Origin of the sequence: Vibrio sp. B1FIG11 (genome assembly GCF_905175335.1) — a bacterium.
GTDB classification, from domain to species: Bacteria; Pseudomonadota; Gammaproteobacteria; order Enterobacterales; family Vibrionaceae; genus Vibrio; species Vibrio campbellii.
This window is the reverse complement of record NZ_HG992752.1, coordinates 1,902,740-2,018,082: the sequence shown is the minus strand read 5'-3', so window position 1 is coordinate 2,018,082 and position 115,343 is coordinate 1,902,740. Positions and strand designations below refer to the sequence as shown.

Below are 115,343 nucleotides of genomic sequence, written 5' to 3'. Positions count from 1 at the left end.
GTTGTAGCCCCATTCCGCGTGACCGAAACCAGTCCAGCCGTTATCTAAGCCCATTTGGCCTTTCAAACCGAAACGTGAGCTGCCGCTGTTCCATTCGCCGTTATCATCACCGCCACGGTCTTGGTAGCGAAGATCGAAACGGCCATCGATGGTTAGGCTGTCGCCAGCGTCATTAACAAAAGTGTGTGCAGCAAAGGCTGAGCTAGAAGTAAGCGCTGCTAAAATCACTGCTGAAAGGGTCGATTTTTTCATCATCAATCTCATTATTCAGGGCGCAGAAAGCCACCGTGCGTTCGTGCCCGTTGTGAATAAGGGTTCTATCTTGAGGTTGTGCCCCATCCTTGAGGCACGAGTTGGGAGCATGTTGCCTGAACCGAGAGGGGGATTCAGGCAACATAAAGGCGGGTTGACAATCCGCCCCTAGGACTTCTTATAGAGAAGGGTTTAGGATCTGCTGAGTACGCTCGAATACGTCTAGACCTTGCTGTTTTAGCCAGTAAGGAAGGTCGATCAGTACCCAGTTCTCAGATAGCTTGTCGCCGTCACGGTAGTAAACGTCAACCACTTGCATGTCTGCACGTACTTCACCACCTGTCATACCTAGGAAACCACCGATTGGTGTGTTAGATAGGTTTGGCCAGCCGAAGAAACAAGAGAAGTTACCTTCTGCGAAACGACATACGTGGCCGTTAAACTTCTTGTCTTTTAGGTTGTTACGGAACGGCAATTGGTGCTGCTGTTGGTAACGAGGGATTGTGTAAGACGCACCGATACCACATGGACCGTACCAGATCATGTCTTTAGACCAGCTCTTCTCAAGAACTTCTGGTGGGCAACCCATTGCGCCGCTGTCGTTTAGTGCGGATAGGTCATCAACCATCTTGTTCACTAGTGCTAGTGTTGCTACGCCTTCTTCTGGTGCTGCGTCTTCGAACAGTAGACCGTCGTGGTTACGAGGACCAGGGTATACAAAGTGCTTACCTGTTGATGGTGGTAGTGGGTAACAACCCGCTTGGTCCATCGCGCCTAGAAGGTCTAGGAATAGGCCAGTCTTAGTGATCTTACCGTTTTCAACACAGTTAAATTCTGCGTAACGGATGTTCATGATCTTGCCAGTTGGGCGCATGCCTAGGTATTCAGCGTCGAATAGACCCATGAAGTGACCCATGCTCATTACCCAGATTTCACCTGATGTTACTTCGTTCTCACCACCGATGAAGATGTCTTGACGACGCTGCATGCGAGTCATTGATTTCATCAAAGGAGCCCAGAAAACGTCAGCTGCTGCTTGAGCGCCTTGTTGCTCACGGAATGGGTAAACACCACGCCATAGGTAATCTTCTGAAGTGTGTGCTTTTAGTACTTCTGCCACGTTCTCGTGAGTTGCGTTTTCCATTGCGCTGAAGTATTCACGTACAACGCGTTTCGCTTCTTGATATTTAGACATAATAAACTCTCTTATTTGCTGTCGAGTCGGCTTTGGGAACAGGACTCGAAATTAAGTTTTTTCATCCGGCTGGGAGCCAGCCGGAGTTTTTGAAATTCAGTTACGCTTTTGCTGCTTCGGCTTTTTTGCTCTTATCGAACACGCCACCTTTTAGTGTCTCTGGCAGTGACAGCCACAGAAGACCAGCAAGGATCCATACGATTGGTGAACCCCACATCGCGGTTTGTAGATCGGTACGTTCTTGGATGAAGATAAGTACCATTGGTGCCCACATACCGAGGATACGACCGCCGTGGAATAGCGCTGCGCCGTAGCTACGTAGGTGTGCTGGGAACAGTTCTGAGAAGTAACCACCCCATACCGCTGAAGAAGACAGGCCGAAGTTGTAAATCAGGCCGAGTAGAGCCAGCATGTTTAGGCCGCCAATCACCATGTCGCCAGGTGCAACAAAGAAGATTGAAACCATGATGCCCGCGAGGATGAAGCCAAATGCGTTCACCTTACGACCGAATTTGTCAGCCGCCCAACCCCAGAACCACGCACCAAACAGTGAGCCAAACGCTGAGATAGAGAAGATGAGACCGATGGTTGCACCGTCGAACATACGTACATCACGTAGGTAAGTGGTTACGAAGCCACCAAAGAATTGGAAACCGTAGAAGTTAAGGCCAGCCAGCAATAGACACGTTAATGTGATCTTACGGTAAGGCTTGCTTAGCATTTCGCCCCAAGAGCCTGTTTTCGCTGGTGCGTCTGATTCTTCCGCTTTTGCTTGTTCTTCTTCACCGTAAGCGATCACTTTGCTGTCGCTAGGTAGCACAAAGATCATGACCACAGCGGCTGCCAATGGTGGGATACCACCAACAAGCATTAGGCTTTCCCATGGTGCATCGATGCTTGCAATAAATGCTGCATACGCACCCATTACCATCAGTGCTACAGAGAACATAGAAGACGCGAATGCCGTCAACTTACCACGTACCGTTGGCGTAAATAGGCCGATCATCAGGCTCACTGCTACGGTGAAGTAACCACCCAGTGACAAACCAATGATGAAACGCATTGCTGCCCATGTTGTGTAGTCGGTGAACATCATATTGATGATCGTTGCGCCACCGTTTAGGGCTGTGATGGTAATAAGAGTGGATTTCTTACCAAATTTTGTTGCGAACCAAGCACAGCTCAATGCACCGATAAGTGCACCAACCGACTGCCATGTATAGAACTGGGCAGTGTCTGACAGGCTAATACCATCATACGCTTCAACGATGTATGGGCGTACGTAGTCAATAATTACAAAGTTATAACAATAGAAAAAGTAACCAACCAGTATCGCTAGATAGGCAGCTACCCTTTGAATCATAGGAACTTCGCTCATGTGTCTTTTGGCATTCATGACCGATAAACCTCTATTTCACTTAGGATTTGTTGCTATTCAAACTTAATGAACACGATCTTATTTGGATCATCTTCGATTTCGTGTCGGTGTGAATCATAGTTTTTTTAAGGTTATTAGATCCGTGATCAAAATCAATTTTAAAATGAATGCGTACCCATTATTTGGTTTTTAGTGATAAGGATCTCACTAATTGGTGTTTTTGGCGATATTGAATACATTTTCGCCTATATTAGTGATAATAATCACACTTACAGTGGGTTTATCGTTTGAAAGTGCCTTTTTAAAGTAATATCTGGGCATAATAATTAGCTACCCAGAATTAGGAAAACCTCAAAATGGTTACGTACTCAAGTTTTGTGGTGATTGCTTTATATGTATCAATTACCATACTAATCAGCTATTTAGTGAATAAGCGCTACAGCAATGGTGGCGACTTTTCCACGGGTGGAAAGCAATTTGGCTGGTTTACGGCGGGTGTTTCGATACTTGCGACTTACATTAGTGCGATGACGTTTGTAGGGATGCCTGGTTGGGTTTATAGCTCTGGCATGGAAGCGATGAGTATTCACCTTAACTATCCCATCGTTATCTTTTTCACTGTTATCTTCTTTGTACCTGTCTTTTATAAGCTGGGTCTGACTTCGATTTATGAATACCTTGAGCATCGCTTTGGGGTGTATGCAAGAACCATCAACTCGATAGTGTTTATTGTGGTGCAATGCATTTCTGCGGGTGTGATTCTGTATGCCGTGGCGTTGATCTTAGTGCAAGTTCTGCCCATCAGTATTTCTGAAGCCATTATCTACATCAGCATTTTCACCGCTTGCTATACCTATGCGGGCGGGATTTCTACGGTGATCTGGACTGATATGTTGCAATCCGCAGTATTAGTTGCGGGCAGCATCGCCATCTTTGCTATGTTAGTGACAGAGATAAATGCGGCAGATTACCTTTCTCGTGATCACCTGAATATCATCAACTTAGACTTTGATTTAGGCGTGGATACCACACTCTGGGCAGGCGTGGTTGCAGTGAGCTTTTTGCATCTGAGTGTGTACGGCACCAACCAACTGATCATCCAACGCACGCTAGCGACGAAGTGTGAAAAGACGGCGCAGAAGTCGATGCTGTTGTGTGGTTATGGTGCGTTTTTTGTGTACTTATTCTTTGCGGTACTAGGTGTCCTTCTGAGTGTTTTCTATCAAGATCAATCGTTTGAAAACAGCAACGAAGTGATTTTGGATTTCGTCTTCAACCACACTAACCCAATTGTGGTTGGTTTGATCATTTCCGCATTGGCAGCGGCTGCAATGTCGACCTTGGATTCGACCTACAACTCAATGGCGACCGTCGCGACGTTTGATATCTACAAGCGTTTCGTTCGCAAAAGTGCCGATGATGAGCACTACGAAAAAGTCGCAAGAAAGATGAGTTTGCTTGCTGCGGCTATGGTGGTGGTGCCAGCTCTTCTAGCGGTATCGAATGAATCGGTACTCAAAACCATCGCTAGCCTGACTTCCATCTTTGTTGGTATCCGTCTTGGTTCATTCGTGCTTGGTTTATTCTGGGCGAAAGCCAATGAGAAAGGCGTGATCGTTGGCAGTATCATGAGTGTGATTGCGGTGTTTACTGCGATGTATCTCGACGTGGCTTGGCCGTGGTTCGCGCCAATTGGTACGTTCGTCTTCCTTTTGTTTGGTGTGTTAGTGAGCCGTCGTTGGGGCACTGTGACTGCCGAGCAACAAATCTTTATCAATAATCAAAAACATCTTTTTGCAAAGCCAACCGCAAGCCATTACGGGCTATTGGTGTTCGCTGTGGCGACCATCGCCGCTTGTATGGTTCTCCCTGATTGGCTTTATGCTGCATTGTCGTAATAGGTAAGTTTATGCTGTCCATCTTTGATATTTACAAGATTGGTGTGGGCCCTTCTAGCTCTCACACCAATGGTCCAATGATCGCGGGTTACCACTTCACTCGTTTGATTGAATCGAACTTGGCAAAAGTGGTTCGTATTCAAGTCGATTTATACGGCTCACTCTCGTTAACGGGGATTGGTCACCATACTGACCGTGCAACGATTTTAGGTCTATTGGGTAACAAACCAGATACCATCAAAATCGCTTCTGCGAACAAAGCGATGCGCAAGGCGATTGAAGAGGGCATGATGTCTGTCGATGGCCGTCATGAAATCGAATTCAGCTACAAAACGGATATGTTGTTTCATGAAGAGAACCTTCCTCTGCATGAGAATGGCATGACGATTACTGCGCTAGATGCGCACGGCAACCAGGTTGGTTTTGAGACTTACTACTCTATCGGTGGCGGTTTCATCGCAACGTCGGATGAACTGCAAAATGGCAGTGCGACTGTCCCCGTAGAAGTTGAGTTTCCATTCTCCAGTGCGGACGAAATGTTGGCACAAGCAGAGAAGAATGGCATGAGCCTCGGTGGCATGATTCTGAAAAACGAACAAGCGTTTCAGGATATGGAAGCCATTAATCAACGCGCAGAACAGATCTGGCGTGTGATGACGCGTTGCATGGAGCGTGGTTTCGAGACCGAAGGTATCTTGGACGGCGGCTTGAACGTGACCCGCCGTGCGCCAAACTTGCTGAAGAAACTTGAAGCAAATGCAGCAATCGAAAACGATCCAATGGAAATCATGGATTGGATTAACCTGTTTGCTTTTGCTGTAAGTGAAGAAAACGCCGCTGGTGGACAAGTCGTAACGTCTCCAACTAATGGTGCAGCAGGTGTGATTCCGGCGGTATTGATGTACTACCATCGCTTCATCAAAGAGCTGGATACCAAACAGCTTAAAGACTTCCTTGCTGTATCCGGTGCTATTGGCATTTTATACAAAACCAATGCGTCTATCTCAGGTGCCGAAGTGGGTTGTCAGGGCGAAGTTGGCGTGTCTTCCTCTATGGCGGCAGCTGGCTTGACCGCGCTACGTGGTGGCAGCAATGAGCAGATTTGTATTGCGGCCGAGATTGCCATGGAGCACTCACTAGGCATGACTTGTGACCCAATTGGTGGCTTAGTGCAAGTACCGTGTATTGAGCGTAATGCAATGGGCGCAATGAAAGCGATCAACGCTTCTCGCATGGCATTAAAGCGTAACAGTAAATGTTTGATCTCGTTGGATAAGGTGATTGAAACCATGTATCAAACGGGCAAAGACATGAACAAGAAATACCGCGAGACGTCACTGGGGGGATTGGCTTTGATTCACCTAGCGCCGCCTTGCGAATAATGAGTTAAGCAAGTCTAACCAACAAAAAAGCCGATGCACTGAGAAGCATCGGCTTTGTTTTTTGTCGTTGTGACCGTCATGGGTTTGGCGGGTTTATCGCAATAGGAAATAAGGCGTATTAACGTAAGCGTGTCCCGCTGATATCGCATAAGGCAGTACGACTTTGCCAATGGAGACTGCGGTATTGACCAGTGGTTGAACGTTGATATTGGCATTCATCAAAGTAGGACGAACGTTGGGTGCCAAGCGATAGTGACCGGGCGTTGAAACGCACCCAGGAAGTGTCGATATAAATAGTAGTGCGATGATGATTGATTTGATGACTTTCATAGTGCTGACTCTCAAAATGGTATCTTGGCTCTGGCTCTGGCTCTGGCTCTGGCTCTGGCTCTGGTATTGGTTGTTGGGATGAGCCTTGGTTGAGGGGAAGATTGCCTGAGCGTGCACAGTACGGCCATCAATGCTGAACAAGTCATAGCGCACAATACTAAAAGTAACACTAGGCGTTACTAAGTATTAGGTTTTGCGAGGGGAGTCCCTATAAAAGCCCCCTAATTGAGAATTTTCGGGCTTTGGAAGGGAGCGGAAAACAGTAAAAAAAGCCAGAACGAAACCGCCCATTCTGGCTTGGAGCCAAACGAAGGTGCTCAAAACACAATCTGGAGGCAGATTGCTTACATGGAACGTACGGTCAGTGGACGGCGGCGACCAATCTTAGTTAGGGCGAGCTGCCATAAACTCAAATCTCGTGAGCGAAAGGCGCCAGCACAGCTGAGTAAGTAGTACTTCCACATGCGGTAGAAATCTTCACTGTAATCGCCTTTGATCTGATTCCAAGAGTGTTGGAAGTTGGAGAACCAGCACATCAAGGTTTTGTCGTAGTCTTCACCGAAGTTGTGTACATCTTCGATATTGAATCGGTCTTCCATCGCCTCTGCGAGGTTTTTCATCGATGGAATAACGCCATTTGGGAAGATGTATTTCGAGATCCACGGGTCCGATGCGGTAGTGCTGTGGTGTGAACCAATGGTGTGTAGCAAGAACACGCCATCGTCTTTCATGAAGCGCTCTGCGCACTCGAAGTATTCCGCATAGTTCTTCGGTCCCACGTGTTCGATCATACCGATAGACACTAGGCGATCGTATTGCACGGTGGGCTTGAACTCGCGGTAGTCCTTCAAAATGAAGTTGGCGACGACGCCATTTTCTATCGCCAGTTTGCTGCCGAGCTTCTTCTGCTCTTTGGATAGAGTCAGACCATCACAAATTACGCCATACTTCTTCGCTGCGTAAATCATAAAGCTGCCCCAACCACAGCCAATATCGAGGATACGCATCCCCGGTTGCAGATCGAGCTTACGACAAATCAAATCCAGCTTGTGCTCTTGTGCTTCGTCCAGCGTTGCAGCTCGGTTCCAATACCCGCAGGTGTAGGTCATGCGTGAATCGAGCATCTTTTGGTAAAGCTTATTGCCGATGTCGTAATGGTGCGGTACATCGAATTTACAGCGCTCAATGCTCTGTGGGTTAACCCAGCTTTTCAGTTTTAATTTCGCAGCGGAAGAGGCGAACTTGAGCTTTTCAGCCAGTCCTAACTTGCCTTCAATATCGTTTAAAAGTACGCGCTCAAAGAACTGATCCAAGCGGCTGCAATCCCACATCTTGGACATGTACGCTTCCCCTAAACCCAAGGAGCCTGACTGCATCACAAGCTCATACACTTTTGGGTTAAACACTTGGATATCCCACGGTTTAGAACCATTGATGGTGATACCTGCTGGGGCTAACGCCTCTTTAAACATTTCTTCTAGTTTGTTCATACTATGCCTATTTCACGTGCATGTTCGCTACGTATTCATCTTCTGCCCAATACATACGTTCGGCGACTTTGGCTTCCGGATTTAGGCTAACGCCATCTAAGACGCGCTCTCTAAAACGCAAGTAGCCGCCTTTATCAATCAGATGTCCCATGTGGAGGTAAATCGGCTTACCGCCCAACATCTCTTTTTCAAATTCGAACAGATTGTCGATGACAGGGTGTAGGACGTCTTCCGTTACCCAATTGAGGAACATCTTGCCAACGCGAGGGGTCTTCTTCGAAGTTCGACCGCCCAGCTTGACCATATAGAATTGTTTTGGATCTCGACGCCAAGCCAATGTCGGACAAGCAAGCACACATTCGCCGCAGCCAATGCATTTGCTTTCTTCCTTCACCGCTTTACCGTCTTTGAGTGACAAGCAATCTACTGCGTGGTGCGCACAAGCTTTGACGCAGGCGCCGCAACCAATACAGCGATGACTTTCGAAATTAATCTTGGCGATACCTAAGATGCCAAAATCCGCCATATTGGCTTTGGCACAATCGTTCGGACAGCCTGCCATGACCATTTTTAAATGGTATTTACTTGGATAAACTGACGCTCCATTCGCTGCGCCAAGCCAGTGGTGTCGGTATTGGCTTTCTGGCAGATTCGACTGCCCTGACATGCGACGATATTGCGTCCACCAATCGACTGATAACCTGCTTGCGTGTCTTCGACATCAATGCCGCATGTATCAACGGTGATGTCTTTGATGAATGGCTCCAGTGCTTTGTTGACCTCTGGAATGTCTTCATAACGAATGCCGGGCATCGCCAGTTTTTGTCGTGTGGTGAGGTGAATGACACCATTGCCCCACTTCTCGGCGATCTCTTGCGCAGCACCGAGTAAGTATGCGGGCATAATGCCACCCGGAATGCGCACGCTGATCATGCACTCGCCACGCACTTTCGATAGGCGGTAATCGCCATGAGCGCGCATTTTGATGATATCTACGTCCATCGTCATTGTGATTCCCTCCTAGTCGATCATGGTTCTGGCGTGGTCATAACGGAAAACCGGACCATCCAAGCACACGTATTTGTCACCAATTCGGCAGTGACCGCATTTACCAACTGAGCAGGCCATTCTGCGTTCGTAGTCGACCCAAATCTGGTCTTCTTGAATGCCTCTGGATAAGAAGTCCTGCACGACGAACTTAATCATGATCGGTGGACCCACTACGATGACGCGGATGTTTTCCTTGTCTGAGAGGTCAAGTTTGCTGATGTGCTCGGTAACTAAGCCACTTTCATAGAAGTGTTCGTCGCCACCGTCATCCAAGGTGGTGATGACGTGATTGGAGTAAGACCAATTCAGCAAGTCGTTCTTGTACAACACGGCATCTTGGTTTTTGAATCCGAGGATCAAAGACATTTTCTTCACATCACTTGGGTTGTTGTGAAAGTAGTTAATCAGCCCTTTAACCGGAGCAACGCCAGTGCCGCCCGCGACCACAATGAGGTGTTTATCTTGGTATGCTTCCATCGGGTAGCCGTTGCCCATTGCGCCGCGCATCATCACGCGATCACTGGCGTTTAATTGGAACAGCTCGCTAGTTACCTTGCCGACATTACGTATCAGCAAGTCGACGTAACCTAAGCCGTAATCAGAGACGGAAATAGGAGCTTCACCCACAAGGGATAAACCTACTTCGACAAATTGTCCGTAGTGCACCGGAAAGTCGCACGCAACGCGAAAATTCCATTCCAGTTCGGTGTGCTTTTCGATATGAATAATCGGGTAGCTTTGCGGCAGCATTTTGTTTTCACAATCGCACATTAGAGCGCCTCCTCTACAATCGATGTCATCTTGTTGATGATATTGCTAAATGAGATGTAGTGAGGGCATCGGTCGTCGCAGCGTCCGCATCCAACACACATATGGTGTTCGCCTTGGCGAGACTTAAAGTCGTTGACCTTATGCAAGGCGCGATAACGTAAGCGCTCTCCGGTTTTATGACGGAAGTTGTGACCGCCAGCCATATCCGAGAAACCATCAATCATGCAGCTGGCGTGTTGACGGCGACGTTCACCCACTTTGGCTTCTTGGTTATAAACCACATCAAATACGTTGAAGCAGGCACAAGTCGGGCATGAGGAAGTGCAGCGACCGCAACCAATGCAGCGTGAATCGTATTCTGACCACACTGGATGACCGAGTAACACTTCGCGTACTTTACCCGGATCATCGCAAACCGAATCTGGCGTGCGGACTTTGACTGGATTGGACTTGACGAAGTTGACGCTGTGTTCAACGTCTTTGCCTTGTGAAAAGTAGGGCGCTAGCTCTGGATCTTTAATAGTGACAATGGCGCCGTGGTCACTAAATTGCACTGAAGCGGCGAAGTTGTCGGTTTTGTTGGTGCCCATAGAAACACAAAAGCAGTTTTCGAAACTTTCGCTGCACTCAATCAGTACTAGTTTGAGTTTCTGACGTAGACGTTTGTAGTAGAAGTCTTCGTGACCGCCGTTTTCTAAAAACATGTAGTCAAGGCTTTTGAGCGCATTGATGTCACAAGCTCTGAGAAACAGAAACACAGGGCGCGCATCGACACTGGATTCTCGCAACTCGTCGGCGTTAAACCAAAACAGGGTTTCGGTAATCGGAAAGACGATCTCTTTGGGTGAAAAGTGGCTTTTCTCTTTCCACTCCAGTTGGTCGTAACGTTCCAATTCTTGGTAATCCAAATTTGGGGTATGGGCAAAACGACCTGCGTATTCCTCATAGACGGGCGCCATCACCTTATAGCTCTGACGTAACGCCTCGATCGCCGAACCCATTTGCTGAGTAGTTAAAAACTTAGGCATTGTTCTATCTCGTTATTTTCAAAAACTAATGAATCGTGCGTTCTAAACAGGGCTCGGCGGTGGACTCAAACCATTCCAGTGACTGTGAAAGGGAAACCACGTCTCCGACCACTATGATCGCTGGCAGTGGTGGTTTTTGCGTTTTGCAGGTTTCATACAGTCCGGCTAAGGTAGTAACGATCTTGTTTTGATTTTCTCGTGTCCCATTGCTGACGATGGCGCAAGGTGTATCTGGCGCGAGACCGTGAGCAATGAGGTTGTCTGCGATCGCTTCTGCTTTGTGTAGTCCCATGTAGAAAATTAGGGTGTGGTCGATGGCGGCAAGTGCGCTCCAATTAGGTTCGCTAGCATCATTACAGTTTCGTCCCGTTACCAAGGTGACACCCCTCGAAACTTGTCTATGAGTGACCGGTATCCCCGCGTAAGCGCAGCATCCAAGTGCCGCAGTTACACCCGGTACAACCTCATAGTTGATGCCTTGCTGTGTTAAATAGGTCGCTTCCTCACCGCCTCGACCAAATACAAACGGGTCGCCCGCTTTTAAGCGACATACCGTAAGACCTGTGATTGCGTAGCCCTTCATCATTTCGTTGATTTCTGCCTGAGTTTGCGAACACTTACCGTAGTGTTTACCCACGCAGATCTTTAGGGTTTTTCGTGGGATGACCTCCAAGACTTCTTCCGAAACCAGATGGTCATAAAGCACGACATCAACGCGATTAAGCAGACGAAATGCTTTAATGGTAAGCAGCGACGCATCGCCTGTGCCTGCTCCAACCAAATAAACCTGACCATAAGATGGATTGGATGCCTTCATGAGAAAATACCCCAAATCATTACAACGAATAGGATGGCGGCAATAACCCAATAAAGAACTTGATGGACGTTATCGCTGACCCAACCTAGCTCTTCTAACATCTCGCTAGTCAGGTCTAAATTTATCTGCTCTACGTAATCGTCCAGTTCTTTCATTTTCAATTGGCTTCGTGCAATCCCCTGATGCATTTAAGGTTATTGATGAGAGCCGTTAAGTTAAATCAAAGAAAAATAAACACCTGTTCAGAACTGATTAACGAGAGGGTGTTTCGGGGCAGAATTTGAGTCGGTTAAAAGACGGCGGAAAGAGAGAAGTGTCGTGTCAGATCTTGTGACTTAACTGACTGTAATAGAAATAAAAAAAGCCAGAGTGATATCTGCTCTGGCTTTGTCTTTTTTCGTAAGAAATTCGCTATGCTGCTTTGAGGTGGCAGACGCGATTCTTACCCAATCTTTTTGCTTGATAAAGTGCTTTGTCAGCTTGCTCCACTACATGGTGATAGCTGCTTTCTAATGGCGTAAACCCAACACTTGCCGTAAATCGCACATCGCCACAACCCAATGTGAGATGGCTTCTTTGCAACGCGGTTAGGAAGTTATCAAGCTGATGTTTGGCATCAAACTCGTCATTGGCTTGGAACACGATGGCAAACTCTTCACCGCCATAGCGCGCTAAACAAATCCCTTTTGGTTTAGGGAAGCAATCGCGCATCACTTCTGCGGTCTTTTGGATGACTAAATCACCGACTGGATGGCCGAATTTATCGTTGATGTATTTGAAGTTATCAATATCGACCATCGCGATAAAACGGTTCTCTGAATCAAGCTCTCTCGACACTTTTGCTGCTAAGCACGCTTTGTTTTCGAGTTGCGTCATTGGATCTTGATGGCGCAAACGGTCATGTAATTTCAGGTTTGCCAACGCAACTTGGGCGTAGTTCTGAATCAAACTGAGCACGCATTTGTAGGTTGGGAATCGGCAACTGACGTAAGTCACGCCAAGCAGCTCTCGCCCATCAAATAAAGGAATGCAGTAGTGATTACTGTTGATCTTGAGCTTTTTCGTCAGCTCGTCGCCGTACTTCTTACTGCGGTATGTCAAAGCAATTGGGGAGAAACGCGCCGCAAGTTTAGCGTCGGTTAAAACGAGCTTCTTGTTGCCATGGTAATCAAGGGTGTAGAAGCTGTAATTTAAGCTGTCGTAGACACAGAACTGTATGCCTTTGTGGAAGCAGAAACGATCTAATACACGCTTAAGTTGGGTTTTAAAGTCGCCCACGTTGTCTGTGCCATTTAAGCGCGCGAGTGACAAATGCAGTTGATAGGTTAGATAGTTAATGCCAATTGCGAGTGCCAACAGGGAAGCAATCACGCCTGCGGTAAGGGTAAATGGATAGCTGCTGTTGAGGATATCGGCACGGTCTGTCCCTGCAACAAACACCCAGTTCAAGCCGTTGTCTGCATCGAAGACCGAGATCTTAAAGTTATCTTGGTAATAGTACTCGTGTTTACCAAACAGCAGCCCCGTTGCAACTTTGTCACTGATACCGCCATGATAGCTGACGGAAGGGTCACCAATTCGACTTGGGTCAGGATGAAATACTAAGCGCTCGGTGTCTCTGTCTACCACGAACACATAACCTTTGTTCAAAGTTTTAAGGCCACGTAATTGCTGAGTGGTGTGGAGAAGATCGAACTCCAGCCAAAGTTGGTATTTAAGGTCTGGGTTATCGTGCTTTATCGCGAAGACCCAGCGCTGCTGCGGGTTTTGATATAACGAAGAGATAGAGAATTTGTCGCTGACGGTATCCAGCTTGTGCCATAAGATCTTGCTGGTATCTGCTTGTTTTATTTGACCAGAAAGACCATAAGCCATGTTGCTATCTTTCGTGGTATAGAGAATGTTGGAGTACTGCGGCGAGTAGTCGATGATGCCTTGGCTTAGCTCACGGAAGTCAGGATCATTGAGATCTTGTTTGCTGGCTTTTAGCGCGGTTTCTAATAGGTAAAATTTGCTGAAAGCGGCTTCGATTTGAGAGTGGATCAGCCGCTCTGCGGTGATGATATTGGTTTGAGATTGCCGATAAACCATCGACTCAGAATCGACTAACTGAGCATAGGCCAGATAGACCATAAAACCTGCGAGGAGTAACAGGTAAGGCCGCAGAATGCGGATTAAGAATTTAGGTAAAGCCATGATGCCAAATTACGTTGTAGATATTATAAATGTGATTTGGATAGCAATATTAGATTAGTTTCATTTGCGTATCAATGCGTATGGTGTGCTATTTGGCCTAGTTGATGGATCTCTACTCGAAATGTCGATAAAACAAACCCAGCGTGTTGCTGGGTTTATCAGAGTTTGTAGGAATAAGCTGCGGTTTGGGTCAGCTAAGCTTTTTTAGTTGGCTGATAATGTAAAATGGCCATCGAAGTCGGAGAAAGCAGTACCTCGCCCTCTGCATGACCTGGGTTTAGGTTGCGTACATTGGTATCGCACACCGTTACCCACTCTTGACCACGCTCACTTGGCAGCTTGAAACGCGCTGGCGCGTTGGTTTGGTTGATCAAGTACACCAACTCTTGCCCTTCTTTGCCAATGCCTAGATGCAGCGCTACCGAGCTTAAACGGTTCCAATCGTCGTGTTCCATCAAGCTACCATCAATGCGACGCCAGAAGATGCGGTTGTTATTACGATTTTCACCACTAAAAGCACGAATGAATGGCACCATATATTGATTACGGTTTGCCACCATTTGTGAAATCCACGCTTTGAAATCTTGCTTGCGCTCAGATGTTGTCCAGTTCAACCAGCTGGTTTCGTTATCCTGACAGTAAGCATTATTGTTACCACCTTGAGTATGAGATAGCACGTCCGCGGTCAGGATATGAGGTATACCGAACGCGAATAGCAAGCTAGCAATCAAGTTGCGCTTTTGCTTTTCGCGTGTGGCGATGATCATAAGGTTCTCTGTTTCACCTTCAACGCCATAGTTTTCCGAGCGGTTGTCACCGTGGCCGTCGCGGTTCTCTTCACCGTTCGCCTCGTTGTGCTTCTGTTTGTAAGACACCAAGTCTTGCAAGGTGAAGCCGTCATGATACGTGATGTAGTTGACTGTGAGTTTATAAGGCCAGTTCGCTGCGCTGTAGATATCACGAGAGCCCATCAAGCGAGTCGCAAACTCTTTCAGATAGCCTTGATCACCTCGCCAGAAGCTGCGAGAGATGTCGCGCAGTTTGTCATTACATTCGTTCCAACCAAATGGGAAGTTACCCACTTGGTAGCCGTTAGGGCCAATGTCCCAAGGCTCAGCGATCAGTTTGGTTTCGCGAAGAATGGGGTCTTGCGCGACGGCTTTAAAGAAAGCTGCTTCTGGGTTGTAATCATCGCCTTGACGACCCAACGTCGCTGCTAAGTCGAAACGGAAGCCATCGACTTTAAATTCGCTGACCCAGTAACGCAGCGTATCCATAACGAGGTTAAGTGCAGGTTGGTAGGTCATATCAACCGTGTTGCCGCAACCAGTGAAGTTAGCAAAGTGTTGACCGTGCTTGATATAGAAGCGTGGATCGAGCGCTTTCAAGTTAAATATGGTTGGGCCTTCTCCGCTCTCGGCTGTATGGTTGTAAACAACATCAAGAATCACCTCAATGCCGTGTTTATGTAGCTCGCGGATGGTGGTTTTAAGTTCGGTGACGGCGTCTTTCTTTGCGTAACGTGGATCGGGCACCATGAACAAGTATGGGTTGTAACCCCAATAGTTCACTTTATCCATCTTGAGCAAGTGAGGCTCATGCATACACGCTGCCACGGGTAGCAATTGCAGCGTATTGATGTTTTGCTGTTTGTAGAACGCCAGCATTTCTGGCGAAGACAACCCTAAGTAACGGCCTTTGCTATCACTGGCGACTTCTGGGTGCTGTTGAGTTAACCCTTTCACATGGGTTTCGAATAGCACCATCTCTTCGCGTGGTATGCGAGGATGATCGGTGTCTTGCCAATCGAAGTTATCTTCAATCACGACACACTTGGGCATATCAAAGCTTTTTGCAGGGGAGAAGGGAGGTTGGTAGTGAAGGGCTTTATCAATCGACTTTGCGTAAGGATCGGAGATCAGCAAAGGTTGGTCTTGATGCGTCACTACATAGCCATACTTTTGCCCCGGTTTAATGTCTGGGATGAAAGTATGACGAATGCCTGCATATTCGCTTGGCAAGTCGTGCAGCTCATAGCTACCGTCTTCCGCAAATAGCGCAAGTTGAATATCTTTACTACTCGGAGCGTGAATAGAGAAGTTACAACCTTCTTTACTCACAGTTGCGCCGAGTGGGTATGGGCGAGAGTGAAGTTGTGTCATCAGCGAATCTTTTTTTAATTTTATTGCTACCTTTAAGAAACTATAAGTAAAAAACTTTGTCTTACTAAGGTCAACCACCTTACATCGAAAATTATCACTGTAATTAAATTACTTTCTACGACCCATTTTTTACGAAAATATGAAATGGCTATCACTTTGTAGCGACCATAAACTGAAGAAACTTACTAATTCCTCCCTAGATTGGTGATCTGACTCGTAAAAACACCATTCGGTAAATTTTCTCATCCCTTCTCATCCCCCCTAAATTAGTTTGGGGTGGAGGACGTCATCCTTGTACGCCTTGGGTAATCTTAAGACTGTTGAAACAAACGGGGACTTGTTCCCATCTTACCTCTCTTTCTTTAGGTGCATTTTTACTGCCTATATCCGTCTAAAGAGTGGGAAGGGAAGACAGAATTATAAATACCCTTAATGGAGTTAAGAATGAAAAAAGTAAGTGTAATTGCTGCTGCTGTTGCTGCAACTTTAGCTGCCGGTTCTGCTTTCGCAGTGGACTTTAATGGTTACTTCCGTGCTGGTACTGGTATCAGTGGTAACGGTGATGCTGATGTATCATTCATGAAGAATGGTATTGGTCGTCTAGGTAACGAAAACGACAACTACTACGAGATTGGTCTGGCTGAAGATCTAAAAACAGGCGACCAAACTTGGCGCATCGAATCTATGGTTGCTCAAGGCAATGACGGCGCAGTTGGCTGGGAAGATGGTGACTTCAACGTTGCACAATTTGCAGTTAAAGCTAAAGGCCTAATCGCTTCTGATAAAGACGCAACACTATGGGCTGGTAAAACTTACTACCAACGTAAAGATATCCACATCACTGACTTCTACTTCCTAAACACTTCTGGTACTGGTGGTGGTATCGAAAACCTTTCTGTAGGTAACCAAAAGCTTTCTCTAGCTCTTATCCAAGACGGTGAAGATGACAACGGTAGCGGCTACATCTTTGATGCTCGTCTAGCAAACATCGGTCTATGGGAAGACGCGACTCTTGAACTTGCAGCTGCGTACAACTTCTCTACAGAGAAAGATGATAAAACTATTGATGGTGATGACGGTATCCTAGCTACTGCTATCGTACACCAAGGTCTAAGCATCGGTTTCAACCAAACTGTTCTTCAATACGGTACTGCTGGTTACGGTGTTCAAGCTGCTAACTTCTGGGGCGCAGGTACATACTACGATCGCTCTGGCCTTCAAAATGACGCAACAGGTTACCGCCTACTTAACTGGGGTGTAATTAACCTAGGCGAAAGCTGGGAAATGGGTCACCAACTTGCTTACCTAGCAGGTTCTGACATTGGCTACGCTGGTGGTCAAGGTGATTCAGATCAGTTTTCTGTTGTAGTTCGTCCAATGTACAAGTGGAACGACACAATGCGCACTGTTTTCGAAGCGGGTTACAACGCTGGTGAAAACGAAAAAGGCGAAGACTTTGGTGCTCACAAATTCACAGTTGCACAAGCTTGGGCAATGGGTGACAGCTTCTGGGCTCGTCCTGAACTACGCGTATACGGTTCATACATCACTGATGAAGAAGGTACAACCTTCGGTGATAAAGGTGACTCAGATTTCGTATTCGGTATCCAAGCTGAAGCTTGGTGGTAATCGAGTAATCTCTTAGTTATCTAGCTGTCCTATTTAAATAGCCGACATCTGTCGGCTATTTTTCTAAGGGGTTTTGAAAAGTTAGACGTTTCAGCAAAGTCACTCTAAGATGCTTTAGTGCAAAAACCTTTAGAAAAATAACTAGAAGGAAAAAGTATGTACTTCCGTGCCCTCATGTTAAGTGGATGCGTCGCGCTTGCTGGCTGCCAATCCACTGAAGTTATCGAACAAGTTCAAGTTGCTCAAGCACAGCAAGTTGATGCTCTATCTGAGCTTCAATCGGTGAAAATGAAGCTTCCAAGCTCTGCCATTGTAGACATCACTTCTCAGAGCCAAGTGTTGAAATATCAGGGTATCGACAGCCGCGTAGCGGTATTCGAGCTGCCTGCAGACCGTGGTGAGTTCGCGATTAAAATTACCAGTTTGATTGAAGATACGGCTTTTGTACCACGTGCGATAATCGTTGATAAAAACGGTAAAGAGATCGAGAACTATGGCAAAGCGGAATTTGAGTACACAAAACCTCGCCTTCACCTTGGAAACCGTTTAGTCGCTGAAAAAGACTTCTTCCCACCTGTGGGTTTAGATTCTGTCTACCTAATTGTTTACACTGACCAGTCTGACCTTGGCGGTTTTACTGATGTTATTCACCCAGCGCGATTGGACGCTGAAGCTCGAGGCAACTACTTGCCAGAAGTGAAAGACATTCCAGTGCCAAACGGTGACACAGGTAAGATTGAAGTGTCGATTGACCGCGTAAGCTTCTTCTCAATTGGCTCCTCGAATAGTGAACCAGTCGCTGCTCCAGTTGTGGCCAAGTCGGTCGACTCAGTGCAACCTGAAACCCAAACTTACTACCACAATGCGATTAAAGCAGCAGTGAAAGCAGATGATATTCCTAAAGCGTTGAGCTTACTTGATGAAGCAAAAGCGTTAGGCATTGAGGGTGCGCAAGAAGTATTTGTTAAAGCAGTAAATACAAAATAATTAAATTAGAAAAGCCGACCAATAGGGTCTAATGCCGATCGGTTTAGAGACTTGAATGATCTTGGGATCGTATGATAATCCCCACTAACAACGTTAGTGGAGATTTTTTATGTTTGCTCAAGAGTTGGTTTTGGCTCATGAAACGATAGAGGATGGTAAAAACTATGAGTCTGTAGTTAATGCCATTCAACTTGAATGGATAGAGCAAGCTTTGCTTGATACATCTAAAGCAAGTATTAGGAGACGACGTTTACCAGCGCAACAAGCGGTTTGGCTTGTTATTTGGATGGGACTGCAGCGGAACAAATCAATTAAGGAAGTGTGTAGTTCTCTTGACTTAGCTCTTCAACCCGAACCTCAGAATACATGGTCTCGTGTTGCACCTAGTGTGCTAACTGACTCTAGGCGACGTTTAGATGAGGCGCCTCTTGCCGCTTTATTTAAAACCTCTGTGGCGGCTTGGGAGAGCGACGCACTAGTAAAAGATAAGGTGCTAGGGCTAAGCATCATGGCCGTGGATGGTACAACTTTTCGTTGTCAAGATTCAGAAGACAATGCGCAAGCATTTGGATTCATTTCTCAAAAACATAAACCTTACCCTCAACTTCGCTTGGTCGGCCTGATGGCGACCGAGACACGCTTTATGGTGGGGGCTGCATTCGATGCTTGTCAGGTTGGCGAGGTAACGTTAGCACACAGATTATTAACAGACGTGCCAGCCAACTCGCTTACATTGTTTGATCGTTGCTACTTTTCCGCCGACTTGTTGATATCGTGGAATGCAGCAGCCTCCAATAGTCACTGGCTAACTCCCGTAAAACGGAAATTAAGATATGAAGTTGTAGAGCACTTTGCTGAAAACGACATGCTTATTTCTATGCCTATCTCACCACAAGCTCAGCGTAATAACCCTAATTTACCGACTCATTGGCAGGCACGTCTCATCCTCTATAAAGACCCAAAAGGTGAAATTGAAGGCTTTATAACTTCCCTTGTTGACCCTAAGAAATACTCATTAGAAGATTTATTAGCTGTCTATTGGCAACGCTGGGAAATAGAAGAAGGTTACGGTGAGATAAAGCAAACTCAGCTACAAAGCGAGGTTACCTTGAGAAGTCGTTTTGCTGTTGGTGTTAGACAAGAGCTCTGGGGAATACTGCTAGCGTACAATTTGGTGCGCTTAGAGATGATTCATATTGCTAAAGACGCTGATGTAAGCCCAACTAGAGTTAGCTTTACAGCGGCAATAAACTTAATAGATACCCAGTTACGTTGGTTGGCACTTAGTCCTGATGGAACTCTACCGAGCAAACTCAAGCAAATGAGGGAAAGCATAAGTCACTTCATTTTACCGGATAAAAGAAAGGACCGAACGTATCCACGTTCAGTCCTTTTTGTCCCTACAAAATATCCATTTAGATATAAGCATTAATGCTTATCCGAACGGCATTAGACCAATAGGGTCGGCTTTTTATTGTACATTTAGTTATCCTTTTCACAGATTATATTATTAACATTTAAAATTTAATTAATTTCACTTCATAATATATCCAGTGCTAATTCAATTAGCACATTGTCGAATAAAAATAAGGATATAACGTGAAACAATTAATTATAAATACAGCATGCACCCTGGCTGCTGTTTCTATCTTATCTGCTTGCTCGTCAACATCATCAGAAAATACTGCTCAAGATGAAGTAAATAATGCGGCGGCATTAACAAGCGTAAACCTTGATATGATGACAAACTGTGCTCTGCCGGATTCTGCAGAATTAGGCCCATTGTCTAAAGATATCTTTGTTGTTGGTAGCTTCCCCAATGCCGATTGGAAGCATGTTGTACAGCGTAAGTTAACCTATAAAGGAAACAACGTTTATCAAGTGGTTACCGATGAAGTCGCTGGCAAATATAAAATGCAGTACGCCGCTGAACAATGGAAGCCACAATTTACAGCTAAGGGCAAAAAGTTAACGGTTGGTCAATTAAATGAGTTGACATATGGTGGCTACGGTACGGATACGAAATTAGAGATTAAAGAACCAGGGAAATATGTGTGGAGCTTGGAGTTTAAAGATAATGGCTCTCCTTACTCTATCATGATTTCTAAATGCCAATAATATTCCATTCAGTTATTTAAAATTTATTTTTATTTATTAACCCTTGCATGGGAAACATGTTGGGGTTAATTTTATTTGGGAGAGTTTAATGCGCAACGTAAGATATAAAAAACTATTTGGCCAATCACTTTTAGCCTTGAGTGTGGTTGGTGCTTTATCCGCATGTAACTCCTCTGGCGGAAGCGACAATGGCAGCACGCCACTTCCTGATACAAGTTATGCTTGCCAAGCGAATGTAATGGAGCAAAGCAATCAGCTTCGCACTTATCAAATCATGGTTGAGAGCTTTGTTGATGGCGATTCGAATATCGGCCATGGCACAGGTTACGGCACCAGCCATCATAACGGTGATCTTCAAGGGATTATTGATTCGCTTGATTACATCCAAGACTTGGGCATGAATGCGATTTGGTTGACGCCAGTTTTTGAATCGGAAGCCATTGATGGGCAAGATCATTGGGCCGATCGTTTGGATGCAACGGGCTACTTTGCCACGGATTATTTTAAGATTGATCCTCGCTTTGGCGATTTAGAAACGGCGAGAACCTTAGTTGATGAAGCACACAAACGCGGCTTGTATGTTTTCTTTGATGGCGTGTTTGGTCATCACAAAGAAGGGTTGATTAAGCCGTCTCCATCGGGTTTGTTACCTTCTGGTTCGAGCAATCCGGTGGACTACCCAGCAAGTTTGGATTTCTACAGAGAAGTCGCGATTTACTGGGTCAAAGAGCTAAAAATTGATGGTTGGCGTTTAGACCAAGCGTACCAAGTCCCAACCGACGCATGGACAAAAATCCGCAAAGCGGTGGATGAAGCCTCACAGAGTGTGACTTACACCAACGCGGAAGGTGATCAAGTGAATCCTCTGGGTTACATAGTCGCTGAGATCTGGAAAGGCGAGTCAGAAATCGCGAGTGACGCATATGGCGCGGCTGACGATCCTGCATTGTGCTCGGCATTTGATTTCCCAATGCGCTATCGCGTGGTGGAAACACTGGCTGTCAATGAGAGCGGTGTCGGCGGTCGTGGTGTGGATTGGCTAGACAATGGCTACCAAACACACAACCAATATCCGTCTCATGCTCAGCCAAACTTGATGATTGGCAATCACGATTTGGTTCGCTTTGGTGACTTGTTGCAACGAGGCAGATTAGCGGATGTGAACGATGCTGAATATTGGCAACGTCACAAAGCTGCGTTTGCATTCCAAGCGGCTTACACCGGACCAATCACTCTCTATTATGGAGATGAAATCGGTGACCAAGTTGATGGTTTTGACGCAAAAGAAGACAACAATACATGTGCGGTTCGTGGCGTGTGTGATGACCATGTCGCACGCAGCAGTGCCAAGATCGAAGGCGTAACGGCAACCCTAGATGCTAATCAAGTTGATCTGAAAAACTACGTTAAGTCATTGATGACGATGCGTGCTGAACATCCTGCTTTGTATCAAGGCAGCCGCACTAACTTGGTAGCAAGCAATGGCAGTTATGTGGACTTGAAAGTATCTGGCGATGACCAAGTGTTATTTGCTTTGAATACCTTTGAGAGTGCCCGCAATATTGTGCTGACAGAAGCACAAATCGGGAGTAATCAAGCGCTGGTGGATTTAATCACTAACCAACAAATCACACCAAGTAACGGGCAATACCAGATCCCGATGTCATCATTACAAGGTCGCTTCTTCAAAGTGACGGCAAACACTCAATAAGTCATTCTCAATCAAGATAACCCATACCAAGCCAAGTGTTGTTTTCTACCCCAATAGAAACGCACTTGGCTTTTTTTATCGCTTTGTCTAAGATGCCGCTCTTTTTAGTCATCGATGGCGATATTCCACTTTGAGGTCCCGCCTTGTTTCTTTACATCCCTTTGTTTTTTATCGCACAACCGACGTTGAACAAGTGAAAGAAACAGTACGCAGTTTGTGAGATGTGCTGCACGATAATGAGAATATTCACATTCATGCAACGTCAAACTGTGATTCAAAGCTTACCCATGTGTAATTGTTATGTTTATCTTCTGGGGATTTATATAACTAATGGAAAATTATAATGAAATCCATAACGAAAACCCTCTACCTCTTACCTCTCATTTGCTCTCCAATCGCCTATGCTGAGGTATTGAATGGAGACTTTGAACAATGGAATGGGAATGCGCCAGCGCAGTGGTCTGTGATTGATTCTGGTATTGCCGTTTCACCAACCAGCAATCCGCATAACTCAGGTGGCCTTGCGGCTCAAGTGATTGTAAATACAGGTACCCAAAGCAACACCGACTTTTTGCAAACCATTAATGTGGAGCAGGGGAAAACCTACCCATTTTCAGTCTCGGTTTACCACACTGAAGGTAATGTTAAAGCGCGTTTGGTGGTTGATGGATACCACGGTTACTCTAACCCTCAGCAAACCAATCAGTGGCAACAACTCACGCACAGTTACACTGCATCATCTAACAAAACGATCAATGTCGGGTTACGCTTTTACGATGAATCTGGCTTTGATGGTTCCGAAGTTGTTTATGTCGATAACTTTCAGCCAAACCAAAATGGTGGCACTCAGCCGCCAGTAGAAAGCTGTAATGACAACGAAGTTTTACTGACATTGAACACCGACAGTTATGGCTCAGAAACCAGCTGGGAACTGAAAGATAGCCAGTCACAAGTTCTGTTTACAGGCCAAGGTTTTGAATCTTCGAAAACCTACGAAAAAACCATGTGCTTAACGAATGGTGACTACCAATTTACGATCAGTGATAGCTATGGTGATGGCATTTGTTGTAGTAACGGTAATGGTTCATACACCTTAATGTTCGGTCAAACCACGTTAGCATCTGGTGGTGAATTCACGAAATCTCAAACCACAAGCTTTACTCTTGGTGGTTCAACGACGCCTCCGCCTGTTGTGGGGGAATACTATAAAGCCGCAGAAGGCAAAACAGGTTTTGAGTTGAAAACAGCGCTGTTTAACATCATCAAGGATCACACAGGACGCGGTTACTCTGCCATTTGGACCTTAGTGAAAGAAGCGGACATAGACAACTACTACGAGAAAGACGGCTCTATTCTCGATATGTATTCTGAAAAACCATCTGGCAGCGATACAGTAAGTTTTACCAAAGTCACAGACCAATGTGGTCAATACAGAACTGAAGGCGATTGCTACAACCGTGAACACTCATTCCCTAAGAGCTGGTTTGGTGGCAAGGTTGAACCGATGAACTCTGATGGTCACCACTTGTTTGCAACCGATGGCTATGTGAATGCGAAGCGCAGCAACTGGCCATTTGGTGAAGTGGGTAACAGCACCTACGTATCAAGCAATGGCTCAAAAGTTGGTTCAGCAAGCTCTACTTTGGGCTATTCAGGAACGGTATTTGAGCCTATTGATGAGTTCAAAGGTGATTTTGCTCGTGCGTATTTCTACATGGCGACGCGCTATGAAAACGTCATTGGCAATTGGGAAAGCAACTCTAGCAACTCTGACGCGGTATTGAACGGCACGAAAACGACCGTTTTTGAACCATGGATGCTGAACATGTTGAAACGTTGGCACAAAAACGATCCTGTTAGCGCGAAAGAGATCAGCCGTAACCAAGCGGTGTTTGAATTCCAAGGTAACCGCAACCCGTTTGTGGATCACCCTGAGTTTATAGAGATGATTTGGGGTAATTAATCCTAAACCATCAAAAACACGAAAGCCGCCTAAGTTAAACACGTTAACTTGGCGGCTTTTTCATGTCTGTTAAAGCACAAAAAATGGGGAGGTATTACCCTCCCCAAGCTAGCACATGATTGCGCCTACTGTTTTTAGTTCTGAGTCACCGTCACGATTGGCGCGTCAAAAAATTTAGGAAGTGCTGGAATTACGCTGCATTGTTTTTTACTTACTTCCGGTAAACAGGGACTCATTGACAACATTCTGGATCCTACATCTTGGAGTTATGTGAACTCGGGTTTGTTTTTCTGTGGATTTGATGGTTAGGAGAGTCTAACAAAGTATGAGGGAACAAGTTAAGAAACGGTACCGTTTAAACCTAAGCTTTGGATAGTTATTCTAATTTAGCTCAATCCTCGATAAGAAAACAGTTAAAGCACCAACGCTCATTTTTTGATTAGCAGGTGATGTCATTAACTTGGATGAGGCCACTTTCTGTGGCTATGCTTTATAGTTGAAACGATGCGTGGGGTTGCGGTTGGCAAAAAAAGGTTTGCACAATCAACAGTGCAAACCAGTTGTTAACATTACTGTACTTATACTATCTTATTTCTTGATATTCAATTCTACAGGGACTCCGAAAAGTGGACTGAAGGAGAATATTGTAGTCGTATGCGAGACAAGGTTTATAGTGATAATTTCAAGTCAGTTATTGGCCAGGTTGTAAGACAATAGGGTTCGATGATAGAACAGTACTTGTACCATCAGTGTAATATACTGTCGTGTCAATTCTGATTTCATGGCCAATAGATGCATAAGCGTTTTTATAGCAGGTGTACTCCTGACCGTAAGAAAGGTTATTACCGAAACCACAATCTGTAGTATACCTAGCCGGCCCTAAGTTGTCCGCGTCACTTTTTAAAACAAACTCTCGAGTTTCGACATAATCGATCTTTGCCTTACTCATGGGCTCATTAAAGTTTAATCTCAACGTGAAACCATAATTTCCAAAGTCAGGGTTTCCGTTTGTTAGTGTCGCAGTTCCAGAACCAGATACCTTAGGTGTGACTATCAGAGATGAAATTGTGTCATTAAACTCATCTCCAATCCAATCTTTGGATTCGTCGAGAATGAGCTTTTTTCCCTGAAAGTTAATGTTTTGAAATGCCTCGACTTTATATCCCTCAGGAATTTCGATAGACGAAATCATATTGTTAAAATTGAATTGTCTTAAATCTAGAATCTTATCGTTAGTTTGGAGCTCTCTACCTTCATAGCCAGCATTTTGGTGTAAAACAACGTAACCGCCGTTCGCGGGAACTTCGGCCAAAGAAGCGAAAGAGCATGACACTAGTGCCATAGATAGAATACTTTTTTTCATAAAAAAACCACTTTTGTTGATCTTGAATGTAACTAAATAAGTTCTCATGTGCAGTCACAATTGATATATTAATGAACTGCCATTTTTAGTGTTGGATATTGTTCGTAGCTAAGCATTCCTAAAGATTAATACATTTAAATATTAACGCATAAAGAATGAAATAGCTTAAATCAAGTCTTGTTCTAGACGAGAAAAAAACTACCATGAGCAAATATTAATGGCAATAATTTTTAGTGTATAACTTATAAAAAAAATCTATTTCTTATTAAACTAGTTGATTTGTTATTTATTTCTTTCCAAAATAAAGGTTTAAATGAACAAAAAAAACGACATTATACACTTATTTGTTTTCTGGCGTTTAAATGCACAAATAATCAGGGTGAATGATCACTTGTCGCTATTTTAGCTTGGTTGCTTTTAGATAGAGGGCTATAGTGTTTCTATCGTTTTTACTCTTACTTAAATTATATTGTTTAGACTAATTAAGTGAGAGCAAGACATGTAAGAAAAAGTGAACTTTTAGTATCTGCTATATCATATGATGGACAATATTCTGTAAATTTTTAATATACAAAACTATAGTCCAAAATAAAATGTAAAGTTGGACCCAGTGCTCACTTAAAAATGGAATTTGGCTAGGAACTAAGAAGCATAAAATAGGAGTAAGGTATCAATATCATACATTAGAAATTTGATATCTGCAGCAAACTCTAGAAATTGCTTTCTCGGACTCTTTAACTACAAAACTTTAAATAGGTTTTTTATGAAAAAAAGTATTTTAGCTATGGTTCTGATGTCATGTTCTTTCGCCTCTCTTGCTCAAAGTTATTACATGAGTTACGCTTACATTGAACTACACCAAGACGCACATGAAGAAGGGCGATCTCTTCGAGTTAATACAGCTCAGCCTGATTTGAGAGATTTCGACTTTAACGATATTACATCATCAGTAACAATTCCAGATGGGTATATGGTTCAAGTATTTAAAGATGTAAACTACCAAGGAGAAAGTCTAGTTCTTCGAGACTCTGATGATTGGTTAGAAGGGTTCAATGACCAGATCTCTTCCTTAATTATTTACCCAAGCGACGCTCTAATTCTAGAAAACAGAAACTAAAGTCTCTAATTTATATAAAGTCGGCTTATTGAAGTTGTAGATAAGCCGACTTTCATCACGTGTACCTTTTTATGAAGAGATGCCGATAGGCATAAAAGCTCTCCCGCAGAGTTCAAAGAATACCGGACGCAGATTACAGCCGATTTAATAGATCGACTGGCGGTACCTATCGTGGAGCTGATGAAGCCACTACTGAGTGTAATAAAACATCAGGTAACAAGTGGTATTTCTTGCTGCTTAAGTTTGAGTAAGATCTTTGATTGTGGGTATCCATTTGTTTTTACTCCTAAATAGACATTCCATTCGTGCATTATACCTCATACCTCGTGGTTTCCACGTCGATATATACTCTGACCGACTCGGTAGTACAACCTCAAACTGACCATACGTAAGTAATGTTGCCACTGCAGCTAACGTTCACTTCAACAAAATAAGGAATACCTAGCCGCTCTAATTTTGCATGCTCATATTTGAGGGAGCTCGGTTGTTTGTTCATTATGCATTGTTTTGTGCACTTTAAATCGACTTGTGTCGACATTTTCATAGCGCACGCCAATACAAAGTTAGGCTACTTGTTGATCTTCGGTTCGTGTTGAAAAGCTGTTTACTTGGCTAATTTGTTGAAGCTTGTAAGCATTTGGCTTATGTTATTTAGACGCGTGGATTATTTTGACCGATTTATGCTCTTTCTATTGGTCGATTAATGAGAGCGTTTGAGTTCGTTCGACATTAAAAGAATTGTCGCCTTTTTAATATGGTTTTTTCTCTTTATAAGCGATTAATTCGAGCTCTTAGGTTTTCTTTGCTCAGGAATCAATACAAGTTTCATGGTGTATCGGATCCTGTTTCTATGAGAAAGCAAACATCGTCAATGATCTCGGGTAGAGGTTAATATTTATTAGCCAATGGAAGATTTGATTCGATGTGCGGAGAATCATTCCTATGATTCTAACTGTTGATGGTGATGGTTTTTCCCAAACAGAATCGGGAAAGTAGGCAGAAAAAAGGACTGAACGTTCCATGCTCAGTCCTTTTTAGCACTACAAGATATCGCCTTCAAATAGGGTTACTTCAGTGAACTTAGGGACGTTAATGACCTGGCACTTATTCGCTTGTGATCGAGACTGTTGACTTCCACAATCTCCCCCCATGAAACAGGCACTAACCGTCTCGGAAGGTGAACTTACTGAGGAAGAGGCCATGGTAGCATTGATGCTCGACGGAGGTATAGATGAAAGGATGGCACTTTCTGGGAGTGGACTAGGTGATGCGTTGGTCCCTCTAACATAATTCGGGTTCTCCCTTCTTTCCTCCGTTCCATCATCTAGGTTGAATATGGTTACGGAAATTATGTTTCTAGATGGAATTAAGGTTCGTACCACTAGCTCTGCTTCTGAAAACGCTTGAAGCATGTAATTCTGTAACCTTATTCGTTGTGCAGAGCTATAAGCGGGTTGATGCCTCGCTAATTCTAATGTCTCCAAAACATCGATAAAGTACTCATTGGTTTCAACTTCGTAGACATAAGCCAAGTTGCGGCCCGTCTCTTGAGCAGTTCCTTCCGCAAAGTGAAAAGCTCTGAGGCGATTGCGAGAAGTACTAACGAAACCAGAATTTCTGTCGCCTCCGAAACAACTTGCGCCGGAGATATGCCTCATTAGATCCTGTGAACTTCCAATGCTTTGAAATCCGTTTTGGAATATATCGTCGGGGCCTCTTGTATCACCTCTATATACAGTTATTGCTTGTGAAAACGGAGCAATAACTAGAGAAATAAGAAAAAGAATAATTAGTATTTTGTCTTTTGAAAAAATCAATGATTTCATTGGGTAATGTCCTTTTGAGCTTTACAAAATGTCGCCTTCGAACAGAGCCATTTGAGTAATCTTCGGAATACTAAACAAGTAGCATTTCCCGGAGTTTCTATTTGTATAAGCACTTCCGCATGCCTCATCCATAAAGCAGGCACTAACTATTGAGGGGTTATTACCTGGTGTAGGAGAGTGCAGGACAGCAGCAGTGTCGGAACCATTTACGCTGTTTGGCGGTAAATATGGAATTATTAAGTGCTCTGGTAGTGGGGCAGGCAAAGTATTTGGTCCACCGAGATAGTTAGGGTTAATTCTTACTTCGGTAGTCTGTTGAGATAAATCATAAATAGTTACTCTAATTATAGATGATGGCGGAATGCTATACTGTGCGAGGATTTCGGTTTCAGATTCTGCATTCTCAAGCAGAGCGTTTTGTAGTATAATACGTTGTTCTGCATTATATCCGGGGGTGGCTACCGCTCTTCTCAGTGTTTCTGCAACATCAATGTAGCTATTGTTTGTTTGAATCTCATAGACATAATAAATATCTTGCTCTACTTGGTCAGCAGCTGCACGAGCAGCCCAATCCGCTGTTGTATGATAACGAGACGTACTTATAAAACTTGATTCTGATGTTCCTAGGAAGCAACTGACTCCGGAGATATGGTTTATTAGATTCGTCGAACCACCGGCACTTTTAAAGCCTTCTTGAAAGATTTCTTCGGGCCCTCTTGTATCACCTCTATATACGCTAATAGCTTGTGATAATGGGCTGAAGAGTAAAAGTAAAAAGATGGTACTTCTAGATAAAAGCGATTTAATGGTATAATCCTCCCTTTAAATAAAACTTAAAATAAAAATATTTAGTTTAAATTGCGCGATACGCTGAAACCGATGCTCTCGTACTAGCTTGCTCATAAAAATAGTATTTCTAGCTTGAAATGTAGGAGAAAGGTCTTTCTCCTACATTTATTCTTTTCCCTTCTTGTATACTTAATCTTTATAGTTACAGTACGTCCCCTTCAAAAAGGCTGATTTGAATCACTGGAGGAACCTCTGCTTGAAAACACTTTGCTGATTTCTTGTCTGATGAACTACTACATGCTCCTCCCATAAAGCATGCGGTTACAGAAGATGAGTCACTCTCTGAACCAGATTCGGACTCATACCATGCCATGGTCGCGTTGCTAACACTACTAGGAGGAAGAAATTGCATATAAAACTCGTCCGCTAGTGGTTGAGGAGGTTCATTGGAGCCTCTTACGAAGTTGGGGTTTTCCCTCGTTTCGATTAATTGCTCAGTATCTGTTCGATAAATTTGTACCCTTATTACAGAAGAGGCAAGGATTAAGAACTGTGATAAGACTTCATCTTCTCCGTCGGCTTGTCCTGCAAGGTTTCCTAAAATTACACGCTGTGGTGCTGTATAACCAGGAATTTCGTGAGCTCTCCTTAATGTTGCTACTACATCGATATAGGAGCTATCACTTTCGATTTCGTAGATGTAAAAGAATTCATGTCCTTCAGCGCTTGCTCCTTCAGAGGCGAAATCGTAAGCACTAACAGAACTAGCAGAAGTACTGACATAGTTACTGTTTGCAGTACCAGCATGGCAGCTAGCCCCGGATATATGCCGAATTAAATCGGTTGAACTCCCAAGGCTTTGGAAGCCATTCTGAAATATCTCTTCAGGAGGCCTTGTATCTCCTCTATATAAAGTAATAGCGCTTGAGACGGGTGATACCGTTATCAGCAGAACGAAGTATAATAGGTTACTTTTTATTGACTTAATTATTATCATCGTCTTACCTCTATTGCCCATACTCGACGAGGGACAAAAAATCGACCCCCACATATATTCACCTCAAGCCCTAAACGTTGGGCCATACGAGCCACCCGAATCTGCTCCCTAAAGATATCGCTATTCCCAAACTCGTCAGCTATACGCCATTCTTGACCCGTTGTAGATTTCAAGATAACTCCTGTATCCTGCTGTGCAGTGTTTGCAGAAATATCACTTAGTGTCACATCTGTGAAAAAGAACCCTCCATTATCAACGCATGTATCGTTAAAGTTAATTGCATGAGATAATGGTGAAATAAAGGCAAAAACACAGGTTATAATGGTTACTCTTTTATTCATACTATCGCCCTCTAAAACTATAAGTAGACTATCTTTTTATTTCTAAAGCCTTCTCGGTCCTGGGGAATAAGGGCATTATTTTGTTATCTCTAACGCCCATACTCGTCTAGGGGAGAAATCACTCTTCCCTTCGCATATGTTAACTCGAAGGTCAAAAAGCCTTGCCATATCAGCGACACGAACCTGTTCCGTATAAATATCGTGGTTACCAAATTCGTTCGCTATACGCCATTCTCTTCCCTCGAAAGATCTAATTATGACTCCTGGACTTTGTTGAGCTGTATTTGCAGTAACATCGTTTAATCTTATATTGGTATGAATGGTTCCTCCGTTATCAGAGCATGTGCCAGAAAAAGTGACTGCATGAGATAAAGGAGATATAAAAATAGAAGCCAAGATTAAATTCATAATTCTCTTATTCATTTGATAATTCCTCTTTCATTCCTATGTTATTAGGCGGTCTTGCGATATAATCATAACTAAAAAAGGAACGTTTATTGTGTTAGCTCTAATGCCCAAACCCGTCTAGGAGAATAAGTGTCAAACCCTGCGCATATATTCAATTTTGTGCCTACTATCATTGAAGATCTTACTATACGTAATTGCTCTTCAAAGATAATGCTGTGACCAAATTCATTTGCTATTCGCCATTGGTATCCCGAATTAGACTGAATATAAATACCATTGTTCTTATTTGCAGACGTAATTAAAAAGTTAGAGATGGATTGCTGTTTGTATAGAGTCCCGCCCCCTTGAGTGCAAAGACTATCGAATTCACTAGCATTAGCTAAAGGAATAAGTCCAAAACATAAAAACAATGAAATATAAGTTTTTCTTAACATGTGATTTTCCTTTAAAAGGTTGGTTAGTTATATAGTCAATTATCCTAATAATATATTCGAGACTTAATACTGTCTTGGTATGATTACGTTAGATTCAGTAAACTCGATTGACCAAACCCGAGAAGGGGAAAAATAAGGACCGGAGCATATATTGACGTTTAATCCAAGTAATATAGACGCTTTAGCTATTCTGAGTTGCTCTTCTACAGTCCCTCGTGGTTGAAATCCTGGGTCTATTCTCCATATTTCACCTTTCGCTGTTGTTATATAAACTCCAGGGGTCGAGCTTCCTACCGCTACGGATGCATGACTCCCTGTCAATGACTTGTTATAGTGTTTATACCCACCCCCGTCGTCACAGAGCTTATTAAAGCTAGTTGCATTGGAAAATGGTGTAATGCTAAGAGATATGACCACTCCAATAATTAATTTTCTAATCATAAAAATCACCATTTGATTATTTTAGTATCTGGGGCTTTGAGAACCCAATGAAGTTTAATGTGTTATAAATTCAGTATCCCTCCCTCTACTGTATAATAATTTCGTTAAATAAAAGTCCTACGTGGAGATTTAGGTAAGTATAGAAATAAATTTCACCCAATCTAACTTACCTATCAAATGAAAATATAAAACCTTAAACCTATAAATACTTCATGATTTGATGAAGTAAATCATGAACTTTAGAGTGCATATATGCTGATGGTTATCTCGTCATGTTTGTATATAAATAGGTCCGTTATACGAAAGTAAAATTATTTATGCTTTATTTTTTAGTTCTAAATAGCCTATCATTTGGATTAAACCATACTCGCTAACTAGTCTGATATTTATATCAGACTAGTTGGTATTGACGTAGAAAAAACTCAAGAGTAATTTATTGCCAATCTTCAACTATATTTCCGGTCGTGTTGATATTTTAGGCATGCTGATCTTACGCTCATTCTTTTTGGTGTTCTCTTGAAACATGTAACACCAAAGACTATAAGTCACTCTAATCGATAAGCACCTCTTTCTTGCACAACTCATAACCTGAGAGTCAATTCTATACCCTTAAAATAACAGGACTTCTTGAGGTAGTAATTCTACCCAGGTTGTTTTTGAACTGCTCGATAAAGTAAGCTCCGTCCTAAAATGAAAGCTCTTTGTTATTTACAATTATGTTTTTTTCTTGCTCTACTAACAGGAAACTATCAAAAAAAGCTCTATTTAGGCCATCGTCTACGGCAATAGTGAAGTAATTAATACCAAGATTACTTTCTTTAGGGGTGCCGGAAAGAATGCCGCTTTCTTTATCAATTTTCATCCAATTAGGCCCCGTCACTATTGCATACACCAATCGGTCGCCATCTTTATCGGTGGCCTTTACTTGATATTCTAAGTTCGAACCAATATATAGCGATGAGGGGGTTATGTCGCTAATCTCAGGCTTTTGGTTAGATATTAGAATCCGTTCTCGTGTTTTACTGCCGCCTTCAAGCTGCTCGTCAAAATAAAAATTGTCTACATAGACCTTAGGTTTCATTATATATTCAGGACTCTGTATTTTATAGTACACACCAGAGATATTAGTTGATTCTGACGTTATGGACTTATTTTCACACCAAGGCGTTTCGATATTGAATATGATTTCTTCATTGTAACAGGCACTAAGAGCTAAAGTACACATAGTAAAAGCAAGGTTTCTCATGTAAAATTAAATGTCCATGCATATAATATTTTATCTGCATTCTAGTGGAAGATTGACTTTTCAGTTTCAGAACGAACAATTTTTCTGTATTTGGCGAGTGAGAGCCCCTTTTCCTTTTTAAACACCTTATCTGCACTGGAGACACTTTTATATCCGCTATCTGATACAGCTGCCTCGAGAGACTCATATGGGTTATTTTGTATGTTCATACATAATCTCCGCATCCTCAGTTTTCTTAACTCATGTCGAAATGTAGTGTTGTTTTCAAAAAATATCTTCTGAGCTTTGCTTCGTGAGCAATACATTTTAGAAGCTAGAAATTCTAGAGACATGCTTTCATTTTCTATATTGTTTTTTAATATTTCCAATGCTGTATAAAAGCCATGACTATCTGCTTTTTTATGTAGCCCCTTCTTTAAACGCGTTACCTCGCTAGATATTATTGATATAGCAGTTATTATCCGACATCCCGATGTGTCGTTATCCATTAAGTAGTGGGTTGATAAAAGTTCGGCTGCAAGCGGTACACTCAATGCCGGAAGGGACTTTATATCTCCATATCCTTTCGCTTTAAATGTCGGCAAAGCAGAATCTGGGAGCAGAAATGCAACAACTAGGCAATCTTCACTTAAAAACTTGATTGTTGCATCTTCTCGGGCATCGAAGGCGAAAAAACCACCAAATTGCAGCTTTTCTCTGTTATTCCCAACAATTAATTCAGCGCCGGATCTTAGAAACAGAAAGCAAATTAGCTCTTCTTCACTAATATAAGAGCTTATTGACAAACTATTCATATAGTTGTTACTCGTGAAGACGGGATACTCATCCTTAATATACAGAATACTGTCAATATCTGTATCTTGCGTAAATGTAAGTCTGTCGTCTGCATTTCGCACAACCTTTATTACTGACATAACTATAATCCTTTTTATATTTTTTTTTAGATTTATAAATTTTCATATCAATTGTCAATAGGATCTCTAGTGAAATAGGATTATTACCAATTGTTTTAATCAAACAGATGTAAAATTTGATTGTTTGGACGTGTTTTTTTTGGGGGACATTGAATCTATAGAGAAGAATCTTGTGATGTTAGAATGTTCATTGTTATTGTCCAATTGAACATAGTTGTGGTTTTGACGTTGTTAGATCAATTTATGAATGTATTATCTATTAACAGAGGCGGAGAATTAATAGAATCGATTGGTTTTAAAGGTAATTACATTATCCTTTTTAATGTATTTTATTAATTGAATTATTTTAGGGTGCTAATAATAAGTTTCTTATTTACATGTGCCTGAGTAGTCTGCCTCTAAGTAATAAGTAAAATTAACCCATAAAGGAAAAAATATGAACTTCAAGCACTCAACGCTCCTTATTGCTGCAACTCTTTTTGGTTCTTCTGCGTTTGCAGATACAGATCTTGTTCAAGGCGGCCAAGGCCAAGTTCAGCTTATTGGTGAGATCACAGCGACGACTTGTGTTGTTTCTATTGATGACACCTCTCTTCGTTTTTCTGTACCGCCAATCGCGTGGAATGCAGCAAGTGCCGGTGTTACAAAACAAGTTTCGTCAAAGATAAGTTTGTCTTCGTGTCAAGGAAAAGATTTGAGCGTGAAGATTACCCCGAAAGCGAGCGTTGGTTCGCATGGTAAGTTTGACAACGTTGAAACTACCAAAGCTGGTTACCAGCTATTTTTGACAGATGACGTAGGCGCGGGCATTACTGTTACTGATGGTCGAGCTGGTGGAGACGGTAAAACGAAATTCGTTGACTTTACTACTGCTGCCGGTTCGACATTCAACGTGGACCCTACTGCTGATTCTGCATCTTTCAACGTTCAAGCTAACATTCTCAAAACTGCAACTGATTCAACTGGCGATCTAACTGAAGGAACGAAGCTTAACTCATCGTACACATACACGGTAACTTACCGCTAATCGAAATGTTAGGTATTTGTTCCTAATTTCAATTACCCCCTTTCCCTCTGGAAAGGGGGCTATGAGGTCGAAATGAAAAAACCAATCAGTAAGTTTTTCTTCTTAGCTTCCCTTGCTATGAGTAGTTTAGTAACAGCTGCACAAGGGGTTTACCTTGGGTCAACGAGGGTAGTTTACGATTCGGGTTACAAAAGCACATCTCTCACAGTCGCAAGTCTAGAAAAAAAGCGAAGCTGGTTGATGAGAAGTTGGGTAAATGATGGTGAATCTAAAAACAAGTCAAATCGCTTTATAATCACGCCTCCGCTACATCTCTTAAGACCTGGAGGTGAATTTTCCCTAAGAATCAACCTTATTGATAAAGAAGGGCTTCCGTCCGATAGAGAGTCTATTTTCTATATCAACGTCATGCAAATACCTAGGCAGAGCACACTCGGCGATGGTAACAAACTTCATGGTGGGGTGGACTTTTCTATCACCCACACAATAAAAATGTTTTTCAGGCCAAGTGGACTAAATAACGAATTTGATGTGGAAAAAGCACAAAAGGGACTAGATATAGTCAGACAAAACGGCACTAATTATTTATACAACACCTCTCCTTACTATATTTCCTTGAAATTTATTAAGATAGGAGGAAAAGATATTCCTATAGAAAATACAATGCTAAAGCCTTTTACCGGAAAAACACCCCTGCCGAAAGAACATAACCTTGATACATCTGAACTGAACTACGGGGTTATCGATGATTTAGGTGGGGTTTTGGAAAGCACAATAATAAGGATATAAAAGGAACTAATTTTGGTAAAAATAGCAATTTTTAGTTTGCTCTTCATGATATCTACACGATTAATGGCCAGCGATATTTCATCAAGTTTTTTTAACGTCAATAGTGACTTTTTGGGAGGAGCCGCAGTAAATTCTAGTATCCTCGCTGAAAATAGTTATCTATCGGAAGGTGAATACTTTGTCGATGTTGTACTAAATAACAATCTACTTGAACAGAAGTTATTGAACTTTCATTTCGATGAAAAAAAAGAGTTAGTTGCATGTGTTAGCCCATACGATTTAGTGTACTGGGGGATATCTTATGACTCTACTTCAAAGGATGTGTGTGTTGATTTAAATCAGGACTTTCCACTGGCCACATCACACTTTTTGGTTGACGAACATCAATATATTCTCGATGTGCCCCAAGTTTATCTCGAAAAAGATAGTCCTTTCATAACGAACCCCAAGCTTTGGGATGTAGGCAAAAATAGTTTTATCGCAAATTATTATCTTTCTGGAAGTAAATATTTCGGCACCGGCAAAGATAGTCTGTTTTCGAGTTTCCAGTCTGGTCTCAATATTGGAGAGTGGCGTTTTAGGAATTCAAGTACTTGGAGTTATGTAAATGATGATAGTGAATTCGAATCTATAGGCACGTATATCGATAGAGCTTATTCTTTTGGTCAGGGAGGAATCTTAACTATTGGGCAAACTTCAACTGCAAATACTATCTTCCAAAGTTACGGCTTCGAAGGGATCAAGCTTTCTTCCGATACACAGATGCTGGCTTATGATAAAAGAAACTTCTCACCTTCTATTAAAGGCATCGCTTCCACCCCAGCTATCGTTTATTTAAAGCAAAATGGGAGAATTCTATACCAGAAAAGTGTTCCAGCCGGCCCATTTGAGCTTGAGGATTTGGATATTGGATATAACCAAGGAGATATGCTTGTCGAGGTCGTAGAAAGTAGCGGCAAAACTACCTCTTACACATTTTCTCCTGCTAGCCTACCAGTACTGCAAAAGGAAGGCACATATAGTTATAGTGTTTCTGCAGGTAGACTTAGGAATACAGAATCAAGATCCAAACCATTATTTCTGGATAGTACCATCTCATACGGCTTTACGGACAACTCTACTGTTTATGGCGGAGGACAAATAAGTCAGGATTTCTACGCTTTGGCCCTTGGCTTTGGACATTATCATCCAATACTTGGTGCAATGTCACTTGATTTGACACATTCTATATCTGAATTTGACCCTAGAACAGCTTTAGGGAGTCAAATCAAAGCTGCATACGCAAAAAACTTTGGAAGTTCAGGAACTTCTTTAACCGCAAATATTCGACATAATTTATCTAGAGATTTTTTTACTTTTGGAGAGATCCCAGACAACAGTTCTGGTTTAGATGTTAATTCTCAGAACTTTAAATCTAGATATATGCTCTCTATATCTCAGAGATTAGGCCTTGATAACAGATATGGGAGCTTATCGCTAAGTGGAACTTTCGACAAATATTTCGATCTCGATCATAGCTACTTTATAAATTCATCATATTCAAAAACGATAGAACGCTTTACCTTAAATATGGGATTACAATATAACAGATCCAAAGATGATAACAATTTGGTTTCTCTTTTAAGCATATCTTTTCCTATTGATTATAAAGAACATGAAGCATATGTTTTCTCGAATACTCGATTTAACGAAGATGACCTTTATACTGATCTAGGCGTAACAGGGCAACTACTAGATGACAAGGCAAATTACTCTTTAGCTTTGGGGAAAAATACTAAGGGGAACGAGTCATATAGAGGCGCAGTTTCTTATCAGTCATCTGTCGTAAAACTCGATGCTTCCATAAATAGGAGCGACAATATTGATTGGGCTAACCTTACTTTGGAGGGAGGCTTGGTAGCATTCGACAAAGGCGTAACGTTATCCCAAACTCTATCGATGGAACAAGGTAATGCTTTAATAGATGCTAACGATACACAAGGCGTCTCATTTAAAACACATAGAGGTATTACTACTAACAGTCAAGGCTACGCTGTAGTGCCTAACTTACGTGCTTTTTCGGAAAACAAAATAGATATAGACGTTGATAAGTTGCCGGTTGATACCGACATTATAGACTCCTCTCAAAAAGTTATACCTAGTAAAGGGGCCTTATCTGTTATCAAATTTGATGTAAAAAAGGGCCATCGTGTTTTGTTTAAGGTAGCTAATGTCAAAGACATTCCTACAGGCGCAGAGGCAGTCATAGAGCAAGATGGAAAGCTAGTCTCGAAGGGTATGATTGATGGAGGAAACTTATATTTGAGTGGAGTTCCGGATAGTGGAAAAATTAAGGTTTTTTGGTTGTCTAAAAAACTAAAGAACGAATCTTGTGAAGCTGATTTTCTTATAAATAAAGAAAGCGATGGGTTAATAATGACCGACGTATTGTGTAATTAAAGGAGTAATTAATATGAAATGGAAATGGTTGATGCTATTCGGCTTTTTTTCGGCATCCTTTTTTTCCTATGCGAAAGTAGTATCTATAGAGACTCTAAACTTTGGTAATATAAAATCTTCAACATCTGATATATTGGCTACCAAGATTATTGATATATCTAGATATTGTAGTAATCAATGTTCTATATCTAACGATGAAAATACGACTGTTCTCGAAAAAGGGAACTCAATTATACTAAACAGAGAATCGGAGATTGCGATTAAGTTATCGTTGTCCGATGCTAACGAACATAATCTTGAGGTTTCACTACTGAACAACTTTAAAAAATCATATTACGATCTTTCTAAGATAGATTTTCAATTTAGTCTGAATATATATAACAATTTAAGCCGGAGTGTTGTCGAACCGGACAAGTTGTTATTCACTTTATCAGGAAATCTTGAGTCTTCTTCCTGTTCTGTAACTCAAAGTTCGTTAAATATACAGCTACCTCCAATTTCTAAGGCTGAAATTAAATCAGTAGAAATCGGCACAAGACTTTTGAGCAGCTCCGCTCGAGAATACATCGAAATCGACTGTCAAGGAGCCGTTGGTCGACCATTGTACGTTACTTTTTCCTCCGAAAAGGTAACAGACGATGCAAGAGTTCTTCAAACAGGCAATAACGGTGTCGGTTTCACGGTTATTAATGAAAGCACAGACAAACCAATTAACTGGAGTGGTAACGAGATTACTAATTACAACTCTTCTGAGTCAGGTAAGGTAATAATACCCTTAAGAGCATATTACACTAGATTATCTGGCGATGTTTCTCTCGGTGTTGTTAAAACTATCGGTAATTTCACTGTAAGCTATAATTAGTTGGAGGTAAGGTGACACGGTTAACTATTCTATTTTTCCTTATTTCTTCTCCGGCATTAGCTAATTTTTATGTTGGGCAGAGTGTCTCTTACAACATTTTATCTGAAACATACGTAAACGGTGATTATATAAATAGCGAGAATTTCGGTGTTGGTTTGTTTGTCGGAAAAAATATTAATGACCAAATTGGGATCGAATACAACATTGAACATTTACAAAGTGACTCAAACAAGAGAGGACATAACCTGCATTCACTAAAGTTAAAGCTTGGTTTAGATGGTCATTACAGGTTCACCCCAGAATTAGGTCTAGGACTTTCTAGTTTAAAAGGAAACTTATCTTCTATGACATCAATAGGTTTTAAATACCAGCACGTCGAAAATGTTCATTTGAGATTGTCATTAAATAATATTTCCAACTTAAAAAATGAATCTTCTGAGTTTGACATTTACAAGTTAGAGTTTGGTTTCATATACAGTTTTATGTAAAAGTATTTGGTTAATCACTTATGAATGAAAAGATTATGATTTTTCACCATGATAAATGGTTTTTATTAGACACTGTTTTTCAACCAATTTTCAAAAACGTTCAAGTCTCGATCGTTGCTTACGAGGCTTTGGCCAGGATCTATGATCTTTCCGGAGAAAGAGTAAGTAACGAAATAATCAGATCATTCTCCGATGCAACCTTGAAAAGGATTTTTCTTTATCAATTGGATCTCGTGAAGTCTTTGAATTTCGAAAAAGTAGTCTCTCTAAATATTGGTTTCGCTCAGCTCGAAGATAAATATTTTGTTGACGAAATAATCAAGAGGAAATATTCCAGCATTGCTTTGGAGATTAACGAAGAAGATAATGACATGAAAACAGTAAGGTTAATGGATAATGTCTGCTTACTAAGAGAAAGGGGTATGGAGTTCTGGATGGACGACTACGACCCGTATATAGAATTATGTAATGCCGCGCTCGTTAGCTTTCCCTGGGACCGAGTAAAGATAGATAAGCGAATTGTCCATGATTACTTTAACAGAGACGATGTTGTTTTTTTGTTGGCAATATTATCCAAATTTTGTGAGAAAGGTGTAATATTTGAAGGAGTCGAAACTAACCGGCACGATCACTTGCTAATGGACTTAAGTTGTTATGTACAAGGTTACTATTATTCATCTCCTTTGAGTATCGCATCCCTCAGTTTATAGGAAGCAGGCACAGCCTATTCGAGTATATTGCGTAATTAAAGGGGAGGTTTACCCTCCCCAAACTAGCACGTAATTGTGCCTACTGTTTTTAGTTCTGAGTCACCGTCACGATTGGCGCGGCTTTATCCGCTGCGTTGAAGTGGAAGTTGTAGTTTCCATCTTCTGCTAGCGTGATGCTGATGTTGCCACTTGAGCCACCCGCTTCCATAGTCAGTGGTGTGCCAAATTCAATCGCGCCTTGACCACCAAAGTTGGTTGCATCTGCCCAGTCTGAGCTCGCTACTTTCATATCGAATATGCCCGCTTTTAGATCGATGTCTAAAGAGTAAACATCATTCGCAACGTAGCTGAATTTTGCTGTCTCTAGTGCTGCCCAGTTTGCATCGGTTACATCACCACGTAGGTAAAGTGCTGTTTCGCCGAACGTTGGTGCATCCGCTGATTTAGTCACAGATACAACAGGCTTTTCTACGCTTTCATCTTGAGCGTGTAGTGCGTTCAGAGTGAAGTTGTACTTACCTGTTTCAGCAACTGACAACTTACAGTTACCTTCTGAGCCTAAATCTAGTGAACCAGACGCTTGCTCTGCCGCATCACAACCAATGTTTGGATTTGCCCAGCCAGAGTCCGCAAATTTGAACTCGTGCTCACCAGCTTCAAGAACGCCAGTTACAGAGTACATGCCATTGCCGATGAAGGTCATTACCCAATCGCTGTTGTCCGACCAATCGTTCATTGTGCCTTTAACGTAAACGACTGTTTCACCGTAAGGAGGAATGCTCGATACGTCTTTGTTGTCAGTGTTTACTGGTAGACCTGCACCTTGAGCGCCGTTTTGTGGTTGAACAAATACCGCTGTTGTTAGTGCTGGAACCGTAAAGGTTTCGCCTGAGAAGCTTGCGCCTTGCACACGGCTATCTGCAGAGTCTTTTTGAACTTCATGCAGTTCGAAGCCAGTTGCACCTTCAACTTTGAACGATTTCGTTTCTGATGTTGAGTTCACTACAGCTACGATTGCATCGTAGTTCGCGTCGAGATCTTTACCTGCTGATACACCGTCATCAATAGACATGACGATCAAGCCTTCCACTTGGTCTTTGCCTACGTTGCGGAAGTCAACGCGGTTCATGACTTCTTGAGCGGTATCTAAACGGAACAGTTCGCTTGAGCTACGAATAGTCAGTAGTTCTAGGAATTGTTGCTTAGTTAGCTCGATATCGTCAGTGTTTGGCATCGCAGTGCTGTCAGCAACGATAGTTTTGATCAGCTCCCAGTTTGCGCCGTCTTTGTCTTCACGAGGTAGACCGACGTTCCAGTTGTTGTCGCTACCGTCGAAGTAAACGCGGTTGAACCAGTCACCTGAATCGTAAGAGTCACGCTGCATTGATTTCGAACGCAGTAGCTCAGAACCCATGTGGATGAACGGGATACCTTGACCAAGCATTACCGTAGATAGAGACACAGTTTGCATACGTGCGCGGTCAGCAGATGAAGTGCCAGTCGCGATCTTGTACGCGTTGTTGTCCCACAGCGTTTGGTTATCGTGCTTAGATACGTAAGAGATGTTCTCAGAAGGTATCTTAGTGTAACCCGCTGGCGCACCGTTGTAGTCTACGTTCTTACCAAGTTTAGTTTCACCTTCAAAGTCTAGAAGAACGAATTCTGCGAGGTTACCTGCCATACCTAGACGTACTAAGTCTTGGTTGTGTAGACGACCGTTTACCGCTTCTGCATCTGTCTTCGTTTCTTCGTTCGGGTAACCTGCGTTACCAAAACCTTGGTTAAAGCGAAGTGGGTGCTTACCTTCAGAGTCCACACCGCCATCGAATGGGCTACCACCTCGAACCGCGTCACGTAGACGGTCAGAGAAGGTACCGATGCCAGTGCCAGCCATGTTGATTTGTGTTGCTTGGTCGAAGCGAGCGTTGTTTGCTACTTCACCGAAGTCCCAACCTTCACCGTAGAATAGTGTGTTTTCATCGACTTGTTTAACGCGCTTCAGAGCGTATTCCATTAAGTCTTTAGGTTGGTGTGCCATCAAGTCAAAACGGAAGCCGTCAACTTTGTAGTCGTCCGCCCACACAAGCAATGAGTCAACCATCAGTTTACCCATCATCAAGTTCTCAGTTGCTGTGTTGTCACAACAAGTTGAGTTCTCAACGCCACCCGTGTTCACATTTAGACGGTGGTAGTATCCAGGGACGATCTTATCTAGGACAGATTTTTCGTTTATGCCCGATGCGTTAGTGTGGTTGTACACCACGTCCATAACCAGCTTCAGATCCATTTTGTGTGTCGCTTGAACCATTTCACGGAATTCAAGGATACGTTTAGAACCGTTTGGATCGGTCGCGTAGCTGCCTTCTGGCACAGTGTAGTGGAATGGGTCGTAACCCCAGTTGAAGCTGTCTAGCATGCGTAGATCGTTCATCAGTGCTTGTGCAGCGCCCGTTGCTGGATCGTAGCTGTTTAGTACATCTTCAATGATTTTAGCGTTGTCTTCTGTTTCACAGATTGAAGCCGCTGGTTTGATGCCACATAGCTTGCCTACGGTATCTGTGATATCAACGCGTTTTTCTGCGTTTTCGTCAACCGTTGCAATATCGAACGCTGGCAGAATGTGAAGTGTCGTTAGACCTGCGTCTTTCAGTGCTTGCAGGTGAGTAACCGACTCACGCTCAGGCTCTGTCAGTGCAAGGTACTTACCGTTTAGAGATTGTGTGCCTTTAGTATCACTAAAGCTGAAGTCACGAAGGTGTGATTCGTAAAGAACGTGGTCTTCATCTTTTTCAACCGTTGGGCGATCGTAATCATTCCAGCCTTGTGGTTGCAGGCTTGCACTGTCTAGATCGACAACTTGTGAGTACATTGAGTTTTGCGACAAGCTTAGCGAGTAAGGGTCAGTCACTAGACGAGTTTCAACAACACCAGTCGTCGGGTGGTAAACCTTCACTTGGTAACGGTAGAACTTGTTCAGTACGTTGCCTTGCGCTTCCGATTCCCAGATACCTGTTTCTGGGTTCTCAGTCATTGCAACTGTCGCTTCTTCCGCAAAGTTCGCATCGTAGATGATTAGGTCAACGTCTTGCGCGGTTGGTGCCCAAAGTTTGAATGTTGCCGCGCTACCTTCAACAATTGCGCCCAACTCTTCACTGATTGCATTACCTGCATCTTCATCTGCAAATACGGCATCAAGCACGCCTGGTTTTTGTACTTCAGTAGCTGAAGTCACATCGCCATCGGCATTGTAAGCGACCATCACGATTTGAGATTTCAAAATCGTACGTAGTGTCTCGGCATCCACGTCGATGCCCGCAGCTTGCAGGCTAGCAAGGTGACGGAAGCGCTCTTTTAGTTCATCAGACAAGTCGCCAGCTTTTGTCAGCTCAACCGCTGTACCGCCAGTGATTTGCTTGTCTTCATCCATCTTGATGTCATTGGTCAAGCTGTAGTAAAGCTTCATGGAGTCAGCGCTACCTGCCGCTTCCCAAGCGATGGTTTCAGCGTCTAACCAATGGGCTTTTTGGCCATCGATGTCTACAGGGCGTTCTTCGATTGGCTCGTAGTAAAGCTCGCTGCTGCCGTGGAAGCCGAATAGGCCTTGTGATTCACCTAGCTTGGTCAGGTCCACTTTTGAATTGCCACTGCCGAAGGCTTTTTCGTCGCCTTTGTGCAGGATGAAGTTCATACAGTTATGTGGGTCAGACGCATCTGGATCGACTTTAAGCACGTAGTACGCACCGTAAGTGTCGCTGATGCCATCGAATGGAAGTGGTGATGCCCAGTCTGTACCGCCATCAGCAATCCCCATTGCTTCTAGGTCAGTACTGGTACAGCCTTCACCATTCCAAAGGTGCAGACCCCAACCATCGTAGTCGTTTGCTGTTGAAGCTGATGCTACGTCACGTTTGTAATAGATGACAACTTCGTTCTCTCCCGCAGGGTGTAGGCCAGAGCCCGGGTTCGTTGTGTCATCGCTAGAGCTATCACTGCCACAACCGCTGATAACCGCTACGGAAATCAAAGGCAGAACGGTTTTGGCGATCGCTGATAATTTAAATGTTTTATTGTCCACGTTTACAAATCCATTGTTATTGAATTGATAATAGATTGGCAAAATGCCGAAAAGGAAATGTTCAACTAGATGCTAATACACTGAACTATCAGCAAAATGTGAGAGCAGGCCGTTAAGTTTTTTACAAGTGAAAATTTTCTATCACAGTAGATTTTGTTCACAAATTAAATAATAAATCGGTCGCATAGTGAGATATCGAGCACAGCCTAATGATGTAAATTTTTATAGGAGGAGAAAGGGGGGATGATAGGGGATGAGAATATCTAAGCCCCAAAACTGTGACTCATTTCTATAAAATTTGGGGTGTTATTTTTTGCTTAAAAATAAGTGGCGGTGATATTAACGAAAAAGCCACCATTCGGGACCAGTAAACTTCAGATTTTATTCGATTGGTCGTTATATAATAGAGCGTGCGTGCTGTGGTTAATGCAGTCGTACAATCACTAAGAATTTTGAAGGTTTCCCAAAGCGGGAAGCCATGATGGGCTCTGACCTAAAGAGGCGGTTTATGAGTAGTATGGGCATTGCTATTGCAGCAACTGGCCTTTCACTCATCCTGATATTTGTTTGGATGATCTCGCTGTCGATGCGTAAACAACGCCTCGAAGCTGAGAGGAAAGCGCGCGAGGCGGCGTATCGAAAGGCGATGCAAAAAGCGCGAGAGCAAGAACGTAAAGAACGTGCGTTTAAGGCGGAAACGGGCCATGTGCCGACCATTCTCTATTTAGCAAAAGAAGCGGAACGAGAAAACATCAAGCAAGCTCTGTATTGGTACGACAAAGCCGCCAAACTGGATAACGTTACCGGCATGTACGGTGTCGTTCGTTTGGCAGAGCGCATGCGTGAAGACGTGATCTTAAGAGAGCAAGCCAACTTTTGGCGAACGGCGATTGCGGGCTTAGAAGGGGATGTTGAGGCAAAGTTTGCCACAGGTAAAGCGCTCGTATTTGGGCGTGGCACAGAGAAAAACATTCCTAAAGGTCACCAATTAATCGAAGAAGCTGCTGATGAAGGCTGCATTCCAGCCATGCTGTATATGGGTGAGTGGCAGTTGTCACCAGAAAATACATCAGGTCAGCGAGCAGACGCCTTATTTTGGTTTATGAAAGCCGCAGAACAAGACAGTGCGGATGGCAAAATCCAAGTTGGCCTTTGTTACCTCAATGGCATTGGTACTGAAAAGAGCATGGTAAAAGGCTGCTACTGGTTAGAACGAGCAGCAGAGTGTGGTAGTGCGGAGGCCATGTATCATGCAGGTGAAGCTTGGAAAGACACAGGCAAAACAGGTAACGCGATTGCTTACGTTTGGTTGTTCTTGTCTGCGAACATGGGTTATGAGCCTGCGAGAGTTGTGCGCGATGAGGTTGCCAGCAACATCGGTGTGGATGTGGTGGTTGGCTTACAATCAATTGCTAAGCCGCTACAAAGAAAGTTAGCGTCTGGTGTTGTGAAGAAGCATTCCATCATTCGTGCATTGAACAAGGTCTATAAGCGTGAGCCGTACTTCCCTGGTGAAGAGGAGCTAAACGAGCTGCTCAGTGAGGAACATCATGATGAAGCAAGCCTCCTCGGTGACACACCAGAGTTGAACTTTGAAACGGAGATGCCTGTTCAACAAGAGTTTGCACCTCCACCAAAACAACCTTCCAAAGAAGTGCTCGATTTTACGCAAAACTTTTTACAGCCACAGAATCTCAACAAGCCTCATTCGTGAGGCTTTTTTATCACTCAAATTCTTCTTTACTCTATCGTTTGCATAGTTGTTGGGTGATCTTTATGCAAAGCTTCAACAGAATTTTACCTACCACCAACCTATTCTTATATAAATCGATAAATAGAGGGAAATCCCCCCTTGCTGCAAATACATGATTTAAGCTCCAATCCGTTATTATTGATTAGCTCGTACTATAGCTATGAAAATAATTTGTTAGCTTAAATTGTGTTTTTCTAATGACACTCATTACTTTAACTAATATTTGGTATTAAGTTTTATATTATTAAATCTTAATTTCTATTTTTGGTTTCAATTAGTGTCTGTTGATCTTTAACTAAATTAAGCGCAATATACCCAAAAATAAAAATAGCGCACACTCTGCGTATAAATACAGTAAGAAGCAACCTGTTATTATCCTTTTCAACATAAAGGGGCAACGTCATGCTCTTTTTATGTCCATTAGAGATTTGTGTATGTTGAGAATCATTAGTGCAGATAAGTTCATCTCTTCAAGGTTTATCTTGGAATACAGCAAAGTGGAATTTGCATCTTTGTTGGGTGTTTCCGTTGCTAAGATAACCAATATAGAGAACGGCAAAACATCGATTCCCCCGGTGTACGATTACGCCATCAATCACTTGCTCAGTGAGCACCCGTTTAAAGACAGTGCGATGGATGCCTTGTGTTCCCATGAAACGCTTAACTTCGCTCGCCGTGTCGATGTAAACAGTAAGGTGCAACGCTTGTCGTGTAAGCGCTGTGACAGCCGAAGGTTACATGTCATGGCTGGCATGAGTGGCCTGTACTTTGTCGAATGTATGGACTGTAAGCACACCATGTACTCGTCTGGAATCGCGGTGAAACGGTATCAATTGTGGTCGAATAATGGCGTTAAACTCGATAGCCATTTGTTTGATTAGATTGGCTCTCTACGTTTATCGAAGAAAGCACCAAAGAAAAAACAATAACGTGAAAAGCCATCAGCAGAAATGTTGATGGCTTTTTATTTATGGTTTATAAATTGTTAAATATAAGCGTAATTATTGTTTGTATTTAATCTATTAAATCAAAGTGATTAAATATAGAGTGATGAAAATCGCAAAATTTTATTTTCTTTTGATTCCTTTTTTAATAACAACTGGTGAGGTCACATAATTCTTCACCTGAATTCAATTTAAGCCAGAATCTAATATCATTGGCTTATCGAAAGGAAAGTGATAAAGATCGCGAAATTTTATTTCGAGAAAATAAGAGTTTTAATTATGAACGAATAATCACGAAATTTGTTTTTTGAATTTTAAATATTAATTTCACTTGTAATATCTGTGCTTGTCGTCTTTACAGAACAAATAAGAGATATTTCAAATGAAACGTTTAATTATCGGTGTTAGTAATTACATGCCAGAAGACTTCAGTTTATTATCTGAATCTTTGGATGAGCAATTTAACCGAACTTTAAAACCACTTGAGCACGTCGAATTAACTGACGTTGGCGCTGCAATTATTACTTCTGCAGATATTAAGGCTGGTCTACACAAAATTATTTCTGAAACGGGTTATGGCATTCCGGTTTTCTTAGTAACAGATGAAAACCCAGTTTCAGCAGAAGATTACGTATGGTTAACCGGCGTTATCGATTTGGAAAGACAGTCAATTGAATACTACGGTCGCCAAATCAATGAGGCTGTCACCAAATACGAATGTCGTCTACTTCCACCTTTCTTCAAACAATTGACTCACTACGTGGAAATGGGCAACTCTGCATTCGACTGTCCAGGACATCAAGGCGGTCAGTTCTTCAAAAAACACCCAGCGGGTAAACAGTTCTACGATTTCTTCGGTGAAAACCTATTCCGTAGTGACTTGTGTAACGCGGACGTTGATTTAGGTGACTTGCTGATCCACGAAGGTTCTGCTCACCAAGCTCAAGCGCACGCAGCAAAAGTGTTCAACTCAGACAAAACCTACTTCGTACTTAACGGTACTTCGGCTTCAAACAAAGTGGTATGTAACGCGTTAGTGACCGAAGGTGACTTGGTGATGTTTGACCGTAACAACCACAAATCAAACCACCACGGTGCATTGATCCAAGCGGGCGGTATGCCAGTTTACCTAGAAACGGCACGTAACCCTTGGGGCTTTATCGGTGGTATGGATGAGCACTGTTTTGATGAAGAATACATCCGTGCTCAAATCGCGAAAGTGTCACCAGAGCGTGCTCGTGATGAACGTCCATTCCGTCTTGCGATCATCCAATTAGGTACTTACGACGGCACAATCTACAACGCACGCTACGTGATGGATAAGATTGGTCATCTCTGTGACTACATCCTATTTGACTCGGCATGGGTAGGCTACGAGCAGTTCATTCCTATGATGAAAGACTGCTCTCCACTGCTACTGGATCTGAAACCAGAAGATGCGGGTGTGATCGTGACTCAGTCTGTTCACAAGCAACAAGCAGGCTTCTCTCAAACCTCGCAAATCCACAAAAAAGACCACCACATCAAAGGTCAGGCTCGCTACTGTAACCACAAACGCTTCAACAACGCGTTTATGATGCACGCGTCCACTTCACCATTCTACGCGCTGTTCTCAGCATTGGATGTGAACGCGAAGATCCACGATGGTGAAGCGGGTCTGCGCTTATGGCGTGATGCGGTTAAGACAGGTATCGAAGCACGTAAAGAAATCCTGAAAAGCTGTGAGCTGATTCGTCCGTTCATTCCAGACCAAGTTGATGGTCAACCATGGGGCAGCTACGACACCGATCTTATCGCAACCAATAAGAAATTCTTCATGTTCGAGCCAGATGCAAGCTGGCATAAATTTGAAGGCTACGGCGAAGGCCAGTACTTCGTTGACCCATGTAAATTGCTACTCACTACCGCAGGTATTGCTGAAGATGGTAGCTACGCAGACTTTGGTATTCCTGCAACGTTATTGGCTAACTTCCTACGTGAGAACGGCATCATCCCTGAGAAGTGTGACTTGAACTCTATCTTGTTCTTGCTAACTCCAGCAGAGGATATGGGTAAGATCCGTCATCTTGTGGCGCAAATTAACCGCTTCGAGAAATTCATTCGTGATGATGCGCCGCTAAACATCGTGCTTCCTCGTGTTTACGAAGCGAACAAAGAACGCTACCGCGGTTACACCATCCGTCAGCTATGTCAGGAAATGCATGACATGTACAAAGAGCTGAACGTGAAACAGCTACAAAAAGCGATGTTCCGTAGCGAATACTTCCCAACCATGGTGCACAAACCCGATGTGGCAACACGCAAATACTTCCGCGGCGAGTGTGATTACTTGCCTCTGAAAGAAGCGGTAGGTCGTGTCGCAGCAGAAGGTGCGCTTCCTTACCCTCCAGGCATTATCTGTGTGATCACGGGCGAAATCTGGACTCAACAAGTGGTCGATTACTTCTTATCTCTAGAAGAAGGTATCAACCGATTCCCAGGCTTCGCACCAGAGATTCAAGGTGTGTACCTAGAAGACGTCAATGGCCGCACCACCGCCCATTGCTACGCCCTTAAAGATTAATCTACCCCGTTCGCATCGTGACTTGATTGTCGCGGTGCGAACCGTTTATTCGTGGAGAATAATTTATGAGTACTGAAACCAAAAAAATGTCGGTGGTGCAGCTAACCATCCTGACATTCATTAACATGGCTGGCTCGGGCATCATTATGCTGCCAAGTAAGTTGGCGCAAGTGGGCACGATTTCGATTCTATCTTGGCTGATTACTGCGGCGGGTTCATTGGCATTGGCTTATGTGTTCGCAAAATGTGGTCGCTTTAGTAAACGTGACGGTGGTATGAACGGTTATGCGTCATACGCGTTTGGTAAATCGGGTGCGTTTATGGCGGGTTGGACCTATGGCTTGTCATTGTTGATTGCCAACATTGCGATTGCGATTACCTGTGTCGGTTATGGCTCGGCTTTCTTCGAAGTGACCTTGTCGCCAGTCGAAACCTGTCTGTACACCATCGCTATCCTTTGGATTTGTACCTTCGCTAACTTTGGTGGTGCGAAGATCACTGGTCAAATCGGCTCGTTTACGGTCTGGGGCGTTATCCTTCCTGTGTGTTCTTTGGGTATTGTTGGTTGGTTCTACTTCAGCCCAACCATGTACGTAGAAGCGTGGAACCCACACCACCTACCATTTGGTGAAGCGGTAAGTGCGTCGATCGCGATGACACTTTGGGCATTCCTAGGTCTTGAATCGGCTTGTGCGAACTCAGAAGCGGTAGAAAACCCAGAGAAGAACGTACCAATCGCAGTATTGGGCGGTACGCTGATTGCGGCAGTGGTTTACATTGTTTCAACCAACATCTGTTCTGGTATCGTAGCGAACTCTGAACTTGCTGCCTCTACAGCGCCATTCTCAACAGTATGGACAGTGATGCTAGGTTCTACGGCGGGTAAAGTAGTTGCGGGCATGGCGGTTCTTGCTTGTGCAGGTTCACTACTGGGTTGGCAGTTCACTATCGCGTCCGTATTCAAATCATCTTCAGACGCAGGCTTCTTCCCGAAACTCTTCTCACAAGTAGATAAACGCGGCACACCAATCAAAGGTATGGTGGCCATCACGGTTATCCAATCGGTGCTTTCTTTAATGACTATCTCGCCAACATTGAACGAGCAATTTGAAGCGCTGGTTAACCTAGCGGTAGTGACGAACGTTATTCCTTACATCCTATGTATGGGCGCAATCTTCATCATGCAGCAAGTGGCGCACGTGCCTGAGCGCGAAATGAAGACCACGAATATCATTGCGCTAGTCGGTTCTCTATACAGCTTCTACGCATTGTACGGCTCTGGCTACGAAGCCATGATGTGGGGTTCAATCGTTACCTTCCTAGGTTGGAGTGCGTACGGTCTGATTGCTTCTAAGCATGAACCTCTCGTGAACTAGTTTTTTCAATCGAGCCTTCCCATACGCGGTGTGGAAGGCTCTTTTGCTTTTATCCATCCGGTAAATTGAGGACACAAGAAAAGCCACTTACGATGTGAAAACTCATTTTCGACAATTGGGGGACGAAAGATGATTAGCCAACCTGTTAAACTCGGTGACGATACCGTCGTAGTCATTCCAAGCGTGATCCTGAATGAACTCGGGATAAGGGAAGGGGACACCCTCGAAATTGCGCTCAATAAAGACAAAATGGAAATTAAGAAAATGGTACTGAAAACCAGCTCTCCAATCGATTCCAGCGAAGAAGGCTAGAATTGAGTTAGCGAATCTTGGTTTGTCGGATACACTACTGGTTTCGCAAATCTGGCGCTCGCCGCTGTCTTTGAACTATTGATAACAACAAGAAGAGGTCTGGTACTATGCAAGGTATCCTCTCTATACAATCTCATGTTTCTTTTGGTCACGCTGGTAACAGCAGTGCCGTTTTCCCAATGCAACGCATGGGTTTCGAAGTGTGGCCTATTCACACGGTTCAATTTTCTAACCACACCCAGTATCAAGAAGGCTGGACGGGTCGTGCGTTTTCGGCTGATGACATCAGCGAATTAGTTCGTGGTCTTGGCAATATTGGCGCACTAGAAAAGTGCCAAGCCGTTCTGACCGGCTACCAAGGCAGTGCTGAGCAATGTCTGGCAGTAGAAGATACCGTCACTAAAGTTAAACAAGCGAATCCAGAAGCGCTTTACGTGTGTGACCCAGTGATGGGCGCGCCAGACAAAGGCTGTATTGTTGCGCCGGGTATCGCAGAAAACTTGTTGAATCGTCTCATGCCAATGGCGGATGTGATCGTGCCTAACCAGTTCGAGCTAAGCCAATTTGCAGAGATGGAAATTCACACCTTGGATGACGCGATTAACGCGTGTCAGCGTGCGCTAGCAAAAGGCCCTAAAGTGGTGTTGGTGAAGCACCTTTACTGCCTGTCAGATGACAGCTTCAATATGCTACTTGCGACACCAGAAGGCACTTACCTAGCGAAGCGTCCTCATTTTGAATTTGCTAAAGCACCCGTAGGCGCTGGTGATTTAATTTCGGCGATTTTCACCGCTGGTCTATTGAAAGGTTGGACGCCAAAACAAGCGTTCCAACACTGCCACGATGCTTGCTACGGTGTACTTAACGCGACTTACCAAGCGGGCGAATGGGAACTGCAAACCATCGCAGCACAACAAGAGTTCGTTGAACCTAGCGCGCATTTCCCATTGGAAGAAGTAACACTCAGCCAAGCGTAAATTCAGGCTGGAAACAGTAAAAAGGGAGCATTGAGCTCCCTTTTTGATTTCTATAGCCCGGTCTACACAGCGTTAAGTCTGCCCTAACAGCGAGAGGTATCAACTTTAAAGCTGTGTCCATCCGCGCCTTTGCCATCCATTCGGTAGTAGGCGTAGCATTTGCCTGCCATCAGCGCTTCTGGTGATTCGTCACTGCCATACCCAACCATGGAGTATTGGTTGTTCTCGATGAAGACTAAATCTGTCTGTCTCATCTCATCGGTGATGGTTAGGTTATCGAAGAAGCTGACCTGCCCACCGCACTCACTTTGGGTTTCTGGGTAGCCATTGTAAAACTCTTGATACCCAGCGGCGGTTAAAACGCACTGATCGGCTCCGTGGTCTTGCTTAAAGGCTTTCGCATTCTGATTCAGAATAGAAACGTGATACTGCATGTCAGCGAAGATCACTTGGATGGCGGCTGTGCGAGCATCAGAAGTACGTTGCTTGGAGTGATAAACGGCATAAGCGGTTAAACCACCGAGCACCACGGCTGTTAAAAGCCACTCTTTTGACGAGAATCCAGACAACAATCTCATTGGTTTTTACCCTATGTACAACTCAACCATACGCATAACAGGGCGGGATTCTACGTATCGATTTTCGAAAATTTAAGGGCAAATTGTGTGTTTCAGAAAATCCTGACGCAAAGTTGAAGTATGATCAAAGTATGAGGAGAGGAGCATATTGCTCCTCTTGCATTTTGAATTCGTTTGGTGTGGCGGTATTAATTGACGTTTACACAAAAAAGGGGAGCCGCGTTGGCTCCCCTTTCTATTATTGAGATCTTAAAGATGTTTAAGTCTTACTGAGCTTTTTGCTGTTCTGATTTGCAAACAGCGGCAGTGAAGATAACGTCTGTTGAGCTGTTTAGCGCTGTTTCAGCCGAGTCTTGAATCACACCGATGATGAAGCCAACCGCTACAACCTGCATTGCTACGTCGTTTGAGATACCAAACAGACCACACGCAAGTGGGATAAGTAGTAGAGAACCACCTGCAACACCAGACGCGCCGCACGCTGATACCGCTGCAACAACACTTAGTAGTACTGCCGTCATTAGGTCAACTTCGATACCCATAGTGTGTACCGCTGCTAGCGTTAGGGTAGTGATAGTGATTGCTGCACCTGCCATGTTGATAGTTGCGCCTAGCGGGATAGACACTGAGTACGTATCTTCGTCTAAGTCTAGCTTCTTACATAGGTTCATGTTCACAGGAATGTTCGCAGCACTTGAACGAGTGAAGAATGCTGTTACGCCACTTTCACGTAGACATTGGAACACCAATGGGTATGGGTTTTCTTTGGTTTTGAAGTACACGATCGCTGGGTTAACCACTAGCGCAATGATAAACATTGAGCCCAGTAGTACCGCTAGAAGGTGAGCGTAGCTTGCTAGTGCGCCGAAGCCTGTTGTAGCAAACGTTGATGCAACCAAACCAAAGATACCGAAAGGCGCAAGACGAATGATGAAGCGAACAATGTGAGAAACACTGTGGCTTAGATCTTCGAATACCGCTTTTGTCGTTGCTGATGCGTGGTGAAGTGCAAGACCCAGACCCACGCCCCAAGCAAGAATACCGATGTAGTTAGCTTCTACTAGCGCGTTTACTGGGTTATCAACCAGTTTGAACAGCAAGGTTTGTAGAACTTCTGCGATACCTTGTGGTGGCGTTGCACCTTCAGCGCCTGTTACTAGCGTTAGATTGGTCGGGAAAAGGAAGCTTAGTAACACTGCGGTTAATGCTGCAAAGAAAGTGCCCGCTAAGTAAAGAACTACGATTGGACGCATGTAAGTGTGTTGGTTTTTCTTTTGGTTCGCGATAGACGCAGCAACCAAGATGAATACCAATATTGGAGCAATCGCTTTTAGCGCACCTACAAATAGACTACCCAGCATACCAACGCTTTCAGCGTGGCTTGGTGAGATCGTTGCAAGCAAGATACCAAAGACGATACCGACAAGGATTTGGAGAACGAGGTTACCGCGAGCGTATCGGGCAACGAGACTGTTGTGTTGCATTTGCATACATCATTCCTGCAATTTTTTGCCTCAGCAACAGCGCAAATTCAGTCATCACACGGCGTAATATTCCCTTGCGTTAAGGGGGCTGAATCTTGTTATTGCGTTGCTAAGACGTCCTGATTATCAATTATCCTGTATTTATAAATTCAGCTATTTTCTTGCTGAATATCACATATCTTAGCTTGGTAATATTTTGTGTCTAGTTTTAGTTTGTTCTTAGTTTAAATGTTTGCTCAATGTTATCGTTATTGGTCTTTTGTGTTGCTTTGTATGGCAAAGTATGAATGATGGTTTTTCACTAAGTTATTAAAAAAGGAGGCGTTAGCCTCCTTTGTTCTATTGATTACGCAAATGCAACAAGTTAATAACCTCGTTGGTGTTTGCGCTTTTCGCCAACGATACTGCGTACCATTTTTCCGAACTGTTTACTCTGTGCTCGTTGTTCTGCGAGAGTCGCGCCGTTGTGGGCTTGTTCTCGCAGTAACTTCTGGTAGTTAGTAAAGCGGCGCATCTCTAATGTGCCATCTTCAATTGCGGCTTGAACCGCGCAACCCGGCTCTGTTTGATGCTGACAATCGCTGAATCGACAGTTTTCTGCTAAGGCTTCAACATCAGCGAACGTTTCACTCACACCTGCTTCGCAATCTGCCAATTGGATCTCTCGCATTCCCGGCGTGTCCATTAAGATCCCACCAGAAGGCAATAGGTGGATTGAGCGTGAGGTCGTCGTATGTCGACCTTTGCTGTCATCTTCACGAATTCCGCCAGTCGCTTGTTCTTGCTCGCCAAGTAGGGTGTTGACTAAGGTCGATTTTCCTACCCCAGAAGAACCGATGAAGGCGACGGTTTGACCTTCACCACACCAACCCATCAACTTAGTAACGTCTGATTCGTCCAAGCCGTTAACACTTTCTACCATAAGCAGTGGATCTAGCTTTTGTACCTGAGCTTTGAGCTCGTCAGCGTCGTCACATAAGTCGGCTTTCGTCAGCACAATCACAGGTTCTACATCGGCTTCATTGATGAGTGCCAAGTAGCGCTCAATGCGGCTGAGATTAAAGTCGTGATTGAGTGAACAAACGATAAAGACCGTATCCACGTTGGCGGCAATAAGTTGCTCAGCGACCTTGCTGCCAGCGGCTTTACGGCTGAATAAGCTGCGGCGCTCAAGTAAACGAGAAAACTGCTGCTGGTGGTTGAGTATCACCCAGTCACCAACGGTCATGCTGGGTAACGAGGTATGGATAGGTAAGTGAGTTTCACCTTGTTCGCTAACCACAACGTAACCACTACGATGGTGAGCAATCACTCGCGCGAAAAGCGTGTTCTCGTAATCGTCTAACGTCAGTTGTTGTTGAAAAAACGGTTTCCAACCTAATAGCTTTAATGGGTGAGGTTGAGTTAGTAGTGTTTCACAAAAAGAAAGTGTTTTATTCATTGTTGAATTATCCCAGACGCAACAAAGCGCCTTAATACAAATCGCATTAGGGTCTAATTCGCATAGAGCTGACCCCGGTGAAAACCGGGCAAGGAAGGGAGGAGTTGTGGCTTAGCCACGAGAAAAAAGTTGGACGTTTACCCTTTCATTGCCCAGTTAGTGTTATTCATTACAATCATCATATTTCCTCTTAGTTGGTGAATTAACGGCCGGAGTATAGCGGCTGTGATTCGATTCTTACAACTCCTTTGCACTTTTTTAGAGCGATACGTGCTTTATTCGACGTTCTTCCATCTCTTGTGAATAGGTATTGGCTTTTACGCCGTAGATGATTTGGATATGTCGCTCATCGATGATCACCACGCCATGTGCTCCGTGTGCTTTCAATGCTTTTTGATTCACGATTGCAGTGTCTTTTAGTGTGAGGCGTAGCCTTGTCGCACAAGCTCCGGTTTCCACCAAATTATCCATGCCACCGATACCGTCAATGATGGTGTCAACATCTTGTTCCAGATTTGGATTTACGTGCGTCAGCATTTTAAATACGCGAGCAAGGGCTTTTAACATGGCGAGAAACTCGTTTACAACAAAGCCTTGTTTATATCTCAGTTGCGGCTGTTTCGCTCTGATTTAGGACACAAAATCATGCATTGATAGTTTGGCGAATACGGCTTAGAGAAAAGAGAGAGGAATAAAAAAGCTCCTCACGTTGGAGGAGCTTTGAATCGATGAAGTGAAGAAGCACTAATGATGATGTTCGTGCTTTTTCATTCCTGCCATGACTTTTTTAACTGGTGCAGTAAAGCTTTGCTTTTGGCCGTTGTCGTAAGTCACTGTCACTTCGATTTCGTCGCCTTCATTAAGCGGCTTTTTAAGGTCAAATAGCATGATATGCAGGCTGCCCGGTTTTAGCTCGGTGGTCTCTTTTGCAGCGAGTGTGATGTGGTCTACTTGGCGCATCTTCATTACATCGCCTTCTTTAATCACATCGTGCAACTCGACTTTACCTGCTGCAGGGGTTTCTGCTGCGACAATATTGATGTCTTCTTGGCTTCGGTTAGCAAAGGTCACAAACACAGCGCTAGTGACAGCACCTGGCGCCATTGCTCGTGCATAGGGGTCATGTGGCATCACGTTGAGATTTGCTTGTGCCAAAGGGCTTAGAAGTAGGGCGGAGAGTGCCAATGTTTTGATTGCATGCTTAGCTTTCATTGGTTTTTCCTTCTGCAGTCAGTTTGGTTATTGCCTCGACAATTGGCGCAGGCGTTAAGGTATGCGGCACTTTGGTGATGAGTGTGCCGTCAGGCTTCAAGAAATAGAAGTAAGAGCTGTGGTCGAGTGTGTATTTGAGCTCCGAGCCTTCAAGCTCTGTTTTACGGAAAATGACACCGTACTTATGAGCAAGTGGGGTGGTCACATCAAGTGGCGCTGACAGACCTTCAATCATTGGGTGGAAGTAATGGGCGTACTTAGCGGATGCATCTGCTTCGTCGCGTTCCGGATCAAGTGAGATGAACATCGGACGCAACTGTGCTTTTTGTGCATCGTCGATTTGGTTGAGAGCACCGGCTAGCATGGCTAATGAGGTTGGGCACACATCTGGGCAGCGCGTAAAGCCAAAGTAAACAATACGAATTCGATCATCACTAGTGTCGAAAATATCGACAGGTTTATCGCCTTCGCCAAACAACACGCTTTGTTCGGTAGCGACTTGTTGCGGTTTTTTCTCTACCTCTTTTTGGCCGTCTAGATACGTTTTAGTACCAAAGCCGAGAACGAAAGCAACCACGAGAAAAAGAGACCAATTACGGCTCATAGTTATTCCTTATCTTTGCATTTTGAGGGCTGGGTAGATGGTGTCTTTACCGTCGGAAAGCTCACCAACCCACGTCATTGAATCTTGTGTACAAACGGGCAATGTCACATCGCCCACAAATTTACCCGGCGCCACTTTCTTCAGCATGAATTTTGGCTCGCCCATTTCCATTTCTTGACCAACCAAACTTAATACGAGCTGATCCGCTTCGCTGTCTTGCCATTCGACTTCGAGCTGAGCTGGGATCAGAGGTTGAGCAGTATCGACGCTAAGCGTCATCGCAACATCATGTTGGATGCAAGGTTCAGTAGAGAGGAAACAGTATTCATCGAGCGACTTAGGCTCGGGCGCTGAAGAGAAGTTTTTGAACAGGGTAGGCGCGTAAAAGCCAGCAACCAGTGCAACGGCTATCCCTGCGATTTGTAACACTTTCATTAAGATTCAGTATTTATCACTTAACATTGCCAGCATCCTAGCACAGATGGGATGTAGGAAAACTCGTAACTTCAACAAATTGTGCACTATACCCAAGTAACCTCGAGATGCTGGTTCAGCGAGAATGACTTGGTTTGTAGACGCGGCGACGATTTAAAGGTTTGGTGGGTCTAAATCAAGAATCGACAACAAAGTATACAAGCCAAGACAACTCGCCCTTTGGGAGCGTGTCATTGACTCGATTGCTGCGTCAAACAACTTGGAAATAGCTGGCTATTACGCTGCGTTGTCTTCCTTGCCCTCGAATCAATGACAACGCTCTGAATCCTGCATCTTGAAGTCACTTGGGTATATCTATCTATTTGAAACTTATCGTTTGTGAAGCGTAAACAAAAAAAGCGGAGCCAATGGCTCCGCTTCCTAAATGATTAAACAGTGATTTTGCTCTACTTGTTTGAATCTGCAAACTTCTCTAAACCAAGCACCAGCGCGATAGCAGCTAGCATCATGATAACGGCTAACACCAGTTGTGATGGTTGAGACGTGATGTGCTCAAACTCAAACGGTGACAGGTTTTGCTCTAGCAATGGTACTTGTTCACCTTTCGAGTTTGTACGCCATGTTAGCGTCTCTTTCCAAGGCCAGATCTTTGGTAGCGTACCGATCATCAAGCCTGTAAGGAACATCAGAGTGACATCGCGGAACTTGCGGAGTAACCAAGATAACAGATGAGAGAAAGACAACAGACCGACCACACAGCCAACAAGGAACAGCGCAAGGATATCAATTTGGAAACCTTTCACTGCGCCTAAAACAGGTGCGTACATGCCAATCAACAGCAGAATAAAGCTACCTGAGATGCCCGGTAGAATCATCGCACAGATTGCGATGGCACCAGCAAGAATGGTGTTGATCGCCGTTGGTTCCATATGAAGTGGTTTTAGCACCGTGATGCTGTAAGCAAAGCCAACACCAATTAATAGTGCGACAAAGCGAATCGCATCGCGCTTTTCTACTTGGCGAATGATGTGGTAAACCGACACCAAAATCAGACCAAAGAAGAATGACCAAATTGGAATTGGATGGGTCTCTAGTAACCAACTGATCAGTTTGGCCAGAGTTGCGATGCTGGTGAAGATGCCTGCAAACAATGAAATCAGGAAGAAGCCGTTAATGTGGCTAAATGCGGCTTTGAAGCCATCTTTTTTCCAAATCGAGAAAAGTGATGGGTTAATACGTCGAATGCTTTCTAGCAGCGTGTCGTAAATGCCGGTAATGAATGCGATGGTGCCGCCTGATACGCCAGGGACAACATCAGCTGCACCCATAGCCATTCCTTTAAAGTAGGTGATTAGATAGTTCATTTCTCAAGTACTAAGTCATGTTGATGGCAGTGAGTATACAAACATTGATGTCAAAAAAGTATGAAATAGTGCTGCTGAAGATATCGAAATGATTGCTTATCAGAACATCTCGGGTGAAGTTGCGAGTTTCAACAAACCAAAACAGGCAGATAAGCGATATTGGACGACAAAGACGTTGAAATATAAAAATCGACAAATAGTATAAATTGCCTAGGACAAACGATAATTTTGGTGAATTTGGCTAATTGATGATTTATTTATCACTTATGTGACCAGTTTGCGTCTTGCAATTGCGCTTTGCATTTTGGGTTTGCATAATGCAAAGGTGGAGGGTGTAACAAGATTTGATATGAGATCTTGTGCCCAGAAATAGTGCTTTTCAAATTGGCATGATTAATGCATAATTCTTTTCGACCCTTCTTAAGCCGAGGGTCACCTAGCCAACTGACGTTGTTAGTGAATACACATTGTTCACAAAATACATAAGCCAATCGCCCTAATTGCGGTTGGCTATTTTTTTGTTTGGAATATATGTACAACGTTTCCTACGTGCTTTGCAATTTGCACTTTTCAAAGATTATTGAGTAATAAAAAAGGGCTGACGCATAACGCCAACCCTTGTGTTCACCACTTATATTTACTCAATCCAATCAGTAACCCATTAGCTGCAATAAGTTTTCCGCTGTCACGATCGCTTCCTTACGGTTGGCAATGTTAAGCTTCTGGTACAAGTTACGAATGTGAGTCTTAATCGTTGTGCCTGCCACATCCAGCTCTTGTGCGATTTGCTCGTTGCTAAAGCCAGAGTAAATCAGGCCAAGTACTTGCCATTCGCGTTGAGTCAGTGGGCTAGTACGAACCAATTCCGGTACATTCGGGTGATTGACTAGCTTCTCGATAAAGTCTTCATCGAAGTGAATAGAACGGCTGCGTTGGTTAGATGAAATGTCTTTCATCAACTGTTGCGCACGATGGCGTTCTAGATCGCCCAATTCATGACGCAAGCTCAGCTTCTCTAGCAGACCACCAATGGTTGCGCCGTCAGTTAAGAAGTTACCTACCATGCCTGTCTGATTTGTCATCACTAGTGCTTCTTTCAGCAGTGTTTTGGCTTGCTCTTCGTCTTTCTGGCGTGCTGCCAAGATGGCTTCGACAACCAAGTTACGGTTCGTATCCGTCACCAAATTCGTACGGCGAGCTTCGCTTTGTAAAAAGTCCAGTGCTTCGCGCGCTTCATCATACTGACCAAGGTTGATATGAGCACGAGCAATATTACGCCATTGCAACTGTTGGAAGTGGTTACATGCCGATTCAGGACGGACGGCGGTGTTCAACCATTCTTGAATCGCTTCTGTATTGCCGCGCGCTTGCCAGAATAAGATCAGAGAAAGTGAGGCATTTGCTGTCCAGTCAACGTGGTAAGTGGATTGCTTCATTAAGTGCTGGATGTGCTCGATGAACTTGCCAGCTTTATCCAACTCACCACGGCCAATGGCAATGCGAGCCAACATTGAGTAGCTGTGTAAGTGTTTACTTGGTGAGTGGTTTTCTAGAATTTGCAGGCCTTTGTACGCACATTCTTCCGCTTCATCCAAACGGTTCCAGCACCACAATACCTGCGCACGAATACGTAGCAAGAACTCATGAAGAGGAACGTGTTGAAGTTGCTGATCTTCAATCAGACGGAAGCCTGAATCTTGCAGTTCAAATGCGGCTTGAACGTAGCCTTGGGCGATCATGATTTCGCTTTGCTGCAAGATTGCCCACAACGCTTGGTGGTAAACCTGATACTGGCGCGCCAGTTTTTCGGTTTGCTGCATCATTGGCAATGCGCGATCCAGTTTGCCTAATACGTGGTTAACTTCGCCGACGACCGAGGTAGCCACAATACGGCTGCGGTATACGGTTGGGTCAAGCTGGCTTAAGGCAAGCTCGGCAAGCTCTAATGCGTGCTCTGGTTGGTTGCTGTTGATCGCGACCTGAGCGAGTAGGGCATTCGCTTGGCCTTGATAGCCAGAATCGATTTCAATATTACGCTTCTTGTGCTCTTCTTCTGCTTCCGCTAGCAATTTGCCTACTTGGTTATAGCGGTGTTGACTCTGCGCTAGCCAAGCTCGCAACATCGATAATTTCGGATGGCTGAACAGCAGATCTTTATCAAGTTGATTGATGGCAGACTCTAGGGTTGTCAACTCGCCTTGGTTGAACATCTTCCAGCCGAACTCATTCAAAATTTCTACGATCAGATCGGTGTCGTTGGACTTTTGGGCGTGATGAATCGCTTGATGAGGGGCTTTTTGCTTAAGCCAAGCAACCGCGGCATTTCGGTGTAGGTCTTTTTCTTGTTGAGGAATGCGAGCAAGGCGCTCATGAGATAAGAACTCACCAAATAGGTTATGGAAGCGGAACCAGTTTTGCTCACCTTCTAATGGATAGATAAACAAGCCGAAGCGGTTGAGTGATTCAATCATGCCTAGCGCGTCTTCACGCTGAGTCAGGGCAAACACGAGCTCGTCGTTAAAGTGGTCAAGCACCGACACTTGCATTAAGAAATGACGGGTTTCTTGGTCGAGAAGGTCAAAGACTTCTTCTACGAGGTAATCCCACAGATGCGCGTGGTTAAACTGAGACACCGATTCTACGGTTTGTGCCAGTGTGCGGTTCTGGTGCTGCGCCTGAAGTGCGATTAGCTGTAGCGCGGATGGCCAGCCCTCTACGTAAGTGCGCAGGTTATTGGCCATATCTTCATCGATGCCATCGGCAATGCGTTGGTTAAAGAAACGAGTGGTTTCTTCGGTATCGAACGCCAACATCTCGTTGCCGATTTCAATCATCAGATCACGGACGCGAAGGTTCGCAGTACCCAATGGTGGCGCCGCACGGCTAGTGACCACCACAGTCAGGTTGTCTGGCATGTGCTTTAAGAAGAAGCGCATTGACTCGTGAATTTCGTCGTTAGTGATCAAATGGTAGTCATCTAAAACGACATAGCACTCGTGCTGAAAATCCGCCATCTCAGCGAAAACTTCGCTGAATAAAGAGCGTAAAGAAGAGAACTGACGTTTCTCAGCCAATTTTTGTGCGTTGGAACAGTTGTAGTTGGTCGCTTTGTTTAAAGCTTGCAGTAAATAGTTGACGAAGCGAAACCCATCGTTGTCACTGTCATCGATGCTGTACCAACCCACATTCGGTTTATCTGATAGCCACTGTGCTGCCATGGTGGTTTTCCCGTAACCAGCTGGCGAGCGAAACAGTACCAGTTTGTAGTAAGGCGCTTGTTGTAGTAAGTCCAATACTCGCGGGCGGACGATCGCATTATGCAAGCGGCCAGGGCGAGTAAGTTTTGATGGAATCCACATTATTAATTCTGTCCTTAAATTTTTTAAGCTAGCGAAACTAGAAATTGACTCACACCACTAAATTCTAGTTTGTATAAAAAGTGTACAAGCTTGCGAGTCGTTGTGGATGTTACGACATCAGAAATGCCTCTTACTTTGATCCACTTCCTAATTCTCGAGAGTTGATGTAAATGCCATCAACTACGCCCTTTATTTGTGATTTTTGTCACTTAAAAGCCGGTGGTATTGATCCCATGTAGAAAGAGTTGCACATCTATTAAGGAGAAATTATCAATGTTAAAAGAAGTAATGTGATCGATAAGACAGTTTTTACAATGGAGTGAGAAGGGTGAATAAAAAACGTCATGAACAAATTTTAATCTTTCCATTAGGTGGCTGTGATCCGAATCACTAAGAATCGGACGATAGGCTGCTGTGTTGCGATTTAGATCACTAAGTTTGCAAGCTTACGCCCTCTACGCCCTACCCCCTCCTCCTTGTGGGGAGGACAAATGGGAGGATGTTTATTCACAGAGGGAAATGCACGATGTATGGCAGATGAATTACTAAAAGACGTGAGAATTTCTTAATGAAACCTACTCAACAGAAACAATTTGACAAGAAGTCGTTCCAAGAAAGCGTGAAGAAACATCTATCTGTAACTTACGCTCACACGATTGAAAATGCAGATAGCCGCGCATGGTACCTAGCAATGGGTCGCGCACTGGCTGAATTTACGACTTGTGATTTGCTTGCTACTGAAGCGGACGCTCGCATCCAAGAAGCGAAAAGCGTTAACTACCTTTCACTAGAATTCCTTATCGGTCGTTTGACTGGTAACAACCTAATCAGCATGGGTCTTTACGAAGAGATCACTGAAGCAATGGCTGAGCTAGGTCACAACCTAACAGACCTTCTAGAAGAAGAACGCGACCCGTCATTGGGTAACGGTGGTCTAGGTCGTCTAGCGGCATGTTTCATGGATTCATGTGCGGCTCAAGAATTCCCAACTGTAGGTTACGGCCTGCATTACGAATACGGTCTATTTAAGCAGTCGTTCAAAGACGGCCGTCAACAAGAAGCACCAGACGCATGGCGTGGTGTAGAAGGTTACCCTTGGGAAGTGGCTCGCCCTGAGCTTGCGCAAGAAATCGGCTTCTACGGTCACGTTGAAGTGGTAAACGAGAACGGTAAAGAAGTTCGTAAATGGGTTCCTGGCATGTCTGTAAAAGCAATGCCTTGGGATCTACCTATCGTAGGTTACGAATCAGACACGGTTTACCCTCTACGTCTTTGGGAATGTCAGGCAATTGCACCATTCTCACTAGAAAGCTTTAACAACGGTGATTACTTCGAAGCTCAGCACGCGCTGATCGACGCAGGTAACATCACTAAAGTGCTTTACCCGAACGACAACCACGAAAAAGGTAAAACACTGCGTCTAATGCAACAGTACTTCCACTCAGCAGCGTCTGTACGCGACATCCTACGTCGCCACGAAGCCGCAGGTTACTCGCTAGCGGATCTACCTAAGCAAGAGACTATCCAGCTTAACGATACGCACCCAACAATTGCTATCCCTGAGCTAATGCGCATCCTAGTGGACGAGAAAGGTCTTTCTTGGGAAGCGGCTTGGGAAATCAGTTCTCAGACATTCGCGTACACTAACCACACGCTACTTCCAGAAGCACTAGAGACATGGCCAGAGTCGCTAATCCAGCGTCTACTTCCACGTCACATGGAAATCATTTTTGAAATCAACCACCGCTTCCTACAAGAAGTTCGTAAGATGTGGCCTGGTGACGGTGAGAAGCAAGCGAAGCTTTCTATCATCCAAGAAGGTTTCAACCGCATGGTTCGCATGGCTAACCTATGTGTGATTGGTTCTTACGCGGTAAACGGCGTAGCAGCACTTCACTCTGAATTGGTTAAGAAAGACCTATTCCCAGAGTTCCACGAGATGTACCCAACTCGTCTACACAACGTAACGAACGGCATCACGCCACGTCGTTGGTTGAAGTTCTGTAACCCAGGTCTTTCTAAGCTAATCACTGAGAAAATTGGTCCAGAATGGCCAGCGAAACTAGAGCAGCTAGAAGGTATTGCTAAGTACGCAACAGACGCGAAATTCCAAAAAGAATTCATGGCTGTTAAGAAAGAGAACAAAGAGCGCCTAGCTAACTGGGTGAAAGAGAACATGGGTATCGAACTAGATACTAATGCTATCTTCGATGTTCAAATCAAGCGTCTACACGAGTACAAGCGTCAGCACCTAGATCTGCTGCACATTCTGTCTCTATACCACCGTATCCTGAACGAACCAGGTTTCGAGTGTGAGCCACGCGTATGTTTCTTCGCAGCGAAAGCAGCACCGGGCTACCACCTAGCGAAAGAAATTATGTTCGCAGTGAACAAGGTTGCAGAGAAGATCAACAACGATCCTCGCATCGGTAACAAACTGAAAGTGGTATTCATCCCTGACTACCGCGTGAGCATGGCTGAGATCATCATCCCTGCGGCAGACGTTTCACAACAAATCTCGCTAGCGGGTAAAGAAGCATCTGGTACAGGTAACATGAAGATGGCTCTTAACGGTGCCCTAACTATCGGTACGATGGATGGTGCTAACGTTGAGATTCGTGAAGAAGTGGGCGACGAGAATATCTACATCTTCGGTCTTGATGTTGAAGGCGTGAAAGCGGTTAAAGCTGCTGGCTACAACCCTTACGACTACTACAACGCCGATCACCTATTGAAAGCGTCTCTAGACCTACTAACAGGTGACGAGTTTACGCCAGGTCAACCAGGCCTACTACGCGCGACATTCGATAGCCTACTAGATGGCGGTGACCCATACCTATGTCTTGCTGACTTCGCATCTTATGTGAAAGCGCATGAAGAAATGGGCAAACAATACAAAGACCAAGCAGGCTGGGCTAAGAAAGCGATTCTTAACACTGCCCTAGTTGGTAAGTTCACATCAGATCGCTCTATCCGCGACTACGTGAACAACATCTGGAAACTTGAAGCGGTGAAACGCTAATAGAACCCAGTTAAGACCAAGGTAGCCGAGTGCTACCTTTGGTCATTTTCAAGAATTAGTTATTGATAACAATAAAACCCTACATGGAAGGTGTTGGTATTACCTTCGGAGAAAGCGATGAAAGAACAAACAGCATTAAAGAAAGTCGCAGACATGGCGCGATTAGCTGATAGCTACGTCAGCGCGTGGGGAGACGAGGCAAAAGTTTCTGAAGAAACACTGCGCCGCTTGCTCACTTCACTTGGCTACGATACTAGCAGCGATGAGAAGCTATTGGCTTCTGCTGAGAAAAAACATAAGAAAGACGTACTAGCCCCTGTTCTTGTTTTACGCGACGGCGACCCAGTCGAAGTGGAACTAAACCTAGGTACGAGTGCTCGCGAGAGCGAATTTAGCTGGCGTTTAGAAACAGAACAAGGAGAGGTACTTGAAGGCTATCTTCAGTCGCAAATTGTTCGTGATGAACGAGCTGAGGGTGGCCCTCTAGTGTTTGCATTGCCACAGAACTTGGCATGGGGTTACCACAAACTGATCATCAGCCGTAAGCGTCGCAAGACCCCTTACGAAATGTCGCTGATCATCACACCTAAAGCGTGTTTCAAACAAGAAGACCTAAACCAACACAAAAAGCTATGGGGCCCAAGCATCCAGCTTTATACACTGCGTACTCAGCACAACTGGGGTATCGGTGACTTCGGTGACCTGAAGCAGTTGGTGAGTGACATCGCATCTCGTGGCGGTGACTTCATTGGTTTGAACCCAATTCATTCATTGTTCCCAGCGAACCCAGAAGGTGCGAGCCCATACAGCCCGTCTTCTCGTCGTTGGTTGAACATCATGTACATCGACGTAAGTTCAGTGCCTGAATTTGCGTTAAGTGCAGAAGCTCAGCAACGTGTTGGCAGCGCAGAGTTCCAGCAACGTCTACAAAAAGCTCGTGACTCACACTGGGTGAACTACACCGAAGTGTCTGAACTCAAGATGAGTGTTTTACCGCTGCTGTTTAGCGAGTTCAAAGCACGTCATCTAGACAAGAACACTGATCGCGCGCGCGCATTCCTAGAGTTTGTAGAACTTGGCGGCGAAAGCCTACTTCACCAAGCAGCATTCGATGCGCTACACGGTGAACTGCATGCTGAAGATTCAAGTGTGTGGGGCTGGCCGGTATTCCCTGAGAAGTTCCGCACATTTGATTCTGCAGCCACTCAGAAGTACATCAAAGACAACGCAGAACGTGTTCACCTGTACATGTACTTGCAGTGGATCGCTGACGATCAAATTAAAGAAGCACAAGCGCTAGCTGAAGAAAAAGGTATGACGGTTGGTCTGTACCGTGATCTGGCTGTTGGTGTTGCGGATTCAGGCAGCGAAACTTGGGCTGATGATGGCAACCTAGTTCTGGACGCTAGTATTGGTGCTCCACCAGATATCCTTGGCCCTCTTGGTCAAAACTGGGGTCTACCACCGCTTAACCCACAAGTGTTGGAAGCGACCGGTTACGATGCGTACATCAAGTTACTACGTGCGAACATGAAACACTGTGGTGCACTTCGTATTGACCACGTACTTGGTCTACTTCGTCTGTGGTGGATTCCAAAAGGTGAGAAGGCAACTGAAGGTGCTTACCTGTACTACCCAGTTGAAGACATGCTAGCAATCCTAGCACTTGAGTCACATCGTCATCAGTGTTCAGTTATCGGTGAAGATTTGGGTACAGTGCCTGATGAAATCGTGGATATCCTTCGTGACGCAGGTGTTCACTCGTACAAAGTGTTCTTCTTCGAAACATCAAAAGACGACGGCGGCTTTATTTCTCCGAAGCATTACGCTGAACAGTCTATGTCAGCACTGTGTACGCACGATATGCCAACCCTACGTGGCTTCTGGCATTGTGATGACTTGAAGATGGGGCGTGAGATCGGTCTATACCCTGACGAAGAGCAACTAGAAGGCTTGTTTGATGACCGTCTGAAGTGCAAACAAGGCATCCTAGACAGCGTTCGTTGGCATGGTTACCTACCAGAAGGTATTGGTCATGACGCACAATATGTGCCGATGGATACTTACCTAAGTGAAGCGTTGCAGTTGCACGTGGCTGCGGGTGATTCTGCACTGTTGAGTGTTCAACTTGAAGACTGGCTAGAAATGGATCAACCGGTCAACATTCCTGGTACGGTAAATGAGTACCCGAACTGGCGTCGTAAACTGTCGATGAACCTAGATGAAATCTTCAGCCGTGAAGACGTAAATCGTATTTCTAAGCGCCTAACTGAAGTGCGCGCGAAAGCGAGCAAATAAGGTGAAATGAGTGATGTAGCAATTACTTAAATTAATTGTACCGAGGTACGAAAGTAAAGCCTAGGTCACTCATTGAACCGGCACAATCCGTTAGGATGAAGTACCGTTATTATGCCCGCAAAAATAGCGGGCATTTTTGCTTTTTGACGCTGTTAAATTCGATAGCAGAGTCTTTTATGTGAATTCACAACGTTTGGCTGTGGAAACCGATGTTCGAAAATATATGGAGAATATCGGGGCTAGGGAGAAAGATTTGAAAACTAAGGTAAAGAAAAACCACGAACGTGCTTACGAACTATTATCTCAGGCGGCTTACTCAGATCCATTTGCGTCGCTTGGTCCATTCATTGATGACGGCGAAGGGTCATTACGTGTGTGGATGCCAGGTGCAAATAACGTCGAGCTAGTTGTCACTGGTGAACCCCGCGTTGCACTTGAGCGCGAAGGCGAAAGTGGTTTTATTTTAAAAGAAAAGCACGATTTAAACCTGACTCATTACCAACTTGCCGTGGATTGGAATGGCGTTGAACAATTGATCGACGATCCTTACCAGTACCACAACATTTACCAAGAATATGAACACCTGCATACACCAAAAGACATGTACCGCTATATGGGCTCGCAATTTGTGACCCTAGAGCGTGGTGGTGAAAACATCTCTGGTGTTCGCTTCTTGGTTTACGCACCTCACGCATCGGCAATTAGCTTAGTGGGCAGCTTCAACCAATGGGATGGCCGTCGTCATCCAATGCAACGCCTAGACTACGGTATCTGGGGCTTGTTTATTCCTGGTTTGGAAGAGGGCGTACAATACAAATTTGAACTCAAAGGTCCGAATGGAGAAGGGCTTCCTCACAAACAAGATCCTTGGGGCTTCTACTCAGAGCAATACCCATCTTTCGCATCGATCACTTACGATCACAACCGTTACCAATGGCAAGACGCGAAATGGCAGAACCGTGCAGTGACGCAAAAGCGTGATGAAGCACTGTCTTTCTACGAGTTGCACGCAGGTTCTTGGAAACGTAATGAAGATGGTGATTTCTTAAACTATCGTGAACTGGCTGCTGAGCTTGTGCCATACCTAGTAGATATGGGCTACACCCACGTTGAGCTAATGCCAGTTTCTGAACACCCGTTCTTTGGCTCTTGGGGTTACCAACCAGTCGGTCTGTTTGCGCCAACGAGTCGTTACGGCTCACCTGATGACTTCAAGTTCTTTGTTGATGCGTGTCACCAAGCGGGTCTTGGTGTAGTACTGGATTGGGTTCCAGCACACTTCCCATCGGATGATCATGGCTTAGCAAACTTTGATGGTACGCCACTGTTCCACGACCCAGATCCGCGTCGTGGCTGGCATCAAGATTGGAACTCATACATTTACGATTTAGGTCGTGAGCATGTGCGCCGTTTCCTTGTGTCTAACGCGCTGTACTGGTTCGAGCAATTCCATATTGATGGCATTCGCGTAGACGCAGTGGCTTCGATGCTCTACCTTGATTACTCACGCAGCCATGATCAATGGATCCCGAATGCGGATGGCGGCAATGAGAACTATGATGCGATCGCAACTCTGAAGTGGATGAACGAAGAGGTCTACAAACACTTCCCGAATGCGATGACCATTGCGGAAGAATCGACGGCATTCCCGGGTGTATCTGCACCAACCTTTATGGGGGGCTTAGGCTTCGGTTTTAAGTGGAATATGGGGTGGATGCACGACAGTCTTTCTTACATCCAAGAAGATCCTATTCATCGTAAATACCACCACAATACCATCACGTTCCCGCTTGTTTACGCACACAGTGAGAACTACGTACTGTCGCTGTCTCATGATGAGGTGGTGTACGGCAAGGGCTCGATCCACAACAAGATGCCAGGTGATGAGTGGCAACAAACCGCGAACCTACGTGCTTACTATGGCTACATGTATGGCCAACCGGGTAAGAAGCTAAACTTCATGGGTGCAGAGCTTGGTCAAACCGCAGAATGGAACCACGATGACCAGCTACAGTGGTTCTTGCTGGAGTTTGGTCGCCACCAAGGCGTGCAAGCACTGATTCGAGACTTGAACCACTTGTACCGCAACGAAGCGGCGATGCATGATCAAGATTGTGTGCCAGCTGGCTTTGAATGGCGTCTACAGGATGAGGCGGAAGCAAGCATTCTTGCGCACGAGCGTATCAGCCAAGATGGCGAACGCGTATTAGTGATCAGCAACTTCACGCCAGTGCCGCATGAGCGTTTCCGTTTGGGCGTACCAATGGAAGGTACATACGAGCTTCTTCTAAACACAGACGATGCGAAATACGACGGCAGCGGTTTTGAAGTGGTAAGCCGAGTAGAAACAGAAGAAGTAGAAAGCGAGTCGCTACCTCAGTCTCTTGAGTTACGTTTGCCACCGCTATCGACGGTATTCTACAAACTGATTAAATAGCTATTATTAATCAAACAGTAAGCCCGGTTTACATTGTAAATCGGGCTTTTTTTAACCAATTTTTGACCTTGCAAACTTGTTGTTCTACCTTGAATCAGGCAATCTTCGCTCCCATTTAATTAAACAGCCACAAATAGAGATTCATCAGTGGCGTACCCCTTACTCTGGTTAGGCAAATAAAGCATGCTGAAAAGACTGAAGTTGTTTCTATTCAAAATTTCATTGGTTTTGTTACTGACTCCCGTTTTGCTGGTGGGCTTCGTCAAATACGTGAATCCGCCTCTATGGGGATGGAAGATCAGCCGCATGATCTTGCCACCATCAGGGTACCCAGAAAGTAGCCAACAAGAGTGGGTGCCATTGTCTGAGATTTCAAAAAACATCCAACTGGCAGTGATGGCAACGGAAGATCAGAAGTTTCCTCATCATAATGGGGTGGACTTTGATTCGTTGTTCAAAGTTATTTCACAAGCCGGTGAGAATGGACCTTCTCGTGGGGCTAGCACGATTACTCAACAAACAGCGAAGAACGTATTTCTATTCCCTTCTCACTCTTATGTACGTAAAGCGTATGAGCTCTACTTTGCCCTGTTGATGGAAGCGATGTGGAGTAAAGAACGCATTCTCGAAGTGTATTTAAATGTGGTGGAGTTCGGTCCCGGTATCTACGGTATCGAAGCGGCAGCGCAAAACTATTACGGCATTCATGCAAGCCAACTGACCCAATGGCAAGCGGCAAGATTGGCAGTGGTCCTGCCTAATCCTTACAAAATTAAAGTGTATCCGCACACTAACTACACCCAACACCGCACCAATTGGGCGCTGACCCAAATGCGCAATCTGGGCAATGTGCAGCTGTAGATATTTGGGGCTTAATGTCTTGGCAAAACTCGGATAAATAGAACTACGCCCCGATAAAAGCAAAATGTGAAGCGTCACAAGCTTTAGGGCGTAGCCTTTCAGAATGATGTGCTCAGTTTTTCATCCATTTACTATTAGTGTGAATAAAACTACAACACGAATACTGCGCCTATGCGCAACCAATGGACTGAACGATGAAACTGAATCTGATTACGACTACCTTATTGCTTGCATCGGCAAGTGCCATCGCCGAGCCAAACATCACCATTTCTACCACGACCAACAGCCGTGACTTTCCTTTAAGTGCTGAGCAACCTCTGGTTGTGCCCTTAACCAAAGATGGCTACACGCTCAAAATCACGGGCGTTGAGGGCGACTGCGTTGCACCTGATGGTCAAAAGGTAAAGTTTAACAAGCCTATCGCGTTGAACTGCGGTAAGCCTACGGAACTGCCATTAAAAATCCGCTTTACGGGTGATTACTCTTTCGCTTTTGATGCAGAAGCGAAAACACTGCGTTTTAAGCGTGAACCTAAGAAAGCCGCGAAGACAGAATTCAAACGCCCAATCCCACAAGTGCAATGTGAGGTTTACCAAGGCGGCAAGGTCACCATCGCGCTGGGTGACAGTTTCCCCGATGGCACCAAGTTGCGTGATGCTTACTCTGGGCAGATGGTGGAAGTGAAAGATCAACAAGTATCGCTGACGCCAAGCAAAGACTCTGGCGGTTTGGTGCTACTAGAGCCAGTGAAGAAAACCAAAGAAGCAGTGCCGTTCGACTACCGTAATGCCAACATTTACTTCGTGATGGTCGACCGTTTTAACAACGCCGATACGAGCAATGACAACAGCTATGGACGCAAGAAAGACGGCAAAGAGGAAATCGGCACTTTCCACGGTGGTGATCTAAAAGGTGTGATCGAGAAACTGGATTACATCAAGAGTCTAGGTACCGATGCTATTTGGCTATCGCCAATCGTCGAGCAAGTGCATGGCTTTGTTGGTGGTGGCGATAGCGGCTCATTCCCATTCTACGCTTATCACGGTTACTGGACGCGTGATTTCACCAAGATTGATGAGAACTTTGGTAACGAAGATGACCTTAAAGTGCTGGTGGAAGAGGCGCATAAACGTGGCCTCAAAGTCTTGATGGACGCAGTAATCAACCACACTGGCTACTCAACGTTAGCCGATTTGCAATTTGACGGTATTGAGGTGTTAAAACCAAACGCTGACCTACCTAAGAAGTGGGGTGATTGGCAACCAAAAGCGGGTGAAAATTGGCATAGCTACCACCAGAATATTGATTACCAGAGTCCAAACTGGGCGAAATGGTGGGGCGGCGACTGGGTAAGAACGGGTTTACCGGGCTACCCTGCACCGGGCAGCAGCGATATCACTATGTCATTGGCGGGTTTACCTGACTTTATCACTGAATCAGATAAAGCCGTGAAGCCTGCGCAGTGGCTATTGGATAACCCTGGCACTCGCGTTAAAGCGCGTGACAATTACACCGTCTCGGATTACTTGATTGAGTGGCAAACTGATTGGGTGAAACGCTTTGGTATTGATGGCTACCGTGTCGATACGGTGAAGCACGTTGAAGGCGATGTGTGGAAACGCTTGAAAGAAGAGGCTTCAAGCAGTCTTGAGCAGTGGCGTAAAGAGAACGGAAAATCGGGTCAGCCATTCTGGATGATGGGCGAAGTATGGGGACATACCGCTTATCGCAGCCCATATTTTGACGATGGCTTTGATGCGTTGATTAACTTTGATATGCAGAAGAAGTTAGACAAAGGCGCGGCGTGTTTCAGCCAAATGGCAGACACCTACCAAAGTTATGCAAACACAATCGCTAACGAGAAAGACTTTAACCCAGTGAGTTACATGTCTTCTCACGATACTGAGTTGTTCTTCTCTCGCTTCAAAGATTACGGCATGCAGCGTAATGCCGCGAATGCACTGCTTCTAAGCCCAGGAGCTGTTCAGGTTTACTATGGTGATGAAGTGGGTCGTAACATTGGTCCTTACGCGGATGATTTCCACCAAGGCACACGCTCTGACATGGTATGGAAGCTATCTGATGAGAAGCAAGCGCTACTCAAACATTGGCAAACCCTTGGTCAGTTCCGTAAAGCGCATCCAGCGATTGGTGCGGGCCAGCATCAAGTAATTGAACAAGAAGGCGCGTACGTGTTCTCTCGCTCGCTTGGCAATGACAAAGTCGTTGTGGCGTTTGTGGGGCGCGACAAGTAGTTAGAACTTCGTTTTAAGCCTAGATAGAAAAAGCCCTTCCTTGAGTTCTCAGGGAAGGGCTTTGTTGTTTTTGATGTTTACTTATCTATTTCAATAGCTATCTATTTCGATAGTTATTTCTTTAGCTCTTGGTCGATGACTTTCTCAAGCTCCTCGAAAGGTACATAACCCGGAATGACTTGGTCATTGATGATGATCGCTGGTGTGCCTCGTAGACCTAAGCGAGTGAAGTACTCGTAGTTTTTATCCAACAACGCTTTAGTCTCTTTGTCGTCGACAAGCTGCGCTTCTGTGCCAGTCTTCTTAGCGATTTTTTGTAGTGAACTTGCATCATGTGGACCCGGCTTCTTCACCAACAAGTCGTGCACTTGTTTGTACTTGTCATGTTGGTTCTGCCAAACATTTAATGCGTAACTTGCCGAGTTGTAACCGTTCTTTTCATACTGTTCTTTGAACGATACCGTCATGTTCAGCACTTTTACCTGCGGGTATTCTTTCTCGACTTTCACTAACTCACCTTCAAGACGCTTACAGAAAGGACAGCTGTAATCGGTCACGTTGATGATGGTTAATTCAGGATTATCAGCACCAAAATACGAATGCTTGCCATCGTTCAAGTAAGTGCGTACTTCATCCAACGTCGAGCTAAATGTTTTTTGGTAAGCCACGTAGTCTTGCAGGTTTTGATGCAGTGAATCGAGGATCTGCGGGTTTTCTTTCAGCAGTTGAGTAATTTCTTGTAGCTTCTCTTCTGACGTTTTTTCTGCTGCGTGTGAAAATAGAGGTACCAGCGCGATAGCCACAGTTAATAGTGTGCGTGTGAATTTCATGATATTTCCTAAAACTCTTTTTCTTCGCGGTTTTTGTCGCGAAGTGATTAAAAATAAAACAATTGATTTGGGGATGAATAGCAATCGGGTTTTATTCTCTAAACACACATAGCTTAAGGTGCACCCGAACTTTTTCGGGTATCGGTTCGGTATGATGACGGAAAGCGTTACGTTCACCGCCACTGATGGAGAGCAAGACCAACGTGAACAGGAATAAAGGCACGATAAAGCTGTCGAGATGGTTTTGTGAAACCTGAATCAGCTTTTCAGACAGCTCACACTGTTTCGTTAGTCCTTTTTCGCTCTTTTGTTGCTGCGCAGTAGCATGCTCAGTCGTCACTTGATCGGCAATGAGAGGGCAAGATTGATAGAGGCCCGCATTTTTACTTAAACAGATCACGATAACCCAAGCCACAAGGGCAAGTGTCCATCGAGCGATGTTGGATTGTGATCGAAGCAAAAGGCAAACCCTAGATAATTCTCTTAGTTATGACCGAACCACCCTAAATTAAATTGCACAGAAAATTTGTTAGTTTTTGGTCAAGAAATCTCAAATAAGCAACAAACCATGAAGCACGTCGAGAATGTGGCTAATCACAGAATTGTTCCAAACTTTAGCTTGCTTTGTTAATGGATTGGATAAGCGGATAATTAGATAAATCTACCTTATCTTGGTCATAAATATTTATTATCTTTTAAGTGTGATTAAAATCATAAAATAAAACTTCATAATTGACCGGCATGATTGTTCGGTAATTGGATTGATTTTGATCATCTCTCTAGCACACCTTTCAAGGGATCATCTATGTGTTCTGTTCCACATATATAGGTGAATTTATGACAAGTCCTGTTCATGCTGAACGCAAGGTGACGATCGGGTGTTACATTGCACTCGCGTTTGCGGTTGTGTTCTTTTCTGGTCTGATGCAATCCAACGAATGGTACGGTGTATTCGACTTTACAACGCTTAATGGTTCTTTCGGTAAAGTGGCTTACGGCGTAACGGAAGGTGCAGACGGCGCGGTACAAGCTGCGACTACCTCTTTCCGTGGTACTGGCGGTAGCGGTGCTCGTGACGGTTTCATTTTCGCTCTTACTTTGATTCCAACTGTTATGTTCGCATTAGGTATGATCAACGTACTTGAGCACTACGGTGCACTTGAAGCCGCTCGTAAGCTTCTTACCCCTCTTCTACGTCCTCTAATGGGCATCCCTGGTAACTCTGGTTTGGCTTTGATTGCTTCTCTACAAAGTACCGATGCAGGTGCGGCGATGACGCGTCAGCTAAAAGATGAAGGTCACCTAACTAAGCGTGAAACGGACGTATTTACCATGTTCCAGTTCACTGCGGGTGCAACCATTGTGAACTTCTTCTCATCGGGTGCGGTATTGTTCACGTTGACGATGGCAGATGGCTCTCTGGCAGTAACGTCTTCTATTGGTTTAGCGGTTGTGGTGATGTTCGCATTCAAGATCATCGGCGCGAACCTATTCCGCATCTACCTAAACATGACGGAAGGCAAAGAAGATAAGCAAGACCAAAACAAATCAGAGAACCTAAAAGAGGAGACGGCATAATGGGTGACGTTAAAGCGAAAAAACCAATGGTGACGGATATCTTCGTCGAAGGTGCTAAGAAAGGTTGGGTGATTGCGACTACCTCTACGGTTCCTAACGTATTGATGGCGTTCGTTATCATCAAAGCGCTGCAAATCACTGGCGCGTTGGATCTGATGGGTACGGTGTTTTCTCCAATCATGGCGGTGTTTGGTCTTCCGGGTGAAGCGGCAGCGGTATTGATCGGTGCGTGGATGTCGATGGGCGGTGCGGTTGGCGTAGTGATCACGCTGTTTGACCAAGGCATCCTGAACGGCACGCACATTGCGATTCTTGCGCCTGCTATCTACTTAATGGGCTCTCAAGTTCAGTACATGGGTCGTATCATGGGCCCAATCGGTACTGAAGGTCGTTACATCCCAGTTATGATTGCAATCTCAGTATTGAACGCGTTTGGCGCAATGCTGGTGATGAATCTGTTTGTCTAGGAGTGAGTCATGCAATTCTCTCTCAATGAATATCTAGAAGAGCTACGTCCGCTAATCAATGTGGATTGTGGCACTTACACGACTGATGGTATCGAGTTCATCGCTTCTCAATTTGAAGAGAAGTACCAAGCGATGTCAGGTTGGAGCGTAAAACGCATCGACTGTGGCAGAGCGGGTGTTGGTCTTGAAGTTCGAAACAAGCCGGAAGCTGAACAAATCGACGTGATGCTGATTGGTCACATGGATACCGTGTTCCCTGTGGGTACTGCTGAGCTTCGTCCAATGTCTCAAGATGCAGAGAAAGCCTACGGTCCGGGCGTCTCGGACATGAAATCTGGGTTACTGAACATCGTATACGCGATGCGCAATCTAGACCAAGCGGTGTTGGATAAGCTGTCTATCGCTATCTGCATGAACCCAGATGAAGAGACGGGCTCTCTGGACTCTGTGGATTGGATTCAATCAGTTGCGAAAAACGCTAAGAATGTACTGGTTGCAGAAGCCGCACGTGCAGACGGTGGTTTAGTGAAAGCGCGTAAAGGCATGGCTCGCTACAAAATGACCTTTAATGGCGTTGCAGCTCACGCTGGTAACGAGCCAGAGAATGGCCGCAGCGCAATCACTGAGATGGCGAATTGGATTCTGGCTGTCAATGCAATGACCAACTTTGAATCTGGTACCACGTTGAACGTCGGTATTGTTTCTGGCGGTAACGGTGCGAACATCGTCCCTGAGCACGCTGAAGCGATCGTGGATGTGCGCTTCTGGAGCAATGAAGAATACGATGATGTCGACAGCAAGCTAAACGGCATGCTGGAAACACCATTCATTGATGGCGTGAGCATTGAGTTGGTTCGTGAAGCGTATAAGCCTTCTATGGTGCCAAGTGCGCAAACGGAAAGCCTGATGGCATTGGTTGAAGAAGCCGCAAGTGAACTGGCTATCGACATCAACTGGAAAGAAGTGGGTGGCGGCTCTGATGCAAACAACACGGCGATTCTAGGTGTTCCAACTTTGGATGGTCTAGGGCCTATCGGTGCGGGCTTCCACAGCGATCAAGAGTATTTGTTGCTTGAGTCTATCGAACCACGTATCAAAATGCTGATGCGTGTCCTGGAGAAGATTGCTCAATAAGGTATTCTGCTTCTAAAGCTCGGTTCGTAAAGCTTTTGGTTTCAAAACTTCTGATTCCCAAGACTTTTTGCTTCCAAGGCAATAATCCCCGGACTTCGGTTTGGGGATTTTTTTATCTAGCCAATTGGCTTCTTTTCTTCATTATCATTACTCGCTATTAATCCTACGTTCAGGTTCATCGCCTTAATATCTATGCCACAGTCATAAATTTAGGAGGCACGATGACCACAAGCATGTCTGTAAATTCGGCGTCCGATGACGCTTCAGATCAAACGATGCAAGCGCCAGATGAGAAAACCTTCTGGCGTAAAATGAAAAATTCCGTCAAGAAAGCAGGCGAAGAGATTGCGGTTATGGGCATTAAATCATGGCTCGCGATGGCAGATTCCAATACCTCTGTTCGCCACAAAGCGATCCTTGGTGGCGCGTTAGCTTACTTTGTTCTCCCCACTGATATGGTGCCAGACGTACTAGCAGGCGTCGGCTTTACCGATGACATGGCAGCATTGACTCTAGCGGCGAATTCTGTCGGCAATGCCATTACCGACGAGCATGAAGCGCAAGCGAGAGAAAAGCTGAGTTTGATGACGGAGTAAGGCAGCTATGACCTATTCTTTAGATTGCAGATAAAACAAAAGCCCCGATGTTTCCATCGGGGCTTTCATTTAGACAGGATAGTTTAATCGTAGAACGATTTAGGCGTCAGCACGTTTCAGATGCACTTCTTCTTCGGCTACGCCGGCCATTGGATCATTGAAGCGAGCTTCATCCAATGCACCTTCCGATTTAGCAACAATGATCGTCACTGCGCTGTCACCGGTGATGTTAACTGCGGTACGAATCATATCAAGTAGACGGTCAACACCCATGATAAGTGCAATGCCCTCTAGCGGCAGGCCTACTTGGTTCAATACCATTGCCAACATTACTAGACCAACACCAGGAACGCCTGCGGTACCGATAGACGCCAATGTTGCCGTCATGATAACCATTAGGTAGTCACCCATAGTTAGGTCGATGTTGAATGCCTGTGCGATGAACGCTGTCGCCACACCTTGCATGATCGCCGTGCCGTCCATGTTCACGGTTGCGCCTAGTGGCACTGTGAACGATGATACGCGGTTCTCAACACCCATGCGGTGCTTAGCTGTCTCCATTGTCACCGGAATGGTCGCATTCGATGATGCTGTAGAGAAAGCAAACATGATTGCGTCTTCCATCTTACGTAGGAACGTAATTGGGTTTAGACCAGTGAAGCCTTTTAGCATCAAGCTGTAAGTCACCAGACCGTGCAGCAATAGCGTACCTGCTAGTACAACAAAGTATTCAGCAAGGTTGAAGATTGCGCTTAGACCAAGACCTGTAAACAGCTTCGCCATTAGGAAGAACACACCGTAAGGCGCTAGGTTCATCAGAATCGCAACCAATTTCATGATCACTTCATTCAGATCAGAGAAGAAAGCGGCGATACGCTCACCAGGCTTACCTGCTGCACTGATTGCGATACCGAATAGTACGGCGAACACGATCACTTGCAGAGTTTTACCTTCTGCCATTGCGCTGATTGGGTTAGTCGGGAACATATCAATGATCACTTGACCCAAAGATGGCGCTTCTGCTGATTTGAATGAACTTGCTGCGGTTAGGTCTGCACCAGCGCCCGGCTGGAATAGCGTACCCATGGTTAGAGCAAGTGTGATTGCGATAGCAGTCGTTGCTACGTAGAAAGCAAGGGTTTTACCACCCATGCGACCTAATGTTGATAGGTCTTTTAGAGAGCTTGTACCACAAACTAGTGAAACGAACACCAGTGGTACTACAAGCATTTTTAAGCTGGCAACGAAGATCTGTCCACCAACTTCGAATAATCCATTAACAATGTATGCGTCGACAAATCCGTTGTCGGCGAAAAGTGTGCGAATTGCAAATCCTGTCAAGATACCCGCTACCATACCCAAAATTACGCGGCTGGTGAGCGACATCGGTTTCTTGGTATTCATGAGAACACTCCTTATAGTTATGCACCTTGAGTTCACTTCAAGGCGGCGAGCAGATTAGCAGTGGAGTGTGAAAATACGAAAGAATAATCGTCTAAATGGTTAATAGATGTGAAGCTAATCACTTTAAAAAATAGAATTTTAACCAAATGATAACTATATGGGCGGGTAAAAAGTTTGCCATTTAACAAATTTATCGAATTTACAACCGATAGAAAAGATTTCTTACATTCTCAAATGGTGGGAAACTGCATGCATAAAAGAGTGGTTTTAAGTGCCTAGTGCATAACTAGGCAGTACCTATTCATTTTATATAATGAGTCTTTAGTTGAGTGGTGGGCGTGTCTTGTTGTCGACAGAACGAGCGAAATCTGAAATCTGTTGGTAATCTACAGGTGTCCAAATTGATTTTGAGGTCAATGATTTAGGTAGCTCAGAGAAGGACTTTTCCTTGTCGTTTGCTCTAAACTCAACGCTCATCCATTGGTTGAGCGGCTGTTGGTTTGCAAAGGTTGCAGATAGTGAAAGTTCATGGCTCGCAGTAGGGTAGTTGGGTGTTAAACTCAAAGCCATATGGTAATCACGGAATCGAACCACCCACTTATCCGGTAGGCGTCTTGAGCTGTCCCACCAATCTCCATCAAGCTGCTGAATTTTCTCTTTAGTAATCGCTTTGGACTGGGCTTTGAGATCCTTAAGTGCTTGTTTAAAAGCGCTGTCCATTGCTTTCGAAAAGCCTTTTTGATCGAGTTCAGGGTTGTCCAGCAGGACTTGCTTGGCTAACTTTGCTCCAAGCATGTTGGAGTAAAGATCTTCAGATGAAAAGGCAGATGCCAACTCTTTAAATCCACTGACGGATACCATACCGAACCACTGAGCAATCTCATGCCATTGAGCAAGACGAAACGCGGTTAGCGCCGCAGCCTGAGCACTGCGATCGAGCTTTTCCTGTTCGCTGAGTTTCTCTTTTTTGTTCATACCAACGAATACGACGAACACGAAGTTCTTCAGGCAAGTCAAGATGCGCTGCGCGGCCGAGGTAATGTTGGTTGAGAGTAAACAGATAGTAGGTGTAATCGGCCGTATCACGAACGTGTGCCGTATCAATAAAGCCGCCTAGTTCGGTAAAGATAATGCCGTTAGCTTCTTCATTTAGGCCCAGCAAGCTGCCAGAGATTGACTCGCTGCCATCATTATAGTGGTGAGTACCCACTTCGTTACTGGATAAGACATTCTCGAGAGAGAAGAAAGGAACAGGCACACTTCCTAATTGCGCTTTGAGATCGACACCAAATGCACAACACGGCCTGACACCCACTGGTGCTTTCAATTCTTGTGCTTGGACAAACCCACTACAAAGGCTCAGTAGTAATAGTGCTGCTTTCTTCAAACCCTACTCCTAGAATGCTTCATTAATTTGGAAATAAAAACCGGTACTGTCTTTGCCTACGCCTAAATCGACGCGCACGTTAATACGTGCCTTAAAGGCAAATCGATAGCCAACTCCGACAGTCGGTAGCCAGCTACTTTCAAATAAGTCGTGATAAGTTGGTGCGATATTGCCGGCGCCTAGCCAACCAACCACACCATGGCGGCCAGCAATGGTATGGCGGATCTCTACTTGCGTTGAAAGCTGATGTTTATCGCGATATTGACCTTGGTAGTAACCACGCATGCGCTGGTCATCACCCAGCTGGGCGTAATCAAACCAAGGGGCGTCACCGAAAATCGATTGTGAATATACCTCCATTGCAACAATCGTCGTGTCAGACCATTGTTGGTAAAGGCGATAGTTGGCAACTAGGTTATCGTAATCTTCATCGCTACCGAGTGAATCGCGGTTGGCAATCCATTCAATATCGAGAAACTGCCCTTGCATTGGGTTTGGCTCGAAATCGCGCGTATCGTATTCCATCCCAAGTAACACGCCGCTGCTGGTGGCATTGGTGACTTCTGAAGGAAGAATATCGCCATCTACACCGTCTACTTTGTTGAATGATTGCCACTGCCAGCCGAGTTTAGCGTAAGTATTTGGTGCAATTTCTACGGCGACTTTTGGGCTCAGCTGTAACCGTTGGCCTTCGTATTGCACTTTATTACTATCGTTTTCAGCAGCTTGGCTGCCGATACCCCAATAGTATCCGGGAGTATGGCTGATCCACGCTTCACCCAGTAGACGTACTTTGTCACCCTTCAAATAGGTGCGGTTGTTTAACCCCAAGCCGTAAGAGCCAGAAGTTGAACCGTAAGATGTGACGGTGATGGTTGAGTACGGGTCGCCTTTCTGCCAGTCATAAGGGGTATACAAGCCCACCGCGGCAACGCCGATGCCAAATCCTTGCTCTGGATTGACGAATGGTCCCGGTAAGATGCCCCAGTCGATCAATTTCGACTCATCCACGGTTTCGCTAGAGCCTAGTTTGGTTAGGATGTCATCCACCAAACTGCTTTCGTCTTGCTGCATAGCAAAAACGTGTGGTGTGCAAAACAGTGCTGCAATGACTAGGGAATAAGAAGCTTTCATCTTCTCTTTACCTTAGAAACGGCGATCGAGAGAGAAGAAGATACTTTGACGGTCGCCAAAGCCAGCTTCGCCCAACAAATACCAGTCGTCATTAATCTGGTATTGCATGCCGGCAAGGGTGTTCCACTCAGATTCCAAGCGCTGCTTAACGTCAAAGCGACCAGACAGGTTGATGCCAGCTTGTTTTAATGTTCCGGATAATTCTTGCTCAACGTTTTGGTACATCGCACCGACCCAGAAACGCAGAGGTACGCCATTTTTATGGAAGTCGTAACCGACTCGTGGAGACACGACTATTGCATCGATAGCGCCATCGATAACATTCAAATTTGTTTGGGTGTAGCTGGCATCAACAAGAGCAAACAGTTGGTCGTAGCCTCCCGCTAATACGAAGCCACCACCATAGGTGTAACCATCGAGATCGAGACGAAAAGGGAATTCGCCCAACTGCTTGCCAAGCAGGTTGACTTTGACATTGGTTTCTGAATAGCCATCTAGCGTGCCCACTAAGCCATACACATTTAAGAATGGGAACAACCAAACGTCACCACGAAGTGTCATGACATCGCTGGCTTGTTTCCCCCCGCTGGCTTCCATTTTTAATAGTTTTTCTAAGCCATGTAATCCACTCAGAGAAATGGAGTCGACGTTGATGCCTTGTTCCATACTCATGTAGCTCAGGTTGACGCCAAAGGGCTTTGGTAAGTCATAACCGAGTGCTTCTGCTTTATCTTTCCAGATTGGCAGAGAAATCGAATCAGCGTTTGCCGTACCAGTAAGGAGGCAGGAAACGGCAACGAGCAAGGAGCGTAATTTCATAAGTTACTTCATTAAACGTGACGATCACAACAACACCAGGGGCCTTGTAATAAGGGCATCGACTCTGGAGTTTGTGTCACGGAAAAATCACAGCTTTATCTGACAGACAAAGCGCCACAGCGTGAGTTAAGAGTGATTCTATTTTGATATTTTTCTTAGGATCTTAACTTCGGCGAGCGCATCTTACTCCTAAAATTAAAAAAGTAAACTTCAAAGTATACTTTTGATTATTGTGCGCTATACTCTGCGTCCACTTACATGAGGTTGGTGAATCTAGAGCGATGAAACTGTCAGAAAAAAAAACGCTTAGCGCTGATTGAAGCGGCTCAACAGGAGTTTATTGAGCACGGTTTCAGTTGTGCCAATATGGACAGAGTATGTGAGCGAGCAGGGACGTCAAAGCGGACCTTATACCGTCATTTTGAAAGCAAAGATGTACTGTTTATTGAGTCGATTCAAAGTGTGCTCGAAACTCAGCGTGCGCGTTTGCAACTCAAGTATGCATCAGAGGTTAATGTCGAAACTCAGCTTAGAACTTATTTGCACGCCAAATTAGATTCGATGTATGAAGACTTTGGCTTACCACTGGCTAAAATGGTGATCAGTGAGTTTATGCGAACCCCAGAACTGGCAGAGAACTATTTGCATCAACTTCAACGCCAAGACGAATTGCTGGAGAATTGGTTTGCAGAGGCTATTGCAGATACCAAGGTTAAAGCGTACGACCCTGCAATGATGAGCAGCATGCTGATGTGCTTGTTAAAAGGAAACTGCTTGTGGCCTCAGTTGGTGGCCAATCAAGCGGTGCCAAGCGTCGAGCAGCGTAAGAAAATCGTCGAAGATATCCTTACGCTGTTTCTAGATGGCTACCGTTACTAGCTTGTAATCACTCTCATCTAATTAATAGATAAGTGGCGTAAGGTAGAAAGCTGGGTGTGATTCCATATCCAGCGGTTTTGTGCGTGGTTGTGGATCCCTCCGCTCCAGTAGTCCTGAATGAAAGCACCTTTCCCAATCAAACAAGTTTTGCCTCGCGAGCCTATACTGACTTCTTGCTCCCACCAATTCTTATCCAATGAATCAAAAGTGACCAGGGGATTGTCTGCTTGTGCCAGTGGCAACATCAAAGCATAAAACATCACGTCACCGAGAGTAGGAAGTGGTTCTCGTTGTTGGCTCTTCTGAAACCATTCTTTCACGGAAATTGGTGCGCTTTGCTCGTTCAATATCTGCAAAGCCAACTGTTGGGTGAAGCTCAACCCTGACTCTGAGTGTGGCAGTTCTTGAAGATGTCGAGTGATGACAGCTTTGATGTTCGGTAAACAATTCAGTTTATGATGCTCTAGCAAGTTAACGAGTGGCTGGGGTGTTGGAGAGAGTAAGGCATTCCAGCAGAGTTTAGCTTGGCTGAATAACTTGGCCGTCACAGGCTTTCGATACTGCCAACACGATCGAATCGCCTCTGCAGGAAGTTGCCCAAAGCCAATAAACCGCTCGGTTCCCGGAAACTGGTTGAATTCGATGATCTCAATGATTTTGCCTTCGGTTTCCTCTAGCAGAGAGAGCCCTCGAAGTAGCATGAATTGATCGTAGGCATCATGTTCAACCCAAAACACGATGCGCTCGAACTGATCATCAAGCAGGGTATTGATGTTGTTCTGCTCTGATTCGGCGATGTCTTGCACCGAGTCTTTTCGTCCCATCACGGGTAATAACGTATCAACGACATATTGTGCACGGATTGCGATAAAGGCCTTTTCATCATTTGGAATGGGGCCGATGCACAACGGATCAATCATGGGTAAGAAGTCACCCTCGAACCCACATGTCTTTAGTTGCTGTTGAATATCGTGCCCACAGCGGACGTGCAGTGTTGTTAGTTCGGCATCAAGTGGATTTGCTTGGTTGTTGATGGCGAGCTTGTGACTTTCTAGCTCTTCTACATGAGCTTTTAACTTGTTCCAACTGGGTAAGCCAAGCTCTCTAGCTAGGGCGTGTTGAACATCTGCAAGCTGGATAGACTCTGGCGTAAGGTTTTCTGGTTGGGAATGAAACAGTTTAACCTGCTCAAGTGCGTTGGCATCATTTTGGCGGATCGCTTTTAGACGCTTTTTCGCTACGGACTTTTGCTGGTTAAGATTAATAGAGAAGCTATTGTGAGATTGCATTTTTCACCTTTCTTATCTCTTCCACACTCGCCTTATTAGAAGTTTAAAAGAAGGTAAAAACAGATTGTTCCTGCTAACGAAAGCAGGGAAGTTGAGTTGCCATGAACCGAGTTCTTTCCGCGAGTGTTGGGTGCTTTAGGCTTGAGCTGTTTCAATGGTATGTAATCGAAAAGGGGTTCGCAACTTAGAATCATATAAACAAGCAAAACTGCTTTGGAACTCACATAAAAGTTCAAGTTTCCAAGCTGATAAGAAGCCCCGTGATACGCACGGGGCTTCATTGTTAATGAGGCATAAACTCGCCACCATCTTTCATTATCTTTTTCGCTATACGGTTCATGACACTAATGAAGAAGCGCCGAGCCAAACCATATTTAACGTTCGTTACCACGATACGACATAAGTTGTCTTTCTCATCAAAACCATAAAACACCTTCGCTCCACACTTATCGAGATAAATTGCAGCAACATTGTTGGCTTTTGTTTCATCTGGTTGAATGAGTGCTACGGGGGAGCTCTGTTTGACCGCATTTTTCCATAGCGATTTTTTTGATTGAGTCTCGGTTATGGTGTTTGTACTGCCAACGAGAAGCACTCGGCTTTTCACGCGCTGTTCCATAAAAGCGTAGGTTGGGTTTGAAGCATAGAACCACTGTGTCGGCTCGGCAGGAGTGACGTGTATTTCAGCGATTTCCAATTGGTTGTCTTTTGTATGACAGTGAACGGGCATCGGCTTTTCTGGCAACTTACAACCAAAGATCATTCCGTACGGCTTCGTTTTCGCATCCACAAAATCGAGAAGCCCCTGATTAAGGCAGATCGAACCAATATGAGAGCTTTCAAATGGTGCTTTTTGTTGAGCTTCTTCCAGTAGCGCCATTTGCCTAGGGCTATCATCGACGACATGGAACACTTTGTCCGCAAGCAAGTCGCCATTTGGATGATAAATTCGATATCGATAGACGCCGGTTGAGTTAGAACTTTTTTCGCCTAGGTTCCAAGTCAAACAGTTGGAGTGATTCAGCTGGATCGAAGACTCATATTCATGTGAGTAACCTCCAATTGAAGCTCTGTATGGGTGATCGATGCGAACTGTCAGGGCGACTTCAGGTTCATAACCGTCCTCGTCATCATCTTCTGGGAAATAGCCGATACGAAGTCCAAAACAACGTTGATCTTTCGCACGGACTAGGGTGGTTTGTTTTATTAATTCGCTTGGGTCATCATCTTCTGGAATATGGTAAATGCCCCAATCTAGCAACTCAAAAGGAGAAAGCGCGGCATGACGATACTTTCCAGCCTGTATATCTGCTACAAGCTGTTGGACTTTCAACGACGCGTGCTGCGCATATTCACTGATGAGTGTTGTGAACTCTGGGAGGTTAGCGACTAACTCAATAAACTTAAGTAGTTGGCTTATCTCCAATTGGTCTGTATAGCGCTTTAGATTGGTTTGTTTGGCAAACCAAGGCATCGCATCAACCCAATGCTGCTTAATTGCATACTTGAGTAAGACGATCAGTTGCGCATCGCGTTCATACAGTTGTTGACATAATTCAGGTAGAGAAAGCACTCGTTCATTCTCAAGCTGCTTCAACCCTAGACTAGGATTAAGAGCAAATAATCGCAAGAGGTTATCTTGGATGTGCGGTGAGGCTTTCCAATACAGTTCATCAATACCAGGAATTCCGTAACTGGTATCAAAATCACTGATGAAGTTAGTTGTTAGTGTATCCAGTAACGTTTGTAATTGCTCTGAGTTGAGCAATGTCGTTTGGGCGATCTGAGCAGTGATCCACTCTACTGTTTTGGATTGCTCTTTGGTGATGGCGTAACCATTAGGGTTACGACGTCCCATTTGTTCACTTCCGGTGTAGCGAATAGAGTCTAAGAGCGCTTCATGTAGTAACTGGTTTTGATATTTGGTCTTCGTTGCTCCAGCAGCTCGAAGAAGCGCAGCTCAGCATCCGGACGGAGTCGTTTAAGTGCTGATCGAACGTGCTGTTTGTTTTGTTCTGTTTGTTGCTGCGCTTCGAACTGATCGAAATATATGTCCATCAAACTGATTTCATCATCGTCTCTGCGATCGATTTGAGACAATAGTAATTCCAAGCGCCCAGTCAGTTTATCGATCTCTGAATGGTATTCTAAGTCATCGACAAATGAGTGTGATTGATCGCTTAACTCTCCATAACGATCGCAATAAAAATAAGACAGCATGCGAGTTACTTTCGCCGGAGCTGATGTCAACCAGAGTAAAAGTAAGCGATGGCAATAGATTTGCTCAGGAGTATTTTGTAGTGAGCCCCAAACATGAGCAGCGACTAATAGTTTCTGGGCTTTGTCGTCAAAGTCACGCAGAAACTCATAGTAAGGCTGATTTTTGTTGATTTGTCTGCTGTCACTGAGTTGTTCGATATTGCCTTTAAAAGATTTTAGCGTGACATCGAAATCATCGCTTTCATTGCTTAGAAATGCATCGACGATCTTCCAATCTTGTTTTGCTTGGGATTCCTCTTCCTCTGTGAGAGGAACGTATCGCCAACGTTTCTCAGCAGTCTCGATACAATGGAATCGACTGTTTTCACTCAAAGCGAGAAGAAGCTCTGACTTTAGGCTTGAGGCAAGTTTGCCCTCAAATGCTTCTGTCGCCCTGTCGTTGATACCGTGCTTTGTATCGTGGTAAAGCATGCCAGCACAGAAGGCCAGTTGACTGGCTAAGCTAAACTCGTCATCAAACGCGTCAGCCAATTGTTCGAGAAGATCAGTTGCCTCTTCACGATGTTTGTTCAATAACTCATGGGCAAGCTGGGTCTCTTTCTGGCGAATATTGTCTCGGTATGCACCACATTCTTTGACATAGTTTAGAAATTGCGCCTTCCAATCACCGTTATAACGTTGGGTGAAATCCTCATCACTTATGAGCTCAAAGTCGTGGACAAGCCCATGAGCCACATCGGCATGAAAAGACGCTTTGTTGTTCCAACAATGTAATACGTCAAACAAGCGCAAGATCTTTTGATTGTTTTCCGCTATCGCTGCGTCATCCAAGTCTTTATTGTGCCAATCGTATAAGATGTCACCGGCAATGGTCATCATCTCTTCGTGATAAGAGTCATAGCGGCCGAGGTAATATTCGAATTTCTCGGAGATATCGAAGTTACCTTTTCTCGCAGCGATTTGAATGTTACACGGTTCAATCACATCTAGGACTTGTGCACCTTCCCCACTCTCGATGTAATGCCAAATTGTTTTCCCTTCATCAAAACCTTCGGTAATGAATGACTTCCATTGCGCAATACCAGTGCCTCGATAATAGTAGTGATCACGGTAGTAGTCGTCTTCATTTTCGATGACTTTGGGTGGAACAATTGGACGACCCAGATATGCTTCGATCTCACTGGTAAGTGCCACCGCTGCTTGTTCTGCTGATGAGTCAATAAAGTTGCTCATCATCACCGCGTGGTAATCTACTTCATGATCATCGATATCAATGCCATGAATGGGCGACATGATGGAATAGATGAATCGGTCTACCGGGCGTTCAACATAGTAGCGAGAGTCATCTGTATATTGTAGGTAGTCTTGATCAGCAAAGCGCTGCTTCATTAAAGATCGAAATACTTCGAACTCGTGTGGCTTTTCGCGGAAGATTTTAAGTAATCCAGTGACTTGGCTACGAGTCGTTAGGTCGCTTGCACTCTCATGTTTAGAATCATCAAACATGTATCCTCGAGCAGCACTGTTATCACAGTAGCAAAATGCTTTCAGTGTATCGTGGGTATAACCCAAATGGTTTGTAAGAACCCCCAATGCAAACTCACCGTGGGGAGCGTGCTCACTGTCCCAATATGGGATGGTGTAACCGCCAAGATAAAAAGCCAAGCGAGGGAAGGTGAGCCCTACAATCAAAAGTGGTAACAACCCAAATACTTGTTCTTCAGATACCCACATCTCACTAGAGTCATTAAATTGTCTCGCGAGGTGGCAAATCAATTTAGCCGTTTCCTCTAATTCAGACTCTAGTGCTTGATGTTGACATGCTCGAAGAAAAAAACGCGCCTTCACTGGTTAAATAGGTGCTGTTTAATAACTGAGTTGGTTGAATATCGCTTTTGTACGAGTAGCCAACGTAAGCAAACATTTCTTGAGCAATTTTATTTTCAACCAATGAACCAATTTGATCGTCACACCCGTTATTTACTTGGAAGCGAACATGACAATGATCGTTATCAAAGGCATTTTCTTTCAGGAGGGCTTCTCGATAGTGTCTTAGGGCTTGGCGTAAAGATTCAAGAGATTGAGGGTCGTATTCCACGACCAGAGATTGGGTATCTAAAGCAACTGACATAATACTTGCACTACAACTGTTTACATAATGAGTGTGAGAATAATGAGGCATGGTATTGATGTCACTGAAAAGATGAAGATATTACTAAAGGTGACCGCTTAGATTTCTAATAGTGTGATAATTATTGAAAAAGCCCCGCGATAATTGCGGGGCTTGGCTTTTCACTTCAACGGGGAGTTAGATTATTCACTTTTGTAAGCGTAGTTGTAATAACCATAACCGTATGAGCTTGCGGCTTTCTTCTCTATTGCATTAAGAATGACGCCTTTTACTTCGACACCCGATTGTTCAAATCGGCTACGAGCGACTTCTAGTTCTTTCGATGTCGTTTGGTCAAATCGAGCAACCATAAGAGTGGTACCTGCAATCGCACCAACGATACTAGGATCAGTCACTGCTAATACTGGCGGTGTATCAATGATCACTAGGTCATACTCTTGTGATGCTTTTTCTACAAACTCAGCAAATCGTGGGTGCATCAAAAGCTCAGAAGGGTTTGGTGGTACTTGACCACGAGTAATTACATCTAAGTTCTCAACTTTAGTCGGCTTGATCACCATATCTTGACTAATCTTACCGCTTAAAAAGTCAGAAAGGCCGTTATCTGCCGCTAGGCCAAAACACTGTTGCAGATAACCTTTACGCATATCTGCGTCAACCAATAGTACCTTCTGGCCTGTCTTCGCCGCAACTGCTGCAAAGTTAGTTGAAACGAATGTTTTACCAATTGAGGGAGCAGGTCCAGAGATCATTAGAACGTTGTTTTTCGCTTCCATCATCGCAAAATGAAGGCTGGTACGAAGTCCACGTAATGATTCAATCGAGAGATCTGCAGGGTTCTCTTCTGCGAGTAGTAGTAAATCTTTATTGCTCTTACGCTTAAGTTTGTTCGCTACTTCTAGTTGTTGAACAGATTTGGGCACACTGGCATAAACAGAAATACCAGTTTGTTCAATCTCATCTGGAGAATTGACGCCGCGGTGGAATGCAGTTTTAACTAGAACGAAAGCTACGGCTACCATTCCGCCTAATAGCGTTGCTAGAACAACAATTAGAGGCTTCTTAGGTTTGACTGGAATTGCGTAAGACTGCGCACTATCGATAATACGTACGTTACCAACGGTACCTGCTTTAATAATGTTCAACTCTTGAACTTTGTTTAGAAGCTGGATGTAGATCTGTTGGTTCACTTCAACGTCACGTGTCATACGTAACACTTCACGTTGTGTCTTCGGCAACTTCTGTACTTGTCGGTTTAAACGAGCTTTTTCTTGCAGTAATGTCTGACGTTTATCCAATAGTGATTTGTATGCTGGGTGGTCTTGAGTGAACTTCTGACTGATTTCACTCTCTTTAAAGGTCAGTTCATTTAGCTGTGCTTCAAGAGCAACCATCACTTTGAGTGTTGATTGTGCTTCAAGGTTTAAGTCGATCGATTCGTTTTCTTGTCTAAAACGATTCAATACGTCCTCTGAGCCGTTAAGCTTATCTTTAATTTCTGGCAGGTGATCTTTCAAGAATTTTAAGCTTTGTTCTGCTTCTGCTGAATTTCTTCGCACATTTTGTAGGAAATAGTTTTGTACGACATCATTCAAGATTTGTTGGTTACGCTCAGGGTATTCGCCTTCAATACTCAGTGACACAATACCTGTTTTCGCACCACGTTCTGAAATAGACAGTTGTGAAGCTAATCGGTTGATCGCATCAAGCTTGCTAATTTTTCCGATAGAAAAACTGTCTTCATTTTGCGCAACCAGTTCACGTACTTTGATGTGGTAGCCATTCATTTCGATCGTTTGACCAACAACGCCAGATAGCACAATTTTATCTTCAATCATCAGATCAAAAGTACCTTTCTCTGCATCGCTCACTACAAGGTGATGCCTGAAGCCTTGCGCGGTGCGAGGTATCTCGAAACTTGATACTGAAATGTAATTTTGAGTGCCATTGATTCGAGCCAAACCTTTGCCAACAAAAGGAAAGTATTCCGGAGTGGCAATTGTTGTTAGGTTAAATTTATCGACGGTATCACCGAGGATCATACGTGACTTGATGATCTCAATTTCAGTCGTTGCTGAAGACTCAGCAGCAAAAAGGTCGCCCATATCGCCGACCATCGCCGAAATACCGCCGGAGCTTTTCTGTTCGATCTGAATTAGGGCATCAGCTTTGTAAATTGGTGTCGATAGCAACGCAACGGCAATACCGATTGTTGCAAAGAGAAGTGTAATGCCAACGATGAACCATTTCGCATCTATTAGTATGCCAAACAGTTTACCGAGATCGATTTCATCATCGGTGGGTGCAGATGAACTTATAGTGTGGTTAGCCATTATTTTTATGTTTCGCCAAGTAGTCTGAAGTTATATTTTTTTTGCCCATGCATGAGCGGACTTTTCAATCAGTGAGAACGCATGGTCGAATGCTTCTCTGCTCTGTCTGTATGGGTCTGGAATGTCGACAGAGTTCATCCAATGTCCAAATAGCATGGTTTTGCCTCTTGCTTCGGGAACGATTTCAGTCAGCGCATCAATATGCCCTTGTTCCATCACAAGGATGAGATCTTGCTTCGAGCATAGTTGTGCAGTCAGCTGCTGAGCCTTGTGGTCTTCTAAAGATAAACCTTTCTCTGATGCAATCAGCGTTGCAGTTTCATCTGCAGATCGTCCTATCAAGCGACTTTTTTCCACTGCAATCCCAGCTGACGCAATGGTTTTATTAGGAAGCAGTTGTTGAAGCATTCGTTCTGCTGTTGGGGAGCGGCAAATGTTACCAACGCAAACGACGAGAATGTTTGAAAACATAGATTGTTCCTTATCTATCACTATTGGAAAGAGCTTCTGTTTATAAAGCCCTTTCCAAATCACTCGAATTACGGCCAGTTTCTAACGCGTAGAACACCTTCTGTAAGCTCATTGAATCCTGAAATTGTTGGCACTAGCTGTGCGATCACACGGTTCCAACGACTGACTGGTGCAGCAGTAACATACACAATGTCGTAAGGTTCCAAATCAAATTCAGTACCAATCACTAACGCCGCTGCGTCAGAGACATCAAGTTGATAAATGTCGCCTAATGCTTGATTGTCTTGAGATTTTCTGATGACAAAAACGCCAGTTGCATCCGCAGAAAGTTGGTTGATACCACCAACATTGCTTAGAGCCTCGGTTAAGCTCATGCCTGCGCGATCCATTTTCAGTAGCTTAGGATCGTTAACTTCACCCATAACAAACACTTTTTGGGTGTCATTTCTTGGCACATGTACGATGTCGCCAGGTTGAAGTAATCGGTTCTCAGTAAGGTCACCCTCTTGCATTAGCGCATAGAGAGAAATGTTTTCGACTTTGCCTTGGCGTGTCAGTGTGACGTTACGCCAATCCGCATCTTCTGCTAGACCGCCAGCGCGGTTAACTGCATCAAGAAGCGTAAGTGGGATATTGGTGATAGGTTGTTGCCCTGGCTTGTTAACTTCGCCAGTGATGTAAGATTTCTTGGAACGAAATGCCGCAACACTCACATCCACTTGTGGGCTCTCAATGTACTTCGCCAATTTGTTAGCAATAATGGTACGAATTTGGCGAACATTTTTACCCGCAACTTCAACAATACCGATGTATGGATAGAAAATGGTGCCATCAGAATGCACCCAGTTACCCGCTTCTTCAGAGCTACGGTAAGAGCCTGCTGGAATAGTAAGTTCAGGGTGATCCCAAATAGTGATATTTAGAATATCGCCAGGACCTACTTCATACTCGTAAGCCGCGAGTTGTAGGTCAAGATTTGGGTTGGCTTTGGTCTCTACATCTGAACTTTTTAGCTGCGAGACTTTATCAAGAGTCAGTGGAAAGACGTTAAAATCTGCCGCCGTATTGGCGCTATTGTCTTCAACGATGTGTTTTCCACCCGTGGATAAGTGACTGCCCGGAACTGTACACCCGGCGAGAAGTACAGAGGAAAGGAGTAAACTACCTAGCTTTGTATAGTTGAAATTCATGCGTTTTCATTCATCTGACGTAAAGAGCGAGTTGCTAATAGCAACATTATTTAGCAACGCGCCATAATTTAATTGGGCATTATTATTAGGTTTAATTTATAGAATGCTCAATAGTAAACGGGTTGCATCTTGCGATGCGCACTCTAAAGAAATTTTTTTGGCGGGGCAATAGATGATAAATTAATGAAAATCCAGTTATATATGCAATTTTTCTATTTTATGCGAAGTATTCTGTGTTTGATTGATAAAACTATTTGGTAATTGGCTCTTATTTTTCGTATTGGCTCACGAAAACGTTTTTTTCTATAAATTACGCATTGCTATAAATTTGGTGAATTCACGGAATGAATTTATTTAATTTATCTTAAATTGTGACTTAGATCTTGTTGTATTCCATTAGTCAATACTAATTTGTTATGGTTTTGACAAGTTGATGGTGGTGTAGTGTCAAAAGTGGATTTTCATTCAAATAATTTGTGCAGAAATGCTAAAGGCCTCATTCGAGGCCTTTTTTGATCTTTCTTGATTAGCGAAATATTTTATTAGCGTTTAGCCAACCCCTTGCTATTCAAATAAGGCAGAATATGAGGTCGCGACTCACCAGCAAGCTTCCCAGTGACTTCTTGTGACCATGCACTCTGTTTTTGATTACTTGTACGGCTTGCGTAGTATTCTTGCATGGTTTTATCGTAGGTTTGTACATCGTCAACGTTAAGTGCTTGGTATTGATTTTCATGAACAATCACATGTGCTGGCAGACGTGGCTTTGTTTCTGGACTTTGGTCCGGGTGGCCCAAGCACATACCAAACAGAATGGCGGTATTTTTAGGTAAACCGAGCAGTTCATCCACTTGTGCGGCGCTGTTCCTTAACCCACCAATGTATACACCACCTAGTCCCATAGACTCGGCAGTAAGCAAACAATTTTGCGCCATGATGCCAGAGTCCACTGCGCCAATCAGAGTTAATTCAGTAAAGTCGGCTTGAACGTCTGGATTGATAGTGGTGTGACGCTGGTAATCAATACAAAACACCAAAAATTCTGCGGCACTTTCAACGTAAGCTTGGTTGCCAGCGTATTGCGCTAACAGTTTGCGCTTTTCTGTATCTGTTACTCGAATGATCGACACGACTTGCAGCATGCTCGAAGAAGAGGCAGCTAGCCCCGATTGGAGAATCGTTTGTAGTTGCTCATTTTCAATTGGCTCAGAGGTGAACTTACGAATAGAGCGATGACCGAGAATGGTTTCAATCGTACTGTTCATGATGAATCAACTTCCTTAGCTTGTTGTTGGTATTGGCTGAATCTTCACCATAACGCTATTTATATTAGGCGTAAACCAATAGGGCTCTCAAGTTCGCGCTAGTGGGTAACAGATAACAATCATGGATAATGATGCGAACATAAAGTGACGTTATTTATAAAGTTGGGTATATAATGATTTTTAATAATCAATAAGTTACCGAATGTGGAGAACATGAAAGAGCTGATACTTCATACGGTCACAGTGTTTATGGGCTTTTTTGCCATCATGAACCCGATCGCCAATATCCCTATCTTTTTGAGCTTAACGGCGGATGAAGATAAACAAACGGTTCGATCAATTGCGTTTCGTTCTGTTTTCATCGCCTTTGTTATCGTGGCTGTGTTTGCTGTTGCAGGCAAAGTGATTTTCGACTTGTTCGGCATTACGTTATACGCACTGCGTATTACCGGTGGTATTTTGGTGTTTTTGATTGGTTTCCATATGCTTCAGGGGGAATCAACGCATCAAAAAACCAAAGAAAAGGCTTATTCACCAGAGCAAGAGCGAGCAGCACTTAGCATTGCCGTTTCGCCATTAGCAATGCCTATCTTGGCAGGGCCCGGTACGATTGCTACCGCAATGAACTTTGCTACTGCTGGTGGGTTCGACCAAACCATCATTACAATTGCGTCGTTCGCCGTATTGTGTGCGATCACTTATGTGCTGTTTTTATTTGGTGACAAGCTGGTTAAAGCCGTTGGTCCAAGTGCATTGAATGTGATCACCAAAATGATGGGTTTGATCCTAGCCGTGATTGGTACCCAAATGTTTATTGATGGCGCAGCAGAGGCGTATAAAACCGTTTTTTCTTAACCCCCGTTTCTACTGCTTAGAATCCACATTGACTACTCAGTTGATGTGGATTTTTTGATCCTAAGTTTCCACTTAAAAAGCAAGAAACACATAGACTTCGCCTATCTCAATAATAAGAATAACCAATTGTTGCTGTAGCACGAATTTCAGTAACCTTTTCAGAGCAACTATTGGGGGGAAACATGGCAACAAAAGCAATCGTAGTCGAAGGTGGTGCAATGCGTGGTGTCTTTGCTAGCGGCGTATTAGATGCATTCTTAGAACAAGACTACAAACCATTTGATTTTGCGATTGGCGTATCGGCAGGGGCTTCAAATTTGATCGGTTATTTGACCGATTACCCGCACCGTAGCATCAACGTCATTACTAAATTAGCAACCAGCAAACGCTTTTTCGATCCTACTCGTTTTTTAAAAGGCGGTGATTTGATCGATGTGAAATGGTTGTTTGAAGAATCAAATCGTTTGTACCCAGTCGATGAAGCGAAACTGTTTGAAGGCATTCCTTTCTTAGCGGCGACAACGAACGTAAATACGGGTAAGGCGGATTATTACCGTGTGAACCGCCATAACTTTCATAAAGCGATGGAAGCGACGACGGCACTGCCTATTGCTTACAAACACACTCCTTGTTTCTCTGGTGGTTGTTATACCGATGGTGGTGTGGCGGACTCTATTCCTGTTCGAGAAGCATACCGCCGTGGTGCTCGTGACATAACAGTGGTTCTCTCACACCCGTTGGCTTACGAGAAAAAGCCGGTGAAAACGCCTTGGTTAATGAAGAAGTTGTTCGCTGAGCATCCACAGATGGCAGAGGCAATGCTGCACCGTTCAGAGAACTACAATGAATCGCTAGATTTCATTCGTAACCCTCCAAAAGACACGCACATTCGCGTTATCGCACCGCCGGATGAATTCAGTGTACAGCGTCTATCAATGCGCCAGTCGGTATTGCTAGAAGGTTACGAAATGGGATTGGAAGCAGGGCGCGCTCACCTTACCAACCGGACCGGTGAACACGGCTTAGACAGAGAAAACTGCCGCTTCTGTATTTAGCTTTTGATATCTAAAGAAGTTAGTCCATATCGACTTCAAGTGCTCCCCAAGATGAAGGCTCTCCTTCTCTCGTTAGAGGGAATAGGCGAGAGTCTGGTTTGGCGTAACTTAACCTATGCAGACGTTGCGTGACGTGGTAGCTGTCCAGCCCGGAAATGGTCACTAAGTCGAGCAGTTCCAAATCGAGATAACCATCGGGCATGATGGCTCTTTCAGGTGCGTGCACCGTCAACACTTCACCAATCAACATCTCTGTCTGATTGCTTTCGATCTTGATGTGCTCTCTCAACACCAACCCCATTTTGAGATTGCTCTCCAGGACGAATGGCGCAGGAAACGCATCATCGTAGTAAGGAGTAAGTCCTACCGCTTCAAACTCAGATATCTGTTTTGGATAGCGGGCGGAGGTCTGATGTGCTTTTTGGACGAAATCGACGCCGATGGCATTAATGGTGAAGTGCTTGGTATCGAGGATGTTTTCTAATGTATGACGACGGCTTTTGCGTGGACGAACAATAAAACCAAACAGTGGTGGATGTGAGCCTAAGTGGATCACAGAGCTTACGATAGCCAGGTTCTCTTGTCCTTGCCTGTCTCTTGTTCCGATGAGGTTCGCGCTTTTGTATCCCGCAAGGGAGTTGACCAATCGAGTTCTTTGGCGCTGCTCCATCGTTTGTATATCGTGCTTTGAGAGTTTGATGTTTTCCATGTCCTAAAAAGGGGCGAGAAACCTCGCCCTTCCATGTTGTGTCGCTATTTCGGCATGATGACGGTGTCGATCACGTGTATCACACCATTCTTGGCTTTAACGTCAGTCGCAATGACAGTTGCGTTGTTTACCATGACTTTGTCGCCCATGGTTTTTATCATCACGTCTTGTCCTTGCACTGTCGTCGCTTTATTCATTTTGACCACGTCTGCGGCCATCACTTTTCCCGGAACTACATGGTAAGTGAGAATCGCAACCAGCTTATCTTTGTTCTCGGGCATGAGTAGCATTTCGACTGTTCCATCTGGAAGCTTAGCAAATGCTTCATCCGTGGGAGCAAACACAGTGAATGGACCTTTACCTTTCAGCGTATCCACTAAGCCTGCGGCTTTGACTGCTGCGACCAACGTATTGAACGAGCCATTTGCTGCAGCCACATCAACGATGTCTTCTTTCATCATTCCATGTTCATGTGCTTTCGCTGGCAGTAAAAAAGTTAGGGTTGCGAACAAAACCGTGGTCGTAACCAAGATGCGTTTCAACATAATGCGTTCCTTTTGTTGTTTGGGTACTGCTCTCTCCCTGATAAAGTCCCTGTTTGTACGCACGCCTTTTTCTTGGCGATCAACTGGCTTTCTTTTTATTAGAAGGACGGACGTGCTGAGCTAAAATGCGTGTGCCTTCCACTTTTACGTCGACACGTTTTCGCCAAGCCCATAAGCGTTCTCTGGCTGCTTTCGCACTCGCTTCTAAATCGATTGTTGGAGCGAGGTATTTTGAATCCGGTTCTAACTGGTACATCACGACTTCCATTGCGTTCATTTTCCAAGGTTCAAACAACAGTGGGGTGGGTACCTTAGCGAGCTCCGGAATCCATTTATGAATGAATTCACCATCTGTATCGTGTTCTTGTGCTTGTTTCGTCGGATTGTAGATACGGATGGTATTGGTGCCAGTCACGCCAGCCTGCATTTGAAATTGTGGATAATGGATACCCGGCTCAAAGTCGAGAAATAGCTGCGCTAGATGAGTTACGCCATCGCGCCAGTCCATGTTCATATGATGTGTTAAAAAGCTCACTAACATCGCACGCATGCGAAAGTTGATGTATCCGGTGTGATGAAGGCAGCGCATACAGGCATCGACGAGAGGTATGCCAGTGATTCCCTCCTTCCAAGCATCTAGTCGGATTGGGTCGTTGTTGCTCGCTTGGCGAAGCAAAGGGTCATAGGCTTGGTTCACACAGCGAAATTCCATCTCACATTCAGATTCAAACTTCTGCATAAAATGACAATGCCAATGAAGCCTTGAAGACAACGCAATTAGGCTGCGACGAAACCCCGTCACTTGCCAATGTTGCAAGAGGTACTGATACACTTCTCGAAGCGAAATATTACCCCATGCAAGATAGGGAGAGAGGCGAGTACAGGCTGTCCGAGATGCAGTCGGGCTAGAAATACTTCGGTAGTAATCTCGTCCTCGGCGTTGAAAAAAGTCTTCCAATGTTTGCCAAGCGAGTGAGCTCCCGCCAGTTTGCATGCCTTTTACTTTTTCTAACCAAGAAGGGGGAGGAGTAAAGGTGAAACCTAGCGCTTCGACATCGAGAGTAATAAGAGAAGCGCTTTCAAGTTCAACCTCTTCTATCGGAGAACGCATAACGGTATCCCAATGTTTGTCCCAGCCGAATCGATCTTTTGCGCCTCGCACAACTGCGCCATGTTCAAACTCATGCCATAGAATGCCTTGTGCTTGAAGCCATACAGATACTTGTTTGTCTCGCTCAAACGTACAATTCAATCCAATTTCTTGATGGGAGAAAACGGCATTGATGCTGAATTGGTTTTGAATCGCACTCAAACAATCCCGAGCATTGCCAAACATTACTGAGACTTTTTGATCATGTTGGGCAAGCTGTGCGTTCATGTCTTGAATTGATTGCCAAACAAAGCGCCAATGACGTTCGGAGTAATGTGGGTCATCCAGCAGCATGGGCTCAAAAATATAGAGCAGCACTGTTGGATTCTCAGAAGACAGAGCATGCTGCAAAGGGAGGTGGTCGGTCAGGCGTAAGTCGCGTTTTAGCCATACTAAGTTGATTGTGTGCATCGGAGCCCTCACTGGTTTTCCGATTTCTACGCATGAGGAGGCAAATTTCTCACTCGGTGATCGATTTTATTGCAGCTGACGTAGAGGCACGGAGCAAGGAGGTGCTTTATGTCTATGCCACTCAGTAAACTGGAAAATTTTTCTATATCGACAAGCTTGTCATCCACTCTCTCGAGCTCGCTTTGTATCAAGTCTCGGTTCTAGTCGACGGGGAGGAACACTTTGTTACTGATGATAAAGGGAAGTTTTTAAGGGCGCATTCGATATTGGAGTTGCAAAAGCAATGTCGTAACTTGAAAGTGAACAAACAGGTGCTTCGCCAGCAAAGTGCCTATGATGAAATGGTTGGGCAGCCAAGTAGGATTGGTACGAATGAGCTGGAAGTGTTGCTGAAAGACAACGAGCTCTATTGAAATTAGATTGAAAGATGGGAAAGTGCGAGCTCAGTTTGTTAGCTCGCACCTCACTAATTACGCTTGTTTACGCTGAGCGTCTTTCTTCGCCAGTTTTTCTGCGCGTCGTTGCTCACGTTGTTTAGCACTCTCACCGCCGACGTGCTGCTCGCCACGAACCGCAGCTAACGACACTTGCTTTTCACGTTCGCGGAAGCGCGCTACCTGTTCTTCGCTGTGTTTACCGAAACATTTTGGGCAGCTTACGCCTTGCTCAAACTGCTCAGATTGTTTGTCCTCTTCCGTGATTGGCAATCGGCAAGCGTTACACAAGTCGTAGTCTGCTTTTTCCAGCTGGTGGTTAACTGCAACGCGACCGTCGAATACGTAGCAGTCGCCTTCCCACATGCTTTCTTCTTCTGGCACATCCTCAAGGTATTTCAGAATACCGCCTTCTAGGTGGTATACCTCATCAAAGCCCTGCTCTTTCATGTAAGCGGTCGACTTTTCGCAACGAATACCACCAGTACAGAACATCGCGACTTTTTTGTGTTTCTCTGGGTCCATGTTTTGTTTTACATAGTCAGGAAATCCACGGAATGTGTCAGTATTTGGGTTAACTGCACCTTTAAATGTTCCGATCTCGATTTCATAGTCGTTACGAGTATCAACCACAAATACCTCTGGATCAGCAATCAGATCGTTCCAATCTTGAGGCTTCACATAGGTGCCAACGACATGGCGAGGATCGATGCCTTCAACGCCCAATGTCACGATCTCTTTCTTGAGTTTTACCTTGGTGCGGTTAAACGGTTGAGTATCTGAGTATGACTCTTTGTAAACAATGCCATTAAGGCGAGGCTCGTCATTTAGCCATGCAAGCAGTGTATCAATACCTTCACGTTTCGCTGCAACCGTACCGTTAATACCTTCACTCGCCAGTAGCAACGTTCCATGTACACCGTGGGCTTCCATTAGGGCAAGCAATGGCTCGCGTAACTCTTGGTAGTTTTCCAGTTCCACAAACTTATACAGGGCGCAGACAACATACTGACTCATGATTATTCCTTACTTTAAGGTTCGATGGTTCGACACGTCGCTAGTTTGACGACTCGATACCTAACAATTTTAGCGGCTCGGAGTATACCTGAGTAATTTAGTCGGAAATACGGACAAACTATGCGGATATTTCTTCCATCAATACAGCACCGTGCTATTGAGGGTTATTGGATTGAATCACCCTAAATTCTTTGTGGGTGTTCAAATTATCAGTAAAAACCCAGAAAAGTGTAGAAAACGTACTCGACATGCATGGTCGAAATTTGTACTGTTGATTTGCTTCACATTCCTAAAACTTCTTATCCGATAACCAGTTGAAGCAAAGATCTGTGCTTGATGCAGATCGGTTGGCAAAGGAATTCAATATGCAACAGTTCCATATCAGAAGAGTAAGAGAAGAAGACGTACCACTGTTGAAAACGCTCTTAGTTGAACTCGACACTTCCCACTATGAGGCCGAGCCAGACTTCTACCGCTCACCGGAGGAAATGGCAAAGCTCAGAGAGGAACGTAATACCTTCGATAAATACTTTGATGGCAGCATCACGGCTTTTATTGCTTGTTCACACCGAGAAGTGGTTGGTTTTATCTCTGGTACCGTTCGAGAGGTCAACTCGATGCTTTCTCCGGAAAAACGCGTTGGTTATATCAACGAGTTGGTGGTGTCTGAAAGCCACCGAAACTTAGGTATTGGTTTGTCTTTGATGGATAAAATCGAGAGCGATTTATGCAGCCAAGACATTGAAGAGATTGGTTTAACTGTGGCTTCATTTAACCACGAAGGCGAAGATTTCTATCATAAGATGGGTTACCGCGTGATCACCAAAATGATGACCAAGCGGGTCAAAGATTAATCGTAATAAGTACTCAAACCAGAATAAAAAGCGCCTCTCTATCTCGTGATAAAGAGGCGTTTTTCTATCTACGTTATTAGCGGATATCTGAACGTTAGCAGCTTATTTCAGTGTCGCTTCGGTTTGTTTTCCCATTGCAATTAACTTGTCGAGAATGCGCTCGCCATCCGCGCGAAGACCGTTGTGCTCATATTCATTGGTGATCCATGCTTTCGAGTTCGGCATTGCAGCAAGTGTTTCACGGCTAATGTCCATTTCTACAAACATATCGTCGGCATAGACGGCGCAGCTTACCGGCACCTTATTGTTTACCAGTTGCTGCGCATCGTATAGTGGCGTCCAATCGGCTTTTTCTGCCAGTAATTCTGCTGCCTCTTTTAATGGCTTTAGATTTACGTATTGGTCGAACATCCAAGGGAAGACCATTTCTCCGGTGAAGTAGAACGGCTTTCCTTGTTCGTAGTTGAACGCATCGTGCTCTTGACGTACTCGGTGCGCGCTCCAGCGAGAAGCAAATCCTTGGCAGTAAATCGACTCGTGCAGAATCGCGTAAATCGGATTGGTCTGGAAGTTTTGTTGCGCCAGCATGTCGTTGAGGAACTCATAACGAAGCTGAGGCTTACCATTCACCTCAATCAATGCACTTTCTAGCCAGTAGTAAGTTGGCAAGAAGGTATCACTGACACCAAAGTTAATCCCGATTTGTTGGAACTGTTCGACAGTAAAACGCTGACCATTAGGCAGAAACTCTTCATTCTCCAACAGATGATTAGCAATGTTCTGGCACAGCTGCTGCGCTTGTGGGAATTGCTGGAAGAAGGCTTGGTTCTTCTCCATCGTACGTTTGAAGGTTGCGTGATAGACATCATCCGCATGACGAGAAACCGAGGGTACGCCACCCGTGATATAGCTATGCAGCAAGCTGCCTGGGAATAGCGATAGGTAAGTTAATGAACAGAAACCACCAAAGCTCTGACCCAAAATCGCCCACTGCTCAACACCAAATTGTTCACGGATAAATTCCGCATCGCGAACAATGTTGTCGGCGCGGAAGTGGCTTAAGTAGTCTGCTTGTTGCTCCGGCGTGAGGTGCGCAAGCGTCTGGTGGTTAATCACGCTGCTGTTGCCTGTGCCACGTTGGTCGAGCAGCAGTACACGATACTCACTCAGTGCGCGTTTGATCCAGCCGTTGTTTCCGTTTGGACGAGGAGAAGGGAAGCCCGGACCGCCTTGAAAATACACTAACCACGGTTTGTCTGAGTCTTCATCGCCGATTAAACAAACGGAGCGAGCGAAGACGCTTATCGTGCCTTTGCTTAGATCTTGGTAATCCAGTGGCACGGTGAACGAGTGGGGCGTGTAATGCAATCCTGCGTCGATAAATGATTGAGCGTTCATTGTTATGGTCTGTCCTTGTTTATAGTCGCTTTACGATATCGAATTCCTTATTAGAAACAACCGATTTGTTGTAAGAACTCGCTTTTTGACTCCTGAAAGGCAATCAAAACTGAAACTCTTCGATCTTTCCGTGTTGGTATGCACTGAGTGAACTATGATCTGTTAGGTGAAGTTTGGAAATCACTGTCTTATCACCATCTTGAACAGTTTTTATGAAACGAGACATTTGGCGGTCATTGACCATGGAGGATGCTTGATGAACACGTCACTAACCCGAATTACGCTTGCTTGTTTATTACTACAGACTTTTAGCGCACCCGCACTGGCGGTCGTAACGCCGAATCCGCCTCAGTTGCAGGCGAAAGGTTATGTGCTCATGGACTTTCAGTCCGGCGCTATTATTGCGGAGCAAAACGCGCGTGCTGGATTAGCCCCTGCCAGTTTAACTAAGCTGATGACGGCCTATGTGGTAGGTACAGAGATCAAAGCTGGGCGACTCAATTGGGACGACAAAGTGACGGTGAGTGAAAACGCGTGGTCGGCCAAATTCCCGGATTCATCAAAAATGTTTATCCAACCCAAAGATGAAATCACCGTTGCTAACCTAATGCGCGGCGTGATCATCCAGTCCGGTAATGATGCCTGTGTGGCGCTCGCCGAGCACGTTGCAGGTAGCGAAGGAGCATTTGTCGCGCTCATGAACGGTTGGGCGGACAAGCTCAGTTTGAATGATACCTACTTTGTTAACTCACATGGACTGGACAGTGAGGGCATTCAGACTTCCCCCAATGATATGGCAACACTAATGCAAGCCATCATCAATGACGTGCCTGATGTTTACGCCCTCTACAGTGAGAAGGTGTTCAAGTGGAACAAAATCACCCAATACAACCGCAATAAGTTGCTATGGGATAAATCGATGGATGTCGATGGAGGTAAAACGGGCTACACCAGTAATGCGGGGTACAGTTTGGTGAGCTCTGCTAAACAAGGAAAGATGCGATTGATCTCTGTCGTCATGGGGACGCCAAGTAAACAATCGCGAATCACCCAGTCTAAGAACTTACTCAGTTACGGCTTCCGTTTTTATGACACCAAACAAGTGGCAAAACAGGGAGAAGTTCAGGCGAGTGCAAAAGTGTGGAAAGGCGATGTCAGTGAGATTGATTTGGGCTTTGCTCAAGATGCGTACCTGACGTTGCCTCGTTCTCTAACCGCTGGTTTAGACAAGAGCGTGGTCGTGAATGAACCGTTGATAGCACCCATCGCGAAAGGCGATGTGGTTGGTAAAGTCGTGTGGAAGAGTGACGATCAAACAGTAGCAAGCTATCCGTTGGTAAGTAACCAAGCGGTGGAAGAGGGCTCATGGATTGGTAAGTTATGGGACAGTTTGGTGCTGTGGGTGAAATCGTTGTTTAATTAGCGTCAGATAAATTTTCAAATTTATTTTGAAAAAGTTATTCGCTTAGGTCGATTTTTCTCTTGGGTGGAAAGGAGTAGATTGTTGGAATATAGAAACACACTCAAAGAGATAAAAAATGATCCATCTAGTCGCAGAAATTAAAGCTTTTCCTGACCATATTGAACAGGTGACTCAGTTACTTACTGAACTACTCGCTCCCACTCGTGAAGAAGAGGGATGTTGCCAATACGAGCTGTATTTGGATGAAAAAATCGAAGGCCTGTTTATGTTCCAAGAAATGTGGGCATCGCAAGAAGCTTTAGACAAGCACTTACAAAGCCCTCACATTGCCCAATGTTTTTCTACATTAGAAAAGAACGGCCTACTTGAGTACACCCATATCCGACCGATGACGTTCGTTGGTTAACGCTCTGAACAGAATGTTGTCAGTACAGACTTTCTTTGCTGGCAACATTTCTCTTGGATAAAATCTCGGAAAGTACGAATCGTTGGTGTTAGCAATCGACGATCAGCGCACACCATGTAAAGCGGTACGGGACCACAATCCCACTCAGGCAGTACGCGTACCAATCTTCCTTCAATCAAATCTTGGCTGATGTCCATCAGTGATTTATTGGCAATGCCTTTGCCTTTAATTGCTAAGCGATGGGATAAGTCGCTGTCGTTACTGAGTAGCTTGCCACTTACGACAACCTGTTCTGTTTCACCTTCGCGAGTCAGTGTCCATTTGTTGTAAACCGAGTCCGCTACCATGTAACACAAGCAGTTGTGCTGGTGGAGATCTTCTGGTTTGGTCAATTTTGGATTGCTCGCAACGTATTCTGGGGAGGCACATAAGATCCGCTCGTTCGCACCGCATAATGCCAGCACAACTAAGTTAGAATCTGCGGGTTCACCGTATCGAATCGCAATATCGACGGGTTTGGTGTACATATCCGTCAAGCTGTCAGACAGCTCTAACTTGATGGAGACGTTCGGGTAGAGCTCGATAAACTCATCGACCCAATCAAGCAGCATGTTACGACCAAAGTCAGATGGTGCCGTGATGTGCAATTGACCTGATAGCTCACCACGCGCGCTTGAGATCTGATCCAAACCTTCTTGCAATGTTGCCAATGCTTGGGTGGTTTTGTCTAAGAACAGCTCACCTTCCGATGTTAAGCGAAGGCTGCGAGTAGAGCGCACAAACAGCGGAAAGCCAATCTGTCCTTCAAGACGTTTGATCGATGCACTTATGGCAGCTGGTGTCATGTCCATGCTGTTGGCGGCTTTCGAAAAACTGCCTTGGCGTGCGGTTTCGACAAAGATATTCAGATCGTTGAGCGCTTTCATAATGAAAAGGGGCTTTTAAGAAGTTTGAGCTACTATAGGGGAGAGTCGCAGGGCAATTCAAGGCTAAAACATTAGGTTGCACGGCGAGTTTGAGTTAGATTAGCGCGCAACTTCACTTTACTGGATCGATAGCATGAGCCAACAGCAGCCGAATAACCCACTTCACGGGTTGAGTTTAGAAAAAATCCTTACCCGTTTAGTTGAGCACTTTGGGTGGAAGGGAATGCATGAGCGCGTTCGTGTTAATTGCTTTCAGAAAGATCCTTCGATTAAATCGTCGTTGAAGTTCCTGCGTAAGACGCAGTGGGCAAGAGATAAAGTAGAAGCGCTGTACATCGAGACGTTCTGTTAATTGGATTTGGAGCACGTCTAAAAGAGAGATTCCGGATGGCTCGCTTAGGCTTGTCCGGAATGACGTCTGAGCTCGTATTGTAGGGGCCAACACCCAAGCGAAAACCTAGCGTGATGCATAGTATTTCGAGGTAATTCATCGCTCTATGGTTTGCAGCAAGCGGTAAGTAGATTCTTAGTCTCGCCTTGGCTCGCTAGAATGACACAGCTTTTCTTATAACGTAGGCTGGAAGAGTTCCTCTGCGTCATTCCCGATAGCGACGAAGGAGCGCAGTCGGAAATCTCGATTCTAATCTCTCGCATCTCGCCTCTTTATTATTCCAAATGATGCGTACTGCCCACGGTGCTTTCCAGTTCTAAAATCGACTGGCGAACATGGTCTGGAATTGCGGCTTTCACGTTGTTCTTAAAATCAAACATCACACCAGTGGCGGTGGCGACAGTCACAATCTTGCCCCACTTCTTGCTAAGTACTTGATATTCCATTGTCATGCGATCGTCTTGCATGTCGATAACGCGTGAGCCAATCAAAAGCGTATCTGGAAAAGTAACGGGCAGCTTGTAACGGCATTGGGTTTCACTTAAAACCGGACCGATGTGAGACGTCTGCAAATCTACCAATAGATTAATCTTGTTGAAGTAGTCCAAACGTGCGGTCTCGAAGTAACGAAAATACACCGCATTGTTGACGTGTTGCAGGGCGTCCATCTCTCCCCAAGCGACTTTGATTTCCGTAATCACCGGGAATTCTTTTAATAACGTATCCATTACTCATGTTCCTTTTTCATCGACGTTGCCGCAATTTGCTAAGCGACTTATCACTTTGAGTATTTATTCTAGATGGAACTGATTAAATTGTAATAAAATTGTATGTAAATTGTGAAATGGAATGGTTGCTTATTTTTGTAAACTAAAAACTTTACATAGTCAGTTGTGAGGCGTAGGTTTAAGTAAGTGCAACCAAAAGGAGATGTCCGATGACAGAGCTGAAAGGTTTCAATCTTGCCAGAGTAGAAAAACGAATCGACTGGACAGGTGAGCTGTTCAGTTTAAGGGTGTCCGGTGCGCCTCTCTCCTTCAAAGCCGGACAGTTTACCAAACTCGCTCTGCTCGACGAACAGGGCAACTCAATCAGCCGTGCGTACTCGGTGGTAAATGCACCTAGTGAGCAGTTTGAATGGCTTGAATTCTTAATTGTCGCGAATCCAGAAGGGCAACTAACTCCAAGGCTGCAGCAGCTTCAAACAGGCGACAGCATCTATGTGGGTGAAACCGCTCATGGCGATCTGGTCCACGACACCATTCCAAAACACGCCAATGATCTCTGGCTACTTTCTACGGGGACGGGGATTGGTCCTTTCCTTTCTTTACTCGATGACATCAACTTGTTGCCGCACAGCGACCATATTGTGTTGGTACATGGCGTGCGTTATGAAAGGGACTTGGTGTACAAATACTTGATAGAACAGCTTCAGCAGCGTTATGACGGTCGCCTACGTTACGTGCCGATTGTTAGCCGAGAAAATGCTCCGAATAAGTTACAAGGTCGTATTCCAGCCTTGATCGCTTCAGGGGAGCTGGCTAATCGTGCTGACCTACCTTTTTCTAAAGAAAACAGTTTTGTGATGATGTGCGGTAATCCAGAGATGATCAAAGATACCTCGCCTGTTTTGCAAGAGTTGGGGTTAGAAAAATATCGAGCTCGTACGGGCGGTAATATCATTTATGAGAGATATTGGTAAGCACTGAGTCATTTTTAGATCATCTCACTTCTGAGAGAGCGTCACAATTATAACGTCTCTTAATTGAGCATGCTCAATCTCGTCCCTAGAATGCATCAGCTTGCATTTGAGGGGATTAGGTATGAGTCGTTCTATTGCCAATGGAAAGCAAAGGATTATTGGTGGTTTCATCGATCTTATGATCGTAACGGGATTCGTGTTGCTGATCGCGTTGACCATCAATTCATTTGTGAATGGCTTCGAACTCTCCTTGAGTGAAAACCTTCAGTTAGTAAAAGATACGAAGGCTAGCTATGTGCTAACCATACCTATGTTGATGCTAGTGAACTGGAATATGCTTAGGGAAGGGCAAACCATAGGTATGCGGCTCGTTGGTATTAAAGTCGTGATGAAGAACGGTCACGATACGACGAAAGTCACTGCTTCACTTCGATTGTGTTTAAGCTATTTGATTGAGATGCTTATACCATTTACTTCACTAGTGAACATCGTTTTGCTTTTTTGCCATCCAGAGCGACGTTTGTTGCACGACATGCTTTCGGGCACCAAAGTCGTCAATTGCTAAGCCTCTCGCTTATCCTGCATTACAATCTTTATTTCATTCAGAGTTGCGACCGAGTCAACTTTTCATATCTCCCTTCCTACAACTACACTTACTTCAGACATAAATTCAATCGCTTAGGATTCAAGGATGATGAAAAAAGCAGGTTGGGCAGTGTGCCTTGCGGCGCTCACTTCTTTTGCTACGATGGCTGGCGAGTGGGAGATGGAAGTGGGTGGCTTTTTCTCTCGCACTGATACAAAACTCAACGCTTACGACCCTTACCTCGACAAAATTCGCACCATTGATTTCGAATCGGATCTCGATTTGAAAGAGCTCACCGTGCTGCCTTATGTCGAGGTGGAGTATTACTTCAACAAAAAGCACAGCGTGTACGTAGATTGGCGTAGTTTGCACCGGGAGGCAACTCGCACGGCGGTGACTAAGCCTTTTGAGGTCACTATAAATGGAACAACTTATGCGGTTCAGGCTGGTTCAAAACTGACCACAGAGCTGAATATCGATATCGCTCGCCTAGGCTATGGTTACCAGTTTTATACTAGCGATAAATGGGCCGTGGACGTGTTGGCAGGCTTGCACGTGATGTGGTTGTCGTTAGGCTTGGACGGCAAGCTTGGCGCAAAGGTGAGTGGCGTTGATGAGATCCCAGTGATGTTCGTCGATGACGCGGTGTTGAGCGATGTTACGGCGCCTTTGCCCGATCTAGGAATCCGAGCCGAATACTCACTGAATGAAGATTGGATCTTGAAAAGTCATGCGCAGATTTTCTATCTCGCAGTGGATGATATCGAGGGCTATTTATTAGAGCTCGATGTCGGTGCGAAATACTTCTTTACCGATCAGTTCAGTATGACGGGGTCATTCAACTATTACGAAGTCGGCGTGGATTATGAAAGTGATAAGTCCGCGCTCGATGTTACCTACCGATTCTATGGTCCAATGCTGACCTTGGCGTATAAATTCTGAATTAAAAAAGCCACACTCGAGTGTGGCTTTTTGCATTGAATCTTTCGTTAACTACACAACGGGCTTATTGCTGGTTGATGTAGTCTTTAAAGCGCGCTTGTGTCTCAGCGTCCGCTTTTTGGTACCAGAAATGCAGCATTTCTTCAGCCGTAGAATCTGCTTTCATTGTCGCAGGCTTAGTTTGCTTCATGTCTGCTGGAATTTTTGCAGGAAGTGTTACAGGTTGAACCGCTGCTGTTGCAACACCGATTGCCGCTACGCCACCAGTCTTGTTGTAATCTTCCACTTCGCGCACGTAATCACGACCGATTTGCATGCCAGGTTTGATTAGCTTGTCTTGCTCTACCGCAATTGCGCTACCTGACGCATCAACCAGTTTCCAATCTAGGTTTTTGATTTTGTCTTCCGCTTGGCGAAGGTCACGGTATTCAGGAACTTGTAGGCTTAGTTCTGCGTCCGCTGCGTCGAAACGAGTTACGATAACGTCACTTTCCACGCTTAGGCGATCATTGCCTTGGCTGAAGTATGGTGAGTAACGGAATACAACTTGGTTAACGCCATCTGGTAGAGTTAGTGAACGTTCAGAAGCAAAGAAGCCACCCGATAATTTCACTTTCTCGCCGTTAGCCGCCAAAATAGAAACGTCGTCAGGAACGGTTACTGTCACATCCGCGAAAGCCATGCCACTCATTGCCAGAGCAAGCGCGCAAGTTAAAGGCTTGATCAATTTCATTGTTTTTATCCTAAGCACTGTATTAGTGGTCATCGAGAGTGCATCGTTCATTGTCTGATTGCAACTCCCTAATGTAAGAAGATTGAAAATTTAACAAGAACGTCATTTTAATCGGATAGCAAACAATGAAAATGTGAGCTTAGTTGCGCAAACCGCTGCAAAGGCAGCGGTTTGTTTCAATTGATGAGGTGATTAATAAAGATTAGATGCCCGCACCGTGTCCTGATTCGGCTTGTGCTTCATCCTTCTCTTCTCGCAAGCTCTCTTCTTGCTGTTGCGCTTTCTCAATGCTCAACCACCAAACGAACAGTTCGTACCAAATTGCTAGGATAACGGCACCCAAGAACAGACCAACGATGCCGTAGAAGAGCATACCGCCGATAGCACCAAGCAGAATCACTGGCATTGGAACATCAACCCCGCGGCCCATCAACATTGGTTTAAACAAGTTCTCAGACAGCGCAGCGACCACAACCCAAACCGTAAACATGGTTGCTGTGCTCGTGTCGTTGGTCATATACATGTAGCCAACCACCGGCAGTACAGCAAGCAGTGCAGGGAGCTGAGCGATACAAAGAATCATCAGAATCAGAGTCAGTAGGCCTGCTGCCGGAACGCCAAAGATAAAGAAGCCCGCACCAATCAGTAGCGCTTGGATTGCAGCGACACCCACTACGCCAAGCAATACACTTTTAATGGTTGCGGCAATAAGCGTTGTCCAACTCTTCGCGTTATCACCTGCCGTACGCACAGCAACGGTTCGCAAGCCAGAGGCAATTGACTCCGAGTAAGTCATAAAGCCAGCAGCAATCGCTAGTGAAATGATAGAAAGTAGCAAGCTACCTAGAGCACCACCGACCATACCAAGTAGAGACGTTAGACCCGACTTGATTTGTGGCATGAAGGTTTGAATTGCTTTTTCTAAGTTAGTCGCAAACAGTGTCCATACTTCATAAAGCTTATCACCGACAAGAGGCCATTCAGCAACAGAAGGTTTTGGACCAGGGATTTTGATGTCGCCGTTTTGCAGTACTTCAAGTGCGTGAGTTGCACCATCAACAATAGAGCCCGAAACCATGACAAGAGGCGCTACCAGAAGGGCGATACCCAACAATGCAATTGTCGTTGCGGCTAGACCACGTTTGCCACCGTACACTCTTTCCAGCTTCTTACAGATTGGCATCAATGCTACCGCGATGATGGCACCCCAAATCACAGGAAGAATGAAAGGTTTGATGATGTCGTACGTAAACATCAGCAAGATTAAAATCAAGCCGATTCGTATAGCAGATTCCACCATGTTACTGATGAAAATCTTACTCTCATTTTTTTCCGATTGTTTATCCATTTTTGTTTACCTGATGTTCAATGTTGGAACTGACGAGACTTGAAACAACAATCGCCATATAAAACACGCCTACAATGGCCTCTAAATACACAACGACTTGTGCCAATGGTGTTAGAGGGCTGATGTCGCCGTAACCTAGAGTGGTTAAGGTGACGAAACTGAAATACGCTGCATTAGAGAAGTTCTGACCCCAAGAGATGGCTTCCATCCCTGTGAAGGAGTTTGGAGAGAACTCAAGAAGAATGAGGTAAGCAATTGCCCACATCAGACCCAGCAGCAAAAACAGGGCAACTGAGCCAATCACTTTGTTGGTGTTCACATGCCCAGTGAAAAGAATTTGTCGCGCAATAGATTTGAACGTACCAAAGAAGAACGCGAAGGTGAGGGCAAGCATCACCACATCCATCTCTTTAATGCCAAGTACGGCCTTGATGACGATCACTACGACCCAGGTGCCAAGCAAGGTGTAGAGAAAGCGCGACCAGTTTTTGTCAAAGCGCAAGCTCGCCATGCAGACGATAAAGGTGATGATGGTGAAACCTTGCAATAGATGCTCCATTGCCCCTTCTCCAACAACCTGAACAAACGCACCGCCAATCAATAGTCCGATAAGCGCTAGGGTCAGATAGAAGAAGTTGTTTTCTTCATTGATATTTTTGAGTTTTTTTCCAATAACCATGGTTATGCCCTTTTAACTCCTACTCTTGTTCTTGTGATGAGTCTTTCATCACCATGATGGAAGCAGAAAGGCCAAAGCGAAGGTCAACGCCTTCTGGCAATTCATGTAGAGAAACGCGAACGGGAATACGTTGCGCTAAGCGAATCCATTGGAATACCGGATTCACGTTTGGTAGCAGGTTGTAACCCACCGTGCCGTCTTTAGGTGCGATACCCCAGCCAATCGAGTCCACAGTAGCGTCGATTGGTGTGTCTGGGTGAGACATCAAGGTCACACGAGCATCGCTACCCGGAGCGATTTGCGCCAATTGACTCTCACGGAAGAAACCAAATACCCAGAAGCTATGTTTGTCGATAAGTGCCACTAACGGTTGGTTTGCCACGGCTTGTGTACCGTTACGGATATCAAGGTTAGAAACAAAGCCATCGACCGATGCGTAAACTTTGGTGTAGCCAAGATTTAGGCGTGCAGATTTAAGCTGTTCTTCTGCTGATTTGATTTGCAGTAGGGACTCTTCATAAGTGATCTCACGACGAATGAGGTCTTTGTGAGAAACAGCGCCGCGGTCTTTGGCACGAATGTCTTTTAAACGATCGTACTCGATCTTTTTACCGCGAGAGCTGACGATTGCTTTTTCCAACGCCACTTCCGCTTGTGATAGGGCAACTTCGTAAGTGGTCGGGTCGATCTCAAATAGCAGGTCGCCTTGCTTTACTTCTTGGTTGTCCAGAACGGCAACATTAACGATAGGACCAGACACACGAGGTGCGACCTTGATAACGTTCGCGCGTACTTGACCATCACGGGTCCACGGGTTGTTAAAATACTCTTCGAATTTCTGATAGCCCAGCCATGCCGCGCCACCAAGAATGACAAGATTGAGTGCAATAACGAGTAGTTTTTTCATCTTGTTGGGCACCTAAAACTGTATATAAAAACTGTCGATGGCCACCACGTAGAACACCATGATGGCAATGAATGTCAAAGACGGAAACGCAATGAAACGAGACAAGCGCGTCTTGTTCAAAATGATCACCGTTATCCACGTGGCGGTGACGGCAAGAATCAACACCAGCAAAAACGGAGAAAAATAAACATCACCCCAAGAGAGTTCGTGTGGCATTACTGCACCTCCTCATCTTGCTCGGCACTATTTTTCTGGGCATCGTCCGCTTGCGCTTTGTCTGATGGTTGGTCAAGGCGAAGTGGTGGGAGAACACGTTCTTCCTCATCCAACAGACCATCCCAATCGCTGCGATCTTGCATCTGTTTAGCGGTGGTTTCGGATAGGAAAGGTTGGCCTGTTTGAGCCTCCCAACCTCCTCCGAGTGATTTGTAGAGTGCGACGACTTGGTTGGCAACGTTGCCTTTGATGGTGGCATAGCTGTCTTCTGCGCGGGTCATTTTCTCTACTGAGTTAAGCAGACGTTCAAAAGAAATCTGACCATTTTCGTACTGCGTCATCGAGATGTTGAAGGCGCGAATCGATGAGTTGACTGATTGCAGACGCAGTGATTTTTGCTCGAGATACAAGTCGTAGGCTTCCAGTGCGTTGGTCACTTCATTAACCGCTTGCAGCACCTTTTTGTTGTAGTTGGTGAGTGTTTCTTGGAAGCGTGCGTCTTCGAAGCGGATGTTGTTCTTCACTCGGCCGTATTGGAAGATGTTCCAACTGAATGTAGGGCCAACGACCATGGTCAGTGAGTCACTGAAACTGAAGCTGCGACCGTCTGGTACTGTGCTGTCGATACCGATTGAACCAAACAGTGAAAAGCTCGGATAAAGTGCGGTTTCTGCGACCCCAATCTTGGCGCTTTGTGCGCGAGCCTGCATCTCTGATACTTGAAGATCAGGTCGGCGCATCACTAAGCTCGCATCCACTTTGTCATCGAGTCGAGGTGGGCGAGGTACGATGGAGCGCTCGTCACTGCCTGATAAAGCAGGCTTTCTGCCGGATGATTTGAACTGGTTTTCATAATCCGCCATGCGCTGAGCGAAGCCTTCTGATTGCAGCAGTTTCTCCATCTCTTCCGGTAGCACGCCTAAAAGCAGTGCTAATGCCGTGCGGGATTGTTTCATCGCGATTTCAAGAGAAGGCTGTGCCGCTTTGGTGTTGAAGAGCTGGTTCTTCGCTTGTTGAACGTCGAGCTCAGTTACGTTACCCGAATCAAACTGCACCTGAGTAATATTCACCACGCGCTCTTGGATCTCGATGTTTCGACGAGAGAGCAAAATACGCTCTTGGAAAGTGCGGTAGTTGATGTAGTTACGCGCGACTTCGGCAGTGATGGTCACCATGATGTCGTGGTAAGACGCAATCGATGCATAGTATCCCGCTTCGGCAGATTCAATGCCGCGTGCGTATTTGCCCCAGATGTCCATTTCCCAGCCTGCGTCAAACGACAAGGCAGCGTTATTCACACCTTGGTCGTTCACATAAGCTCTGGCTAGGTTACCGGAGACGGTTTGCACTTGTGGATATTGCAATCCGGTTGAGATGCTCAATAGTGAGCGTGCTTGGACGATACGTAGCCCCGCCGCCTCAAGATCGAGGTTTTGTTGGCTCGCCATCTCAACCAGCTGGTTCAGTGTTGGATCGTTGAACTGCTGCCACCACTGCTGCAGTTTTTGCTCGGATTGCTGTGTGTCTTGCGCCGCTTTTTCTACCGACCAATCACTTGGCAAGGCGGTTTGCTCTGGGTGGACGTAATCCGGACCCAAAGTTGTACACGCACTCAATCCGAGAACAGAGAG

95 protein-coding genes and 3 pseudogenes (2 of these 98 running past the window's edge) are annotated in these 115,343 nt (G+C 44.7%); 41 read left to right on the top strand and 57 right to left on the bottom strand.

The annotated features are described in order from the left end of the window. The 3 genes from KHO06_RS25640 to KHO06_RS25630 form a co-directional block, all read right to left on the bottom strand. Nucleotides 1–252: the beginning of a porin gene (locus tag KHO06_RS25640; RefSeq protein ID WP_212583446.1), read on the bottom strand. Its footprint begins 834 nt before the window's first position; 252 of the gene's 1,086 nt are visible here — the first part of the coding sequence; the start codon lies at nt 250–252; the stop codon falls past the left edge of the window. A 178-nt stretch (nt 253–430) separates the two neighbouring features. Further along, nucleotides 431–1,447, bottom strand: a complete 1,017-nt coding sequence (locus KHO06_RS25635; protein WP_005374772.1) for a nuclear transport factor 2 family protein — start codon at nt 1,445–1,447, stop codon at nt 431–433. A gap of 100 nt (nt 1,448–1,547) precedes the next feature. Continuing rightward, nucleotides 1,548–2,843, bottom strand: coding sequence for an MFS transporter (locus KHO06_RS25630; protein ID WP_038890470.1), 1,296 nt, complete (start codon nt 2,841–2,843; stop codon nt 1,548–1,550). Nucleotides 2,844–3,181: 338 nt separating this feature from the next. On the opposite strand from KHO06_RS25630, the gene KHO06_RS25625 reads away from it, so the two are divergent. Both KHO06_RS25625 and KHO06_RS25620 read left to right on the top strand, forming a co-directional pair. Further along, nucleotides 3,182–4,723 carry a sodium:solute symporter gene (locus tag KHO06_RS25625; protein WP_077262690.1) on the top strand — a complete coding sequence of 514 codons (1,542 nt, stop codon included), beginning with the start codon at nt 3,182–3,184 and terminating at the stop codon, nt 4,721–4,723. Nucleotides 4,724–4,734: 11 nt separating this feature from the next. Continuing rightward, a complete protein-coding gene (locus tag KHO06_RS25620) occupies nt 4,735–6,105 on the top strand; it encodes an L-serine ammonia-lyase (RefSeq protein ID WP_212582866.1) in 1,371 nt (456 codons plus the stop codon). A 93-nt stretch (nt 6,106–6,198) separates the two neighbouring features. Here the strand turns inward: KHO06_RS25620 and KHO06_RS25615 are convergent, their stop codons facing one another. The 9 genes and pseudogenes from KHO06_RS25615 to glgX all read right to left on the bottom strand — a co-directional run bounded on the left by KHO06_RS25615 (nt 6,199) and on the right by glgX (nt 15,949). Next, nucleotides 6,199–6,435 carry a hypothetical protein gene (locus KHO06_RS25615; protein WP_212582865.1) on the bottom strand — a complete coding sequence of 79 codons (237 nt, stop codon included), beginning with the start codon at nt 6,433–6,435 and terminating at the stop codon, nt 6,199–6,201. 344 nt (nt 6,436–6,779) lie between these two features. Next, nucleotides 6,780–7,925: a cyclopropane fatty acyl phospholipid synthase gene (gene cfa, locus KHO06_RS25610; protein WP_212582864.1), complete on the bottom strand. Its 1,146-nt coding sequence runs from the start codon at nt 7,923–7,925 to the stop codon at nt 6,780–6,782. A 7-nt stretch (nt 7,926–7,932) separates the two neighbouring features. Beyond that, nucleotides 7,933–8,933, bottom strand: a pseudogene (gene asrC, locus KHO06_RS25605) (sulfite reductase subunit C). 12 nt (nt 8,934–8,945) lie between these two features. Beyond that, the gene (gene asrB, locus KHO06_RS25600; RefSeq protein ID WP_009706541.1) at nt 8,946–9,746 is read right to left on the bottom strand and encodes an anaerobic sulfite reductase subunit AsrB; all 801 of its coding nucleotides are present in this window, start codon (nt 9,744–9,746) and stop codon (nt 8,946–8,948) included. Further along, a complete protein-coding gene (gene asrA / locus KHO06_RS25595) occupies nt 9,746–10,774 on the bottom strand; it encodes an anaerobic sulfite reductase subunit AsrA (protein ID WP_212582863.1) in 1,029 nt (342 codons plus the stop codon). Before asrA ends, asrB begins: the two co-directional genes overlap by 1 nt. A 25-nt stretch (nt 10,775–10,799) precedes the next feature. Then, nucleotides 10,800–11,591: a uroporphyrinogen-III C-methyltransferase gene (gene cobA, locus KHO06_RS25590; protein WP_212582862.1), complete on the bottom strand. Its 792-nt coding sequence runs from the start codon at nt 11,589–11,591 to the stop codon at nt 10,800–10,802. Then, on the bottom strand, nt 11,588–11,746 hold the full coding sequence (locus tag KHO06_RS25585) for a hypothetical protein (RefSeq protein WP_167391664.1): 159 nt from the start codon (nt 11,744–11,746) through the stop codon (nt 11,588–11,590). Before KHO06_RS25585 ends, cobA begins: the two co-directional genes overlap by 4 nt. Nucleotides 11,747–12,002: 256 nt before the next feature. Beyond that, nucleotides 12,003–13,724 carry a diguanylate cyclase gene (locus KHO06_RS25580; RefSeq protein WP_212583445.1) on the bottom strand — a complete coding sequence of 574 codons (1,722 nt, stop codon included), beginning with the start codon at nt 13,722–13,724 and terminating at the stop codon, nt 12,003–12,005. Nucleotides 13,725–13,981: 257 nt separating this feature from the next. Next, entirely contained in the window at nt 13,982–15,949 is a 1,968-nt protein-coding gene (gene glgX / locus KHO06_RS25575) for a glycogen debranching protein GlgX (RefSeq protein WP_212582861.1), read from the bottom strand. A 444-nt stretch (nt 15,950–16,393) separates the two neighbouring features. On the opposite strand from glgX, the gene lamB reads away from it, so the two are divergent. From lamB to KHO06_RS25545, 6 genes are all read left to right on the top strand, one after another. Next, the gene (lamB, locus tag KHO06_RS25570; RefSeq protein ID WP_005429213.1) at nt 16,394–17,578 is read left to right on the top strand and encodes a maltoporin LamB; all 1,185 of its coding nucleotides are present in this window, start codon (nt 16,394–16,396) and stop codon (nt 17,576–17,578) included. A 156-nt stretch (nt 17,579–17,734) separates the two neighbouring features. Beyond that, the gene (locus KHO06_RS25565; RefSeq protein ID WP_005429214.1) at nt 17,735–18,565 is read left to right on the top strand and encodes a MalM family protein; all 831 of its coding nucleotides are present in this window, start codon (nt 17,735–17,737) and stop codon (nt 18,563–18,565) included. A gap of 109 nt (nt 18,566–18,674) precedes the next feature. Beyond that, nucleotides 18,675–19,997 carry an IS4 family transposase gene (locus KHO06_RS25560; RefSeq protein ID WP_212582860.1) on the top strand — a complete coding sequence of 441 codons (1,323 nt, stop codon included), beginning with the start codon at nt 18,675–18,677 and terminating at the stop codon, nt 19,995–19,997. Between the two features lie 167 nt (nt 19,998–20,164). Beyond that, nucleotides 20,165–20,683 (top strand): glycosidase, encoded by a 519-nt coding sequence (locus KHO06_RS25555; RefSeq protein WP_244858435.1) that lies wholly within the window; start codon nt 20,165–20,167, stop codon nt 20,681–20,683. A gap of 88 nt (nt 20,684–20,771) precedes the next feature. Beyond that, nucleotides 20,772–22,394 (top strand): alpha-amylase family glycosyl hydrolase, encoded by a 1,623-nt coding sequence (locus KHO06_RS25550; protein WP_212582859.1) that lies wholly within the window; start codon nt 20,772–20,774, stop codon nt 22,392–22,394. A gap of 343 nt (nt 22,395–22,737) precedes the next feature. Further along, nucleotides 22,738–24,357 (top strand): endonuclease, encoded by a 1,620-nt coding sequence (locus tag KHO06_RS25545; RefSeq protein ID WP_212582858.1) that lies wholly within the window; start codon nt 22,738–22,740, stop codon nt 24,355–24,357. A 691-nt stretch (nt 24,358–25,048) separates the two neighbouring features. On the opposite strand, the gene KHO06_RS25540 is transcribed toward KHO06_RS25545, so the two are convergent. Next, the gene (locus KHO06_RS25540; protein WP_212582857.1) at nt 25,049–25,720 is read right to left on the bottom strand and encodes a beta/gamma crystallin-related protein; all 672 of its coding nucleotides are present in this window, start codon (nt 25,718–25,720) and stop codon (nt 25,049–25,051) included. A 763-nt stretch (nt 25,721–26,483) separates the two neighbouring features. Here KHO06_RS25540 and KHO06_RS25535 point away from each other — a divergent pair. Continuing rightward, nucleotides 26,484–26,837, top strand: a complete 354-nt coding sequence (locus KHO06_RS25535) for a beta/gamma crystallin-related protein (RefSeq protein ID WP_212582856.1) — start codon at nt 26,484–26,486, stop codon at nt 26,835–26,837. A 1,040-nt stretch (nt 26,838–27,877) separates the two neighbouring features. On the opposite strand, the gene KHO06_RS25530 is transcribed toward KHO06_RS25535, so the two are convergent. The 7 genes from KHO06_RS25530 to KHO06_RS25490 all read right to left on the bottom strand — a co-directional run bounded on the left by KHO06_RS25530 (nt 27,878) and on the right by KHO06_RS25490 (nt 34,233). Beyond that, a complete protein-coding gene (locus KHO06_RS25530; RefSeq protein WP_212582855.1) occupies nt 27,878–28,663 on the bottom strand; it encodes an enterotoxin A family protein in 786 nt (261 codons plus the stop codon). A 991-nt stretch (nt 28,664–29,654) separates the two neighbouring features. Continuing rightward, nucleotides 29,655–30,449, bottom strand: a complete 795-nt coding sequence (locus KHO06_RS25520) for an enterotoxin A family protein (RefSeq protein WP_212582854.1) — start codon at nt 30,447–30,449, stop codon at nt 29,655–29,657. Further along, nucleotides 30,446–30,790, bottom strand: coding sequence for a hypothetical protein (locus KHO06_RS25515; RefSeq protein ID WP_212582853.1), 345 nt, complete (start codon nt 30,788–30,790; stop codon nt 30,446–30,448). The genes KHO06_RS25520 and KHO06_RS25515 overlap by 4 nt, the downstream gene beginning before the upstream one ends. A gap of 75 nt (nt 30,791–30,865) precedes the next feature. Next, on the bottom strand, nt 30,866–31,213 hold the full coding sequence (locus KHO06_RS25510) for a hypothetical protein (RefSeq protein WP_212582852.1): 348 nt from the start codon (nt 31,211–31,213) through the stop codon (nt 30,866–30,868). A gap of 71 nt (nt 31,214–31,284) precedes the next feature. Further along, complete coding sequence (locus KHO06_RS25505) at nt 31,285–31,632, bottom strand: hypothetical protein (protein WP_212582851.1); 348 nt, start codon at nt 31,630–31,632, stop codon at nt 31,285–31,287. Between the two features lie 1,126 nt (nt 31,633–32,758). Further along, nucleotides 32,759–33,319, bottom strand: a complete 561-nt coding sequence (locus KHO06_RS25495; RefSeq protein ID WP_212582849.1) for an Ig domain-containing protein — start codon at nt 33,317–33,319, stop codon at nt 32,759–32,761. A 41-nt stretch (nt 33,320–33,360) separates the two neighbouring features. Beyond that, nucleotides 33,361–34,233 (bottom strand): AraC family transcriptional regulator, encoded by an 873-nt coding sequence (locus tag KHO06_RS25490; RefSeq protein WP_212582848.1) that lies wholly within the window; start codon nt 34,231–34,233, stop codon nt 33,361–33,363. Between the two features lie 436 nt (nt 34,234–34,669). Between KHO06_RS25490 and KHO06_RS25485 the strand changes: the two genes are divergently transcribed. The 6 genes from KHO06_RS25485 to KHO06_RS25460 all read left to right on the top strand — a co-directional run bounded on the left by KHO06_RS25485 (nt 34,670) and on the right by KHO06_RS25460 (nt 40,548). Then, the gene (locus tag KHO06_RS25485) at nt 34,670–35,260 is read left to right on the top strand and encodes a hypothetical protein (protein ID WP_212582847.1); all 591 of its coding nucleotides are present in this window, start codon (nt 34,670–34,672) and stop codon (nt 35,258–35,260) included. 72 nt (nt 35,261–35,332) lie between these two features. Next, entirely contained in the window at nt 35,333–36,049 is a 717-nt protein-coding gene (locus KHO06_RS25480; RefSeq protein ID WP_212582846.1) for a molecular chaperone, read from the top strand. Nucleotides 36,050–36,061: 12 nt separating this feature from the next. Further along, nucleotides 36,062–38,488, top strand: coding sequence for a fimbria/pilus outer membrane usher protein (locus KHO06_RS25475; RefSeq protein WP_212582845.1), 2,427 nt, complete (start codon nt 36,062–36,064; stop codon nt 38,486–38,488). 13 nt (nt 38,489–38,501) lie between these two features. Continuing rightward, the gene (locus KHO06_RS25470; RefSeq protein WP_212582844.1) at nt 38,502–39,350 is read left to right on the top strand and encodes a fimbrial protein; all 849 of its coding nucleotides are present in this window, start codon (nt 38,502–38,504) and stop codon (nt 39,348–39,350) included. 11 nt (nt 39,351–39,361) lie between these two features. Then, a complete protein-coding gene (locus tag KHO06_RS25465; protein ID WP_212582843.1) occupies nt 39,362–39,838 on the top strand; it encodes an outer membrane beta-barrel protein in 477 nt (158 codons plus the stop codon). A 20-nt stretch (nt 39,839–39,858) separates the two neighbouring features. Further along, nucleotides 39,859–40,548: an EAL domain-containing protein gene (locus tag KHO06_RS25460; protein WP_212582842.1), complete on the top strand. Its 690-nt coding sequence runs from the start codon at nt 39,859–39,861 to the stop codon at nt 40,546–40,548. 88 nt (nt 40,549–40,636) lie between these two features. Here KHO06_RS25460 and pulA read toward each other — a convergent pair whose 3' ends face one another. Beyond that, nucleotides 40,637–44,623 carry a pullulanase-type alpha-1,6-glucosidase gene (gene pulA / locus KHO06_RS25455; RefSeq protein ID WP_212582841.1) on the bottom strand — a complete coding sequence of 1,329 codons (3,987 nt, stop codon included), beginning with the start codon at nt 44,621–44,623 and terminating at the stop codon, nt 40,637–40,639. Nucleotides 44,624–45,131: 508 nt separating this feature from the next. Between pulA and KHO06_RS25450 the strand changes: the two genes are divergently transcribed. The 6 genes from KHO06_RS25450 to pdxY all read left to right on the top strand — a co-directional run bounded on the left by KHO06_RS25450 (nt 45,132) and on the right by pdxY (nt 52,548). Further along, nucleotides 45,132–46,337 carry an SEL1-like repeat protein gene (locus KHO06_RS25450; protein WP_038890455.1) on the top strand — a complete coding sequence of 402 codons (1,206 nt, stop codon included), beginning with the start codon at nt 45,132–45,134 and terminating at the stop codon, nt 46,335–46,337. Between the two features lie 473 nt (nt 46,338–46,810). Continuing rightward, complete coding sequence (locus KHO06_RS25445) at nt 46,811–47,257, top strand: helix-turn-helix transcriptional regulator (RefSeq protein WP_045371638.1); 447 nt, start codon at nt 46,811–46,813, stop codon at nt 47,255–47,257. A gap of 445 nt (nt 47,258–47,702) precedes the next feature. Beyond that, on the top strand, nt 47,703–49,883 hold the full coding sequence (gene speF / locus KHO06_RS25440; protein ID WP_005429232.1) for an ornithine decarboxylase SpeF: 2,181 nt from the start codon (nt 47,703–47,705) through the stop codon (nt 49,881–49,883). A gap of 65 nt (nt 49,884–49,948) precedes the next feature. Next, nucleotides 49,949–51,259: a putrescine-ornithine antiporter gene (gene potE, locus KHO06_RS25435; protein ID WP_005437812.1), complete on the top strand. Its 1,311-nt coding sequence runs from the start codon at nt 49,949–49,951 to the stop codon at nt 51,257–51,259. 129 nt (nt 51,260–51,388) lie between these two features. After that, nucleotides 51,389–51,571: an AbrB/MazE/SpoVT family DNA-binding domain-containing protein gene (locus KHO06_RS25430; RefSeq protein WP_011999143.1), complete on the top strand. Its 183-nt coding sequence runs from the start codon at nt 51,389–51,391 to the stop codon at nt 51,569–51,571. A gap of 107 nt (nt 51,572–51,678) precedes the next feature. Further along, nucleotides 51,679–52,548, top strand: a complete 870-nt coding sequence (pdxY, locus tag KHO06_RS25425; protein ID WP_005429237.1) for a pyridoxal kinase PdxY — start codon at nt 51,679–51,681, stop codon at nt 52,546–52,548. Nucleotides 52,549–52,631: 83 nt separating this feature from the next. Here pdxY and KHO06_RS25420 read toward each other — a convergent pair whose 3' ends face one another. The 9 genes from KHO06_RS25420 to malT form a co-directional block, all read right to left on the bottom strand. Continuing rightward, nucleotides 52,632–53,126: a type IV pilin gene (locus tag KHO06_RS25420; RefSeq protein WP_212582840.1), complete on the bottom strand. Its 495-nt coding sequence runs from the start codon at nt 53,124–53,126 to the stop codon at nt 52,632–52,634. A gap of 266 nt (nt 53,127–53,392) precedes the next feature. After that, nucleotides 53,393–54,610 carry a serine/threonine transporter SstT gene (sstT, locus tag KHO06_RS25415; RefSeq protein WP_212583442.1) on the bottom strand — a complete coding sequence of 406 codons (1,218 nt, stop codon included), beginning with the start codon at nt 54,608–54,610 and terminating at the stop codon, nt 53,393–53,395. Between the two features lie 364 nt (nt 54,611–54,974). Next, on the bottom strand, nt 54,975–56,051 hold the full coding sequence (gene rsgA / locus KHO06_RS25410; RefSeq protein ID WP_212582839.1) for a ribosome small subunit-dependent GTPase A: 1,077 nt from the start codon (nt 56,049–56,051) through the stop codon (nt 54,975–54,977). Between the two features lie 258 nt (nt 56,052–56,309). Then, the gene (locus KHO06_RS25405) at nt 56,310–56,618 is read right to left on the bottom strand and encodes a PTS glucose/sucrose transporter subunit IIB (RefSeq protein WP_212582838.1); all 309 of its coding nucleotides are present in this window, start codon (nt 56,616–56,618) and stop codon (nt 56,310–56,312) included. A gap of 177 nt (nt 56,619–56,795) precedes the next feature. Beyond that, a complete protein-coding gene (locus tag KHO06_RS25400; protein WP_212582837.1) occupies nt 56,796–57,263 on the bottom strand; it encodes a copper chaperone PCu(A)C in 468 nt (155 codons plus the stop codon). Next, nucleotides 57,253–57,867: an SCO family protein gene (locus KHO06_RS25395; RefSeq protein WP_005532504.1), complete on the bottom strand. Its 615-nt coding sequence runs from the start codon at nt 57,865–57,867 to the stop codon at nt 57,253–57,255. Before KHO06_RS25395 ends, KHO06_RS25400 begins: the two co-directional genes overlap by 11 nt. A 9-nt stretch (nt 57,868–57,876) precedes the next feature. Beyond that, complete coding sequence (locus tag KHO06_RS25390; RefSeq protein WP_212582836.1) at nt 57,877–58,302, bottom strand: hypothetical protein; 426 nt, start codon at nt 58,300–58,302, stop codon at nt 57,877–57,879. 446 nt (nt 58,303–58,748) lie between these two features. Continuing rightward, nucleotides 58,749–59,666 (bottom strand): DUF368 domain-containing protein, encoded by a 918-nt coding sequence (locus tag KHO06_RS25385; protein WP_005429253.1) that lies wholly within the window; start codon nt 59,664–59,666, stop codon nt 58,749–58,751. 650 nt (nt 59,667–60,316) lie between these two features. Next, a complete protein-coding gene (gene malT, locus KHO06_RS25380) occupies nt 60,317–63,025 on the bottom strand; it encodes an HTH-type transcriptional regulator MalT (protein WP_005429257.1) in 2,709 nt (902 codons plus the stop codon). A 568-nt stretch (nt 63,026–63,593) separates the two neighbouring features. On the opposite strand from malT, the gene KHO06_RS25375 reads away from it, so the two are divergent. The 5 genes from KHO06_RS25375 (at nt 63,594) to KHO06_RS25355 (ending at nt 73,898) form a co-directional block, all read left to right on the top strand. Then, nucleotides 63,594–66,047, top strand: a complete 2,454-nt coding sequence (locus KHO06_RS25375; RefSeq protein ID WP_045374166.1) for a glycogen/starch/alpha-glucan phosphorylase — start codon at nt 63,594–63,596, stop codon at nt 66,045–66,047. Between the two features lie 117 nt (nt 66,048–66,164). Then, the gene (malQ, locus tag KHO06_RS25370; RefSeq protein ID WP_212582835.1) at nt 66,165–68,345 is read left to right on the top strand and encodes a 4-alpha-glucanotransferase; all 2,181 of its coding nucleotides are present in this window, start codon (nt 66,165–66,167) and stop codon (nt 68,343–68,345) included. Nucleotides 68,346–68,568: 223 nt separating this feature from the next. Continuing rightward, entirely contained in the window at nt 68,569–70,782 is a 2,214-nt protein-coding gene (glgB, locus tag KHO06_RS25365; RefSeq protein ID WP_212583441.1) for a 1,4-alpha-glucan branching protein GlgB, read from the top strand. A gap of 183 nt (nt 70,783–70,965) precedes the next feature. Continuing rightward, nucleotides 70,966–71,643 (top strand): monofunctional biosynthetic peptidoglycan transglycosylase, encoded by a 678-nt coding sequence (gene mtgA / locus KHO06_RS25360; protein ID WP_212582834.1) that lies wholly within the window; start codon nt 70,966–70,968, stop codon nt 71,641–71,643. A 194-nt stretch (nt 71,644–71,837) separates the two neighbouring features. Next, nucleotides 71,838–73,898 carry an alpha-amylase gene (locus tag KHO06_RS25355; RefSeq protein WP_212582833.1) on the top strand — a complete coding sequence of 687 codons (2,061 nt, stop codon included), beginning with the start codon at nt 71,838–71,840 and terminating at the stop codon, nt 73,896–73,898. A gap of 113 nt (nt 73,899–74,011) precedes the next feature. Here KHO06_RS25355 and KHO06_RS25350 read toward each other — a convergent pair whose 3' ends face one another. Both KHO06_RS25350 and KHO06_RS25345 read right to left on the bottom strand, forming a co-directional pair. Beyond that, complete coding sequence (locus KHO06_RS25350) at nt 74,012–74,728, bottom strand: DsbA family protein (protein ID WP_212582832.1); 717 nt, start codon at nt 74,726–74,728, stop codon at nt 74,012–74,014. Between the two features lie 91 nt (nt 74,729–74,819). Next, the gene (locus tag KHO06_RS25345; RefSeq protein ID WP_038891932.1) at nt 74,820–75,143 is read right to left on the bottom strand and encodes a hypothetical protein; all 324 of its coding nucleotides are present in this window, start codon (nt 75,141–75,143) and stop codon (nt 74,820–74,822) included. Nucleotides 75,144–75,565: 422 nt separating this feature from the next. Here KHO06_RS25345 and KHO06_RS25340 point away from each other — a divergent pair, with 422 nt between their 5' ends. The 4 genes from KHO06_RS25340 (at nt 75,566) to KHO06_RS25325 (ending at nt 78,503) form a co-directional block, all read left to right on the top strand. After that, entirely contained in the window at nt 75,566–76,306 is a 741-nt protein-coding gene (locus tag KHO06_RS25340; protein ID WP_005437881.1) for a nucleoside recognition domain-containing protein, read from the top strand. Further along, nucleotides 76,306–76,773, top strand: a complete 468-nt coding sequence (locus tag KHO06_RS25335; RefSeq protein WP_005374849.1) for a YjiG family protein — start codon at nt 76,306–76,308, stop codon at nt 76,771–76,773. Before KHO06_RS25340 ends, KHO06_RS25335 begins: the two co-directional genes overlap by 1 nt. Before the next feature lie 9 nt (nt 76,774–76,782). Then, on the top strand, nt 76,783–77,907 hold the full coding sequence (locus KHO06_RS25330; RefSeq protein ID WP_172581168.1) for a M20 family metallopeptidase: 1,125 nt from the start codon (nt 76,783–76,785) through the stop codon (nt 77,905–77,907). A 221-nt stretch (nt 77,908–78,128) separates the two neighbouring features. Beyond that, complete coding sequence (locus KHO06_RS25325) at nt 78,129–78,503, top strand: YkvA family protein (RefSeq protein ID WP_212582831.1); 375 nt, start codon at nt 78,129–78,131, stop codon at nt 78,501–78,503. A 99-nt stretch (nt 78,504–78,602) separates the two neighbouring features. Here the strand turns inward: KHO06_RS25325 and KHO06_RS25320 are convergent, their stop codons facing one another. The 4 genes and pseudogenes from KHO06_RS25320 to KHO06_RS25305 all read right to left on the bottom strand — a co-directional run bounded on the left by KHO06_RS25320 (nt 78,603) and on the right by KHO06_RS25305 (nt 83,247). Further along, entirely contained in the window at nt 78,603–79,907 is a 1,305-nt protein-coding gene (locus KHO06_RS25320) for a dicarboxylate/amino acid:cation symporter (protein WP_005429278.1), read from the bottom strand. 321 nt (nt 79,908–80,228) lie between these two features. Beyond that, nucleotides 80,229–81,294 (bottom strand): annotated as a pseudogene (locus tag KHO06_RS26855) (DUF4056 domain-containing protein). Nucleotides 81,295–81,303: 9 nt separating this feature from the next. Continuing rightward, nucleotides 81,304–82,428 carry a BamA/TamA family outer membrane protein gene (locus KHO06_RS25310; RefSeq protein WP_212582830.1) on the bottom strand — a complete coding sequence of 375 codons (1,125 nt, stop codon included), beginning with the start codon at nt 82,426–82,428 and terminating at the stop codon, nt 81,304–81,306. A 12-nt stretch (nt 82,429–82,440) separates the two neighbouring features. Beyond that, complete coding sequence (locus KHO06_RS25305; RefSeq protein ID WP_212582829.1) at nt 82,441–83,247, bottom strand: TonB-dependent receptor; 807 nt, start codon at nt 83,245–83,247, stop codon at nt 82,441–82,443. A gap of 312 nt (nt 83,248–83,559) precedes the next feature. Between KHO06_RS25305 and KHO06_RS25300 the strand changes: the two genes are divergently transcribed. Continuing rightward, nucleotides 83,560–84,126 (top strand): TetR/AcrR family transcriptional regulator, encoded by a 567-nt coding sequence (locus KHO06_RS25300; protein ID WP_212583440.1) that lies wholly within the window; start codon nt 83,560–83,562, stop codon nt 84,124–84,126. A gap of 17 nt (nt 84,127–84,143) precedes the next feature. Here KHO06_RS25300 and KHO06_RS25295 read toward each other — a convergent pair whose 3' ends face one another. The 8 genes from KHO06_RS25295 to nfsA form a co-directional block, all read right to left on the bottom strand. After that, the gene (locus KHO06_RS25295) at nt 84,144–85,415 is read right to left on the bottom strand and encodes a DUF1835 domain-containing protein (RefSeq protein WP_212582828.1); all 1,272 of its coding nucleotides are present in this window, start codon (nt 85,413–85,415) and stop codon (nt 84,144–84,146) included. A 283-nt stretch (nt 85,416–85,698) separates the two neighbouring features. Further along, nucleotides 85,699–87,273 carry a hypothetical protein gene (locus tag KHO06_RS26700; RefSeq protein ID WP_244858433.1) on the bottom strand — a complete coding sequence of 525 codons (1,575 nt, stop codon included), beginning with the start codon at nt 87,271–87,273 and terminating at the stop codon, nt 85,699–85,701. A 29-nt stretch (nt 87,274–87,302) separates the two neighbouring features. After that, entirely contained in the window at nt 87,303–89,369 is a 2,067-nt protein-coding gene (locus tag KHO06_RS26695) for a hypothetical protein (protein ID WP_244858432.1), read from the bottom strand. A gap of 61 nt (nt 89,370–89,430) precedes the next feature. After that, a complete protein-coding gene (locus KHO06_RS26690; protein WP_244858431.1) occupies nt 89,431–89,766 on the bottom strand; it encodes a hypothetical protein in 336 nt (111 codons plus the stop codon). A 182-nt stretch (nt 89,767–89,948) separates the two neighbouring features. Beyond that, the gene (locus tag KHO06_RS25285; RefSeq protein ID WP_212582827.1) at nt 89,949–92,099 is read right to left on the bottom strand and encodes a polysaccharide biosynthesis tyrosine autokinase; all 2,151 of its coding nucleotides are present in this window, start codon (nt 92,097–92,099) and stop codon (nt 89,949–89,951) included. Between the two features lie 30 nt (nt 92,100–92,129). Further along, nucleotides 92,130–92,570: a phosphotyrosine protein phosphatase gene (locus KHO06_RS25280; RefSeq protein ID WP_021018098.1), complete on the bottom strand. Its 441-nt coding sequence runs from the start codon at nt 92,568–92,570 to the stop codon at nt 92,130–92,132. Nucleotides 92,571–92,638: 68 nt separating this feature from the next. Next, nucleotides 92,639–93,760: a polysaccharide export protein gene (locus tag KHO06_RS25275; RefSeq protein WP_212582826.1), complete on the bottom strand. Its 1,122-nt coding sequence runs from the start codon at nt 93,758–93,760 to the stop codon at nt 92,639–92,641. Nucleotides 93,761–94,302: 542 nt separating this feature from the next. Continuing rightward, on the bottom strand, nt 94,303–95,025 hold the full coding sequence (gene nfsA, locus KHO06_RS25270) for an oxygen-insensitive NADPH nitroreductase (protein WP_212582825.1): 723 nt from the start codon (nt 95,023–95,025) through the stop codon (nt 94,303–94,305). Between the two features lie 213 nt (nt 95,026–95,238). On the opposite strand from nfsA, the gene KHO06_RS25265 reads away from it, so the two are divergent. Then, the gene (locus KHO06_RS25265) at nt 95,239–95,880 is read left to right on the top strand and encodes a MarC family protein (RefSeq protein WP_045383714.1); all 642 of its coding nucleotides are present in this window, start codon (nt 95,239–95,241) and stop codon (nt 95,878–95,880) included. A 182-nt stretch (nt 95,881–96,062) separates the two neighbouring features. Continuing rightward, the gene (locus KHO06_RS25260) at nt 96,063–96,935 is read left to right on the top strand and encodes a patatin family protein (protein WP_212582824.1); all 873 of its coding nucleotides are present in this window, start codon (nt 96,063–96,065) and stop codon (nt 96,933–96,935) included. Nucleotides 96,936–96,954: 19 nt separating this feature from the next. Here the strand turns inward: KHO06_RS25260 and KHO06_RS25255 are convergent, their stop codons facing one another. The 3 genes from KHO06_RS25255 to KHO06_RS25245 all read right to left on the bottom strand — a co-directional run bounded on the left by KHO06_RS25255 (nt 96,955) and on the right by KHO06_RS25245 (nt 99,750). Further along, the gene (locus tag KHO06_RS25255; RefSeq protein WP_045383721.1) at nt 96,955–97,644 is read right to left on the bottom strand and encodes a flavin reductase; all 690 of its coding nucleotides are present in this window, start codon (nt 97,642–97,644) and stop codon (nt 96,955–96,957) included. Nucleotides 97,645–97,688: 44 nt separating this feature from the next. Then, the gene (locus KHO06_RS25250; RefSeq protein ID WP_079401478.1) at nt 97,689–98,189 is read right to left on the bottom strand and encodes a fasciclin domain-containing protein; all 501 of its coding nucleotides are present in this window, start codon (nt 98,187–98,189) and stop codon (nt 97,689–97,691) included. A gap of 79 nt (nt 98,190–98,268) precedes the next feature. After that, nucleotides 98,269–99,750: a deoxyribodipyrimidine photo-lyase gene (locus KHO06_RS25245; protein WP_212582823.1), complete on the bottom strand. Its 1,482-nt coding sequence runs from the start codon at nt 99,748–99,750 to the stop codon at nt 98,269–98,271. A gap of 108 nt (nt 99,751–99,858) precedes the next feature. Between KHO06_RS25245 and KHO06_RS26685 the strand changes: the two are divergent. Continuing rightward, a pseudogene (locus tag KHO06_RS26685) lies at nt 99,859–100,163 on the top strand (DUF6482 family protein). Between the two features lie 57 nt (nt 100,164–100,220). Here KHO06_RS26685 and KHO06_RS25240 read toward each other — a convergent pair. Further along, nucleotides 100,221–101,201 carry a rhodanese-related sulfurtransferase gene (locus tag KHO06_RS25240; RefSeq protein WP_212582822.1) on the bottom strand — a complete coding sequence of 327 codons (981 nt, stop codon included), beginning with the start codon at nt 101,199–101,201 and terminating at the stop codon, nt 100,221–100,223. A gap of 365 nt (nt 101,202–101,566) precedes the next feature. Here KHO06_RS25240 and KHO06_RS25235 point away from each other — a divergent pair, with 365 nt between their 5' ends. After that, complete coding sequence (locus tag KHO06_RS25235) at nt 101,567–102,055, top strand: GNAT family N-acetyltransferase (protein WP_212582821.1); 489 nt, start codon at nt 101,567–101,569, stop codon at nt 102,053–102,055. A gap of 102 nt (nt 102,056–102,157) precedes the next feature. Here the strand turns inward: KHO06_RS25235 and KHO06_RS25230 are convergent, their stop codons facing one another. Further along, nucleotides 102,158–103,453 (bottom strand): alpha/beta fold hydrolase, encoded by a 1,296-nt coding sequence (locus KHO06_RS25230; protein WP_212582820.1) that lies wholly within the window; start codon nt 103,451–103,453, stop codon nt 102,158–102,160. Between the two features lie 256 nt (nt 103,454–103,709). On the opposite strand from KHO06_RS25230, the gene KHO06_RS25225 reads away from it, so the two are divergent. Continuing rightward, nucleotides 103,710–104,876, top strand: a complete 1,167-nt coding sequence (locus tag KHO06_RS25225) for a D-alanyl-D-alanine carboxypeptidase family protein (protein WP_045374230.1) — start codon at nt 103,710–103,712, stop codon at nt 104,874–104,876. 115 nt (nt 104,877–104,991) lie between these two features. After that, nucleotides 104,992–105,282 carry a putative quinol monooxygenase gene (locus tag KHO06_RS25220; RefSeq protein ID WP_005429323.1) on the top strand — a complete coding sequence of 97 codons (291 nt, stop codon included), beginning with the start codon at nt 104,992–104,994 and terminating at the stop codon, nt 105,280–105,282. Here KHO06_RS25220 and KHO06_RS25215 read toward each other — a convergent pair. After that, nucleotides 105,279–106,208 (bottom strand): LysR family transcriptional regulator, encoded by a 930-nt coding sequence (locus KHO06_RS25215; RefSeq protein WP_182052085.1) that lies wholly within the window; start codon nt 106,206–106,208, stop codon nt 105,279–105,281. The genes KHO06_RS25220 and KHO06_RS25215 overlap by 4 nt on opposite strands. Before the next feature lie 133 nt (nt 106,209–106,341). Between KHO06_RS25215 and KHO06_RS25210 the strand changes: the two genes are divergently transcribed. Then, nucleotides 106,342–106,560: a VF530 family protein gene (locus KHO06_RS25210; protein WP_005429327.1), complete on the top strand. Its 219-nt coding sequence runs from the start codon at nt 106,342–106,344 to the stop codon at nt 106,558–106,560. A 314-nt stretch (nt 106,561–106,874) separates the two neighbouring features. Here KHO06_RS25210 and KHO06_RS25205 read toward each other — a convergent pair whose 3' ends face one another. After that, entirely contained in the window at nt 106,875–107,327 is a 453-nt protein-coding gene (locus KHO06_RS25205) for a thioesterase family protein (protein WP_038891953.1), read from the bottom strand. Between the two features lie 209 nt (nt 107,328–107,536). Here KHO06_RS25205 and KHO06_RS25200 point away from each other — a divergent pair, with 209 nt between their 5' ends. The 3 genes from KHO06_RS25200 (at nt 107,537) to KHO06_RS25190 (ending at nt 109,829) form a co-directional block, all read left to right on the top strand. Then, nucleotides 107,537–108,301 carry a ferredoxin--NADP reductase gene (locus KHO06_RS25200; RefSeq protein WP_005429330.1) on the top strand — a complete coding sequence of 255 codons (765 nt, stop codon included), beginning with the start codon at nt 107,537–107,539 and terminating at the stop codon, nt 108,299–108,301. Nucleotides 108,302–108,422: 121 nt separating this feature from the next. Further along, entirely contained in the window at nt 108,423–108,866 is a 444-nt protein-coding gene (locus KHO06_RS25195) for an RDD family protein (protein ID WP_212582819.1), read from the top strand. 126 nt (nt 108,867–108,992) lie between these two features. Next, nucleotides 108,993–109,829, top strand: coding sequence for an outer membrane beta-barrel protein (locus tag KHO06_RS25190; protein ID WP_212582818.1), 837 nt, complete (start codon nt 108,993–108,995; stop codon nt 109,827–109,829). Nucleotides 109,830–109,893: 64 nt separating this feature from the next. On the opposite strand, the gene KHO06_RS25185 is transcribed toward KHO06_RS25190, so the two are convergent. The 6 genes from KHO06_RS25185 to KHO06_RS25160 form a co-directional block, all read right to left on the bottom strand. Next, nucleotides 109,894–110,562, bottom strand: coding sequence for a DUF2057 domain-containing protein (locus tag KHO06_RS25185; protein WP_212582817.1), 669 nt, complete (start codon nt 110,560–110,562; stop codon nt 109,894–109,896). 202 nt (nt 110,563–110,764) lie between these two features. Further along, nucleotides 110,765–111,910: an AI-2E family transporter gene (locus tag KHO06_RS25180; RefSeq protein WP_005429338.1), complete on the bottom strand. Its 1,146-nt coding sequence runs from the start codon at nt 111,908–111,910 to the stop codon at nt 110,765–110,767. Next, nucleotides 111,903–112,589: a potassium channel family protein gene (locus KHO06_RS25175; RefSeq protein WP_005429340.1), complete on the bottom strand. Its 687-nt coding sequence runs from the start codon at nt 112,587–112,589 to the stop codon at nt 111,903–111,905. The genes KHO06_RS25180 and KHO06_RS25175 overlap by 8 nt, the downstream gene beginning before the upstream one ends. 19 nt (nt 112,590–112,608) lie before the next feature. After that, nucleotides 112,609–113,496: an HlyD family secretion protein gene (locus tag KHO06_RS25170; RefSeq protein ID WP_045383752.1), complete on the bottom strand. Its 888-nt coding sequence runs from the start codon at nt 113,494–113,496 to the stop codon at nt 112,609–112,611. Nucleotides 113,497–113,508: 12 nt separating this feature from the next. Next, complete coding sequence (locus KHO06_RS25165) at nt 113,509–113,712, bottom strand: DUF1656 domain-containing protein (RefSeq protein WP_005429344.1); 204 nt, start codon at nt 113,710–113,712, stop codon at nt 113,509–113,511. Beyond that, on the bottom strand, nt 113,712–115,343 hold the 3' portion of the coding sequence (locus KHO06_RS25160; protein ID WP_212582816.1) for a TolC family protein. The gene runs 39 nt beyond the window's last position; only the last 1,632 of its 1,671 coding nucleotides appear in the window; the start codon falls outside the window, past its right edge; it ends in the stop codon at nt 113,712–113,714. Before KHO06_RS25160 ends, KHO06_RS25165 begins: the two co-directional genes overlap by 1 nt.

Excerpts from the sequence above, each read along its gene's own strand:
- KHO06_RS25635 (WP_005374772.1), bottom strand. The coding sequence starts at position 1,447 with ATGTCTAAATATCAAGAAGCGAAACGCGTTGTACGTGAATACTTCAGC.
- KHO06_RS25630 (WP_038890470.1), bottom strand. The coding sequence starts at position 2,843 with ATGAATGCCAAAAGACACATGAGCGAAGTTCCTATGATTCAAAGGGTA.
- KHO06_RS25625 (WP_077262690.1), top strand. The coding sequence starts at position 3,182 with ATGGTTACGTACTCAAGTTTTGTGGTGATTGCTTTATATGTATCAATT.
- KHO06_RS25620 (WP_212582866.1), top strand. The coding sequence starts at position 4,735 with ATGCTGTCCATCTTTGATATTTACAAGATTGGTGTGGGCCCTTCTAGC.
- KHO06_RS25615 (WP_212582865.1), bottom strand. The coding sequence starts at position 6,435 with ATGAAAGTCATCAAATCAATCATCATCGCACTACTATTTATATCGACA.
- cfa (WP_212582864.1), bottom strand. The coding sequence starts at position 7,925 with ATGAACAAACTAGAAGAAATGTTTAAAGAGGCGTTAGCCCCAGCAGGT.
- asrB (WP_009706541.1), bottom strand. The coding sequence starts at position 9,746 with ATGTGCGATTGTGAAAACAAAATGCTGCCGCAAAGCTACCCGATTATT.
- asrA (WP_212582863.1), bottom strand. The coding sequence starts at position 10,774 with ATGCCTAAGTTTTTAACTACTCAGCAAATGGGTTCGGCGATCGAGGCG.
- cobA (WP_212582862.1), bottom strand. The coding sequence starts at position 11,591 with ATGAAGGCATCCAATCCATCTTATGGTCAGGTTTATTTGGTTGGAGCA.
- KHO06_RS25585 (WP_167391664.1), bottom strand. The coding sequence starts at position 11,746 with ATGAAAGAACTGGACGATTACGTAGAGCAGATAAATTTAGACCTGACT.
- KHO06_RS25580 (WP_212583445.1), bottom strand. The coding sequence starts at position 13,724 with ATGGTCTATCTGGCCTATGCTCAGTTAGTCGATTCTGAGTCGATGGTT.
- glgX (WP_212582861.1), bottom strand. The coding sequence starts at position 15,949 with ATGACACAACTTCACTCTCGCCCATACCCACTCGGCGCAACTGTGAGT.
- lamB (WP_005429213.1), top strand. The coding sequence starts at position 16,394 with ATGAAAAAAGTAAGTGTAATTGCTGCTGCTGTTGCTGCAACTTTAGCT.
- KHO06_RS25565 (WP_005429214.1), top strand. The coding sequence starts at position 17,735 with ATGTACTTCCGTGCCCTCATGTTAAGTGGATGCGTCGCGCTTGCTGGC.
- KHO06_RS25560 (WP_212582860.1), top strand. The coding sequence starts at position 18,675 with ATGTTTGCTCAAGAGTTGGTTTTGGCTCATGAAACGATAGAGGATGGT.
- KHO06_RS25550 (WP_212582859.1), top strand. The coding sequence starts at position 20,772 with ATGCGCAACGTAAGATATAAAAAACTATTTGGCCAATCACTTTTAGCC.
- KHO06_RS25545 (WP_212582858.1), top strand. The coding sequence starts at position 22,738 with ATGAAATCCATAACGAAAACCCTCTACCTCTTACCTCTCATTTGCTCT.
- KHO06_RS25540 (WP_212582857.1), bottom strand. The coding sequence starts at position 25,720 with ATGAAAAAAAGTATTCTATCTATGGCACTAGTGTCATGCTCTTTCGCT.
- KHO06_RS25535 (WP_212582856.1), top strand. The coding sequence starts at position 26,484 with ATGAAAAAAAGTATTTTAGCTATGGTTCTGATGTCATGTTCTTTCGCC.
- KHO06_RS25530 (WP_212582855.1), bottom strand. The coding sequence starts at position 28,663 with ATGAAATCATTGATTTTTTCAAAAGACAAAATACTAATTATTCTTTTT.
- KHO06_RS25520 (WP_212582854.1), bottom strand. The coding sequence starts at position 30,449 with ATGATAATAATTAAGTCAATAAAAAGTAACCTATTATACTTCGTTCTG.
- KHO06_RS25515 (WP_212582853.1), bottom strand. The coding sequence starts at position 30,790 with ATGAATAAAAGAGTAACCATTATAACCTGTGTTTTTGCCTTTATTTCA.
- KHO06_RS25510 (WP_212582852.1), bottom strand. The coding sequence starts at position 31,213 with ATGAATAAGAGAATTATGAATTTAATCTTGGCTTCTATTTTTATATCT.
- KHO06_RS25505 (WP_212582851.1), bottom strand. The coding sequence starts at position 31,632 with ATGTTAAGAAAAACTTATATTTCATTGTTTTTATGTTTTGGACTTATT.
- KHO06_RS25495 (WP_212582849.1), bottom strand. The coding sequence starts at position 33,319 with ATGAGAAACCTTGCTTTTACTATGTGTACTTTAGCTCTTAGTGCCTGT.
- KHO06_RS25490 (WP_212582848.1), bottom strand. The coding sequence starts at position 34,233 with ATGTCAGTAATAAAGGTTGTGCGAAATGCAGACGACAGACTTACATTT.
- KHO06_RS25485 (WP_212582847.1), top strand. The coding sequence starts at position 34,670 with ATGAACTTCAAGCACTCAACGCTCCTTATTGCTGCAACTCTTTTTGGT.
- KHO06_RS25480 (WP_212582846.1), top strand. The coding sequence starts at position 35,333 with ATGAAAAAACCAATCAGTAAGTTTTTCTTCTTAGCTTCCCTTGCTATG.
- KHO06_RS25470 (WP_212582844.1), top strand. The coding sequence starts at position 38,502 with ATGAAATGGAAATGGTTGATGCTATTCGGCTTTTTTTCGGCATCCTTT.
- KHO06_RS25460 (WP_212582842.1), top strand. The coding sequence starts at position 39,859 with ATGAATGAAAAGATTATGATTTTTCACCATGATAAATGGTTTTTATTA.
- KHO06_RS25450 (WP_038890455.1), top strand. The coding sequence starts at position 45,132 with ATGAGTAGTATGGGCATTGCTATTGCAGCAACTGGCCTTTCACTCATC.
- KHO06_RS25445 (WP_045371638.1), top strand. The coding sequence starts at position 46,811 with ATGTTGAGAATCATTAGTGCAGATAAGTTCATCTCTTCAAGGTTTATC.
- speF (WP_005429232.1), top strand. The coding sequence starts at position 47,703 with ATGAAACGTTTAATTATCGGTGTTAGTAATTACATGCCAGAAGACTTC.
- potE (WP_005437812.1), top strand. The coding sequence starts at position 49,949 with ATGAGTACTGAAACCAAAAAAATGTCGGTGGTGCAGCTAACCATCCTG.
- KHO06_RS25430 (WP_011999143.1), top strand. The coding sequence starts at position 51,389 with ATGATTAGCCAACCTGTTAAACTCGGTGACGATACCGTCGTAGTCATT.
- pdxY (WP_005429237.1), top strand. The coding sequence starts at position 51,679 with ATGCAAGGTATCCTCTCTATACAATCTCATGTTTCTTTTGGTCACGCT.
- KHO06_RS25420 (WP_212582840.1), bottom strand. The coding sequence starts at position 53,126 with ATGAGATTGTTGTCTGGATTCTCGTCAAAAGAGTGGCTTTTAACAGCC.
- sstT (WP_212583442.1), bottom strand. The coding sequence starts at position 54,610 with ATGCAACACAACAGTCTCGTTGCCCGATACGCTCGCGGTAACCTCGTT.
- rsgA (WP_212582839.1), bottom strand. The coding sequence starts at position 56,051 with ATGAATAAAACACTTTCTTTTTGTGAAACACTACTAACTCAACCTCAC.
- KHO06_RS25405 (WP_212582838.1), bottom strand. The coding sequence starts at position 56,618 with ATGTTAAAAGCCCTTGCTCGCGTATTTAAAATGCTGACGCACGTAAAT.
- KHO06_RS25400 (WP_212582837.1), bottom strand. The coding sequence starts at position 57,263 with ATGAAAGCTAAGCATGCAATCAAAACATTGGCACTCTCCGCCCTACTT.
- KHO06_RS25395 (WP_005532504.1), bottom strand. The coding sequence starts at position 57,867 with ATGAGCCGTAATTGGTCTCTTTTTCTCGTGGTTGCTTTCGTTCTCGGC.
- KHO06_RS25390 (WP_212582836.1), bottom strand. The coding sequence starts at position 58,302 with ATGAAAGTGTTACAAATCGCAGGGATAGCCGTTGCACTGGTTGCTGGC.
- KHO06_RS25385 (WP_005429253.1), bottom strand. The coding sequence starts at position 59,666 with ATGAACTATCTAATCACCTACTTTAAAGGAATGGCTATGGGTGCAGCT.
- malT (WP_005429257.1), bottom strand. The coding sequence starts at position 63,025 with ATGTGGATTCCATCAAAACTTACTCGCCCTGGCCGCTTGCATAATGCG.
- KHO06_RS25375 (WP_045374166.1), top strand. The coding sequence starts at position 63,594 with ATGAAACCTACTCAACAGAAACAATTTGACAAGAAGTCGTTCCAAGAA.
- malQ (WP_212582835.1), top strand. The coding sequence starts at position 66,165 with ATGAAAGAACAAACAGCATTAAAGAAAGTCGCAGACATGGCGCGATTA.
- glgB (WP_212583441.1), top strand. The coding sequence starts at position 68,569 with ATGGAGAATATCGGGGCTAGGGAGAAAGATTTGAAAACTAAGGTAAAG.
- mtgA (WP_212582834.1), top strand. The coding sequence starts at position 70,966 with ATGCTGAAAAGACTGAAGTTGTTTCTATTCAAAATTTCATTGGTTTTG.
- KHO06_RS25355 (WP_212582833.1), top strand. The coding sequence starts at position 71,838 with ATGAAACTGAATCTGATTACGACTACCTTATTGCTTGCATCGGCAAGT.
- KHO06_RS25350 (WP_212582832.1), bottom strand. The coding sequence starts at position 74,728 with ATGAAATTCACACGCACACTATTAACTGTGGCTATCGCGCTGGTACCT.
- KHO06_RS25340 (WP_005437881.1), top strand. The coding sequence starts at position 75,566 with ATGACAAGTCCTGTTCATGCTGAACGCAAGGTGACGATCGGGTGTTAC.
- KHO06_RS25335 (WP_005374849.1), top strand. The coding sequence starts at position 76,306 with ATGGGTGACGTTAAAGCGAAAAAACCAATGGTGACGGATATCTTCGTC.
- KHO06_RS25330 (WP_172581168.1), top strand. The coding sequence starts at position 76,783 with ATGCAATTCTCTCTCAATGAATATCTAGAAGAGCTACGTCCGCTAATC.
- KHO06_RS25325 (WP_212582831.1), top strand. The coding sequence starts at position 78,129 with ATGACCACAAGCATGTCTGTAAATTCGGCGTCCGATGACGCTTCAGAT.
- KHO06_RS25320 (WP_005429278.1), bottom strand. The coding sequence starts at position 79,907 with ATGAATACCAAGAAACCGATGTCGCTCACCAGCCGCGTAATTTTGGGT.
- KHO06_RS25310 (WP_212582830.1), bottom strand. The coding sequence starts at position 82,428 with ATGAAAGCTTCTTATTCCCTAGTCATTGCAGCACTGTTTTGCACACCA.
- KHO06_RS25305 (WP_212582829.1), bottom strand. The coding sequence starts at position 83,247 with ATGAAATTACGCTCCTTGCTCGTTGCCGTTTCCTGCCTCCTTACTGGT.
- KHO06_RS25295 (WP_212582828.1), bottom strand. The coding sequence starts at position 85,415 with ATGCAATCTCACAATAGCTTCTCTATTAATCTTAACCAGCAAAAGTCC.
- KHO06_RS26700 (WP_244858433.1), bottom strand. The coding sequence starts at position 87,273 with ATGGGACGTCGTAACCCTAATGGTTACGCCATCACCAAAGAGCAATCC.
- KHO06_RS26695 (WP_244858432.1), bottom strand. The coding sequence starts at position 89,369 with ATGTGGGTATCTGAAGAACAAGTATTTGGGTTGTTACCACTTTTGATT.
- KHO06_RS26690 (WP_244858431.1), bottom strand. The coding sequence starts at position 89,766 with ATGTCAGTTGCTTTAGATACCCAATCTCTGGTCGTGGAATACGACCCT.
- KHO06_RS25285 (WP_212582827.1), bottom strand. The coding sequence starts at position 92,099 with ATGGCTAACCACACTATAAGTTCATCTGCACCCACCGATGATGAAATC.
- KHO06_RS25280 (WP_021018098.1), bottom strand. The coding sequence starts at position 92,570 with ATGTTTTCAAACATTCTCGTCGTTTGCGTTGGTAACATTTGCCGCTCC.
- KHO06_RS25275 (WP_212582826.1), bottom strand. The coding sequence starts at position 93,760 with ATGAATTTCAACTATACAAAGCTAGGTAGTTTACTCCTTTCCTCTGTA.
- nfsA (WP_212582825.1), bottom strand. The coding sequence starts at position 95,025 with ATGAACAGTACGATTGAAACCATTCTCGGTCATCGCTCTATTCGTAAG.
- KHO06_RS25265 (WP_045383714.1), top strand. The coding sequence starts at position 95,239 with ATGAAAGAGCTGATACTTCATACGGTCACAGTGTTTATGGGCTTTTTT.
- KHO06_RS25260 (WP_212582824.1), top strand. The coding sequence starts at position 96,063 with ATGGCAACAAAAGCAATCGTAGTCGAAGGTGGTGCAATGCGTGGTGTC.
- KHO06_RS25255 (WP_045383721.1), bottom strand. The coding sequence starts at position 97,644 with ATGGAAAACATCAAACTCTCAAAGCACGATATACAAACGATGGAGCAG.
- KHO06_RS25250 (WP_079401478.1), bottom strand. The coding sequence starts at position 98,189 with ATGTTGAAACGCATCTTGGTTACGACCACGGTTTTGTTCGCAACCCTA.
- KHO06_RS25245 (WP_212582823.1), bottom strand. The coding sequence starts at position 99,750 with ATGCACACAATCAACTTAGTATGGCTAAAACGCGACTTACGCCTGACC.
- KHO06_RS25240 (WP_212582822.1), bottom strand. The coding sequence starts at position 101,201 with ATGAGTCAGTATGTTGTCTGCGCCCTGTATAAGTTTGTGGAACTGGAA.
- KHO06_RS25235 (WP_212582821.1), top strand. The coding sequence starts at position 101,567 with ATGCAACAGTTCCATATCAGAAGAGTAAGAGAAGAAGACGTACCACTG.
- KHO06_RS25230 (WP_212582820.1), bottom strand. The coding sequence starts at position 103,453 with ATGAACGCTCAATCATTTATCGACGCAGGATTGCATTACACGCCCCAC.
- KHO06_RS25225 (WP_045374230.1), top strand. The coding sequence starts at position 103,710 with ATGAACACGTCACTAACCCGAATTACGCTTGCTTGTTTATTACTACAG.
- KHO06_RS25220 (WP_005429323.1), top strand. The coding sequence starts at position 104,992 with ATGATCCATCTAGTCGCAGAAATTAAAGCTTTTCCTGACCATATTGAA.
- KHO06_RS25215 (WP_182052085.1), bottom strand. The coding sequence starts at position 106,208 with ATGAAAGCGCTCAACGATCTGAATATCTTTGTCGAAACCGCACGCCAA.
- KHO06_RS25210 (WP_005429327.1), top strand. The coding sequence starts at position 106,342 with ATGAGCCAACAGCAGCCGAATAACCCACTTCACGGGTTGAGTTTAGAA.
- KHO06_RS25205 (WP_038891953.1), bottom strand. The coding sequence starts at position 107,327 with ATGGATACGTTATTAAAAGAATTCCCGGTGATTACGGAAATCAAAGTC.
- KHO06_RS25200 (WP_005429330.1), top strand. The coding sequence starts at position 107,537 with ATGACAGAGCTGAAAGGTTTCAATCTTGCCAGAGTAGAAAAACGAATC.
- KHO06_RS25195 (WP_212582819.1), top strand. The coding sequence starts at position 108,423 with ATGAGTCGTTCTATTGCCAATGGAAAGCAAAGGATTATTGGTGGTTTC.
- KHO06_RS25190 (WP_212582818.1), top strand. The coding sequence starts at position 108,993 with ATGATGAAAAAAGCAGGTTGGGCAGTGTGCCTTGCGGCGCTCACTTCT.
- KHO06_RS25185 (WP_212582817.1), bottom strand. The coding sequence starts at position 110,562 with ATGAAATTGATCAAGCCTTTAACTTGCGCGCTTGCTCTGGCAATGAGT.
- KHO06_RS25180 (WP_005429338.1), bottom strand. The coding sequence starts at position 111,910 with ATGGATAAACAATCGGAAAAAAATGAGAGTAAGATTTTCATCAGTAAC.
- KHO06_RS25175 (WP_005429340.1), bottom strand. The coding sequence starts at position 112,589 with ATGGTTATTGGAAAAAAACTCAAAAATATCAATGAAGAAAACAACTTC.
- KHO06_RS25170 (WP_045383752.1), bottom strand. The coding sequence starts at position 113,496 with ATGAAAAAACTACTCGTTATTGCACTCAATCTTGTCATTCTTGGTGGC.
- KHO06_RS25165 (WP_005429344.1), bottom strand. The coding sequence starts at position 113,712 with ATGCCACACGAACTCTCTTGGGGTGATGTTTATTTTTCTCCGTTTTTG.